Consider the following 115,343-nt stretch of genomic DNA (forward strand, 5'->3'; position numbering starts at 1 on the left):
CAACTCCAAACTGCATTTGGGCTATCTCCAAGGAGAGATGATCGGATCATTCCTCAAAACGTTTTTACATGAGGAAGACCAATTTTTAGTTGAAAGCTATTTTTATAATGAACATCATTTGATGCCGTGCACCTTTCGTTTTATTAAAAAAGATCATACGATTGTGTGGGTGGAGGCTGCAGTAGAAATTGTTACGACAAGAGCTGAGCGGACAGATCGGGAAATCATTTTGAAAATGAAAGTTCTTGAAGAAGAAACAGGCCATCAATCTCTAAACTGCGAAAAACATGAAATCGAGCCTGCAAGCCCGGAATCGACTACATATATAACGGATGATTATGAACGGTTGGTTGAAAATCTCCCGAGTCCGCTATGCATCAGTGTCAAAGGTAAGATCGTCTATGTAAACAGCGCGATGCTTTCAATGCTGGGAGCAAAAAGCAAGGATGCTATTATTGGCAAATGGTCCTATGAATTTATTGAGGAAGAATATCATGATATCGTGAAAAACAGGATTATACGAATGCAAAAAGGAATGGAAGTCGGAATGATTGAACAGACGTGGAAAAGGCTTGATGGCTCACCTGTTCATTTAGAAGTGAAAGCATCCCCGACCGTCTACAAAAACCAGCAGGCTGAGCTGCTGCTGCTGATCGATATCTCTTCAAGAAAAAAATTCCAAACCATCCTGCAAAAAAGCCGTGAACGATATCAGCTGCTGATTCAAAATTCAATTGATACCATTGCGGTGATTCACAATGGAAAATGGGTGTTTATGAATGAATCGGGAATTTCCCTGTTTGAAGCGGCTACCTATGAGGATTTAATTGGCAAAAACATATACGATCAGCTGCATCCTTGTGATCACGAGGATGTAAAAGAGAGAATCCAAAACATTGCCGAGCAAAAAACAGAATCAGAAATTGTCAAGCAATCCTGGTTCACCTTTCAGAACAGGGTCATCTATACGGAGATGGTCTGCATTCCGACGACCTTTTTTGGTGAAGCGGCCGTCCAAGTCATTCTTCGGGACATCTCAGAGAGAAAGCAAACAGAAGAATTGATGCTGAAATCGGAAAAATTATCAATCGCAGGCCAGCTAGCGGCGGGAATCGCCCACGAGATCCGCAACCCGCTTACAGCGATCAAAGGATTTTTACAGCTGATGAAGCCGACAATGGAAGGAAACGAGCATTACTTTGATATTGTGTTTTCTGAACTCAGCCGCATTGAATTAATACTCAGTGAACTGCTCATGCTTGCGAAACCTCAGCAAAATGCTGTCAAAGAATATTTGAACTTGAAAAAATTAATTGGTGAGGTCTCAGCCCTGTTAGAAACACAGGCAAATTTAAATGGCATTTTTATTAGAACCAGCTATGAAAAAGACAGCATTTATATAAATGGGGATCAAAACCAATTAAAGCAGGTATTCATTAATTTAATCAAAAATGCAGTTGAATCAATGCCTGATGGGGGAACAGTAGACATTATCATCACCGAGGATGAGCATTCTGTTCATGTCACTGTCAAAGACGAAGGGGAAGGTATACCTGAAAAAGTGCTAAACCGGATTGGAGAGCCATTTTTAACAACAAAAGAAAAAGGTACGGGGCTTGGATTGATGGTGACATTTAATATCATTGAAAACCATCAGGGAGTCATACATGTGGACAGCCATCCTGAAAAAGGCACAGCGTTTAAAATTTCATTTCCAAAAAAATAAAAACAACGGCTTAAACGCCGTTGTTTATCGTCTGCATTGATTCCCGTTTTTTTAATACAAATAATTCTAAACGATCCAAGCCTTCTCTCAGCGTGTCCATTGAACATGCAAAAGACAGCCTTACATATCCTTCACCATATGTTGAGAACGAGCTGCCCGGCACGAGTGCCACGCCAGCGTCTTCCAAAAGAGCCATACTAAAATCAAATGAACTCATTCCAAAGGATTTAATAGAAGGGAAGATATAAAACGCACCGGACGGTTTAACAACGTCAATTCCCATGGAAACCAGACGGTCATATACATAATCCAGACGTTTTTTGTATTGTTCTCTCATAATTAGTGCATCATCAAAGCCGTTTGTGACAGCTTCAAGCGCGGCTTTTTGAGAAATGGATGAGGCACATGACACATTGTATTGATGAACCTTTAAAATGTGCTTTGCGATGTCTTTCGGTGCGAATAAAAATCCAATTCTCCAACCGGTCATGCTGTGCGATTTTGACAACCCGTTAATGACAATCGTTTGATCCCGCAAATAGGTTGCGATGGAGTAATGCGGTCTATCATATGTTAATTCACTGTATATTTCATCAGACAATACGAAGACATTTCTGCCTTTTAAAAGAGCTGCGATACTTTTCAGCTCTTCTTCAGATAAAGTCACGCCAGTAGGATTTGACGGATAAGGAAGCACGATACACTTAGTGTTAGGTGTCAGCGCATCTTCAATCAGCCGAGCAGTAAGCTTAAAGCCGTGTGACGTAGTATCAACAATGACAGGCTTGGCTCCGCATAAATTGATAATAGGTTCATAGCCTGGATAAATAGGCCCTGGCATAATCACTTCATCACCAGGAGACAAAATCGTCCGGAATGCAGCATCAATGGCTTGGCTTGCACCTGTTGTGATGATAATTTCAGATTCAGCATCATAGTTGAAATCCGCTTTTTTCTTCATATAAAGCTGCACAGCTTGTCTCAGCTCCAGGTAGCCGGCATTCGGTGTATATGACGTCACGTTTTCATCAATGGCTTTTTTTGCGGCAGCTTTCACATGATGCGGCGTGAAAAAATCAGGCTGGCCGATTGTAAGCGAAATGACGTCTTCGTGTTGGGCTACAAGATTCGAGAATTTGCGTATTCCTGAAATTTCAATCTCTCTTGCTTTCGGATTCAGCAAATGTTCCATAATTCATCACCTTAACAAATATAATGAGTTTATCCTATTTTACCACTAGCTGATTATTTGTCACCTTTTTAACTGATATATTTCGATTGTATGCGTCTTATTTCTAAACATACCTTTCTTTTCAGAAAAAAAGAAGACAACCAGCGATTTGATTGTCTTTATTGTATCATGTTCTATTATTGTTTATATGTGCCAATTTCATTAATAGCCATAATCAAAATGAAGGTCTTCGTGCCAAATCAGATACGGGGGATGCTCTTCTTGAAGGTCAGCTGATTCTTTCTTCATATTCAGGTAAGTTTCTTCACTGATATCTTCTAAAACAGTCATTTCGTTTTCTTTAAATATTACTAAGGTACCCATTATTTACACCCTTCTTTGGAAAAATCCTTGACTATTTTATCACTGTTAGTTGGAAAGTCAATGGTTATTAGGAAAAAAGTTTCTTTTTTGAGGAACGCGGCTTAATTGCTCTTGGAATTCGATTTTGAAGAGTCGCCATTCACTTTTTACAAATTCCGCCGATATATACAGTACAATACTGAATGCGAATAGCGAGGGATTGAATTGTCGTTACAACAATACGAAATTTTATTGGATTCTGGTACAAATGAATTAGAAATTGTGAAGTTTGGCGTGGGTGAAAATGCTTTCGGGATTAACGTCATGAAAGTAAGAGAAATTATTCAGCCTGTCGAGGTGACATCAGTGCCTCACTCCCATCAGCATGTAGAAGGAATGATTAAACTCAGAGGAGAAATCCTCCCAGTGATCAGCCTTTTCTCGTTTTTTGGAGTAGAGCCTGAAGGGTCAAAAGATGAGAAATATATCGTAACGGAATTTAATAAACGGAAAATTGTTTTTCATGTCGGCTCTGTGTCTCAAATTCACAGAGTATCATGGGAAGCGATTGAAAAGCCGACATCGTTAAATCAAGGAATGGAGCGGCACCTTACCGGAATTATTAAGTTTGAAGACCTGATGATCTTTTTGCCTGATTATGAAAAAATTATTTATGACATCGAATCAGATTCAGGTGTGGACACGTACAATATGCATACCGAGGGCTTCGATGAAAGAAGAACTGAGAAAAAGCTTATCATTGTAGAGGACTCACCGCTTTTGATGCGACTCTTGCAGGATGAATTAAAAGAAGCAGGTTACAACAATATCGCTTCGTTTGAAAACGGAAAAGAGGCATATGACTACATTATGAACCTTGCTGAAAACGAAACTGATTTATCAGAACAGATTGATATGATCATCACGGATATTGAAATGCCAAAAATGGACGGACACAGGCTCACAAAGCTGCTGAAGGAAAATCCGAAAAGCTCAAATGTGCCGGTTATGATTTTCTCATCTTTAATTACGGATGATCTACGCCACCGCGGCGAAGTTGTAGGCGCAGATGAGCAAATCAGCAAGCCTGAAATCAGTGATTTGATTAAAAAAGTGGATACGTATGTTATCGAATAAATAAAAACAGCCGGTGCCCGGAAGAGGCACGGCTGTTTTTATTTTAAAAGTAACTCTCGCCAAGCTTTTTAAAGACAGGTTTGTGATAAGCTGGCTGCTGGCGATTAGGCACTAGCGGCTTTTCTTTCATGCCGACATATTCTTGCAACAGGTGTTTTGCTTTTGTTAAAGACATTTGAGCTTTAGGATTTCGGTACGATTGATTAAGTGTACCTAAATGCGGAAGATGTTCGAAGTCTTCTTTAGTTGGAGGCATGTGAAAATAGTAGTCTCCGATTGAGATAAGCACGTCCGATTGCTGTTGGCTGAACCTTGGATTTTTTGAAAAATGAAGCCCTATTTTCTTTCCTTTACCTTCTTTGACGAGCTTTTGCAAAGCACGTTTTTTCAGCAGATATAGGTATTTAGGGTTGGGGGCGGTTTTTGCATGGCGGTTCACAGTGTAAACTGCTTTTGAAAGATTTTCTACGGTTGGCTGCAGATCTTTCGTATATGCATGGTCGTCCATTATTTCTCTCCTTTGCTCTTATCAATTTCTATATGTTTAGATTATACTTTTTTAAAGTTGAAATGCAAATATTGAATGTAAAAATGCGATTTTTTCTGAGAAAAAATCGCATTTTTAACCTACATTATACAGATCTTGCCTTCTTTTTCGGCTGTTCTTGAAATGCTTCCTGAACATTCACTTCCACAGCTTGTGCACTGTATTTTGGCAGTGCAATAAAATAAAAAATAAAAACGATCAGGATGATAACACCCATGCCGTAATAAAGATAATCAATGTTTGGAACGAACTTAGGGAATAACAGCGCCACTAAGCCGAGTGTCAAAGACTGTGCAAACATCATAAAAGGGTCCTGCATTCCGCTTACACGTCCCATCAGTTTTGGATGGACTATTTTTGGCATCCATCCTCCGATTGCAATGTTGATCGGTCCGATGCACATTCCCAGTGCAAAAGCTGCCGCGTAATACACCCATAAAACATTTGTGTAGCCAAGGACGAAGATCAGCAAACCTGCAATGAAAATCGGTATCGACATTAAAAAGTGGGGCTTCACTTTTTTAGAGATAATCGTGCCGATTACACTTCCTGCAAGCAGCCCAAACCCGAGTGCGATCGTAAATACAGACGTATGCCACTCATAACGGTCAGGCGCCAATCCGTATTTCATTGTAAACATTGGCAATACGGCGAATCCTCCGTTGACAAACCCAAAAATGAAGAAGCCGAAAATAAGAGATGCCAGCAATTTGTTTTTTAAAATATAGAAAATGCCTTCTTTAAAGTCATTTATTGAATCTTTAACAGAAGTCTTTCTCCAGCTGAATGCACCGTTTGGCTGTCGGGCTTCTTTTGGAATCCGGCAGCTGCGGATCAGCAGTCCGGAAATGATGAAGCTGACAAAATCAAGAATAATGGCGCCTTCAATCCCGATTGTCTTGTACATAAAAGCGCCAATTCCGACTCCGAACACCATAAAAATGCTAAAAAGCATCTGGTTAAGACCGGCCGCTTTCGCATAATGCTCCTTCGGCAGAATGGCTTGTACCAAACTGTTTTCTGCCGGAAAGAAAAACTTCGTGACAGCGCTTCTGACAAATAAAATACAAAAAACAAGAGGAATATTGCCGGTAAATAAAGTGAAAAAAAGAACGACAGTCAGGCCTGCTCTGATCCAATCACAGTTTTCTGCTACCTTTTTTCTGTCGAACCGGTCCGCGACGACTCCGACGATCAGAAATACAAAAATGGTCGGAAGAGAATACATCAGCTCCGCCAAGGTCGTATATGAAGGCTGGCTGCTGAAGCGGTCCAGCAAGAAAAAAGCAAAGGCCATGTTGCCTACTGTCGTGCCCATTTGAGAAGCGAGTGCTGCGAAAAATAGATGAACAAAATTACGATTTTTAAATATATCCATAAAAACGCTCCTTACCCTAAAGGTCCCACTTTATCATATTATAAACCGCCTGTTTTGGAAACAAATAAGAAAACATTACCGGTTAATCAAGACTCTTGTTCCGTTTGGCACAATTGAAGCAAGTTCGATCACGTCTTTGTTTTGCATGCGAATGCAGCCTTTAGAAACAGCCTTGCCAATCGAAGCTGGATTATTCGTTCCGTGTATTCCGTAGTGCTGCTTTGAAAGGCTTAGCCAATAAGCCCCAAATGGGCCGCCGGGATTACGCTGGCGGTTAATAATGTAAAACTCGCCTGTAGGCGTTTGCGTAAGTATTTTGCCAACGGCGATAGGATAGGTTTTTATTACCCGATTATTTTGGAACAGCGTTAGGGTCTTCGCTCCGATTGAGACTGCGATATGATACGGAATTGTATAAGGGTCCGGCAGTCCGGGGATGACGATGGTCTGTCCTGCGGTGAGCCCTGCCTGCAGTGACGGATTAACCTGGAGTAATGCAGCCGTGCTGATTCTGAAATCAGCCGCGATGCTGTTAAGTGTATCACCTTGCTTCACCTGGTACGTAAGCAGTTTCCTCATCCTCCTTTTTTTACTTATAAGTATTGATAAGGAGCCTATCCTGCTACATTAATTTGTGCTTTTTAAGGTAAAGACAGTGATTTCAGGCTTGGCCAGAAACCGCAAAGGCAGCCTGGTCATCCCGAGGCCGCGGTTGACGTAAATATGATTGCTGCCCGTTTGATACATTCCCTCTGTGTAGACTTTTCCATATGGAGGCGTAATAATCGGTCCGTAAAAAGGCAGCTGAATCTGGCCGCCGTGTGTATGGCCGGAAAGCTGAAGATTTACCGGATAATTTGTTGTTTTCAAGGCTGCATCAGGTTCATGGACGAGAAGAATGGAAAAAAGTCTGTCACTCAGCCTTGAAAGGATTCCTTCGTAATCTGGGTTACCCAGCATTAAGTCATCAAGCGATGCAATCTCGATTTCGCTGCCATCTGCGAGCGATAATGTTTGATAGCCATTCCGGTATACCGTAAAACCGCCAGCCGACATCAGGCTTTTGTAAACAGCAGTTCCATAGCCTCCGTGATCATGATTGCCGTAAATACAAAGCTTGCCGAAGGGGGCATTAAGCTTTCTCAACAATGGAATGACTGCCTGGTGGTTCTGATACGTATCAGGATTATCGATGATATCACCTGTAAAAACAATGAGATCAGGTTTCGATTCATTAATTGTAAGAATGACTGTTTTTAAATCTTCGAGTGTAAAGTAATCACTCAAGTGTGTATCACTGAACTGCACGATTTTAAAACCGTCAAATCCGTGCGGGATGAGAGAACTTTTTATTGTGTGTTCGGTTGTCTCAATCATATGCGGCTCTAAATATCTGGCATAGCCATAGCCTCCGCCGGCCGTTAAAGCCCCGGCAGCAAGAGCACCGAACATTCCTTTGAGAAATTGTCTTCTGGACATCTTTTTCATTTCAAACCAACCTTTAATAGAGTTTTTCTATTATATCATCTGTATCTGATAAAAATCTCATATCAGCATGTACTGACAGAGGAAGGGGTATAATGATAGAATAATATTGAATGAATACTCATTCACAACAGGAGGGGAGAAACATGGAAAAAAAGGCGGTTATTATTACCGGCGGGTCAAGCGGTATGGGAAAAGCGATGGCAAAAAAACAAGCTGAATTAGGATGGCACGTTATGGTGACAGGCAGAAACCATGAAGCACTTGAAGAAACAAAAAAAGAAATTGAGACCTTTGAGGGGCAGGTCGCCTGTTTTCAAATGGATGTCCGTTCTGATTCCGCCGCTTCAGACATGATTACAGAAGCGGTAAAAGTCTTTGGCCGGCTTGATGCGCTGATTAACAATGCGGCCGGTAATTTTATTTGTCCGGCAGAAAAGCTAACGCCCAATGGGTGGAAAGCCGTTATTGATATTGTTTTAAACGGTACATTTTTTTGCAGCCAAGCCGCGGCAAGGCATTGGATTGACCAGAAGCAGCAGGGTGTCATTTTAAATATGGCAGCCACGTACGCTTGGGGAGCGGGAGCAGGGGTCGTTCATTCCGCTGCAGCCAAAGCGGGGGTATTGTCACTGACAAGAACGCTGGCCGTTGAGTGGGGGAGTCAATACGGCATCCGCACAAACGCGATAGCTCCCGGCCCGATTGAACGAACAGGCGGTGCTGAGAAACTATTTGAATCGGAAAAAGCAAAGGCTCGCACTATAAACAGTGTGCCGCTCGGCCGGCTGGGGACACCGGAAGAAATCGCCGCTCTGGCAGCATTTTTGCTTTCAGATGAAGCATCCTATATAAACGGGGATTGTATCACAATGGACGGGGGGCAATGGCTGAATCCTTATCCGTTTTAAGAATATTAATCTTTGGATTCAATGTGGTATAATCAGACAAAGATAGAGAAGCAGGTGATAACATGTTGGATCCACTTGATATTTTAACGAACATTGATGATGTCCTTCCGTATTACCAGGCGATTTTCAGTGCCGAGGAACAGAAGATCGTCGGATATGAGGTGCTTGGACGAATTTTGGCAGATTCAGAAATCCAAAGTCTCGGGCCCTTCTTTTTAGACGCGGGGATACCCGAAGAATATAAATTAGAGGTTGATAACAGAATTATCCGCCAGGCTCTTGACCGCTTTTTAGAGGCCGATTCTGATCTGCTGATTTTTATGAATCAGGATGCCAATCTGCTGATGCTGGATCATGGTGAAAGCTTTCTTGAGCTTCTGAAAGAATATGAAGCAAAGGGAATCGAACTCCACCGTTTTGTGCTAGAAATTACAGAGCACAATTTTGAAGGGGATATTGAGCAGCTCTACCATATGCTTGCATACTATCGTACATACGGAATCAAAATCGCAGTTGACAATATCGGAAAAGAAAGCAGCAACTTGGACAGAATCGCGCTGCTCTCACCAGATCTGTTAAAAATCGATTTGCAGGCGCTGAAAGTATCACAGCCATCACCGTCATATGAGCATGTGCTGTACAGCATCTCTTTATTAGCAAGAAAAATCGGGGCGGCGCTGCTGTATGAAGATATTGAGGCGAACTTCCAGCTTCAGTACGCCTGGAGAAACGGAGGCCGCTACTTTCAGGGCTATTACTTGGTGTCTCCATCTGAAACGTTTCTAGAGAGAGATGTATTGAAACATAGACTTAAAACTGAATTTCACCAATTTATCACACATGAGAAAAAGAAGCTGGAAACCGTCTATGAGCATTCCGAACAGTTTTACAAACGAGTGCATCAAGCTGTGACCTTTTTGAGAAAAAACAATTTGTCTTCTGATGATGATTTTATTAAAAAACTGGCGGAAGAGCTGACAGATTGCAGCTTTAGAATTTACATGTGTGATGGGGAAGGCGATCAGCTGACGGGAAATGTGTTTAAGCAAGATGGAGAATGGATTTATCAGCCAGAATATGCGGAGAAAAACTGGAGCTGGCGTCCTTATTTTTTGGAGAACATTATGCGAATGAGAAATCTCAGAAAAGGTTTTTTCAGTGATCTGTATAGTGATTTGGAAACAGGTGAAATGATTAGAACGTTTTCATATCCGATGGATGATCAAATGTATTTATTTATAGACTTGCCATATTCTTATTTATATGAGCAGGACGGACTGATTTAACGGCTGAAAGGCCGTTTTTTTTTATGAATTGAAAAAAATATCAAAAAACGATTGACATTGATACTGAGAATCATTATCATTTAATTATAGAGAGAAGCTACTCTCTGTTCCCCAACCCCTCTATCAGATCAAGATCCGAAAAAACTTGGCGCTACCCCCGCCAAGTTTTTTTATTTGTCAAAGCATAGGACAATCCACTGAAACAATAAACCTAACTAGTGGTAAACGGTTAACACAGAAAGGAACATTCAGTGCCGAATACCTCTGACACTGCTGCACCAGGTTAGGCGGAAAATTCTCTGTGGAATGATTACGTATTTCATTCAAATTGTTTTATCACTTCTATCCAATATAACTGCCAAGAGGTATGGCCGCGTGGAATTTCACCTGCACATCCAAAAGAAGGTTTTGACAAAGTTGCAAAAAGGTATTGTTATGCTGCAAGAATTCGAAAAAAATCTTAATTGTGTGCATGACATTCAAAAAAAGCCTCAAACTAAAGAAAAATCGTTTTTTTCGTTTTTTTTCTTTACTTAAATTCGACAGGGAAAATGCCATCCTGTCCGACTTTATGGTATGATGCTCAATAGAACTTGTATTATAATAAATACTTGTTGATTTGAAGTTGCTTTTTGAAAGGAGTCTTTTTTTAGAATGTCACAATTAATGGGTATCATCACACGGCTGCAAAGTCTGCAAGAAACAGCGGAAGCGGCTAACGAGCCAATGCAGCGTTATTTCGAAGTGAATGGTGAGAAAATATGCAGTGTTAAATATTTCGAAAAAAATCAAACGTTTGAACTGACGGTTTTCCAAAAAGGTGAAAAACCTAACACATATCCGTTTGATAATATCGACATGGTTTCAATCGAAATTTTTGAACTTCTTCAGTAAGATTCCTGAAATAGGAGGAAGGAAGCTTCCGCCTTTGCAAAAGTAATCGAAATAAACATGTAAGGAACATACTTGTTTCATGGTTGTAAATCCTTGAAAAGGAGTGTCGTGATGGCTGATTCTTTTCTGTTTTATAATCTTTCAGAAGCACAGATGACCTTTCAAGATGTGATGGAACGGCTTAAATCCTTTGTTCAAAAGGATCCCCGTTCTTCTTATGTGTTATCGATCGGAACCGATTCACAGGTTTACCGTGGTTACACAAAGTTTATTACCGCATTGCATTTGCATCGTACAGGCAAGGGAGCTTGGGGCTGCTTGAAAAATCATACAGTCAACAGACCCATACATAGCCTTCGGGAAAAGATTTCGTTAGAAACGGCCTACAGCCAAGAAACGGCCGCTCATATTCTTGATGGACACTTAATGGATATTACCGATCTGCTCCTGCCCTTTGCCGGTGAGGGGGCGGATCTTACCTTTGAAGTCCACTTGGATATTGGGAAAAAAGGGCTTACAAAAGATCTGATCCAAGAAATGACAGGACGTATCACTTCCATGGGGATTGAGGCCAAAATAAAGCCGGATTCATACACTGCATTCAGCTATGCAAATCGTTTCACAAAATAATTCTGGCTGAAATGCCAAGGGGAATGTCGAATTATGCGGTTGACGTTTGTTTTCTGATTACTTATTCTAGCGGTAGAGCTGAAAGTAAGTTGTCTTGCTTTCAGAGGTATTCAGTATAAAACAGGGGGCCTGATTGCGAATGAGTCTTATCGGTGAACGATTTACAGAAGAAGAACAAAAACTTCTGCTGAATATCCTGATCAACCATGAGTATGCCATCGAGCTATTAAGCAGTGAGATCAACGATATAGAGACAGGGACCAAAAACGTTGACGGAACCACCTACAAAAAACTTGTAACGCTATACGACCGATTTCGATTTGAAAATTAATGGAACACCCTATAATTGATACTCCACAAAGAGTATCTTTTTTATTGAAAGGAAACTTTTCGACAAATACTGATAAAGTTTATATTATTGCAATATAGGGAATGTATTGATGATGAAAATGAAAAGGGGTCGAAAACATGATAAGCTTACAATCAGATCAGCTTCTTGAGGCAACAGTCGGACAATTTATGATTGAGGCGGACAAAGTAGCGCACGTGCAAGTCGGAAATAACCTTGAGCACGCATTATTAGTACTGACAAAAACCGGATACACAGCCATCCCGGTTCTGGATCCTTCCTATCGTTTACATGGATTAATCGGGACAAATATGATCATGAACAGTATTTTTGGACTTGAAAGAATTGAGTTTGAAAAGCTTGACCAAATTACTGTTGAGGAAGTCATGCTGACTGATATTCCGCGCCTTCATATCAATGATCCGATTATGAAGGGATTCGGCATGGTCATTAATAACGGATTTGTTTGTGTTGAAAATGACGAGCAGGTGTTTGAAGGAATTTTTACGAGAAGAGTCGTTTTAAAGGAATTGAATAAGCACATACGCTCATTGAATAAGTAGGCTTTAAGGCCTATTTTTATTATATTGACAGAGCAAAAAAAGAAAGCGTATACATAATTTAAATGAGAATAGGGCTTGAATCAGAAACTAAGGTTTTATTAGAATGGGAGATAAGAAAAACTTATTGATAATAAAAAGGAGGACGACATGCAGCTTCAAGAGCTTCATATGCTCGTAGTTTTAGCTGAGGAATTAAACATGAGAAAGGCGGCGGAACGGCTTTTCGTATCTCAGCCGGCTTTATCTCAGCGCTTACAAACCATTGAAAAGGCGTGGGGCACAAAAATCTTTTTAAGATCCCAAAAAGGATTAACGGTAACGCCGGCCGGGGAGAAAATCATTCAGTTTGCGAATGATGTAACATTAGAGCAGGAAAGAATAAGAGAAAATATTGATGAACTTGAAGGTGAAATTCACGGCACATTGAAGCTTGCCGTCGCCTCTATAATCGGTCAGCATTGGCTCCCTAAAGTCCTGAAGACGTATGTTGAAAAGTATCCGAATGCAAAGATCTCGCTCATAACCGGGTGGAGCAGCGAAATGCTGAAAAGCTTATATGAGGATCAGGTTCATATCGGCATAATAAGAGGCAACCCTGAGTGGAAGGGCCGCAAAGATTACTTAATGACAGATCATCTGTATTTAGTAGATACTGAAATTTCCTGCATCGAAGATATTGCCCATACAGAACGACCGTTTATCCAGTTTAAAAGTGACAGTACTTATTTTCAGGAAATACAGCACTGGTGGCACCAAAAATTTAAAACGTCGCCAAAACAGACGATATTGGTTGATCAGATTGAAACGTGCAAACAGATGGCGCTGCACGGAATCGGTTATGCCATTTTGCCGTCTGTTACCCTTCAAAATGAAGATAAAGTGAATAAAATGCCTCTGTTAGACCTGAAAGGGCATCCGATCGGTCGGGATACATGGTTATTAGGCTATGAGCCTGCCTTTGAACTGAAACAAGTTCAAGCTTTTGTACAAGTAATAAAGGATATGCTGGATCAGGAAAATCCATTTTAAAGACAGCGATGTGCTGTCTTTTTTTATTTATATGTTGACAGTGAGAATCATTATCATTTAAAGTGATACATATGATATTGAAAATCATTATCAATTAATGGGGTGATAACATGGCTAAAGCCTTGATTACATATGCCAGCATGTCAGGAAATACAGAAGACATTGCCTTCATAATAAAAGAAACGCTTCAGGAATATGAGTTGGATATCGATTGTGTCGAGATAGACGATGCGGATGCGTCGGCTTTAACATCCTATGATTATGTACTGATTGGCACTTATACATGGGGGGACGGCGATTTGCCCTACGAGGCGGAGGATTTTTTCGAAGAGGTCAAACAGCTTCAGCTTAATGGTTTAAAAACAGCCTGCTTCGGATCTGGCGATTATTCTTATCCAAAGTTTTGCGAAGCGGTGAATTTGTTCAGTGCCATGCTGCAAGAGTCCGGAGCTGCTGTTTACCAGGAAACACTAAAAATCGAATTAGCCCCTGAAACAGATGAAGATGTGGAAAGCTGCCGAGCGTTTGCGAGAGGTTTTCTTGCATGGGCAGATTTTATAAGCAAGGAAAAAAGCCATGTTTCATAAAGGAGCAACTGCTGTCACGGCATCGGCGTTTTCTGGATATTTTGTGGCGGTACAAAGAGAAGGCATTTTTCATTATTCTATGGAGCGGGGCTGGAGAAAGCTTTTTCGTTTGAAAAGTAAGATACACTGTATCAGTTATATAGGGCCTTACTTATTTGGCGTCGGTGAAAAGGGAATGGTCATTCGTTCAGCTGATGAAGGGAATACCTGGACGATGTCAAGCTTTCCGACAAATGCAACAGTGTGGGCGATTACCGGCAGAAACGACGGATTTGTCTGCGCCCATGGCAAGCATTGTATTTATGTATCGGATGATTTTGGTGTCTCATGGCGCGTAGCCAAACCTTTTGCTGAATGTGATAATCCTCCTGTTATCAGGTCGTTATGCCTGCATGGGGACAATCTTTTCATCGGCACGCAAATACACGAATATTTTGGCGGCATTTGGGCTTATGACATTAAGTGTGACACTGTCCGAATTGTCAAAAAAGAAAAAAAACGGATGACGGCATCCATGCTCGTGTTCAATGAAAATTGGCTGGTGGCGGCGATGGGTTCTGTGAAAGGGAAGCACGGAGCTGTCACTATACGGAATCTTTTGACTGATGAAGAATTCACCATACAATCCAGTATGATCAGAAAAGAAGAATCATTTCTTGATCTTTCAGAGGATGATGGCATTATATATGTCACTACAACACAAGATGAAAACGGTTTTTCGAGAATTTACCAGGTTGATCTTGAAGCCCGGTCGTTAAAATGGTTCGATACCATTAAGGGGCATGGATGGAGAGTGGCCAATCAGAAAGAGAATTTCTTTTGTGCAGGCTTGTATGAATGCAAATTTGTCCAGCCGTACGAAGTTTCTGCAATGATTCATTAGAGGAGGAATAAAGAATTGGCGAAGATTTTGCTCGTTTATGCAACAATGTCAGGCAACACTGAAGCAATGGCAGATTTGATTGAGAAGGGGCTTCAGGAGGCGGAAGCAGAAGTGGACCGTTTCGAAGCAATGGATATTAGTGATGCCCAGCTGTTTAACAATTATGACCATATTATGATGGGAACCTATACGTGGGGAGACGGCGATCTGCCTGATGAATTTTTAGATCTGGCTGAAGACATGGATGAGATTGATTTTTCCGGCAAAACATGCGCTGTATTCGGTTCCGGTGATACAGCATATGAATTTTTCTGTGGAGCGGTTGATACGCTTGAGGCAAAAATAAAAGAACGCGGTGGCGACATTGTGCTCCCTTCGGTAAAAATCGAAAATAATCCAGAAGGTGAAGAAGAGGATGAATTAATAAACTTCGGGAAACAATTCGCTAAGAAAAGCGGGTGCGCTGTCTGATCGCCCACCGGGAACTGCTAAAGCGGCTGTTCCTTTTTTTCTTGTCTTTGTATCTTTCCTTTGATACAGTAATGAGGTAGAAAATCAGGAGGAGGACTATACATATGAAAATGATGGACGCAAATGAAATTATTTCATTTATTCAAAATAGCACAAAATCTACACCTGTAAAGGTTTACGTGAAAGGTGAGCTGGAAGGCATCAATTTCGGCGAAGCTGCGAAAGCTTTTATCAACGGAAACACTGGTGTCGTTTTCGGTGAGTGGAGCGAAATTCAAACAGCAATTGAAGAAAACCAAAGCAAAATCGAAGACTATGTGGTTGAAAATGACCGCCGCAATTCTGCGATCCCAATGCTTGATCTTAAAAATATCAAAGCGCGTATCGAGCCGGGCGCGATCATCCGCGACCAAGTTGAAATCGGTGATAACGCAGTCATCATGATGGGCGCTTCTATTAATATCGGTTCAGTTATCGGCGAAGGCACAATGATTGATATGAACGTTGTGCTTGGCGGACGAGCTACTGTCGGGAAAAACTGCCATATCGGCGCGGGTTCTGTACTTGCGGGTGTTATTGAGCCGCCATCCGCTAAACCGGTTGTGATTGAAGACGATGTTGTCATCGGCGCAAATGCTGTTGTGCTTGAAGGCGTAACAGTAGGTAAAGGAGCTGTTGTTGCTGCTGGAGCGATCGTGGTAAACGACGTTGAGCCATACACTGTTGTAGCAGGCACACCAGCTAAGAAAATCAAAGACATTGATGAAAAAACAAAAGGCAAAACTGAAATCAAGCAGGAATTACGCCAGCTGTAAGGAAAGTTTGATAAAAAAGGCGTGGATAATATATCCACGCCTTATTCGTATAGCCAGGAGGAATGAAAAATGAAGAAAGAGGAGCTCATCGCAATCCGCAGAGATTTGCACCGGATACCGGAGCTTGGGTTTCAGGAGTTCAAAACCCAGCAGTATTTATTACAAGTCTTAGAACAATATCCCGAAGACAGAATTGAAATTGAAAAATGGCGAACAGGGCTTTTTGTAAAGGTGAACGGGACGGCGCCGGAAAAAATGCTGGCGTACAGAGCGGATATCGACGCGCTCTCCATTGAAGAGCAAACAGGTCTTCCATTCGCATCAGAGCATCCCGGCAACATGCACGCCTGCGGACATGATTTGCATATGACGATTGCGCTCGGCATTATTGATCATTTTGTTCACCATCCAGTCAAACATGATTTGCTTTTTCTGTTCCAGCCGGCAGAGGAAGGGCCTGGCGGTGCGGAACCAATGCTTGAGAGCGATGTATTAAAAAAGTGGCAGCCTGATTTCATCACTGCGCTTCACATTGCACCAGAGCTTCCAGTAGGCACCATTGCGACAAAAAGCGGCCTTCTATTTGCGAATACATCAGAGCTTGTCATCGACCTGGAAGGCAAAGGCGGACATGCGGCATATCCGCATTTGGCTGAGGATATGGTTGTAGCGGCAAGTACACTTGTCACCCAGCTGCAAACAATCATCTCTAGAAACACAGATCCGCTAGACAGCGCTGTTATTACAGTTGGTACCATTACCGGAGGCTCGGCACAAAATATCATTGCCGAAACGGCCCACCTGGAAGGCACGATTCGCACGCTTTCTGAAGAATCGATGAAACAGGTAAAGGAACGGATTGAAGATATAGTGAAAGGAATCGAAATTGGATTCCGCTGCAAAGGAAAAGTGACTTATCCGTCTGTATATCACCAAGTTTACAATACGAACGGACTGACAGAAGAATTTATGTCTTTTGTTGCTGAACATCAACTGGCAACAGTAATAGAAGCAAAAGAAGCAATGACGGGAGAGGATTTTGGCTACATGCTGAAAAAATATCCCGGCTTTATGTTCTGGCTCGGCGCTGATTCTGAACACGGGCTTCATCACGCTAAGCTGAACCCCGATGAAAATGCGATAGAAACAGCGGTTAATGTCATGACCGGTTATTTTTCTGTTTATGCCAATTAAGCACAAATGAAAGAATAAAATTCCATAAAATGAGCACTCTAGTAAACGGAGGTGTTCAATAATGGCTAAAAAAATTGGAATTGAACAATCGTTATCAGATGTAGAAGCTGCTTTAAAAGAAAAAGGATATGACGTTGTGATGATGAAAAGCCCTGCCGATGCACAAGGCTGTGACTGCTGTGTCGTAACAGGCCTTGATAATAATGTGCAAGGGATAGCCGATACGGTAACACAAGCACCTGTCATTACAGCTTCCGGGATGACGGCTGAAGAAATTTGCAGCGAAGTTGAAAGCAGAATTCAGTAACATAAAAACCGAAGCAAAGAGCTTCGGTTCTTTTATTATTCAGTTTCTTTAGGAAAAGCGCGGTCAAGCGCGGTTTTTATTTCCTTTCTAAGCACTCGCTCGACTCGCCACTGTTCCATATTTTCTGTTTTTGCAATGACTCTGATCACAATTTCAGAAGTCCCCAGTTCTTGAATCCCGATGACATTTGGGCCTTCTTTTATTTGCGGAAGAGCGGCTGCCGTTTCATCACATACTTGCTGTAAAATGTGAATCATTTCATCAATGTTTCTTTCAGCCGGCACTTTAATGTCAACAAGTGCCTGCATGGTTCCCCGTGAATGGTTGCTCACGTTTGTAATATTTCTGTTGGGGATGTAATGCAGTGTTCCGTCAAAGCTGCGGATTTGAGTTGTTCTTAAGCCAACCTGTTCGACAATTCCGTCAAAGGTAGAAACCGTAATATAATCTCCGACATCCAATTGTTTCTCAAGCAAAATAAAAAAACCTGTCACGATGTCACTGACAAGCCCTTGGGCGCCAAATCCGACAGCCAGGCCGACGATTCCTGCCCCCGCTAAAAGAGCGCTTGGATCGTAATGAAACAAATCAAGAACCATGACGAAGAATATGAAAATCAATGTATAGGCAAATATGTTAAGAGTCAGGCTTCGGAGCGTATGTGCACGTCCGATAGACAAACTATTCTGCTCCTCGAATTTTGCAAATAGATGTTTAATGATTTTTATGCCTAATGATCGAACGATAAAATAGAGCAATATCATAATAGCAAGTTTAATGAGCAGAACACCGGCATTTGTAATAAGTCCCGCCCAATCATACTGATTAATAAAGTCCATGTTGAGCTCCTTTTCTGAATTGATTGCTGCACATTGAGACTAGATACCCTGTACATGACCATGTTAAACGTTTTATTCAAAAATGTCGAAGCCAAAGGCATGCATGATTTGTTAAAAATTGACTCAAGAAATCCACTTTAATATAATGGTGTTGCAATATAACAAAATATGGTTGATGAACCTTTATTTTCATGAAATGTCGACGTTTAAGCCAAACAATAAATTGGAGGGATACATATGGCAGAACGTATGGTAGGTAAACAAGCTCCTCGTTTTGAAATGGAAGCAGTCCTTGCAAGCAAAGAATTTGGCAAAGTAAGTCTTGAGGAAAACATGAAAAACGACAAATGGACGGTGTTGTTTTTCTATCCAATGGACTTCACTTTTGTTTGTCCGACAGAAATTACAGCAATGTCTGACCGCTATGACGAGTTCGAAGATCTTGATGCAGAAGTCATCGGGGTTTCAACTGATACGATCCATACTCATTTAGCTTGGATCAATACAGACCGCAAAGAAAACGGTCTTGGCCAGCTGAAATATCCGCTTGCTGCTGATACAAACCATGAGGTATCCCGTGAATATGGCGTTTTAATCGAAGAAGAAGGTGTGGCTTTACGCGGATTGTTTATTATGAATCCTGAAGGGGAGCTTCAATATCAAACTGTTTTCCATAACAACATTGGGCGTGATGTTGATGAAACGCTTCGTGTTCTTCAGGCGCTGCAGACTGGCGGACTCTGTCCGGCTAACTGGAAACCAGGCCAAAAAACACTGTAAATCTTTCTAAGAACGAAAGGTTTAGCATATCCGTTAGGCTTTTCTGTTTAATAGGAGGGAAATGCAATGAAATTACGTCAGCCAATGCCTGAATTGACGGGAGAAAAAGCTTGGTTAAATGGTGAAGTGACGAGAGAGCAATTGATCGGGGAAAAACCGACGCTTATTCATTTCTGGTCCATCAGCTGTCACTTGTGTAAAGAAGCAATGCCGCAAGTGAATGAATTTCGTGATAAATATAAAGATCAACTGAATGTTGTAGCTGTGCATATGCCCCGTTCCGAAGATGATCTTGACCTTGGTAAAATTAAAGAAACAGCTGCTGAACACGATATCACTCAGCCGATTTTTGTTGACAGTGACCATGCTTTAACCGATGCATTTGAAAATGAATATGTACCTGCGTATTATGTGTTTGATAAAACAGGACAGCTCCGTCACTTTCAAGCCGGCGGTAGCGGTATGAAAATGCTTGAGAAACGTGTGAACCGTGTTTTGGCTGAAACGGAGCAAGTATCTGAATAGTTTTTCCTAAAAACCTGATCTCATCAGGTTTTTATTTGTGCAAAAAAGTAATGGAAGAAGAGTAAGAAGCTTATTTTTCCAGATTTGGGCATAGGAAATGATGATTTGTTTCATTCATACGCTAAAAAAACAGCTAATTTTTGATGTTTTTCCTCAATTTTAGATAAATCACATATCTCATAACTCGAAAATTGTAGATATTACACTAAATTTCTTTAAAGAAGTAAGTAAAATATATATTTTCAACATTATACCAAATAAACTAGAAAGACCATTGATCCCTTGAGAATAAAGGACTCTTTTGAAAAATAAAACATTTTCAGAAAATAAGGAATTTTTCATAGAGTAAATATAATAGTAAAATGCTAAAATAATAGTTGATAAAATTACTTTTGTAATCTAATATCTTAATTAAAGATGTTAATTTTGATAGGGGGTACATTGAGGAATGTTTAATGAAAGAGAAGCTTTGCGCTTGCGGTTAGAACAATTAAATGAAGCTGAAGTGAAAGTCATTCGTGAATATCAAATTGAACGTGATAAAATATACGCAAAATTAAGAGAGCTGGACAGAAATGGAAGCCCTTCCGAAATCAAAAAGGATTTCCGTTCTGAAAAAAAGCCTGACTCTCTGCCTGTTCTCGCTGAGCTTGCGGCTCAGGAAATCAGAAGCTATCAGCCGCAATCACAGCAGCAGTCTGTGCAGCCTCAGCTTCAATCTATTTCCTCTCTTCCTGCCGGTATACCAGACGGAACAACACGAAGAAGAAGAGGAACGGCAAGACCGGGATCAAAAGCAGCTAAGCTGCGTGAAGCTGCCATTAAAACATTAAAACGCCATAACGCGGCGATTAAAAGCTCCGAGCTTCAAAAAGAGATTGAAAAAGAAAGCGGTCTTGAAATCCCTAATATGACAACGTTTATGCAAAGCTTAATTAAAATGTACCCGGAAGTGAAAAAGCCGTATCGCGGCCAGTACATTTTAGAAGGTGAAATCGAAACTGCAGAATCAGCCGAATCTGCAAATGAATAAATATACAGAAAAACTGCTTGGCATTGCTCAAGCAGTTTTTTATTTGGTTTTTTTCTGTGAAGGTTTGTTTTCTTTTTCAAGATTAAGTTTATACACCCACTTTTGATATGGCTTTTCTTCAGCGGCCCTGTTTTTCAGCCCCTCGATTGTTTGGCTCATGGCCTGGTCTGATGATTGGGCGCGGGTAAGCTGTTTTTGAAGCACATGTATCTGTTTTGTGACATCTTCAAGGATGGTTTCTACATGATTTGGCTGCGCGTAGACCGCTGGAGCTTCTTCTGTTTTTTCTTTTTGTTTCGTGTTGCCATCAATATCGGCAAAATGAGAAGCAATCCAGGCATCGCTTTCATCAAGCTGCCGTTTATACGATATAATAGTTTCGTGAAATAATTTTTCTTTCGTTTTTTCGATGTCTAGCAATCTTTCTTTCGTTTCTATGATTCGATCTTTCATATGATCAACTTCTATTTTAATATGTTGTAGCTGATATTCTTTTTCTACCATTTGCTCTTTTAGACGCCCGTTTTCAGCTTTTATCAATTCGGCTTGCTGTTTTGCCTGAAGCAGTGCATTCTGCTCCTGCTCAATAGAGGCCTGAAGTTGACTGATACGTTTATGAAGATTTTTATTTTCTTCTTCGATTTTGATTTTAGCAATATGAAGCTTATGTTTTTCTTCGATTTCGGCTCTGCGTTTATAGGTTTCAGCAGATAGAAGCTCCTGTAAAACAACGATTTTATCAAGCAGTTCAGCTCTTATTTGGTGCAGAGATTGGCTGGTGTGGGAGGCATGTTTTTCTTTTGTTGACATTTGTGTTAATTCGGCAGTCAACTGCTGGAGTTTTTCTTTCATATCGTTATTTTCTTTGAGCAATTTGTTATTTTTCTGGTGAAAGTAGCTTGCTTCCAGTTCAGAGATCAGCTTATGGCACCTTGAAAGCTCGGATTTTAAATAAAGGTTCTCCTGAGACACGTCGTGGAAAAAAGGACCTGATCTTTTCATTCGAACCATCTCCCTCATGATGTTAACACTACAATATGCAAATACTGAACAGCTATTCCTCTTTAATAAACAGACAAGCAGTAGCGTTGAGCCTTTGCTTTTGCTATGCTTTTAACGAACTAGAGGTGAGATGACATGAAGCATGTAAACGTACTGCTGGCAGGGGGAGCCTCGCGGCGATTTGGAGAACCGAAAGCGTTTGTCAAATGGAAGGGCAGGATGCTTTACGAATGCGCAAAAAAGGCACTTGGAGAACATACGGTTATCATCAGCCGTCCCGAATTTATTGATAGATTTCAAGAAAACGGTGAAAATGAAGTGTATCAAGATGCTGAGCCATTTCAAGGCATGGGGCCATTGGCTGGTATATATACCGCTTTTAAAAAGACCGACGGTGATCTTTATACTGTTCTTTCCTGTGACACACCGCTGATACAAAGAAGGACGATGCTGGAGCTCAAACGTCTGATGACTGCCGATACGGACGCGGTAGTCCCGATTTCAGACGGACAAATGCAGCCATTGATTGCGATTTACCACAAACGCATCATGCCGGTTCTATACGATCAGCTTTCTGAGAAAAGGCTGAGAATATCAGATTTATTAGGCAGAATGTCGGTTTGTTACGTACAGGCTGAAGATATCGGAGCAAGTCCGGCAGAGTTTATCAATATTAATACACGCGATGATTTTAGCTGTTTGGACGATAAGTTGAACTCCTTCAGACGGGACTGACGGAGCAATAACATGATAAGATGACATAAAAGATAAGGAGAACAGGTTTGATGGAGGAACGTTATTCACGGCAGATCAGATTTAAGCAAATTGGGGAAGAGGGCCAGAAAAGGCTGGCAGACAGCCATGTGCTGGTTGTCGGAGCGGGAGCGCTCGGCACTGCAAGCGCTGAAGGGCTTTCGAGAGCGGGAATCGGTACTGTTACCATTATTGACCGTGACTATGTGGAGTGGAGTAATCTTCAAAGGCAGCAGCTTTATACAGAAAGCGATGCCAAACTCCGCATGCCGAAAGCCATGGCTGCCAAAGAGCATCTATCAGCAATTAACAGCGACATACATATTGAAGCATATGTTACCGAAGGAACAGCCGAAACGCTAGAGCCGCTGATTGAAAAAGCAGATGTCGTGATCGACGCGACAGATAATTTTGAAACCCGCATGCTGATAAACGATCTTGCCCAGAAAACAAAGACACCGTGGGTCTATGGCGCCTGCGTAAGCAGCCAGGGAATGTTCATGACGGTCATTCCCGGAGAAACCCCTTGCCTGTCTTGTTTGTTTGAGCAAATTCCAGTCGGCGGGGCGACGTGTGATACTGCCGGCATTATTCCGCCGGCTGTGCATATCGTTTCAGCATATCAGCAAGCTGAGGCATTAAAGCTGTTAACAGGCCAAATAGAAGCAATACAGCGCGGTTTTGTGACATTTGATGTCTGGAACAATTCGCATATGAAGATTAACGTTGATCATGTACGCCGTGAGGATTGCCCGTCTTGCGGAACAAATGCGGTATATCCCTATCTTCAGGATTGGAACATGCCGAAAGCCGCTGTACTATGCGGCCGTGATACAGTACAGGTAAGGTCGGAATCATTAAAAAGAATCCCGAAACAGGAACTCGTTAAGCGGCTGAAGAAAATCGGCAAGGTTGAGGCTAATTCGTTTTTGCTGCATATTTTTTACGAGGATTACAGAATTGTCATTTTCAATGACGGACGGGCACTGGTGCATGGAACAAATGATGTGAAAGAAGCCAATTCCGTGTTGGCAAGAGTGATTGGATTGTAACAACAGGAGGGGTCAGAATGCTGGAGAAAAGAACACCGATACCGGTAGACGAGGCAGTTCGGCGTGTCTGCCATTTTCAAAAACAAGGTGAAACAGAATGGGTGGCGCTTGAAGACAGCCTTCATCGATTTTTAGCCGAAGATATAACTGCGGATCACCACGTACCCGCGTTTGACCGTTCGCCATACGACGGTTTTGCTGTCAGATCGTGCGATACGGCAGAAGCTTCACGTGAAAACCCAATTCGGTTTGAAGTCATTGACCATATTGGAGCGGGGTCAGTATCTGAAAAAGAACTTGGTCCGTTTCAGGCCGTGCGGATTATGACCGGCGCGCAAATCCCTGAAGGGGCAGATGCAGTCGTCATGATTGAACTGACTCAAACCTTTGAGGAGAATGGGAAGTCATTTATGTCTTTAAAGCGCCGCTTTCAGCCGGGAGATAATATTTCAAAAACTGGTGAGGACGCTCAAAAAGGGAGTGTTTTACTAAGAAAGGGCACCCGGGTGACACCAGGAGTGACTGCTCTATTGGCAACTTTCGGATACGCTTCGGTGCCTGTGGTGAGAAAGCCTGTTGTCGGGATTATCGCAACAGGTACCGAATTGCTGAATGTCAGTGATCCGCTGGAACCGGGAAAAATCCGCAACAGCAATGCGAGTATGGTATATGCACAAGTGATAGAAGCTGGCGCAACACCGCTTTATTTAGGGAAAATCTCTGATGAGCTGGATAAAAGCTTTGCTGCAGTGAAAGAAGCGATGAAAAAGGTGGATTTCCTGATCACAACTGGCGGTGTGTCAGTCGGTGATTTTGACTTTTTGCCTGCGATCTATGAAAAACTCGGAGCAGACGTGCTGTTTAATAAAGTTGCCATGCGCCCGGGCAGCGTGACAACGGTGGCGCATGCAAACGATATGTTGCTGTTTGGCCTCTCAGGTAACCCGTCGGCATGCTATGTCGGTTTTGAACTGTTTGTCAAGCCAATGATCCAGACATGGCTGCTTAATAAAACACCGCATTCGATTTGTGCGGAAGCTGTGCTGGCCAAAGATTTTCCGAAGCCGAACCCGTTTACCCGATTTGTTCGTGCATTTGTGCACCATCAGGAAGGGAAGCTGTTGGCGACACCCGTCGGATTAGATAAGTCGAGCTCTGTCACGTCACTTGCAGAAGCCAATGCTTTCATTATCCTGCCAGGCGGGACGAGAGGCTACGAATCTGGCAGAACGGTTCAAGTGCTGCTCATCAGAGAAGAGAATGGAAGTGAGTGGCCTTGGTCCGTCCTTTCCCAATCGTCCAAGTTGTAGGATTTCAAAACAGCGGGAAAACAACGTTTATCGAGCGTATTCTTGAAAAAGCCTCTGAACAGGGGGTTCATTTGGGCTGCCTGAAGCATCATGGTCACGGCGGTGAACCGCAAACGTTCACGGAAGGAAAAGACACGGACCGTTACAAGGCGGCAGGTGCTGATGTGGCAGCGGTAGAAGGTGCTGGTGTGTTACAGCTGACAGTCCGCCGCAATTGGGATTTGGCACGGCTGATCGAGTTATATCAATTTCTCGAAACAGACTGTCTTCTGATTGAAGGCTTTAAAAAAGCCCCTTATCCTAAAGTGGTCATCCTACGTGAAAAGGAAGATCTGGAAGCGCTGCAGGCAGTGAATATAATCGCCATCATCTATAGGAAAAAAGAGCATATGACAGAGCATCAGGGATTGCCCGTTTTTCATGCGGATGATCCGGTTGCCGTGGATTTTGTGCTTTCACAGCTGAAGGGGGAATCTGCATAATGAAACGGTTTGAGATTACGAAAACACCTATTATTACTGAAGACATCATTAAAAAAGTGGAGAAACGGGAAGCAGGGGCAATTACCACATTTATTGGCACGGTTCGGGAATGGACAAACGGAAAAAGAACGGTTCGGCTTGAATATGAGGCATATGAACCGATGGCCGTGCAAATGCTTGCTCAAATCGGAGCTGAAATCGAAGAAAAATGGGAAGGCGCTTCCGCTGCAATCACGCACCGTATAGGTGTGCTGGATATCGGTGAAGCAGCGGTCGTGATCGCTGTATCTTCTCCCCATCGCAAAGCTGCTTATGAAGCTAATGAGTATGCGATCGAACGAATTAAACAGATTGTGCCGATTTGGAAAAAAGAAATTTGGGAAGATGGTGAGCAATGGATCGGCGACCAGCTTGAAACAACAGCTTATCCAAATGGAAAACCAGACCTAAGCGAGGGAGAGCAGCATGATTAAAATACTTTTATTTGCAGGGCTTGCTGAACAGGCCGGCACACAAGCACTAGAAATAGATATGGAACAAGCAACCATAGATGAAATAAAAGCGAGCCTAAAAGAACAATATGGTCTTGAATCCCTTGATACGGCTATGATTGCCGTTAACGAAAGCTATGTAAAAGAAAATACCTCTGTAACTTCAGGTGACACGGTGGCCATCATACCACCAGTCAGCGGGGGATGAAAACCGGACGGCATTTCAGCCATCCGGTTTTTCTGTATGTCATTGGCATATCCCCAAGTATCCCTAGCATACAATGATTTTCTGTAAGCGTTTATTCTACATATATTACTCCCTATAAAGTAAGAGACTTACTCCATAATTAGACTGAATTTTTGAAAAATAATAGAACTTTATTTCGGGTATCGATATAGTAAAGATGATAAATGTTGGAAAGGTGCTGGATATGGAGACATTTAAAAGATTAAAAATGTATTATTGGCCGTACCGAAAAGTGTTTTTGTGGTCGCTTCTAGCCATGCTTTTAATGACTGCGGTTACTGTCGTTTATCCGATTATCCTGCAAATTACGATTGATGAGATCGTACTGGGAAGACAGTATCAGCTTGCAGCATGGGTCAGCTTGGGATTTATTGCGGTAATGGCCTTGAAAGGAACCGCTACCTTTTTTCACCAATATTTAGGTGATATGTTTGGAATCAAATCCGTTTATCGGCTGAGAAATAGCCTGTATGAAAAACTGCAGCGGCTTTCTTTTTCTTATTATGATAACGCGAAAACAGGAGATTTGATGTCCAGGCTGACAGCTGATGTTGAAGGGCTTCGTTTTTTCTTATCATACGGCCTCGCTGAGCTCATTCGCTTCGGCCTGCTAGTCGCCATCAGCCTGTCGGTTATGTTTTACTATTCTGTTCCCCTCACACTCGTGACAATAGCAGTTCTGCCATTTCTCGCTGTTGTGGTATATCGGTTTGACAAAAGAGTCCATCCTGCCTTCAGAGGCATCCGCAAATCGTTTGCAAAGCTCAATACAAAAGTGCAGGAAAATATCAGTGGCATCAATACGGTTAAATCTCTTTCCAGAGAAGATTTCCAAGTCAGTATTTTCAATAAAGCCAATGCGGAATACAGAGCACAATATTTACAAACATCATCCATCTGGTCTGCGTATTTCCCTTTAATGGAGTTCATCGGTAACATTTGTATTGTAGCTCTCCTCTCATACGGCGGATACTTGGTTATGCAAAATCAGCTCAATCCCGGTGAACTTGTTGCTTTCTTCAGCCTTGTCAATTATATGATGTGGCCGATTATGAACTTAGGCTTTGTCATTAATATGTTCTCTCAAGCAAAAGCATCAGGTGAACGCCTGCTCGACATTCTGGAAAAAGAAGAAGACATTACAGATCATCCTCTTGCTTTATGTAAACAAAAATTAACTGGAGATGTCCATTTCAAAAATGTTTCTCTTGCATACGGAAAAGAACAAACAAACGCGCTGTGCAATGTAAGCTTTGAGGCAAACAGTGGGAAGGTAATCGGACTGTTAGGCCCGACGGGTTCGGGAAAAAGTTCAGTGACACAGCTTCTGACCAGATTTTACAGCCCTGTTAGCGGAACGATTACCATTGATCACAAACCCATCACAGATTATTCGTTAAAAACGCTTCGCTCCAATATCGGAGTCGTACTTCAAGAATCCTTCCTGTTTTCATCCACGATCCGATCAAATATTTCGTATGGGCGGCCGGATGCCTCAATGGAAGACATCATCGAAGCAGCAAAAAGGGCGCAGGCCCATAACTTTATTATGGAGCTTCCTGATGGGTATGACACCATGCTGGGAGAGAGGGGAATGGGGCTTTCCGGCGGACAGAAACAGCGTATTGCCATTGCGAGAGCCATCTGTTTGAACCCGAGCGTTTTAATATTGGATGATGCCACAAGTGCAGTAGATATGCAAACGGAGCACAGCATACAGCTTGCCTTAAAAGAAGTCATGAAAAACCGCACAACCTTTATCGTTGCTCACCGCATTTCTTCACTGAAACACGCCGATGAAATTCTCGTTTTTAATAAAGGACGCATTTGTGAAAGGGGAACACATCACGAGCTTCTTGAAAAAGAAGGCTACTATAAAAAGATTTACGATTTGCAATACCGTGATGTCAAAATGATGAATGAGCCGCATGAGGTCGGATAGGGAGGGGCCAAATGAAACAAGCGAAAAAACAGGGGATTTTAGAGCGTTTCTATTACTCTTCAGATGAAATCATTGAAAAGCCGTTTAACTGGGCTCAAATGTGGCGGCTGCTGAGCTATGTCAAACCATATCGAAAAACCATTTTGCCGCTTTCTTTTCTCACCGTATTGATTGGCACTGCTGTGAAGCTTGTGATCCCCATTCTGATCGGAGTTTATGTTCTCGATCAGGCGATTACGGCGAGAAACCCGGAGCTGCTGATTCAGCTCATTTTAATCATTAGCGGTTTATATGTCCTTAATTACGCCGCCAATGTGTTAAGAATCAGGTGGATGAATCAGCTTGGCCAGCATGTCATTTTCGATTTGCGGCAGCATTTATTTACACATGTGCAGCGCTTATCCCACCGATTTTTTGATCAGCGGTCGGCGGGATCGATCTTAGTCAGGATCATGAATGATATTAACTCTCTTCAGGAGCTATTTACAAGCGGAGTCATCAATTTATTGACCGACTTGCTTCTCCTGGCCGGCGTGATTATTATTTTGTTTACGCTGAGCCCTGAGCTGACTATAGCCATCATGGTGACATTGCCGATTATGTTTTTTATTTCAACAAGTCTCAGAAAAAAAATACGCCGATCTTGGCAAACGGTACGGCTCAAGCAATCAAAGCTCAACTCTCATCTAAACGAAAGCATTCAAGGCATTCGGGTCACACAGGCATTTACGCAGGAAGAAGAAAACATGGCGTATTTTGACGGTGTCAATCAGGAGAACTACCAATCATGGCGGGAAGCAACTAAAAAAAATGCCATGTTCCGTCCGCTGGTGGAAATGACGAATGCGATTGGGACGGCTGTCTTGATTTGGTATGGCGCCACACTCATTATGAATGAAACCATTACGATTGGCGTCTTCGTTTCTTTCGCTTTCTACCTGGGGATGTTTTGGGAACCTATTTCGAGACTGGGTCAGGTCTATAATCAACTGTTAATGGGAATGGCATCATCAGAACGGATTTTTGAGTTTCTGGACGAAGAGCCAAATGTCAAGGAGAAGCCGAATGCCATTCATAATGAAAAGATAAATGGGGAGATCAGCTTTGAAGAGGTTGAATTTTCGTATGATGAAAAACGAAAAGCCCTTCATGCCGTTTCCTTTTCTATTCCTGCTGGCTCGACGCTTGCGCTTGTCGGGCATACAGGGAGCGGAAAGACGACGATTGCCAATTTAATCAGCCGTTTTTATGATGCGACCGGAGGCACCATTAAAATAGACGGTATACCGATTAAGGATCTCTCTATTGCCAGTCTGCGCTCTCAAATCAGCATTGTCCTGCAAGATACATTTATTTTTTCCGGGACCATCATGGAAAATATCCGTTTTGGAAGGCCGAATGCTTCGGATGAAGAGGTGATGAAAGCATCCCAAGCGGTTGGAGCGGATGAGTTTATTTCCGATTTAGCAGAAGGATATGCAACAGAGGTGGAGGAAAGGGGCAGCGTACTGTCTGCTGGTCAGCGTCAGCTCATTTCCTTTGCAAGAGCATTGCTCGCCGATCCGGCTATTATCATCCTTGACGAAGCAACGGCAAGCATTGATACAGAGACGGAAGTGAAAATTCAGCAGGCCCTAAAAACGCTACTGAAAGGGCGTACAGCAGTGATGATTGCCCACAGATTGTCTACGATCCGCGATGCCGACTGCATCATTGTTCTTGATCACGGCAAGAAAATAGAAGAAGGAAACCATGAGCAGCTGCTCGCTAAAGAAGGCGTTTATGCCGGACTTGTGAAAGCGCAATACAGCACAGCGATAGAATAATATGAAAAGCCTTCAGTATAAATTGAAGGCTTTTGGAAATTTATTAGAAAAACATGAAACTTTTTAATATCCTTCCCGTACTATTGGATAGATATTCTCAAGGAGGTTTTGAAATGGAAACGAATGTAGAAAAAAACAGCGGAACGGCGGCTGAAAAGCCTTCACTTTTCGGAGTGATCACAAGTCCATCTGTTCAATTTGAAAGAATAAGAGAAAGGCCGGCTGTATGGGGACCGCTTTTGATTGTCGCAGCAATTATCATCGTCGGTGCCGTGCTGCAATCACTCGGTACGGATTATAGTGAGCTTTTGAAAAGCCAGGATACGCAAGGGCTATCAGCTGAACAAATGGAGGCAGTCGCAACAATAACCAAATTTGGCGGAATGGCAGGCGCAATTATTGGAGGTATCGCAGCATTATTTATTGCCCCTCTTATTTATTGGCTCTGTGTAAAAGCATCAGGCGGTGTTACGACATACAAAAAAATGCTTTCTCTCGGTTTGTTTGTCTCTTTAATTAGCAGTCTCGGATTATTGGTGAACGGAATCGTTGCTTTTACGACTGACGTGAATCCTCTTTACAGCACGACGTCACTGGCAGGGATTATCCAATCTGACGGGGCTCTTGCCAGCGTGTTAAATACCTTTGAAATTTTCAGCATCTGGAGCTTTGTATTATTAGCAATCGGACTTCACAAAACGGGAGGCATCTCCAAAAAAGCCGGATGGATTTCAGCAATCATTCTATTCGGAATTTTAGTTGTATTTTCGCTCTTTTCAGGTTTAATTAATTCTGTGGCGGGTGCATAAGTTCATGAAAAAAGTCTGGATCGGAATTGGCATCGCCGTTATAGTCGCTCTTTTTATTGGAATAAATGTATACCGGTCTGCCGCTCCAACAAGCGGCAGCGCCGGCCAGAAGATACAGACGGGAAGCCTTGAAGAAAAAGAAATCTCATCAAAGGTTATGGTTCCCGGTACACTTAAATTTTCAAATGAACAGTATGTCTTTTATGAAGCTGATAAGGGGACATTAGAAGACATTAAAGTGAAGGAAGGCGACAAAGTTAAAAAGGGCACGACTTTAGTCACCTATACAAATGAGCAGCTGAGTCTGGAAAAAGAACAGAACCAGTTGACCGCTGAATCGAACCAGCTTCAAATTGAACAAACTCAAGAAAAGATAAAAGCGTTAGACAATAAAGAAAAAGATCTGGCGAAACAGGTTGGGAAAAAAGAAGCAGAAAAACAAATTGAGTCTGAACGGACAGAGCTTCAAATGCAGAAAAAAACAGCTGAGATCGAATTAAAACAAACCGAGCTTCAACGGCAGTCACTTGCCAACCGGGTGTCAGATCTTGAAGTGAAAAGCGAAATCGAAGGCACCGTTATTTCTGTCAACCAAGAAGCGGCATCCAAAAAGTCAGATATTCAAGAGGCTGTCATACATATTGGCAACCCTAAAGACCTCGTCGTCTCAGGGAAATTGTCTGAATACGATACACTGAAAGTTAAAAAAGGCCAGAAGGTCACACTCACTTCAGATGTTATCCAGGATAAATCATGGAAAGGCACGGTTTCCGCAGTCGGACTTGTTCCTGATCAGCAGGAAAGCGCTGCGGCACAAGGAACAGAACAGGCGGTCCAATACCCGCTTCAAGTGAAAATAAAAGGAAAGCTTCCTGAAGGAAAGCCAGGCTTTAAATTTATCATGAATATTGAAACCGATAAGCGAAAAGCAAATACGCTTCCTTCAAAGGCAGTCAAAAAAGAAGATGATCAATATTATGTGTATACAGCAAAAGATGGAAAAGCAAAGCGAGTTGATGTCAAAATCGGCGAAGTGACAGATGATCTGACAGAAATTAAAGAGGGGCTTTCCCAAGATGATCAAGTCATTTTGAATCCATCTGATCAGGTGACTGATGGAATGGAAGTGAAATCTTAAATGATTCAGCTTTCTAATGTGCGAAAAAGCTACCAGATCGGCAGGGAAACGTTTGATGTTCTCCATTCTATTCATTTGGACATTCATCAAGGGGAATATGTCTCGATTATGGGACCGTCAGGATCAGGGAAATCGACGATCATGAATATTATCGGCTGTCTTGACCGACCGACTTCCGGTACGTATAAATTGGACGGCGAGGACGTTTCTTCATATAAAGATAAAGAACTGGCGGCAGTCCGTAACCGGTCAATCGGATTTGTATTTCAGCAATTTCAGCTTCTTCCGCGTCTGAACGCAAAAAAAAATGTTGAGCTGCCGATGATTTATTCCGGGATAGGCAAAAAAGAACGTCAAGAAAGGGCTGAGAGAGCATTGGAAAAGGTCGGGTTAGCCGATCGAATGCTCCACATGCCCAATGAGCTGTCGGGCGGGCAGAAGCAGCGGGTGGCGATTGCGAGGGCGATCGTGAATGAGCCCAAATTAATTTTAGCTGATGAACCGACCGGCGCGCTGGATACGAAAACAAGCGTAGCGATTATGGATCAATTTACAGCATTAAATGCCGAAGGAACGACAATCGTTCTTGTTACACACGAGCCCGAAGTTGCAGATTGCACGAACCGGATTGTTATGGTGCGTGACGGCAATATTATTCCTGCCAGCTCCGGCCAAAGGAGTGTGGGAGAATGAGCCTGTTAGAAAACATCAGAATGGCTCTAAGCTCTGTCCTTGCCCATAAAATGCGTTCGATCTTAACAATGCTCGGCATTATCATTGGGGTAGGCTCTGTCATCGTTGTCGTTGCGGTAGGGCAGGGCGGTGAGCAAATGCTGAAGCAGTCGATCAGCGGACCGGGAAATACAGTGGAGCTATACTATATGCCAAGCGACGAAGAGCTTGCAAGCAATCCGAACGCTGCAGCTGAATCTACGTTTACAGAAAACGATATTAAAGATTTAAAGGGGATAGAAGGCATTAATCAAGTCGTTGCCTCGACTTCTGAAAGTATGACAGCGCGTTATCATGAAGAGGAAACCGATGCTACGGTTAACGGAATAAATGATGGATACATGAATGTCAATTCTTTAAAAATCGAAAGCGGCAGAACCTTTACAGACAATGACTTTCTCGCGGGGAATAGAGTCGGAATCATCTCTCAAAAGATGGCTGAAGAGCTGTTCGATAAAAACTCCCCTTTAGGTGAAGTTGTCTGGATAAACGGACAGCCCGTTGAAATTATCGGCGTGCTGAAAAAAGAAACAGGCTTGCTTTCTTTCGATTTAAGTCAAATGTATGTGCCATTTAATATGATGAAATCCTCTTTTGGTACAAGTGATTTCAGTAACGTATCATTGCAGGTTGAATCAGCAGACGATATAAAATCGGCTGGGAAAGAAGCGACACAGCTGGTAAATGACAATCATGGCACAGAGGATTCTTATCAAGTGATGAACATGGAAGAGATTGCGGCCGGGATTGGCAAAGTAACGGCAATAATGACGACGATTATCGGCTCAATTGCGGGCATCTCTCTATTGGTCGGCGGAATCGGTGTCATGAATATTATGCTTGTATCAGTCACAGAACGGACACGGGAAATCGGAATCAGAAAATCACTCGGTGCGACAAGGGGACAGATCCTGACTCAGTTTTTAATTGAGTCAGTCGTATTGACGCTGATTGGCGGCCTGATCGGGATTGGAATTGGATACGGAGGGGCCGCGCTTGTTTCAGCCATTGCGGGCTGGCCGTCACTCATATCATGGGAGGTTGTATGCGGGGGCGTGCTGTTCAGTATGCTCATTGGTGTTATTTTCGGCATGCTTCCTGCAAATAAAGCCGCAAAGCTTGATCCGATTGAAGCGCTGCGTTATGAGTAGCCTCATGCAACATGCATGAGGTTTTTTTATGTGTAGTGATTTCTACTATGAATATAAAAGACTTTTTTCATTAAAATAAGAAGAAAATGTCGTACAATTGTCCTTATTTTTGTCGAATTTACAGTTTACAAACCCTATAGACATACGTTAATATGGATAAACGTGAAAGATTTTGATAGTTATTGAATGAATTTGAATGATTTTAGTTGCCTAAACTGAAAATAGCGTTTACAATGAAATTGTATTCAAAATGAATACGTTTTCATTAGGAGGTGAAGCATGCTAACTCCTGAACGGCATCAATTGATTATTGATCAAATAGAAAAGCATGATGTGGTAAAGATTCAAGAGCTCATAAATCTGACAAATGCTTCTGAATCAACAATCAGAAGAGATTTATCGACACTTGAAGAACGCGGTTTCTTAAAGCGTGTTCATGGGGGAGCGGCCAAGCTTTCCGATATCAGACTTGAACCCGATATGCTTGAAAAATCATCCAAAAACCTTCACGACAAATTGAAGATTGCTGAAAAAGCTGCTTCTCTTTTAGAAGAAGGGGATTGCATTTACCTTGATGCAGGCACGACGACTTTGCACATGATTGATTTTATGGATAAAACCAAAGATATTGTCGTTGTCACAAACGGGGTGATGCATATCGAAGCATTAATAAGGAAAGAAATTTCTTTTTATCTGCTTGGAGGATACGTAAAGCACAGAACGGGCGCGGTTATTGGAGGCGCTTCACTGATTGCCATGGACCAGTACAGATTCGACAAGAGCTTTCTGGGGACAAACGGTGTGCATACAGAGGCTGGATTCACAACGCCGGACCCTGATGAGGCCCTTTTAAAACAGAAAGCGATCAAACAGGCAAAACACGCTTACGTCTTAGCAGACCCTTCGAAGTTCGGAGAAATTTCATTTTCGGCATTTGCCGGAATAGGCGACGCAACAATCATTACGACTGACGCTGAAGAGCTTACATTCGATAATTACCAAGAAAAAACTGTCGTAAAGGTAGTGAAACCATGATTTACACTGTAACACTTAATCCATCTGTCGATTATATTGTTCACGTTGAAGATTTTACTGTAGGAGGCCTGAATCGTTCTGCATATGATAGCAAGTATCCAGGGGGCAAAGGCATCAACGTATCGAGACTGCTGAAAAGACATCATGTACCGTCTAAAGCGCTCGGATTCGTCGGCGGATTTACCGGAGAATATATCAAAACATTTTTGCGGGAAGAAAATTTGGAAACAGCTTTTTCTGAAGTAAAAGGGGATACCCGTATCAATGTAAAGCTGAAAACGGGTGATGAAACTGAAATTAACGGGCAGGGTCCGACAATTTCGGATGAAGATTTCAAAGCCTTTTTAGAGCAGTTCCAATCTTTAGAAGAGGGAGACATCGTTGTTCTTGCAGGAAGTATTCCATCTTCACTTCCTCACGATACGTATGAAAAAATCGCAGAGGCCTGCAAACAGCATAACGCACGAGTTGTTCTGGATATCTCAGGAGAGGCTCTTTTGAAAGCGACAGAAATGAAACCGTTTTTGATGAAGCCAAACCATCATGAGCTTGGAGAAATGTTCGGCACGACCATTACCTCTGTTGAGGAAGCTGTTCCTTATGGGAAAAAGCTGGTAGAACAGGGCGCTGAACATGTAATCGTTTCAATGGCAGGAGACGGTGCGCTTTTGTTTGCGAACGAACAAGTTTATTTTGCTAACGTGCCAAAGGGGAAATTGGTAAACTCAGTCGGAGCAGGAGATTCCGTTGTAGCAGGCTTCCTTGCCGGAATTTCCAAACAGCTGCCGCTTGAAGAAGCATTCCGCTTAGGGGTTACTTCAGGCAGTGCTACCGCGTTCTCTGAAGAACTTGGAACAGAAGAATTTGTCCAGCAGCTTCTTCCTGAAGTTAAGGTCACACGTCTATAGAGGAGGAAACACAAGTGAAAATAACTGAGCTTTTAACAAAGCATACGATAAAGCTTAATATTGAGAGCAAAGAAAAAGAAAATGTGATTGACGAAATGGTCACTGTTCTTGATAAGGCTGGTAAGTTAAATGACCGACAAGCCTATAAAGAAGCCATTTTAAACCGCGAAAGCCAAAGCTCAACGGGTATTGGTGAAGGAATCGCTATCCCTCATGCGAAAACGGCTAGCGTTATCAACCCAGCGATCGCGTTCGGACGTTCTAAAGACGGTGTCGATTATGAATCATTAGACGGCCAGCCGGCTCACTTAGTCTTCATGATTGCGGCGACTGAAGGCGCAAACAATACTCACCTTGAAGCATTGTCAAGACTTTCAACGCTGTTAATGCGTGAAGAAATCCGCAAGCAGCTCCTTGAAGCTGAGTCAGAAGATGCCATCATCGACATTATTAATCAGCACGATAAAGATGATGACGAAGAGGAAGAGGAAGAAGAAGCGGCACCAGCACCTGCCGGAAAAGGAAAGATTTTAGCGGTTACTGCATGCCCGACAGGTATTGCCCATACATTCATGGCTGCGGATGCCCTTAAAGAAAAAGCGAAAGAGCTTGGCGTGGACATTAAGGTCGAAACAAATGGTTCAAGCGGCATTAAGCACAAGCTGACTGCCCAAGAAATTGAAGATGCACCTGCAATCATTGTCGCAGCGGACAAGCAGGTTGAAATGGAACGCTTTAAAGGTAAGCGCGTACTTCAAGTTCCTGTAACGGCAGGCATCAGACGCCCTCAGGAGCTAATCGAAAAAGCGATGAACCAAGATGCCCCGATTTATCAAGGCAGCGGCGGTTCTTCAGCTTCAAACGATGAAGATGAAGCGAGAGGCAAGTCTGGAAGCGGAATCGGAAACGCGTTTTATAAGCATTTGATGAGCGGTGTCAGCAACATGCTTCCGTTCGTAGTCGGCGGCGGTATCCTCGTTGCGATTTCATTCTTCTGGGGAATTCATTCTGCTGATCCAAAAGATCCTACTTACAACGCGTTTGCCGCAGCTCTTAAGTTTATCGGCGGTGACAACGCATTAGGATTAATTGTGGCTGTTCTTGCTGGATTTATCGCAATGAGTATTGCAGACCGTCCTGGTTTTGCGCCTGGTATGGTCGGCGGATTCATGGCGACTCAAGCGAATGCTGGATTCTTAGGCGGTTTAATTGCCGGATTCCTTGCCGGTTATGTCGTGATTTTACTGAAAAAAGCATTTACCTTTATCCCTCAGTCACTTGATGGATTAAAACCTGTACTGATTTATCCGCTGTTCGGTATTTTTATCACTGGCGTATTAATGCAATTTGTCATCAATACACCTGTAGCAGCATTTATGAATTTCTTAACAAACTGGCTTGAAAGCCTTGGTACTGGAAACCTAGTATTGATGGGGATTATCTTGGGCGGTATGATGGCGATCGATATGGGCGGTCCGCTTAATAAAGCAGCCTTTACGTTCGGTATCGCGATGATCGATGCAGGCAACTATGCGCCTCATGCGGCGATCATGGCCGGCGGTATGGTTCCTCCGCTTGGTATCGCACTTGCTACAACCATTTTCCGAAACAAATTCACTCAGCGTGACCGTGAAGCTGGTATTACATGCTACTTCATGGGTGCTGCTTTCGTAACAGAGGGAGCGATCCCGTTTGCTGCGGCTGATCCGCTTCGCGTCATTCCAGCTGCTGTAATCGGTGCAGCTGTTGCCGGCGGATTGACTGAATTCTTCCGTGTAACGCTTCCGGCGCCTCATGGAGGAGTATTCGTAGCTTTCATTACAAACCATCCGATGCTTTACCTATTAAGTATCGTAATCGGTGCTGTCGTGATGGCAATTATCCTCGGTATTGTCAAAAAACCTGTTACAGAGAAATAAGAAAAAAAGCGTCCTTGATTCGAAAGGACGCTTTTTCTTATCCGACAGGCAGGGAGCGGGTTAAGTTATGTAATTTATTCTTTTTTATGATAAAGTAAAAGAAGAGAAACAACTGATATAGCAATCGTCTAGGAGGAAACACTTTGACCGAGGAAAAAAATACGAATACTGAGAAAACGGCGAAGAAAAAAACCAATACGTACCTGGAATGGGGTAAAGCGATTGTCATCGCTGTTCTGCTGGCTCTCCTGATCCGTCACTTTTTGTTTGAACCGTATTTAGTTGAAGGTTCATCTATGTATCCCACATTACATGACGGAGAAAGGCTGTTTGTGAATAAAACAGTCAACTATATCGGCGAACTGAAGCGCGGAGATATCGTTATTATCAACGGTGAGACTTCTAAAATCCATTATGTAAAAAGATTGATTGGAAAGCCTGGAGAAACCGTTCAAATGAAGGATGACACGCTTTATATAAACGGCAAAAAAGTAGCCGAGCCTTACTTGTCTAAAAACAAGAAGGAAGCAGAAAAACTCGGTGTCAGTCTGACAGGCGATTTTGGGCCGGTTAAGGTTCCGGAAGGCAAATATTTTGTCATGGGAGATAACCGGTTGAATTCTATGGACAGCCGAAACGGATTGGGACTGATTGCGGAAGATCGAATTGTCGGCACATCGAAGTTTGTCTTTTTCCCGTTTAACGAAATGCGTCAAACAAAATAAAAACGCCTTGCTGGCCTTTGGACAGCAGGCGTTTTTATTTTGAAAAAGAAGCGACCAATGCAATGCATAAAACTGTAATGAACACTGAACCGATAATGGCCAGCACACTGAAGAAAAGGTGAACCTGTTTGTTCTCTTTTCCGCGCTTTTCTAAAAGTCGTTTAGAAAAAATGTGCGAAAATATGTAAATAAGGGCTATGCCTATGTATAAGCCGATATCCTTGGCGGTAAAGCCTGTTACGGCAAGGTAAAAGCCCGTAAAAAAGATCAATAAGCAATATTCAGTAAGTGTTAAAAGCCTCAATGTGTTCCTCCATGAGAGTGTGTAATTTTCCAGGCGGATGCATTCTCTCTCTCTTTAATTGTAACACAGCTGGCAGGATTGGGTGTATAAGTGTTTTCTCTCTGTTTTATCAGGGAATCATTTCTCTTGCTCTGTATTCATGGTATACTTTTATTGATGATAGACATGATGGAGGATAATAAATGATTGCTGTAAATAATGTAAGCTTGCGGTTTGCGGATCGTAAGTTATTTGAAGATGTTAATATTAAATTTACCCCAGGCAACTGCTATGGGTTAATTGGTGCAAATGGTGCCGGTAAATCAACGTTTCTAAAGGTGCTTTCAGGCGAAATCGAGCCTCAGACAGGCGACGTGCATATGAGTCCTGGCGAACGTCTTGCCGTCTTGAAGCAGAACCATTTTGAGTACGAAGAGTATGAAGTGCTGAAAGTGGTTATCATGGGTCACAAACGCCTGTATGAAGTCATGCAGGAGAAAGACGCTATTTACATGAAGCCTGATTTCTCAGATGAGGATGGGATTCGCGCTGCCGAGCTAGAAGGTGAATTTGCGGAACTGAACGGATGGGAAGCGGAAAGTGAAGCGGCGATCCTTTTAAAAGGTCTTGGTATCTCAGAAGACCTGCACACAAAGAAGATGGAAGATCTTGGCGGTTCGGAGAAGGTAAAAGTTCTCTTGGCACAGGCATTATTCGGCAAGCCGGATGTTCTGCTGCTCGATGAGCCGACGAACCACTTGGACCTTCAGGCAATCCAGTGGCTTGAAGAGTTTCTGATTAACTTTGAAAATACAGTTATTGTCGTATCCCATGACCGTCACTTCTTAAATAAAGTGTGTACGCACATTGCCGACCTTGATTTTAACAAAATTCAAATCTATGTCGGAAACTATGATTTCTGGTACGAGTCAAGCCAGCTGGCGTTAAAGCTTTCTCAAGAAGCGAACAAGAAAAAAGAAGAGCAGATTAAACAGCTTCAAGAGTTTGTCGCTAGATTCAGCGCCAATGCGTCTAAATCTAAGCAGGCCACATCAAGGAAGAAACTTCTCGAAAAAATCACGCTGGATGATATTAAACCGTCTTCCCGTCGCTATCCTTACGTTAACTTCACGCCGGAACGGGAAATCGGAAATGATGTTCTTCAGGTGGAAGGATTAACAAAAACGATCGATGGCGTAAAGGTGCTTGACAATGTCAGCTTCATTATGAACCGAGAAGATAAAATTGCTTTCACTGGCCGGAACGAACTTGCTGTTACTACACTGTTTAAAATCATTTCCGGGGAAATGGAAGCTGACAGCGGAACGTTTAAATGGGGTGTTACCACATCACAAGCGTATTTTCCAAAAGACAACAGTGAATATTTCGAAGGCAGTGATCTGAATCTTGTAGACTGGCTTCGCCAATATTCTCCGCACGACCAAAGTGAGAGCTTTTTACGCGGGTTCTTAGGACGCATGCTGTTCTCCGGAGAAGAAGTCCACAAAAAAGCAAATGTACTTTCCGGGGGAGAAAAGGTCCGCTGTATGCTGTCAAAAGCGATGCTTTCTGGAGCCAATATTTTAATTTTGGATGAGCCGACTAACCATTTAGACTTAGAATCCATTACAGCGCTCAATAACGGCTTAATCAGCTTTAAAGGCGCTATGCTGTTTACATCGCATGACCATCAGTTTGTGCAGACCATTGCCAACAGAATTATAGAAATTACACCTAATGGCATCGTTGATAAGCAAATGAGCTATGACGAGTTCCTTGAAAATACTGATGTGCAGAAAAAATTGGCTGAACTATACGCGGAATAAAAAAGCAGAGATTTCTCTGCTTTTTTTGATACATCATTATGAAAGGGGGCCACAATATGAAATTTTTAGTCGTCGGAGCAGGCGGAGTAGGTGGGTATATTGGCGGACGGCTTGCAGAGAAAGGAAATGATGTGACATTTCTCGTGCGCCAAAAACGAGCTCAGCAGCTTAAAGAAACCGGGCTTGTCATCCATAGTGAAAAAGGGGATGCATCGTTTCAGCCCGTATTAATCACTGCCGGAGAAACAGGGCGATTTGATGTCGTTATCATTGCTTCTAAAGCATACTCGCTTGATCAGGTGATAAACGATGTCAAGCCGTTTATCCATCAGGAATCTGTCATTATCCCTTTCTTAAACGGGTACCGCCACTATGAGCAGCTGTTCGCGGCATTTTCAAAAGAACAGGTGCTGGGCGGCCTGTGTTTTATAGAAAGTGCTTTAGACAACAGAGGAGAAATTCATCATACGAGTGCATCGCATCGTTTTGTATTTGGAGAATGGAACGGAGAGCGTACGAATCGAATAAAAGCGCTTGAAGAGGCATTTTCAGGCGTGAAGGCTGAAGTCATCATTAGCGGGCATATCGAGAAGGACATTTGGAAAAAGTATCTCTTTATTGCAGCGCAAGCGGGGATTACAACGTTATTTCAACGACCGCTTGGCCCGATTCTCGACACAGAAGGCGGACGTCACACGGCCCAAACTCTTATTGGGGAAATTGGCGCTGTTTTACGAAAAGAAGGCGTTCCGGCTGATCCGGATCTTGAGGAAGAGAGCTTTCGTACGATGACAAGCATGTCTTATCATATGAAGTCCTCCATGCTTCGGGATATGGAAAACGGCCAAACGACTGAAGGTGACCACCTGCATGGATTTTTGCTTGAAAAAGCAAAACGTTTATCTCTCGCGGCACCCGTATTAGAAACCGTTTATGCTAATCTGCAAATGTATGAAGCAGAAAAATAAAAAAAGGAGGCGAAAAGCCTCCTTTTATTTATTTAAAAAGCCCAATTTCCGTTTCGGAAAATAGGTTCTCTTTTTCCATCATCCGTAATTCCGTCAATATTCATATCCTTTGAACCGATCATAAAGTCTACGTGTGTAATGCTTTCATTTAAGCCTTCTTTGACAAGCTCTTCACGAGACATCTGCTTTCCGCCTTCAATATTAAAGGCATAGGCGCTTCCGATCGCCAAATGATTTGACGCGTTTTCATCAAACAACGTGTTATAGAAAAGAATGTTTGATTGTGATATAGGCGAATCGTAAGGAACAAGTGCCACTTCACCTAAATAGTGAGAACCTTCATCTGCTTCCACCAGTTCTTTTAAAATGTCTTCACCTTGCTCAGCTTTAATGTCTATTATACGGCCATTTTTAAACGTGAGAGTGAAATTTTCAATAATATTTCCGCCGTAGCTTAATGGTTTTGTGCTTGATACTACTCCGTCAACCCCGTCTTTTTGAGGCAGCGTGAATACTTCTTCTGTCGGCATATTAGCCATAAATTCATGGCCGCTTTCATTCACGCTTCCTGCACCTGCCCAAACATGCTTTCTAGGCAGCTTAATTGTTAAATCAGTTCCTTCTGCTTGATAATGTAAGGCAGCGTAATGTCTCTCGTTCAAATGATCAACTTTTTCATGAAGATTTTGGTCATGCTTGATCCACGCCTGAACTGGATTGTCTTCGTTTACGCGCGTCGCTTTAAAAATTTCTTCCCACAGAAGGTGAATGGCTTCCTCCTTTGATTTTCCAGGAAACACCTTCTGAGCCCAGCCCTCTGATGCCGCACCTACGACAGTCCAGCTGACTTTGTCTGATTGAATATATTGTCTGTATGTATGTAATGCTTTGCCTGCTGCTTTTTGGAATGCCGCAATCCGTTTGGAATCTACACCCTTTAGCAAGTCTGGGTTTGACGACACAACAGAAATGAAAGCAGCTCCATTTTTGGCAAGCTCTTCTCTGCCTTTTGCTTCCCATTCAGGATATTCTTCAAATGCCTCAAACGGCGCAAGCTCGTATTTTAATTTGGCGACTTCGTCATCCTGCCAATTCACTGTGACGTTTTTTGCACCCTTTTCATATGCGTGTTTTACAATTAAGCGGACAAAATCCCGGACGTCTGTTGAAGCATTTACGACTACATGCTGGCCTTTTTGGACATTTACACCGACTTCTACTGCCAGTTGTGCATATGTATTTAACTTCTGTGAAAATGAATCCATAAACCATTCCTCCTCAAGCTTTTTTCTCATCATATCAAATATGATCCTATAAAGGAAAGAAGGAGGCCAAAGTGAAAAACCCAAAACGACATGTCTTGGGTTTTTCAATACTATGGATGATTCAGTTTTACAGTGCCGCCTGCAGGCGAATGGGGCATATTTGCCAAAGAAATGCTCATGCCCCCAAGAATAATTCCGCTTAAAATGGCTGCGATCGCTACTCTTCTTCCTAAATCTCTTAGCATCGGTTTCCTCCTTAACGTTTCTCCATTTCCCACAATATGAAGGAAGTGAGGAAAAAAGAAGCAAGAAATTTGCCGCGTGTGAGATTTATGCAAGGGCAGACTATTTAATTGCCTTTTGCAGCTTATCAATCACTTCTAAAGAACGGCCTGTGCCGATTGCTACAGATTCAAGCGGGTTTTGCGCCACGTGTACAGGCACGACAATCTCTTCTGTAAGCCATTCTTTAATTCCATTAAGAAGCGCGCCGCCTCCTGTTAAAATAACGCCGCGGTCGACAATATCTCCGCTTAATTCAGGCGGGCAGTCCTCAAGTGTCGCTCTGATGGCTTCAAGAATATGCAGGAGAGATTCGCGCATTGCATCTTGAATTTCGTTGGATTGAAGCATAATGGTTTTTGGAAGGCCCGTTACGAGGTCGCGTCCTCGAATTTCCATTGCCTCAGGTATATGTTCAATCAGAGCATGGCCAATTTCCATTTTTACCTGCTCAGCCGTACGTTCGCCGATCAGTAAATTGTATTTTTTCCGGACGAAAGAAACGATATCCTCATCAAACTGGTCTCCGCCGATTCTAATAGAATGGCAGGAAACAACGCCACCGAAGGAAATGATAGCGACTTCTGTCGTCCCTCCGCCGATATCTACGACCACATTGGCCACCGGCTCGTCAACCGGTAAATCTGCTCCGATGGCGGCTGCTACTGGCTCTTCGATTAAATGAACGTTTTTTGCGCCGCAATTTTTCACCGCATCACTGATGGCACGGCGCTCTACCGCTGTTGAGCCTGACGGTGTGCAAACGACTACGTTCGGCTTTCTGAACGACATGCCGATGCTTTTTGCGGCTTTTTTCATAATGTGCTTTAGCAGATCAGTTGTCATATCATAGTCTGCGATCACGCCATCTTTCATCGGTCTGACAGCCACAATTTTTCCCGGTGTTTTACCGATCATGTTTTTGGCGTCAGCTCCGATTGCAAGCACTGCTTTTGTCGTTGTATCCACTGCGACAACAGATGGTTCATTTAGGATAATCCCTTTATTTTTGCTGTAAACAAGTATATTAGCTGTTCCTAAGTCAATACCAATTTCAGTTGATTGAAACATGTTTTCACCCAATCTCTATCCTAATTTAATATGATTCTACATTTAAAGTTTCTCAGAAATACTGCGATTTTTGGGGGTGTGTGTCGGTAAAGAAATGTTTTTGTAAAAAATCAAGGAGCTGTGTAACAGAAGTAATACATTTTTCGGTTTTATGGAAAAAATATCTTGTGATTCTTATAGAAAGCGGGAAACTTTTTTTGAGTTTCATTCGTCTACGATATATTGAGGTGCATCCTTAAACATTACATGAGAAAAGAAACATTTAAAGGAAGAAGGGTTTTTATGAAATCAATAGGTGTTGTGAGAAAAGTAGATGAATTAGGCCGCATTGTTATGCCGATAGAGCTAAGACGGGCACTGGATATTGCCATAAAAGACAGCATTGAGTTTTTTGTTGACGGAGATAAAATTATCTTGAAAAAGTACAAACCTCATGGCGTTTGTTTAATGACTGGAGAAATCACTTCAGAAAATAAAGATTACGGCAACGGCAAAATTACGCTAAGCCCTGAGGGTGCACAGCTGCTTCTCGAAGAAATTCAAGCCGCTTTAAAAGAATAAAATTATGTTGAAAAAGGCGGAGCGATATCATCTCCGCCTTTTTTGCGTGCCAATTTTTGATTACCGCCGCCTAAGATAAGACATCAAGAATATTTGGTAATGAATGATTTGGGATACTTTACATATTTTACTCAATTATTTGTCGAAGAATGGTACAATAAGTAGAGAAACACAAGCGGCAGGTGGTCATATGAGAAAATATCAAGCTCGTATCATTTCCATCATTTTGGCAATGATTTTTATAATGTTTTGGGATTATTTATTTTATTTTATAGGCAAAAACCCGATTAATTGGCCTGTTGATATTGTGTATACTGCAGTCACGCTGGTGAGTGTCTGGATGCTGGCTTATTATATTGATGAGAAACAGCAGCTGGTTAAGAAAATGAAGGATAACGAATGGAAGTATAAGCAGCTTTCTGAAGAAAAAAACCGTATCATGGATAATTTGCAGGAAATCGTATTTCAAACGAATGCAAAAGGCGAAATTACATATTTAAACCAAGCGTGGGCATCAATAACCGGCTTTTCAATCAGTGAATGTATGGGAACGATGTATAATGACTACTTCATAAAAGAAAAGCACGTAGCGGACCACATTAACACACAAATCCAAAACAAGGCGTCTTCTGGCATGTTTACGGCAAAATACGTGACAAAGAACGGCACGATTTTTTGGGGAGAAGTTCATTATAAACTTTACTATGACCGGGATGACCAATTTACAGGAAGCCTGGGTACAATGTCAGATATCACTGAGCGGAAAGAGGCTGAAGATGAGCTCATTGAGATTAATGAACGGCTGGCGAGGGAATCCCAGAAACTATCAATCACAAGTGAACTTGCCGCCGGTATTGCTCATGAGGTCAGAAACCCTTTAACATCTGTCAGCGGTTTCCTCCAGATTATGAAAACACAATATCCGGACAGAAAAGACTATTTTGACATCATCTTTTCAGAGATTAAAAGAATCGATTTAGTTCTCAGCGAGCTGTTGCTGCTTGCAAAACCGCAGGCGATTACATTCAAAACGCACCAGCTTAATGAGATTTTGAAACAAGTCACGACATTGCTTGATACCAATGCTATTCTGTCCAATATCGTCATAGAGAAACATTTCAAAGAGACAGATGGCTGCATGATTAACGGGGACGAGAATCAGCTAAAGCAGGTTTTTATCAATATCATTAAAAACGGAATTGAGGCAATGCCACAGGGCGGTGTCGTAACCATTTCAACTGCAAAAACCGCCTCTCATGCAGTGATAAGCGTAAAGGATGAAGGAAGCGGTATGCCGCAGGAAAAACTGAAGCAGATTGGCAAACCTTTTTATTCCACAAAAGAAAAGGGTACCGGATTGGGACTTCCCATTTGTTTGAGAATCTTGAAGGAACATGACGGGGAATTGAAAATCGAAAGCGAAGCTGGAAAAGGCAGTGTCTTTCAAGTGGTTTTGCCTTTAAAATCAGACAGCTGAGAGGAGAAAAATAAAATGAACTCGCTTCTGTTTGTATACGGGACACTAAGAAAGCATGAAAAAAACCATCATTTGCTGGCACAATCGGCATGTATCAATGAGCAGGCCAGAACAAAGGGAAGTATGTTTGCTGCCAAAGAGGGGCCCACAGCCGTTTTAAATGGTGAAGGCTATATATACGGCGAAGTATATGAAGCAGACGAATTGTGTATACATAAGCTTGATCAATTTTTTCAAGGATATCATAAACAAATGGTGTTTATAGAAACCGATGTCGGAATTAAAAATGCGCTTATTTATTTTATGAACAAAGACGAGTGTGCCGGTTTTACGAAAATAAGCATTGGGGACTGGAAAGAACATCAGATGATCAGCAAATCGAAAAATCCCGTTTATTATTTTGCCTATGGATCATGCATGGATCATGCCCGCTTTCAAAAGGCGGGAGTCAGTCACTATTTTCAAGATCCAGTGGGAAGAGCTGTTTTAAAAGGATACACAACCCGCTTCACGTTAAAAAGAGAAGACGGCTCAAGAGCGGATATGCTGGAAGACGGAGGAATAACAGAAGGCGTTTTATATCGGATCCCTTATTCTGCTCTCTCCTATCTATATAAAAGGGAGGGCGTTGAATCACTTACGTATCGGCCGGCATTTGTGGACGTTGAAGCAGGCGGAAGACACTATACAGACTGCTTAACCTTTCTCGTTCTCAAAAAAGAAGCGGAAACTGCTCCGCCTCAGCACTATCAGATTGAAATTGAACGCGGGGCGGAGCTGTATTTGTCGCCTGAGTTTACTGAAAAGCTTAAGCAGCATATGAATTCGCTGCCAAAGGATAACACTGTAACAAAAGATTATGATAAAATTTGATCAATATGATGTTATATAAAGGAGCACCACTATGAAAAAAGAATTTGCGGTAATTGGGCTAGGCCGTTTTGGCGGCAGTATTTGCAAAGCATTAAGCGAAGAAGGCGTCGAGGTTATGGCAATGGATATCGATGAAGATAAAGTCAACGAGTATGCCAAGATAGCATCTCACGCCGTTATCGGTGATTCAACAGACGAATCTGTCCTGAAAAATTTAGGCCTGCGAAATTTTGACCACGTGATTGTAGCCATCGGGGAAAATATTCAAGCGAGTATTTTAACAACACTCATTCTGAAAGAACTCGGCGTTCATACGATTACAGTTAAAGCACAGAACGATTATCACGAAAAAGTGCTGTCTAAAATCGGTGCGGATCACATTGTACACCCGGAACGCGATATGGCAAAAAGAATTGCACATAATATCGTGTCCAACAATGTACTTGACTATTTGGAGCTGTCTGAAGAGCATAGTCTTGTTGAAATAGTAGCTAACAGCCGTCTGGCTGGAAATACACTTCTTGATTTAGATATACGTGCAAAATACGGTATTAACATTGTAGCCATTAAAAGGGGCAAGGAAGTTATCGTATCACCGCTTGCAACCGAAGTCATCCACCAAGAAGATATACTTATTGTTATTGGGTCAGTCACAGACATCTCCCGTTTTGAAAAAAGAGTTCTTCATACAAAATAGCAGTAAAAAAAACCGTCCACAGAGGGCGGTTTTAATATTATCAGAATATAACAACTTTAATGAACCGAGCGTCAATTTCTTAACATTTTATTGACTAAGCATAGGCGATCCGATAGCATATTGTACCATATAATAAAAAAGAGGAGGGGCCTATTTGAATAAAGAAGCGCTAGTCAATAGGCTGAATGCTTCAGCCCGAAGACAAAAAGCTGATATCGTCATTAAGAACGGAAAAATGATGGACGTATATAATCAAGAGTGGATATATGAAGATATTGCGATTACAGACGGAGTTATTGTAGGCCTTGGCGACTATGAAGGCGAAAATGTCATTGATGCAGAGGGACAAATGATTGTTCCGGGTTTTATTGATGGACATGTACATATTGAGTCATCAATGGTTACACCGATAGAGTTTGCTAAAGCAGTATTGCCTCATGGCGTGACGACCGTTGTTACAGACCCGCATGAGATCGCGAATGTGTCTGGGGAAAAAGGGATTGCGTTTATGCTTGAACAAGCCCGACATACACCGCTGAACATTTATTTTATGCTTCCTTCCAGTGTGCCTGCCGCAAGTTTTGAGCGATCAGGCGCAATTCTCAAAGCTGTCGATCTCAAGCCTTTTTATGAAGAAGAAGAAGTATTAGGGCTGGCTGAAGTTATGGATTATGTGTCGGTTCAGCAGGCTGAAGAAGATATGGTTCAGAAACTGCTTGATGCACGTGTTGCAGGAAAACGGATAGACGGCCATTTAGCCGGTTTATCAACAGACCTCATTAACATTTATAGAACCGCATTTGTTTCAAACGATCATGAAGTAACATCGAAGGAAGAAGCTCTTGATCGTATCAGAAGGGGCATGTATGTCATGATGCGTGAGGGTTCAGTCGCAAAAAATACTCTCAATGTGCTGCCGGCGGTGAATGAAAAGAACGCACGCCGTTTCTTTTTCTGTACAGATGATAAGCATGTGGATGATTTGCTGTCAGAGGGAAGTGTGAATCATCAGGTGAAAATGGCGATTCAAGCCGGACTTGATCCGTTTATAGCTTATCAATTAGGAAGCCTCAATGCAGCCGAATGCTACGGACTAGATACAAAGGGAGCGATTGCCCCGGGTTTTGACGCTGACTTGCTCTTTGTATCTGATCTGGAAAATGTCATTGTCACAAGGACGATGATAAAAGGACAGACTGTTGCTGAAGACAGCAAAGCAGTCTATCAGGAGCATGCTTCTACTGCAGCATCAGAACCGGCACTGCTTGATTCAGTTAAGCTTGCTGCTCCTCTTAACAAACAGGATTTTCTTATGCCAATTGATTCAGAGCAGCAGCTCAATGTCATTCAAATCATTCCAAACCAGCTTGAAACACGATTAGTACATGTTCCGGCTTCTGGTGCCCGCAACTTTGAGCCTGACACTGAGCTCGATTTGTTAAAGATTGCAGTTGTTGAGCGGCATAAAGGATTAAAAGAAATCGGGCTCGGTGTTGTGAAAGGATTTGGATTCAAGAGCGGAGCAATCGCCACAACCATTTCACACGACTCCCATAATATTATTGCCGTCGGAACGAATGATGAGGATATCGCGGCGGCAGTAAATAAGCTGCAGGAAATTGGCGGAGGATTAACGATTATAAAAAATGGGGAAGAGCTCCATTCAGTACCGCTGCCGATTGCAGGGTTATTATCCGACCAATCCGCGGAGCAAGTGAATCAAAGCTTGCTGACGCTGCATGATCAATTGTCGTTAGTCGGTTTCACAGGCGGATTTAATCCATTTTTGACATTGTCGTTTTTAGCTTTGCCTGTTATTCCTGATATCAAAATGACGACAACAGGATTATTTGATGTAAAAGCATTTCAACATATATCACTGCAATAAAAAAGATGCACTCCTAAGTGAGTGCATCTTTTTTTCAAACCTCCATAATGATCGGCAGGATCATCGGACGGCGCTTTGTTTTTTCGTACAAGAAAGGTGCAAGAGTGTCTGTAATCTCGTTTTTGATTTCAGACCATTGAGTCGTTTTTCGTTCCATGACTTTTTGTAAGTGATTTGAAATGAGCTCTTGAGCGTCGTTGATCAAGTCGCCAGATTCTCTCATGTATACAAATCCTCTGGAAATCAAATCAGGACCCGCTGAAATCTTGAAGTCGTCCATGTCAATGCTGACAACAACGATGACAAGGCCTTCTTCAGAGAGAATTCTGCGATCACGAAGTACGATATTGCCAATATCACCGATACCGCTTCCGTCAATGTATACTGAACCGGACGGGATTTTTCCTGCAACCGAAGCCTCATCGCCTTTAAGCGCTAATACTTCACCGTTATCCATGATAAAGCAGTTTTCCTCTGGGATGCCGCAATCTGTTGCAAGCTTGACATGCATCTTTTGCATTCTGTACTCACCGTGAATCGGCATGAAGAATTTAGGCTTGATTAAACGAAGCATCAGCTTCTGTTCTTCCTGTCCGCCGTGACCAGATGTATGGATATCGTTTAGAGGGCCGTGAATAACCTCAGCACCCGCACGATACAGCTGGTTGATCGTCCGACTCACACTGATTGTGTTGCCTGGGATAGGGGATGAAGAAAATACGACTGTATCCCCAGGATTGATTGAAATTTGGCGGTGTGTGCCATTGGCAATTCTTGATAACGCCGCCATTGGTTCCCCTTGGCTTCCTGTACATAAAATCGTTACTTTATTAGCAGGCATACGATTGATTTCGTTATGCTCAATAAACGTATTTTTAGGACAGTTAATATAACCGAGTGTCTGTCCAATTTCGATAGCCGATTCCATACTGCGTCCAAATACGGCAACTTTTCTTCCATTTTGTACAGCAGCCTCGATTACCTGCTGCAAGCGGTGAATATTCGACGCAAATGTAGCGAAGATAATTCGGCCGTCCACCTTGCGGAAAATGTCATGAATGCTTTCTCCTACACGGCGCTCAGACATGGTGAACTCAGGGTTTTCACTGTTTGTGCTGTCTGAAAGAAGGCATAAAACGCCTTCTTTTCCGATTTCGGCCATTTTCGTTAAGTTTGCTGGCTCTCCGACTGGAGTAAAGTCGAATTTGAAATCCCCAGTATGTACGATGTTTCCAGGTGGCGTTTTTACAACAATGCCGTAGGAATCTGGAATACTGTGTGTCGTTCTGAAGAATGACACGGCCGTTTTGCGGAACTTTACGATATCATCCTCGCCGATAATGTTTAGTTTCGTTTGTCTTAATAATCCATGCTCTTCAAGTTTATTCCGAAGTAAGCCGATCGCGAGTTTTCCGCCGTATACAGGAATATTCACTTGTCTGAGCAGGTATGGAATACCACCGATGTGGTCTTCGTGACCGTGGGTGATAAAAAGCCCTTTAATTTTATCTTCGTTTTTGACTAAATACGTATAATCAGGGATAACGTAGTCAATTCCGAGCAGTTCGTCCTCGGGAAACTTGATCCCCGCATCAATCAGCACAATTTCATCTTGGAATTGCACCGCGTACGTATTTTTACCGATTTCGCCCAAACCTCCGAGGGCGAAAACAGCAGTCTGATCATTTTTTACAAATTTCATACCGCTCATAACTCCAATACTTTAAAATTTTCGCTCTGTTGTTCATATTCTAAGAATGCACCATCCACAGGTGTAATAAACTCAATATTAAATTTCTTTTCTTTCAGCTTTGTTCTGACGTCACGCTCAGATACGCCTTCAATATAAAGTGAATCTGTCTTTTCCCGTACAGGTACTTCGTCAGCCTTTTCTTGATAAAATACCTTATAAATCATTCCAAATCTCTCCTTAAATGCCGTATGTTAGACTCGCTCATTCTATTATATTCGAAAACGGAATATAAGGAAAGCCTTGAGCAAAATAAGGACCTCTCAAAAAGTGAAAGATCCCTTGTCAGGCAATGGCTTTCTTGCGGAGCATTCCGTTCCATTGTCTTCTGAGTTTCTTTCTTAATTTACGCAGCATTAGCCAGTCCCTCCTTTAATAAAAAATTTGTCCCAGAGTTCTTTTATACTAATAGTATACGGAGATTAAGGAAGACTTTTCGTGGTTATTAATGGAATTTAATATGATTTTTGAACGAAATTGTTTGCTGAATGACAAACTTTTTGTATGATGAGGGTGGGAATTGCAGAACTAGACGATAAAGGGGAAGTTGCGATGGATTCAAAATTAATCTTTTTTGATATTGACGGCACGTTATATGATCATGATAAGAATATACCGGAAAGTACGAGAAAAACCGTGGCGGAGCTGCAGCGCCAAGGGCATCATGTGTTTATTGCCAGCGGCCGGTCGCCGTTTATGGTTAAGCCGATTTTGGAGGAGCTTGGGATCAACTCATTTATTTCCTACAATGGACAGTATGTTGTCTTTGAAAATCAAGTGATTTATAAAAATCCGCTGCCTGAAGATGCAATCAGACGATTATTAAAACAGGCGGGGAAAGACAAACATCCTGTTGTGTTTATGGCTGAAGACACGATGAAAGCCACAGTTGCGGATCACCCTCATATTCTCGAGGGAATCGGCAGCCTTAAAACCGATTATCCGGAGACCGATGACCTTTTTTATGAAGGAAAAGAAATTTTTCAGCTTCTTTTATTCTGTCAGGATGAAGAAGAAAAAGCTTATGCCGCTTTTCCTGAGTTTGATCTAGTGCGCTGGCATGAGCTATCGACTGATGTTTTGCCTCACGGAGGCTCGAAGGCAGAAGGGATCAAAAAAGTCATCGAGCGTCTTCCGTTTGATGTCAGAGATACATATGCTTTCGGCGACGGATTAAATGATCTGCAAATGATTGAATATGTTGGAACAGGCGTTGCTATGGGAAATGCTGTTCCTGAATTGAAGGAAATCGCGGACTTTGTAACAAAGCCGGTGGACGAGGATGGAATTGCATACGCTGTCAAAGAATTGGGCCTTTTAAAATAAAGAAACGGCTGGCATTGTGCCAGCCGTTTTTTCTTTTAGCGTTCAATTGCGATTGCATTTTCAGGCTCTTGAAAAGGATTTTCCTTATCAATATGATCATAGAACATAACGCCGTTCAAATGATCGATCTCATGCTGAAACACAATAGCCGGAAACCCTTTTAAACGAATATCAATGTTTTCGCCTTCTAGTGTTGTTCCTTTTACTCTGATGCGAGCATAGCGGGGAACATAACCGGGAATCGCTTCATCCACAGACAGGCAGCCCTCGCCGCTTGTTAAGTAGCTTTTTTCAACTGAATGGCTGACGATCTTAGGATTAAACAGTGCATAACTGTATAACTTACCGGAAGCATCTTCCGCATGAACGGCGATCATTCGTTTTTTGATATTAATTTGAGGAGCTGCGAGTCCTACGCCAGGGCGCAGCTTGTATTTTTCGGCTAATTCCGGATATTGGCTGTTTTTAACAAATTCGATCATGTCGGCCAGCTGCTGTTTTTCTGCATCAGTTGGAGGAAGCTCAACTGGTTCTGCAGTCTCTCTGAGGGCTGGATGGCCGTCACGTACGATGTTTTCCATAGTAATCAAGAAACTCACTCCTAAAGCTTAATATGTAAATTATATCGGATTTCTTCACAAAGGTGCAACGAACGAATGACCAGCCGTATATGGCTGGTCAAGTTCATGCTGTGTGGTTAGCAACAGCCTCCGCCTAAATAAGCAGCTCCGACAATGATTAACAGAATGAATAAAACAACGATTAGCGCAAAGGTGCGGCCGTAGCCATATCCGTAGCCACCATATCCGTAACCACCATAACCGCAGCAGCCTCCGCCGAAACCATATCCATACATATTACATAACCTCCTCTTTTAATTACGCCAGAGCCTTATTAAGTAGGCATAGCGTCTACTATAACCTATGTAAAAACTAAAAAGTTGTATGGTCATCTGTCCTGATTTTTCACTTTTTGATTTAAATCAGTATGCATTTATACAGCACAGCTATTGCCAAATGTCCCCATGGATTCTATAGTAGAAATTGTCAAGATTGGGGGATTCAACGTGATAGACGCAATAAAACGGCGGCCTGTAATAATGATTGGAGCTTTTTGTTCTATGCTACTGATATTAACAGGATGCATGGAACAGGACCCGGTTGATTCACTTCATCATTCATTAGAAAAAGCCGCAGAGTCGGAAAAACCGTTTCAAGAAGAACAAAAAACACTCAAAGAGTTAGAGGCAAAAGAAAATCAGCTTTACGATAGTGTGATGAAGCTCAATATGGATGATTATAAAAAGATTGTAGCTTTATCTAATGAGGCGCTTGAAAACGTCAGCAAGCGCGAAGAACATCTGAAGCTTGAAAATGACAGCTTGAAAAAATCGGAATCAGAATTTGAAGAAGCAAAAACGTCAGCAGAACATATTAAGGAAAAAGACATAAAAGAAAAGGCCTATGCCGCAGCAAACCACATGGAGAAAAGGTATACATCATATGGCTCCATGTATGAAGAGTATCAAAAAGCGCTTAAGCTTAATAAAAAGCTGTATATGCAGCTAAAAAACAAAGACTTGACAAGAGATGATCTGGATCAGCAGATCGATAAAGTTAATGTTTCTTATGAAAAAATCCATAAATATAACGGAGAATTTAATGTGCAAACGCAAAAATATAATAAAGCCCGTGAAGATTTATATGATGCTGCAGGCTATCATGTGAAAAAGAGCTGACTCGATCAGCTCTTTTTTTAAATAAATGCGATGCAGATTTTGTTCAAAATTTTCATTTCTATTGTAGTACAGCGTAGTGAGGTATACTAGTACAGTTTTGGGTGCAGTTGACATCTGTTTTTTCAATGAAAATGTAAAGCGAATACATTTATTGAAAATCAGCGATGAAAACGATTGACGGCTCTTCTTTATTTGGTGTAAACTAATCCATGTTAAGCGGTGTTGTATTAGTTTTTTACAACTTCGAAATAATACAGTTCAAAGCAGAGTGTAACTATCCTACATAAAAGGTTTTGGCAAACTGGGGATCGGCTAAAATATATACGACTTACTGCTGATACTTTAGGGTACCCTAAGTTTGTATGTATAAAGGAATGCACGTCTAATGACTGTTTAAAAGAAAGGAAGAGGTGACTTAGTATGGCTGCAAAAACGAAAAAAGCTATCGTTGACAGTAAGAAGCAATTTGATGCCATTAAAAAGCAGTTCGAAACGTTCCAAATTTTAAATGAAAAGGGAGAAGTCGTGAATGAAGCGGCGATGCCTGATTTAACTGATGATCAATTAAAAGAGCTAATGCGCCGCATGGTATTTACGCGTGTGCTTGATCAGCGCTCTATCTCATTAAACCGTCAAGGACGTCTCGGATTTTACGCTCCTACTGCGGGTCAAGAAGCTTCTCAGATTGCAACGCATTTCGCGCTTGAAAAAGAAGACTTTGTTCTTCCTGGATACCGTGATGTGCCTCAGTTAATTTGGCACGGCCTTCCATTATATCAAGCGTTTCTTTTCTCTCGCGGACATTTCAGAGGAAACCAAATGCCTGATGATGTGAATGCCCTTTCTCCACAAATCATTATCGGTGCTCAATACATTCAAACTGCCGGTGTTGCGCTAGGTCTTAAAAAACGCGGTAAGAAAGCTGTCGCAATCACTTACACTGGTGACGGCGGAGCTTCTCAAGGGGACTTCTACGAAGGAATTAACTTTGCCGGCGCTTATAAAGCACCTGCAATCTTCGTGGTACAAAACAACCGTTACGCGATTTCAACTCCTGTTGAAAAACAATCTGCAGCTGAAACAATTGCACAAAAAGCTGTAGCTGCCGGTATTGTTGGCGTACAAGTAGACGGAATGGATCCGCTTGCTGTATACGCAGCAACTGCTGAAGCACGTGAGCGCGCAATCAACGGCGAAGGTCCGACACTAATTGAAACACTTACATTCCGTTATGGCCCGCACACAATGGCTGGTGACGATCCTACTAAATATCGTACAAAAGAAATCGAAAATGAGTGGGAGCAAAAAGATCCGCTTGTACGCTTCCGTGCGTTCCTTGAAAACAAAGGCTTATGGTCTGAAGAAGAAGAAGCAAAAGTAATTGAGGATGCGAAAGAAGAAATTAAGCAAGCGATCAAAAAAGCTGATGCTGAACCGAAGCAAAAAGTAACTGATTTAATGAAAATCATGTACGAAAAAATGCCTCACAACCTTGAGGAGCAATTTGAAATTTATACACAGAAGGAGTCGAAGTAAGCCATGGCGCAAATGACAATGATTCAAGCAATCACGGATGCGTTACGCACAGAACTGAAAAATGACGAAAATGTCTTAGTTTTCGGAGAAGACGTTGGTGTAAACGGCGGCGTATTCCGTGCGACAGAAGGATTGCAAAAAGAATTCGGTGAAGACCGTGTGTTTGACACGCCACTTGCTGAATCTGGTATCGGCGGTCTTGCCCTTGGTTTAGGCTTAAACGGCTTCCGTCCGGTAATGGAAATCCAATTCTTCGGATTTGTTTACGAAGTAATGGATTCAGTTTCCGGCCAAATGGCTCGTATGCGCTACCGTTCTGGCGGACGCTGGACTTCACCTGTAACAATTCGTTCTCCATTCGGCGGCGGTGTTCATACGCCTGAACTTCACGCTGACAGCTTAGAAGGTCTTGTTGCACAACAGCCTGGTATCAAAGTTGTTATTCCATCAACTCCTTACGATGCCAAAGGACTTTTAATTTCTGCGATCAGAGACAACGATCCTGTTGTTTTCTTAGAGCACATGAAGCTTTACCGTTCTTTCCGTCAGGAAGTTCCTGAAGAAGAATACACAATTGAGCTTGGAAAAGCTGACGTGAAACGTGAAGGTACTGATCTTTCAATCATCACTTACGGCGCAATGGTTCATGAATCATTAAAAGCTGCTGAGGAGCTTGAAAAAGACGGCATTTCTGCTGAAGTTGTCGACCTTCGTACTGTAAGCCCGCTTGATATCGATACAATCATCGCATCTGTAGAAAAAACAGGACGCGCGATTGTCGTTCAAGAGGCGCAAAAACAAGCCGGTATTGCTGCAAACGTAGTAGCAGAAATTAATGACCGTGCAATCTTGAGCTTGGAAGCACCTGTACTTCGCGTAGCTGCGCCTGATACAGTATTTCCTTTCTCTCAAGCTGAGAGCGTATGGCTTCCAAACCATAAAGACGTTCTTGAAACAGCAAGAAAAGTACTTGAATTTTAATCAAACTGCATAATCAAGAGGGAAGATGACGTTTTCCCTCTATTATATATCTGTTTTCAATGCTTACGATGTAACTTTAAAATTGCTTAATCAAACTAGGAGGTCGAGAACTGTGGCATTTGAATTTAAACTTCCAGATATCGGGGAAGGTATCCACGAAGGCGAAATCGTAAAATGGTTTGTCAAGCCTAACGACGAGGTAGACGAAGATGATGTACTGGCTGAAGTCCAAAATGATAAAGCAGTAGTAGAAATTCCTTCACCTGTTAAAGGAAAAGTATTAGAATTAAAAGTTGAAGAGGGAACGGTTGCAACTGTTGGACAAACGATCATTACGTTTGATGCACCTGGTTACGAAGATCTTCAATTTAAAGGCAGCGATGAGTCTGACGAAGCGAAAACTGAAGCACAAGTTCAGTCAACTGCAGAAGCTGGACAAGACGTTGCGAAAGAAGAGCAAGCTAAAGAGCCTGCAAAAGCTACTGGTGCAGGACAGCAAGACCAAGCTGAAGTTGACCCGAACAAACGCGTGATCGCTATGCCTTCTGTACGCAAATATGCTCGTGAAAAAGGCGTAGACATCCGTAAAGTAACTGGTTCTGGCAACAACGGACGTGTTGTCAAAGAGGATATCGACAGCTTTGTAAACGGAGGAGCGCAAGAAGCTGCGCCGCAAGAAACGGCTGCACCACAAGAAACAGCTGCTAAACCGGCTGCTGCACCAGCTCCTGAGGGCGAATTCCCAGAAACACGCGAAAAAATGAGCGGTATCCGTAAAGCAATTGCGAAAGCGATGGTTAACTCTAAGCACACTGCTCCTCACGTAACGTTAATGGACGAAGTGGACGTAACAAACCTTGTTGCACATCGTAAACAGTTCAAACAAGTTGCTGCTGATCAAGGAATCAAGCTGACTTACTTGCCTTACGTTGTAAAAGCTCTTACATCTGCACTGAAAAAATTCCCTGTTTTAAACACGTCAATTGACGATAAAACAGATGAAGTTATCCAAAAACATTACTTCAACATCGGTATCGCTGCTGACACTGAAAAAGGCTTGCTTGTACCGGTTGTGAAAAATGCAGATCGTAAATCTGTCTTTGAAATTTCTGATGAAATCAATGGCCTTGCAACAAAAGCTCGTGAAGGCAAGCTTGCTCCAGCTGAAATGAAAGGCGCATCTTGCACAATTACAAACATCGGTTCTGCCGGCGGACAATGGTTCACTCCGGTTATCAACCATCCAGAAGTTGCGATTCTTGGTATCGGACGCATTGCAGAAAAAGCGATTGTTCGTGATGGCGAAATCGTAGCAGCTCCAGTCTTAGCTCTTTCTCTCAGCTTCGACCACCGTATGATCGACGGAGCAACTGCGCAAAATGCATTAAATCACATCAAGCGTTTACTGAACGATCCACAATTAATTTTAATGGAGGCGTAATGTTATGGTAGTAGGAGATTTCCCTATTGAAACAGATACTCTTGTAATTGGTGCGGGACCTGGCGGCTATGTAGCTGCCATCCGCGCTGCACAGCTTGGACAAAAAGTAACAGTCGTTGAAAAAGCAACTCTTGGAGGCGTTTGTCTGAACGTTGGATGTATCCCTTCAAAAGCGCTGATCAACGCAGGTCACCGTTATGAGAATGCAAAGCATTCTGATGACATGGGAATCACTGCTGAGAACGTAACAGTTGATTTCACAAAAGTTCAAGAATGGAAAGCTTCTGTTGTCAACAAACTTACTGGCGGTGTAGCAGGTCTTCTTAAAGGAAACAAAGTAGATGTTGTAAAAGGTGAAGCTTACTTTGTAGACAGCAATTCAGTTCGTGTGATGGATGAGAACTCTGCTCAAACATACACGTTCAAAAACGCAATCATTGCTACTGGTTCTCGTCCTATCGAATTGCCAAACTTCAAATATAGTGAGCGTGTCCTGAATTCAACAGGCGCTTTAGCTCTTAAAGAAATTCCTAAAAAGCTTGTTGTTATCGGTGGCGGATACATCGGTACTGAGCTTGGAACTGCGTATGCTAACTTCGGTACTGAGCTTGTTATTCTTGAAGGCGGAGAAGAAATTCTTCCTGGCTTCGAAAAACAAATGAGTTCTCTTGTTACACGCAGACTGAAGAAAAAAGGAAACGTTGAAATCCATACAAATGCGATGGCTAAAGGCGTTGAAGAAAGACCAGACGGCGTAACAGTTACTTTCGAAGTAAAAGGCGAAGAAAAAACGGTTGATGCTGATTACGTATTGATTACAGTAGGACGCCGTCCAAACACTGATGAGCTTGGTCTTGAGCAAGTCGGTATTGAAATGACAGACCGCGGTGTCGTGAAAACTGACAAACAGTGCCGCACAAACGTACCTAACATTTATGCAATCGGTGATATCATCGAAGGACCGCCGCTTGCTCATAAAGCATCTTACGAAGGTAAAATCGCTGCAGAAGCTATCGCTGGAGAGCCTGCAGAAATCGATTACCTTGGTATTCCTGCGGTTGTTTTCTCTGAGCCTGAACTTGCATCAGTTGGTTACACTGAAGCACAGGCGAAAGAAGAAGGTCTTGACATTGTTGCTGCTAAATTCCCATTTGCAGCAAACGGACGCGCGCTTTCTCTTAACGAAACAGACGGCTTCATGAAGCTGATCACTCGTAAAGAAGACGGTCTTGTGATCGGTGCGCAAATCGCCGGAGCAAGTGCTTCTGATATGATCTCTGAATTAAGCTTAGCGATCGAAGGCGGCATGACTGCTGAAGATATCGCGATGACAATTCACGCTCACCCAACATTGGGCGAAATCACAATGGAAGCAGCTGAAGTGGCAATCGGAAGTCCGATCCATATCGTAAAATAAATTGAACATCAAAAACAGCCCTCGCTCAAAGCGGGGCTGTTTTTTTTATTTTGACAGCACGTGCTGTAATGGTTTAATGATGTCTTCTTTCTTTTTCACACATCCCTCGATTTTCACCACGACATGGCGCTGATCAACAACCATAAGGGTAGGGACAGTTTCAATCTCATCTTCCCAGCCTTCTTTTTTATCATAAACCTTCATTTTATCTATTTGCTCGGGGTAATCTTTTTCTAGATCAAGCAGTGCGTCGTAATAAGGCGCTTCTTGGTCTATTTGGTTCTCATCAGAAAAAAACAGGATTTGTGTATGATGAATGTTGTCAATCCGGCTTTTTTTCATCGGATTGATGGTGGAAAGCGTACAGCCCGATAAAGCAAGTACTATTATCAGCATGGGGAATACCGCGCGATATCGCATCTATCTTCTCCTCTGTATAAACAGTAGTTAACTAGCTTTAGTTTATCACGAGAGGCGGCTTAAACTGCTTCTTGTTACCTAATTGTTATATAATTGAAACCGTTTTTAAAGTGAGATTACATATGATATCAATCGTTTCAAATAGCAACCTAGGGGTATATTGAATTTATTGCTGCATTCTTTAATGAAAGTTCAAGAAAACGTGAAATTACCTTATGTGTTGCGGCATATATATCGGATAAAGCTGCTGTATGAATAAGAAATTGTAAAAATGAAAAAACACGATGTATATGATGAATTAAAATTAAATGTGTTATACAGTTTATTGTTGACATTTTAAATGTGTCATATTAATATAATAACAACAAAAGAAATTAAGCGTTTTCAAATTTCAAAGAAATGGGGAATAAGAGATGGGAACGATTGTTTGTCAAGATTGCAACGAAGCCATTCATTACTTTGAAGATGAGAAAGTGACAACATTATACGGAACATGCTGCGGACAATGCCAATGTCCTGTTGATGAAGAGTAATAAAAGCATGCGGCTTTAAGCCGCATGCTTTTTATTTTTTATTGAATTGCTTTTTGCTCTTTGATGACCCGGATCATATGTAAAGTCGAGTCCTCGGGTCCTTGAACAGGGAGGCCTGCGTCAAGGTTTTTAAAAATGTAGCTGATGTTTTCTTCTGTAATAATTTCTCCTGGAATGAAGATTGGAATACCAGGCGGATATACCATGACAAATTCAGCGATAATCCGTCCGGATGCTTCTTTCAATGGGATGACTTCCGTATTTGCATAGAAAGCATCACGCGGAGTCATTGCCAATAAAGGTATTTCCGGAAGCAATACCTCAGTTTGCTGATGTGTGACATCTTTTTCTGACATTTGCTGTGCTATGCCTGTTAAAGCCTCTACAAGCCGGTCTGCATCATTTTGGCTGTCACCAGGAGTGAAAATACACAAAATATTGTACAGATCAGAAAGCTCAACCTCAATATTAAAGGATTCACGAAGCCATTTTTCAACGTCATGTCCTGTCAGGCCAAGATTTTTAACAGAGATAATCAATTTTGTCGGATCATAGCTGTAAGCTGCTTTCGAACCAAGAATTTCAGAACCGACACAATAAATGCCTTCAATCTGGTTGAGGCGACCTCTCGTCTGATTGGCAAGCTTGAGTGTCTCCTCAGCAAGCTTGCGGCCTTCTGTTGCAAGGCGTTTTCTGGCAACATCCAAAGAAGCGAGAAGCAAGTAAGAAGTTGACGTCGTTGTCAGCATGCTCAGGATGGATTGCACTCGGTCTTTAGATACAAGGCCCTCTCTCATGTTTAAAATCGAACTTTGCGTGAGTGATCCGCCCAGCTTGTGTACACTTGTCGCTGCGATATCAGCTCCTGCCTGCATGGCCGATAGCGGCAATTCGTCGTGAAAGTGAATGTGAACGCCGTGTGCTTCATCCACAAGCACTGGCACATCAAACGAATGAGCGAGTTCCACAATGCTTTTTAAGTCGGCTGCAACCCCGAAATATGTCGGGTTGATGACAAGAAGCCCTTTTGCATCAGGATGTTCGGTAAGCGCCCGTTTTGCAGATTCAAGTGTAATGCCGTGCGAGATGCCCAATTCATTGTCAATTTCAGGATGAATAAAAATTGGAACTGCTCCGGAAAATACAATAGCTGTCATAATTGATTTATGAACATTTCTTGGAATAATAATTTTATCGCCAGGTCCGCAAACAGCCATTACCATTGTCATAATGGCGCCGCTTGTTCCTTGAACAGAAAAAAATGTGTGATCCGCGCCAAATGCTTCAGCAGCAAGATCCTGTGCTTGTTTAATAATGCCTTTAGGCGCGTGCAGATCGTCTAATGGCTCAATATTAATTAAATCTATGCTTAACGCGTTTTCACCGATGAATTGTCTGAATTCCGGGTCCATTCCTGCCCCTTTTTTATGGCCGGGAATGTGGAATTGAACAGGCTGTCTGCTTGCATGCTTTTTCAGTCCTGTATATAAGGGTGTTTCATGTTGCGACAATTGTTTTCCCACCTTTGTAATCATACCTATGCATAATAGTGTGTATTAAAATCAGTTTCTCAACCGTTTTTTAGACGTAAAACAAATGAATTATATTATGAACTTGAAAGAATGTAAAGAACAATTTATGATCTAATGAAGATGCTTTCTCTTAAAGGAAGTAATTTTATAAGGAGTGAAGAAAATGGAGTACCAATATCCGATGAATGAAGACTGGACAACCGAAGAAGCAGTGGATGTGATTGCATTTTTCCAGCAGGTTGAGCTTGCATATGAAAAAGGGGCAGACCGCGAAGAACTGCTTAAAGCTTACCGCCGTTTCAAGGAAATTGTGCCGGGGAAGGCAGAGGAAAAAAAGCTATGCGGCGAGTTTGAGGAACAAAGTACATATTCTCCATATCGCACGGTCAAACAGGCGAGAGAATCTGATCAGGCGAAGATTAAGATGTAGGAAAAAGAGCCGGGGGATAGCCCGGCTCTTTTTTATGCTTGTGATACTTTTTGGGTGAGACGGTATAGAAAAGCAAGCTGCTTAAAGGCGTCGTCGATATGCTGAAGGAATTCCTGGTTATTCATATTCAATACTTCTTCTTTTTGAAGCTGTATGCCGCATAACAGCTCGGCTTTCTTTACAGTCTGCAAACGCTCAAACAGAGTCTTCAGCTGCTCCTTGTCCATTTCAGACTGTTTATGTACTCCCGGTTTTGTGTGATCCGCGGACCAAACGAAGCTGTCAGGAATATTTTTCGTAATGGTTTCCTGATTTGCTTCAAGCAATTTGCCGTATTCTTCTTTGATAGGGGATTCATAAATAATTGCGAACCACACAAAGACGTGGCTTTCCCATAAACCAATCTGGAAATGCGGCAGTTTTTTATAGCCTCTTTTGCTGTTTGCAAACGCCACCCAGCTGTCAGCAGGGGGATTGACAGATCTTCTTGCGTGCTTTGCCACATGCGGAAACATTTCATCTCCGGTTAATGCTGTTAAAGTCGGGGCAAAATGTTCGCCTAGAGCTGTAAGCTTGGGGCGGACCGTCTCTTTTAATACCTCCATGCGCGCGTCTAAGCCTTCTATTGTAAATGTATTAAAGTCTTCTTCAGTGAAACGCATTTGTGTCATGATTTTCCTCCTTCATGCTAAGTATACATATTTTATCACAGTTCATACGAGCTTCAAAAAGATTGAGCGCGTTTGAAGTAAGGGGAAATGTGGTAATAAACGAATAGGTAAACACACAATTTTCAGAATCATGTTGCGCGTAAATAGAACAATCATACGATATAAGAAGTAATCATTGTTGAATGGCAAAATGGGATGCTTTCTTACAAACAAATGATCTCTGGAAGGGGCGAAAGACAATGAGGCAAGTTGTAAAAGAGGGATTTAAGGAAGAGAAAAACAATCGTGTTGCTGTCTGGAGACTAGAGGTTGATTATGAATTGGCAACCCTATATGAAGCAATGCAAAAAGAAAATGAAGAGCAGATTGAACAAAGCAAAAACAAACTTGAGCGACTTAGAAAAGAATGGATTCGTCTTAACGGGTAAAAAGCGATAGTGAAAACGAACCGCATGAATGGTTCGTTTTTACATGAGAAGGGATATTTTTCATTTTCCTTGCTTTTTCACCGCCGTTATCAGTATCCTATAAAATAAAGGTCTACATAGAAGAGAGGTACGCACGAATGACAAATTGGACGGAAATTGATGAGATTGCAAAAAAATGGATAAGAGAAGCAGGCGCGAGAATAAAACAATCTATGCATGAAAGCCTGACAATTGAAACGAAATCAAATCCGAATGATTTAGTCACCAATATTGACAAAGAAACCGAAAAGTTTTTCATTGATCGAATTCAAGAAACGTTTCCGGGACACCGCATACTCGGTGAAGAAGGGCAAGGAGACAAACTCCACTCACTGGAGGGAGTCGTCTGGATTATCGACCCGATTGATGGGACGATGAATTTTGTGCACCAGCAAAGAAATTTTGCGATTTCAATTGGGATTTTTGAAAACGGTGAAGGAAAAATCGGTTTAATTTATGATGTGGTGCACGATGAGCTGTATCACGCATTTAGCGGCAGAGGAGCTTACATGAATGAAACGAAGCTGGCTCCTTTAAAAGAAACCGTCATTGAAGAAGCGATTCTTGCCATTAATGCAACATGGGTAACGGAAAACAGAAGAATTGATCAAAATGTGTTAGCGCCACTTGTGAAAAGAGTCAGAGGCACACGCTCCTACGGTTCTGCCGCTTTAGAGCTGGCAAATGTCGCGGCAGGAAGGATAGATGCTTACATCACAATGCGGCTTGCGCCATGGGATTATGCAGCAGGCTGTGTGCTGTTAAATGAAGTAGGGGGCATCTATACGACCATCGAAGGATCGGCGTTTACCTTTTTAGAAAACCACAGTGTGCTAGCCGGTAACCCATCTATACATAAAACGATATTTGAAGAGTATCTTCATGCTGGGAAGTAGGCCATTTGAGCAGGATGATCTCAGCTTATTAGAAAAGCTCGCGGAGGCTCATCCTGTATGGAGAGAGGAGGAGTTTGGGGATAAAAATGCAGAAGACTATATCATCTCCTACTCCATGTACAACGGGTCATGGCTTGTGTGGGAAAAAGACGGTCTGCCTGTTGCCGTCAGCTATCATCTCGAATGGTCTCCTTCAAACGGTAAGCCGTGGCTCGGAACGGTGCTGATTGACCCGGCTGAAGAAAAAAAGGGATATGCGAAGGTGATCATTGAACAGATCAGCAAATTGCTTAGAGCGAAACATAAAGCGATGTTTGCGGGTGTTCCCATTGAGCGCAGGGAATGGATATTGTTTTTAAGCCAATGCGGTTTTGAACAGCTGAAAACGGAAAAAGATGAGAAAGGCAAATCATTTATGATCCTGGTGAAGCCTTTAGCATAAGCTGCGTGCGGGTACCATCAAAAGCCTCTCAAGCATTGAGAGGCTTTTGATGATTTAAAAATTATTTTTTTACCGCATGAATATAATGAATCGTTTCAAATGCTGACAAATTGTCTTTTCGATTGCCGAAGAAATGGTCATTAATGTCGTCTGGTGATAGATGTTCATAGATCAGTAAACCAGATGATGCTAACAGGTATTCAATCTCCTGATAAGCGAAACATGATTTCATCGGTTCTCCGCCTGCGGCAGCCATTTTCACCATATGTTCCACTCGATTCGATGTTCCTTTTGCTGTAAAGAGTGTTTCGTCCGCATAATCAAAAACAATAGAGCTTCCAGCCGGGACATGAGAAAATAAATTGCTGATGAGGCTCGCAATTTCTTCATGCGTTAAATAATAAGTCACTCCCAGAAGACTGAAAAATGTTTTTGTGTTCTCAAATCCGTTTTCTATGAGAGGTTCATATGAAAACGTGTTGCTAAAATCCATAGGAACTAAATGAAGATGACCCGGAATTGCCAGATTTGCATCCTTTAGCTTATTTTTTTTGAATTGCTGTGTAGCTGGATGATCCACTTCGAAAACCTGTAAGCTGTTTTCTAATTCTGGATGCCGGAAACAGAAAGTATCCAGTCCTGCTCCAAGAATGACATACTGTTTTGCTCCCAGCATTAATTCGTTGTGCAAAACTTTTTCACAATAAGATGCACGTGCCAGGGGCGTGGGCGACAGCTGGATTTGTACAACCCATTTTAATATTTTTTCAGGATCATTTTGAAGACGTTCGGCGATCTCTTTGTTGAAAAACGATATTCCTTGAATCATATTTTCACTGATATTTGCAAACTCTTTTTCATTAATGAGTTCTTTTGCCATAAAATCATCAAAAATAAGAGGGGTGTCATATCGGCTGTGATATGCACGGGCAAAAGCTGAAACCAAAGACGTTAAGCTGGACTCATTGTTCCGCATGAAATGATCCTCCCACAAAAAAATAAGATTCCCCTGGCCAGGAGAATCTTATTATACACACAAATATATTAATAGTAAATTTTAGCATAAATAAATTTTTTTGTCAATGTTTTTGCTCTTTACTGGACGCGCAATCTTCACATAACAAGTGTCGCTAGAAGAATTTCTCTATCAATTTTGTGCGTTGAATCAGGGAGGATCGACTGCTGCTTTCCCTATGCTGCACACTTGCGGCTGTTTTTTGTAAATTGGAAGCGGTTTCTGATCTTTTAACATCATCCTTTCATGCTGAAGAGAGAATGAATACATGTAACAAAAAAAGCCTGAGGGATCTCAGGCTTTTCCTAATATTATAATCCAACAGCATTCCAGGCTGCTTCAACTTTAGAGGCATCAGTAGAGCCGTAAAGGTCACGGGCGGACTGAATGAGAGCTGCCTTGGCATCTTTGAACGTTGAAGAAGGCGTGAGGTACGTTGTTAACGCACGGTAATAGATTTGCTGTGATTTAGATACACCAAGCTTTGTAATTGTGTTGTAAGCGGCTTTGTTTGGGATTCCGCTGTTTGTGTGTACGCCACCGTAATCGCCTTCATCTGTGTTTGGAAGGTTTTGATAATCGGCGTAATTATCAGGCTGATCGTATTTTGTCGGATTGGACAGGCTGCGGAGAGCAGGCTGGCTGACTGTAATGTCTTCACCGATGTCCCAGTCCTCTGTATCGTTAAAGTAACCGAATACGTCAGAGAATGATTCGTTTAGTGCTCCCGGCTGATTTTCATAAATCAAGTTGGCCGTTTCTTGAGTGACGCCATGAGTCATTTCATGTGCAGTCACATCTAATGAACCGGAAAGCGGAGAGAAGAATGAACCATCGCCGTCACCGTAAATCATTTGGTCTCCTATCCAGGCAGCATTGTTGTACTTAGTGCCATAATGAACGGAAGAAACAATTTTACTGCCTTTGTTATCATAGCTGTTTCGTTTAAAGTTTGAATAAAAATAATCGTACACTTTTCCGAGGTTATAGTGTGCGTCAACGGCTGCCCGCTGTGATGAAGAAGTAAATGTTTTCGTTGTGCTTGAGACGAGCGTGCCCGGAAGGCGGCTTTGTCTGTTTTGTAAGTCATATGTGATGATTTGGGTGCCTGTTGGTTTTGAAAGATCTCTTAGAACGTATTTTCCGCTTTCATAAGAGATGTTCAAAGGAACAGTTGCTCCCTTTAGAGTTGTTCCGCTTCCAGTGGCGGCGGCATGTTCTACTTTATTTTGCTGTTTTAAAATGCTGCCTGTTTCGGCGTCAACTAAGACTTCCCAGTTTGCAGGTTCAGGCTCGACATAGCGAATCGTCACGTCGTAAGCAAGACGATAGCTGCCGTCCTTTGTTTCTACAGCTTTTAATTCAGCTTTATCGCTGTTTTTGGCCGCTCCGTTAGAGACAGCGTCTGGTGATTTGCCGATAGCTTTGAAAGCAAGTGCCAGTGCTTTTTCAGAGGAGACTTTTTGGCTGTTTTCTGTTTTGGCAGCAGATTGATTGTGTAATTCACCATTGATCGCATAGACATTGTCGGATTTATCGACGTGAACGATCACTTGCGAATCTTTAATCGGCACTCCGTTAACGACAGGCGCATATCGGAAGTGCTTGTACCCAAGAGCATCAGTCGTGCTTTCAACAAGCTTCAGCCTTTTGGCAGGATCACCTTTAAAAATGTTGCTGTTCTTTTTCAAAAATTGTTTGACAGCCTTGTCATTTGGTGCAGTTAGTTCTGATTGAGCAATTGCGTTTTTGGAGAGGAAATTTGTTTGATTCTCTTTAAGCTGATGACCTTCAGCAGCCTGAACACCAGGAAGGCTGATGGACAAACTCATAAACGAAGCAGCGACAGCAACAGACAATTTCTTACCTAAACCCACAATGAATCCCCCTTTTTGAAAATACTGAAAAATCTTTATATTGTTATATTAAACTAGCATTCTGGAATACTCAACAAAAACTAACATAACTAGACAAAATTGATAGTATTGTCCTGTGTTTGTTTTTGTTGAATAATATCAAGATGAGTCAAGTGTCATGTGATGGTTCATTCAAGAGTTCTGTTTTTTACATATCAAGGGGAAGATGAGATATTTTTGTTTCATCTTGAAACTTTTTGAAAAGTCCGCTGTCTAACCGAATGAGGCCTTAATAAGAAGTAAAGGATTGTTGTTCGTGTTGGAGTTATTCAGTCATTATGTATTGCATTTCGAACGTTATTTTATATTAAGCAGACAAAGCACCTTGCTGATTCAATGGTCAATTGTTGTTCTGGCGGGCTTATATCTATTGGTGCATCATCCCAACATCAACCGGTACCGCACAATGTTCTTAGCGGGTGTTATATTGCGGATTGTGCTGCTGGCAGAGGTGTCTGTTGAACTCATTCACCAGGTGGAATCAACAAACTTCACGAGCGTGTACTTAAGAGAGGACGGAAATGAACTGCTGCCGCTGCTGCATTTTTTGTTATACGGATATGTGCTGCTGACGGCTTTTCACTATATGCTGATGCCTCGTGATCATGGCGGAAAGGGTAAGTTTTATACGTTCGACCTTGCCGTTGTCAGTTTGCCAATCATACAAATGATTTTTAGTTTCTTTTCGTATTGGAAGGAATACCCGGATGGGATGGAGCCGTTTGCATTCGTGTTTCTGTTTTTCATCATCACTCTTCCCATTGTGTTGAATGTAGTGTTTTTCAAGCTGTTTTGGAGAAAGAATAAGATCTTACTAGGTTTATTTTATACGTTGATTATCGGACTGCTTGTCTTGCTGCTTGCGCCATATCCCAATCAAATCTCAAAAGATTATGGTGCAGTAATGCCATATACGATTTATTTGACAATGGCGGGATTTTTGATGAGCTATCATCTGTTCCAAAAGTCAGGAAAGGTTTATGTGCGTGTGAATAAGTGGCTGCCGATGGCTGTCATGGTGTTTTTTGTCCTTCTCTTAAATCCGATATATAACATAGCAACGGCTGCTTTCTCTGTATCAAAACCGATAAATGTCCATGATTCATTCAATTTTGTCGGGGAGCACATTTCATCAGAAAAAGCGGAACAGATACTAAAGTCATTTTTTCCTACGGATGAAACACTTTATTTGCACGATACGAACATGGATGTGCATTATTTCTACTCATTTGAAAGCAAGAGTTATAAAGCTGAGGTAGATGAAGTATCGCAGCTGATTCGTAATTATGAATACTTACAAAAAGCGCATGGGAAAAAGCTAACGAATCAGGAGTACAAGCGGAAGTCCATCGCTTTCCTTGAGCGACACGGACGTGTGTTACATAAGGATCATATCGAAACAAAGGTATCTAATGAGGACGGCCAGACAGTCGTACGTATATACCTGAAAAACCGACTTCATAAAAAAGATCATGCTGATGATGGCGCGGTATTTTATTGGGAAAAGGAAACCTTAATGGGTTTTAGTGAAGATCCTTCGATTTATCAGCTTGACTCTCTATTGCATGTTCATATAACAGAACAAGACATTCACGACAAAGTGGAACAAATGTTTACAGCGCTGAACATATCAAAACAGCCTTATCAGATCACTGGTATTGAAAGCGACAGCCTGCTCGGAAGCATGGTGCGTGTTGAAACAAAAGATGGAATTATATTGGAATTTGATGGAGAATCCGGTAGTTTACACAGTCTCTCGATTCCAATGAAAAAGGAAATTTCACTGACTAACAGCCGGCTGCAGCGGCAGGTATTAACGGTCTTCGATGCTGATGTATCAAAAATGAAGAAAAAAAGCAGGAAGAGTGACTTGGTAATGTATACTGATTCTTCTAAAACATATGAGTTTTTTGAAGATCAAGGTCAGCTAAACGTTTATGTATACAGCGATACACCTGATCAGGCATTCCCATATACGTATCGTAATGGAACATTGGCTTACGAAAAAGTAGCTTCTCTATATCAGGGTGTCATTTACAAAAAGCGTATGCGTCCGATTATCGTTCAAAGAGGGGATGAACGGCATTATGCATGGCTGATCATTATTCAGCCGTTTGGTTCAAATCGCCATGATGCCTATGTAGTGGATGGAGAAACACAAGAGGTGAAAAGTCTTTATGAATCATAAAGAAAAAGAGTCCGTTTTTTTAGACTTATACGACCTGTATAAAGAAGGAGAGTTAGAGGATGAATCAATGGAATGGATGAAACAGCATGAGTCCCTATTTGAAAAGAATGCGGAGGATTTAAAGAGTAGAACTTGTTTAAAGAGAAGCCCTGGTGCTGAGGAAGAAAGCCAAATGAGATATATGAAAGTATACCTGTCTTCCATGTATATCTGTTTCATTTTATTGGCCATTTGGATGACGGTGTGGTTTTACTTTTAATGAAGCATAGGGATTCCATTGAGGACTTGTATCGGCAGTATTATCAAGAAATTTTAAATTATTTATTCAGAAGGACTCATCACCTTGAAACAGCCAAGGACTTAGCGCAAGACACGTTTGTGAAAGCTCTTAACGGTCTGGCCTCGTTTAGGGGGCATTCTTCCATCAGAACATGGCTCTACACCATTGCCCATCACACCTTTATCAATTGGTACCGCAGGGATGTCAAATACCAATTTACTGATATCAGCAAAAATGAAGGGTTAACGCAAACAACTTATGAGCAGCCTGAACAGTATCTGTCACGGACGGTAAAAAGCGAAACGCTGCGGCAGGAGCTCATGAAGTTAAAAGATCAGCATCAATCCGTTTTGATTTTAAGAGAATTCCAAGAGCTTTCTTATGAAGAAATCGCTGAGATATTAGGATGGAGTCTTTCTAAGGTGAAAACCACATTGCACCGGGCTAGATTAGAGCTGAAGAAAAACATGACGAAAAGGAAAGAGGAGGGGCGGATATGACGTGCTTTCTAGTAAGAGACCTGCTTCCTCTGTATCTTGAGGGTGATTGTAAAAGAGAAACGGAACACATCATAGAAGAGCATTTAAAAATATGCAGCGACTGCAGAGATATGTATGACACGATGGCTGAGCCATTTGAATTGGAAAGTGAGCAGGCTGTTGAGGAGGCTTTTCTGCCGGAAGAAGAAATGCGTTTTAAACAGAGGTACTATGGTTTACTGATCATAAAAGCTGCCTGCTGGTTTGGAGCGGCATTTGCCGTGATGCTGATCATCAAACTGCTGATATAAAGCAAAGCGCTTGTCCGTCTGACAAGCGCTTTTTTAGATTAAGCCTGGGGATGAATCATATCGTAGATAGCGGCAAGCTGTTCTTGTGACAGGGCACTGAAGAGTTTTTCATAAACGTCAGCTTGCATTGGCGTTGCGCCTGCTTGTACCGCTGCATCTTTATCATAGCTGTATACATCATCTTGCAGCACAATGGCTGCTTGAAGAATGTGAATCTTTAAGGAAACAGCGGAGAAAAATTGTTCAAGTGCAAGTGCTTCTTTTTCTGTGAAGCCAAGTTCAACTGCTTTTTCTGTATCGAATTTATAATCTCCATCCTCGAGATACACACATTGTGAAACAATGCTGAAAAATTCTGATGTCGATTCCCACAATTTTGAGATGACTTGAGCCTCTTCTTTTGTCATTCCTAACTCGACAGCTTTTTCGCTGTCGAAATAATATACACCGTCTTGTTCGTATATACACTGATTTAGAATATCAATAAATGCATTGATATCTTCGTTTGTGACTGTCTGATGCTGAACATAAACATCAGTGTGATCAGCCGGTGTTTTTGCGCTGGCTGCATCAGGGCCGAACGTTAATAGAGCAGCTGAGGTCATTGCGGCAGTCGTTAGCATCGCTTTTTTTACAAATGTGTTCTTCATGTTTCTTCTCTCCCTTTTATGAATTGTGCTACAAATTCCATTATAGGGAGTGATTACCGGTGGAGAAATAGGCGCTATGGTATTTTATGTGTATCGTTGTCGAACTACTTTTTGAAGGCTGCGTGTGTGATCGTTAGAACGATTGTCTATGTATGAAGGATGATTTGCTTCTTCCTGACTAAGAAACAGGGGAGATAAGGCTTAAAGAAATGAAAAAACACCGCTTTCTTTGCGGTGTTTTTTGATTACAATGTCGCCGGCGGGGCAATGCTTTTAATCAAGCAAACCCTGTTCGCGCATTTTCTTTTTCAATGTAAATCCGCCGCCCATAACGGCGCAAACAAGTACAATGCTGGCGATAATGCCAATAGCGCTTTTTTCAGCGATAAAGACGCCGATCAGCATAATGCTGAAAACCGCTGCAAATGCAAATAATAGTAAAAGCCAATTCGTTTTTTTCATATTTTCCATCCCCTTTTACGTCTTATATTAAGTTTACTGAAAAACGTGACGCTTTTAAAGAGGATGTGTGGTATAATATGAAAGTTATCTAATTTTTTTAGGAGATGAAAAAGTGAAACTTCGAAATGATCTTCGCAACATCGCGATTATTGCCCACGTTGACCATGGGAAAACGACTTTAGTCGATCAGCTTTTACATCAGGCTGGAACGTTCCGTGCCAACGAACAGGTTGCTGAACGCGCAATGGACTCTAATGATCTTGAACGCGAACGCGGCATTACAATTTTGGCGAAAAATACTGCGATTAACTATAAAGATACACGTATCAATATTTTGGACACCCCTGGACACGCAGACTTTGGGGGAGAAGTAGAACGGATTATGAAAATGGTTGACGGCGTAGTGCTTGTCGTTGACGCATATGAAGGCTGTATGCCTCAAACTCGGTTCGTTCTGAAAAAAGCTCTTGAGCAAAACCTGAACCCGGTTGTTGTTGTAAACAAAATTGACCGTGACTTTGCCCGTCCTGAGGAAGTAATCGATGAAGTTCTTGATCTGTTCATTGAGCTTGATGCCAATGAAGAGCAGCTCGAGTTCCCAGTAGTATATGCTTCCGCGATTAATGGAACAGCGAGTCTTGATCCGAAACAACAGGATGAAAACATGGAAGCTTTATATGAAACAATTATTAAGCATGTTCCGGCACCTGTTGATAATGCAGAGGAGCCGCTTCAATTCCAAGTTGCCCTTCTTGACTACAACGACTATGTAGGCCGTATCGGAATCGGACGCGTATTCCGCGGCACGATGAAAGTCGGACAGCAGGTTTCTCTTATGAAGCTTGACGGAACGGCTAAGTCATTCCGTGTAACAAAGATTTTTGGTTTCCAAGGCTTAAAGCGTGTGGAAATTGAAGAAGCAAAAGCGGGAGACCTCGTTGCGGTATCCGGGATGGAAGATATCAACGTTGGTGAAACGGTATGCCCTGTAGACCATCAAGATCCGCTTCCGGTGCTTCGCATTGATGAGCCGACACTTCAAATGACATTTGTCGTGAATAATAGTCCGTTTGCAGGCCGTGAAGGCAAATATGTAACGGCTCGTAAAATCGAAGAGCGTCTTCAATCACAGCTTCAGACGGATGTGAGCTTGCGTGTAGAGCCAACAGCTTCACCTGATGCTTGGGTTGTCTCCGGACGCGGTGAGCTGCACTTGTCAATTTTAATTGAAAATATGCGCCGTGAGGGTTATGAGCTTCAAGTGTCAAAACCTGAAGTTATCATCAAAGAAATTGACGGCGTACGCTGTGAGCCTGTTGAGCGTGTGCAAATTGATGTGCCTGAAGAGCATACTGGCTCTGTCATGGAATCAATGGGAGCACGCAAAGGCGAAATGGTTGATATGATCAACAATGGAAACGGCCAAGTCCGTCTCATCTTTACAGTTCCTTCCCGCGGATTGATCGGTTACTCTACTGAGTTCCTATCATTAACACGCGGATTCGGTATTCTGAACCATACGTTTGACAGCTACCAGCCGATGCAGGCGGGCCAAGTCGGCGGACGCCGTCAAGGTGTGCTTGTGTCAATGGAAAACGGAAAAGCGACATCTTATGGTATTCAAGGAATTGAAGACCGCGGTGTTATCTTCGTTGAGCCGGGAACTGAAGTATACGAAGGAATGATCGTTGGAGAGCATAATCGTGACAATGACCTTGTTGTTAACGTCAGCAAAATGAAACAGCAAACAAACGTCCGCTCTGCGACAAAGGATCAGACAACTACAATTAAAAAAGCGCGCATCATGTCTCTTGAGGAGTCTCTAGAGTACTTAAACGAAGATGAATATTGTGAAGTAACACCTGAATCCATCCGTTTAAGAAAGAAAATCCTCAATAAGAATGAACGTGAAAAAGCGGCTAAAAAGAAAAAAACAGCAGGATTGTCTTAAGCTCGTGCAGAATTTGAAAAGATAGAACCCGTACGTTTACAGGGGAGGGAATCTTTTTGAATGACGTAAGCGAACGCCTGTCGTTCTTCGCCGCTCTATATCAAGTAGACCGGCAGCCTGCGGCAGGCATGTGGCTGCTGTACGGCACGATTTTTGTGTTGGCCGTTATTGTATTTAAGCTTGGATTTGCTAAACGGCTTCCTGTGTTAAAATCAGCGTTGGTGTATGTATTTCTTGCTTTAGGCTGCACTGTTTTGACTTTTTTAGGAGTGTTTTTGCCCGTGGCAGAAGGATTGGTCGTCGCTGCGCTGATTTTAATCATTTACAAAATTCGGCTGTATCAGTCGAAAAAGGGACAGTCTGCAAAATCATAAAAGACTCAGCTTTCAGCTGAGTCTTTTTTTGTTCTGTATGTTAAGCGGCCGCTTTATTTTTTGACTTTTTCTTTTTTCTGCTGTCCCGGGTGAAACGTAAATTTTCCCGTTTTCAGCCGTTCTTCTGTTTTTTTGGCAATCCGATCGTGGCATTCCTGGCACATATATGTATGGATCGGGCGGTTTCGAAGCCGTTTCGCGATCAGGGTATCATCATCAATTGTTTCAATTTTATCGCAAATAGAACATTTGACCCTCATCATATCACCTCTTTCACTAACATGTATTATAGCACGGATCAGAAGCTGTCCAAAATAAGAAAAAGCTAAAGCGCAAGGCTATAGCTTAATCATTGTTGTTCTTTTTCATATGATGATCAGATTGATCGTTTTGTTCCTTCTCCATTTCCTGCTGCTGTTTTCTATTTAATTGATCATTTTGCTGCTTTGTTTGCGGCTCGTCTTCATTGTCAATCACATCGTTAGGCACTTCGGGAAGCACTCTGCCGACAATTGCAGCTAATTCATCCAGTATGCCTGTTACCGGATGGCCCTCACTGATTTCTCTGCTCATTTCACGCAGGCGGCTGACCGTATCGGGATCTGCAATAACAACTGCGTTGGCACCATATCGATCATTTTTTAGAGCCTGTGCTACAGAGTATTTGATGGTTTCCACTTTGCTTCTGTCCAAAGTGTCATCGACATCAATCCCAACAACAGCATAACCTCCCAGCACAACAGCTGTTGCATCCTTGACGTCGGGGTTTCTATCAGCAACGCTGACCAGATGCTTGGCTATATCCGCTCTAGTTCCATTGTCTTTTGTTTCCTGAGTTGTGTCCTTTACATGAATCGGTTTAGTCTCCTGCTGTTTTGTTGATTCCTTTTCAACATTCTGGTCCTGTTTACCTTGTTGATAGGCACAAGCGGACAGAATAAGCGTCAGCTGTATGATAATGAAAAGAATTCGCACTTGCGGGTCCCTCCTTGAAATGCTTTCATTAATTTTATTGTTGAATTAACCTTCTATCTTTATGCACAAAAACATATATTTTAGCAGGCATTCACCTTTTTCATCAAAAGAGAAGCAGGAAGAACTTTGACCCTTATATCAGGAGGCTGAGACTTGAGTAAAATTTATGTGTTAGATACGAATGTGTTATTACAGGATCCTAACGCGATATTTTCTTTTGAAGAAAACGAGGTTGTCATCCCTGCTGTCGTATTAGAAGAGGTTGATTCAAAAAAACGGTATATGGACGAAGTTGGGAGGAATGCAAGGCACGTATCTAAGCTGATCGATGCGCTAAGGCAAAAAGGCAGGCTGCATGAGCATGTGCCGCTTGACACTGGCGGCACACTGAGAATTGAACTGAATCATCGTTCGTTTCACCAGCTGCAAGAGATCTTTATTGAAAAGACGAACGATAATCGCATATTAGCTGTGGCGAAAAACCTAAGCCTAGAGGAAGAAACAAAGGAAAATGGCAGGCCGGTTATCCTCGTGAGCAAGGACGTACTTGTTAGGGTTAAAGCGGACGCAATTGGACTTCTTGCCGAAGATTTCTTAAATGACAGGGTTGTGGACAATAATGAAATGTACAGCGGCTATAAAGATATATATATCAGCCAGCAGCTGTTCAGCTCTTTTTACGGGAAAAACCAAATTTCAGTAAACGATGTGAAGCAGCATGCGTTTTATCCGAATCAATTTGCTTTAATGAAGGATGAGCTGGGAGGGTCCTCCTCGGCTGTCGGGATTGCAGATAAAACCGGAACGGTATTAAAAAGACTCGTATTTGATGATGAACATATATGGGGGATCAGGCCGAAAAATGTGCAGCAGACAATGGCGTTAGAGCTTTTGCTGCGGGAAGATATTCCGCTTGTTACCCTGATCGGAAAAGCAGGGACCGGCAAGACGCTCTTAGCCTTGGCGGCAGGGCTATTACAGACAGAAGACTTGGGGATATATAAAAAGCTGGTCGTCGCAAGGCCAATTGTACCTGTTGGCAAAGACATCGGGTATTTGCCAGGCGAAAAAGAGGAAAAGCTAAAGCCTTGGATGCAGCCGATTTTTGACAACTTGGAGTTTCTGTTCAATGCGAAAAAACCAGGGGAGCTTGAGGCTATTTTGGCGGGAATTGGCTCAATTCAGGTAGAGGCGCTGACTTATATCAGAGGGAGAAGCATTCCAGATCAATTTATTATCATTGATGAAGCGCAAAATTTGACCAGGCATGAGGTAAAAACATTGCTAACGAGGGTCGGTGAGGGCAGTAAAATAGTCTTAATGGGCGATCCTGAACAAATTGATCACCCATATTTAGACAGTCTGAACAATGGTTTGGCCTATGTGGTCGAGCGGTTTAAAGGACAACCCATCTCAGGCAGCGTGAAGCTGTTAAAAGGTGAGAGATCAGGTCTCGCCCAGCTTGCCGCTGACTTGCTGTAACATTAAATGATTTCGATTTCTTTTAAATCGGTAATCGGCTGTTTATGATGAACCGGATCTTCAAAGTAAATATGCACGGGGCCGCCTTCTTGAATTGGCTTGCCTGCCTCACTGAAATGGACAACACTGTTCAAAGCGGTTTCCAGAGAAACGGCGGCCTTTCCTGAACTTGTGACAAATACACATTGTGTCGCAGAGCTGTTCGGCTCGGCATTTTTCAGCACAGTCCCAAGTCTCATTGCAAAACTTCCGTTCATCAGTTTTTGCTTCTCGTATTGTTTTTCGGTCTTTAAAGTCGGCGGCGCAATCCGGCCCTCTCTGATGACGCGTTCTGAATCAAGCTCGGATTCATCCCCGGTAGATTGTAATGTGTCTTGACTGTCCCCTTTGCGGTCAAACGAAAATTTGCGATCATCAAAAATCCAGACGCTTGGATCAATGGTAATCGAATATGTAACATTGCCTTTTACTTGGATAACGCTCATAATATGACCCCCTTCTCTCAAAATTATAAAAGTTTTCGCATGAATTGTCACTTTGTGTACAAATTATGTGTATTGAAATGCTGAGGGAACGAGGGTGTTTGCATGGTATGCCGGCATAATGATGAGCTTGAAGCCTTAGTGAAAAAGGCGAAAAAAGTAACGGACAAGGGGGAGGTAGCCAGTTATATTCCTGCCTTGGCAAAAGCTGATAAACACGATCTGTCAGTGGCGATTTATTATTCCAATAATGTTTGCCTGTCAGCAGGTGACGTAGAAAAAACATTTACGCTTCAAAGTATATCGAAAGTCCTTGCACTTGCTTTGGTGTTAATGGAATACGGCAAAGATAAGGTCTTCAGTTATGTTGGACAGGAGCCCACCGGTGATCCGTTTAATTCAATTATCAAGCTGGAAACAGTAAATCCAAGCAAGCCGTTAAACCCTATGATTAATGCCGGGGCATTGGTAGTAACAAGTCTGATTAGAGGAAGAACGGTGAAAGAGAGACTTGATTATTTGCTTTCTTTTATTAGAAGGCTGACAAACAACCAAGAGATTACATACTGCCGGGAAGTGGCTGAATCCGAATACAGCACTTCAATGATTAATCGGGCAATGTGTTATTATATGAAGCAGTACGGTATTTTTGAGGATGATGTAGAAGCAGTAATGGATTTATACACGAAGCAATGCGCGATTGAGATGAGCAGCTTGGATTTAGCGAAAATCGGATCTGTATTTGCATTGAATGGCAGAAATCCTGAGACTGGGAAGCAAGTCATCTCAAAAGATGTCGCAAGAATTTGCAAAACATTTATGGTGACGTGCGGAATGTACAATGCAAGCGGGGAATTCGCAATTAAGGTCGGAATCCCTGCGAAAAGCGGCGTATCCGGCGGGATTATGGGCATTTCACCTTATGATTTCGGGATCGGTATTTTCGGTCCGGCATTGGACGAAAAAGGCAACAGCATTGCAGGTGTAAAGTTATTGGAAATCATGTCTGAGATGTACAGACTGAGTATTTTTTAATTTATGTCATCTGCTTAAATCCTCTTGCATTTTCTGCTGATACCCTTTATGATAAATAGAAGAATTAGGTACTCGCCTGGGGAACGGAGGGATACTTTTGGCTTCAGAGATGATAGTTGACCATCGGCAAAAAGCTTTTGAACTCTTAAAAGTTGACGCTGAGAAGATTTTGAAGCTGATCCGAGTACAAATGGATAACTTAACGATGCCTCAATGTCCTCTATATGAAGAGGTCTTAGATACTCAAATGTTCGGGCTTTCGAGGGAAATCGATTTTGCTGTCCGCCTGGGATTGGTTGATGAAAAAGACGGTAAAGACCTTTTATACACATTGGAACGTGAATTGTCTGCATTGCATGACGCGTTTACAAGTAAATAAATGATAAAACTCAAACTTATTAACAGTTTGGGTTTTTTTATAACCGCTATTTTTCTCTCTTAAAGACGGTCTTTTTTTACACATTCCTTCCGAATCGTATAGAGATTCTTCGTCTCGTTTGATAAATTGTAGTAAAATAAAAAAGATAAATACATAAAAACCATAGTTAATGGAAGTTAGAAGCAGGGAAGAGGATGTTATGTTAAAAAAAATGCTAAAATCTTATGATTACTCGCTGATATTCGCAATTGTTTTACTGTGCGGATTCGGTTTGGTGATGGTTTACAGCTCAAGCATGATTACAGCTGTTTCACGATATAACGTAAGCAGTAACTTTTTCTTCATGCGGCAGCTGTTTGCTTTAATTGCAGGTGGTGCTCTATTTATTCTCATGGCTTTGTTTCCTTACAAGGCACTGGCCCATCAAAAGTTTCAGAAGGGGATACTGCTTGTATCTGTTCTTGCGCTTATCTCACTGTTTGTTTTCGGGCATGTTGCCGGAAACGCGCAGAGCTGGTTTAAAATCGGCGGAATGAGTATCCAGCCGGGGGAGTTTGTGAAACTGGTCGTGATTTTATACCTTGCAGCCGTATATGCCAAAAAACAAAGCTATATCGACCATCTATTAACTGGGGTAGCCCCTCCGGTAGTCATGACGCTTGTGATTTGTAGTTTAATTGCCATGCAGCCAGATTTCGGTACAGCCATGATTATCGGGCTGATTGCAACGTGCATGATCTTATGCTCCGGATTCAGCGGAAAGACACTGATGAGGCTTGTGATACTGGGCGGAATTGTTTTGATTTTAGTCAGCCCGATTATCTATTTGAATCAGGATAAAATTTTAACTAAAGGCCGCTTAGCGCGTTTTGAGAGTCTTGAAGATCCATTTAAGTATGCAGACTCATCAGGCTTGCAAGTGATCAATTCTTATTATGCGATCGGCTCAGGCGGCATTTTCGGTCTGGGGCTCGGTGAAAGTATCCAAAAATACGGATATCTGCCTGAATCACACACTGACTTTATTATGGCTGTCATTGCTGAAGAGCTCGGCATTTTTGGGGTATTGTTTGTGATTTTCTTATTGGGTTTTGTCGTCATAAAAGGTTTTTATATTGCCAGAAAATGCGAGGACCCGTTTGGAAGTCTTCTAGCGATCGGCATTTCAAGCATGATTGCCATCCAGTCGTTTATTAACCTTGGCGGTGTCAGCGGATTAATTCCGATTACAGGGGTTACCCTGCCATTTATCAGTTACGGGGGCTCTTCTTTGGTGCTGCTGCTGGGGAGTATGGGGATATTAGCGAATATCAGCATGTTTGTAAAATATTCAGAGAATAAGAAAAAGAGAGAACCCTTGGCGACGAAGGGACTGAAAAAGAAACAGCTTAAAAAAACTGTTTATCAGTAAAAAACAAGTGTGTACAGGGGAAGGATATTCCGCTATGATAGATTATATTCCATTCGGGTAAGGGGGAAAAAAGTTTGTCTCAGCAATCGATACAAAAAGTATTAGTAGCAAACAGGGGAGAAATTGCAATCCGAATATTCCGGGCGTGTACCGAGTTGAATATTCGTACAGTTGCGGTCTATTCAAAAGAAGATTCCGGTTCCTACCATCGGTACAAAGCGGATGAAGCATACTTAGTCGGTGAAGGGAAAAAACCGATTGATGCTTACCTGGATATTGAAGGGATCATTGATATTGCGAAAAGAAACAAAGTCGATGCAATTCATCCGGGATACGGTTTCTTATCTGAAAATATTCATTTTGCGAGACGATGTGAAGAAGAAGGAATCGTATTCATTGGTCCAAAATCCGAGCATCTCGATATGTTTGGTGACAAGGTAAAAGCGCGTGAGCAGGCAGAAAAAGCCGGAATCCCCGTGATTCCCGGAAGCGACGGTCCTGCAGAAACGCTTGAAGCTGTTGAACAATTTGGACAAGCTAACGGTTATCCGATTATCATTAAAGCTTCGCTTGGCGGCGGCGGCCGCGGTATGCGGATTGTCAGAGCTGAAAGTGAAGTCAAAGAAGCTTATGAGCGTGCAAAATCAGAGGCGAAAGCAGCCTTTGGCAATGATGAAGTTTATGTAGAAAAATTAATTGAAAATCCAAAACATATTGAAGTTCAGGTGATTGGAGACAAGCAGGGCAATGTCGTCCATCTTTTTGAAAGGGATTGTTCCGTTCAACGACGCCACCAAAAGGTCATTGAAGTGGCGCCAAGTGTATCGCTGTCACCTGAATTAAGGGATCAAATTTGTGAGGCGGCTGTTGCGCTTGCGAAAAATGTAAACTATATAAATGCGGGTACGGTCGAATTCCTTGTTGCAAACAACGAGTTCTACTTTATTGAAGTAAATCCTCGCGTACAAGTTGAACACACGATAACAGAAATGATTACGGGTGTCGATATTGTTCAAACACAGATCCTTGTTGCCCAAGGGCACAGTCTTCACAGCAAAAAAGTAAATATTCCTGAGCAAAAGGACATTTTTACAATCGGCTATGCCATTCAGTCACGGGTTACGACTGAGGATCCGCAAAATGATTTCATGCCTGATACAGGAAAAATTATGGCTTACCGTTCAGGCGGCGGTTTTGGTGTCCGTCTTGATACCGGAAACAGCTTCCAAGGCGCCGTGATCACACCATACTATGATTCACTGCTCGTTAAGCTTTCAACTTGGGCTTTAACGTTTGAACAGGCGGCTGCCAAAATGGTACGAAACCTTCAGGAGTTTAGAATCAGAGGCATAAAAACGAACATTCCGTTCCTTGAGAACGTTGCAAAACATGAGAAGTTCCTGACAGGGCAATATGATACATCTTTCATTGACACAACGCCTGAATTATTTATTTTTCCTAAACAAAAAGACCGCGGAACGAAAATGCTCACTTACATCGGCAATGTGACAGTGAACGGCTTCCCCGGAATCGGAAAAAAAGAAAAACCGGCGTTTGACAAGCCGTTAACCGTAAAGGTAGACGCTGATCAGCAGCCCGCCAGAGGAACAAAGCAAATTCTCGATGAAAAAGGTGCAGAAGGGCTTGCAAATTGGGTTAAGGAGCAGAAATCTGTCCTTTTAACAGATACGACATTCAGGGATGCCCACCAATCGTTATTGGCAACTAGAATCAGATCGCATGATTTGAAAAAAATCGCAAATCCAACGGCTGCATTATGGCCTGAACTGTTCAGTATGGAAATGTGGGGAGGCGCGACCTTCGATGTAGCCTACCGATTCCTAAAAGAGGATCCGTGGAAACGTTTGGAAGACCTTCGTGAAGAAGTGCCGAATACCTTATTCCAGATGCTGCTTCGCTCATCAAATGCGGTTGGCTATACGAATTATCCGGACAATGTGATTAAAGAATTTGTGAAGCAATCAGCTCAATCGGGCATTGATGTGTTCCGTATTTTCGACAGCTTAAACTGGGTAAAAGGAATGACGTTAGCCATTGATGCCGTTCGGGATACCGGCAAAGTGGCAGAAGCGGCGATTTGTTATACGGGAGATATCCTTGACAAGAACCGGACGAAGTACGACCTTGCTTATTATACATCGATGGCGAAGGAGCTTGAGGCGGCAGGTGCCCATATTCTCGGGATTAAAGATATGGCAGGGCTGTTAAAACCGCAGGCTGCATATGAACTCGTTTCAGCGTTGAAAGAAACGATCGACATTCCGGTTCACCTTCATACACATGATACGAGCGGAAACGGTATTTATATGTATGCAAAAGCTGTGGAAGCCGGTGTTGATATCATAGATGTGGCGGTCAGCTCAATGGCGGGATTAACGTCACAGCCTAGCGCGAGCGGATTTTATCATGCGATGGAAGGCAACAACCGCCGTCCGGAAATGAATGTCCAAAACGTTGAATTGCTGTCCCAATATTGGGAGTCAGTGCGTAAATATTATAGTGAATTTGAAAGCGGAATGAAGTCTCCGCATACTGAAATTTATGAGCACGAGATGCCAGGGGGCCAATACAGCAACCTGCAGCAGCAGGCCAAGGGAGTAGGCCTTGGCGACCGCTGGAATGAAGTCAAGGAAATGTACAGACGCGTGAACGATATGTTCGGTGACATCGTCAAGGTAACGCCTTCTTCAAAAGTAGTCGGAGATATGGCACTCTATATGGTGCAAAACAACCTGACTGAAAAAGACGTTTACGAAAAAGGCGAATCATTAGATTTCCCTGATTCTGTTGTGGAGCTTTTCAAAGGGAATATCGGGCAGCCTCATGGCGGATTCCCGGAAAAACTGCAAAAGCTGATCTTAAAAGGGCAGGAGCCGATTACAGTCAGACCGGGCGAACTGCTTGAGCCGGTATCATTTGAAGCGATCAAACAGGAATTTAAAGAGCAGCATAACTTGGAAATTTCAGATCAGGACGCTGTGGCGTATGCCCTTTATCCTAAAGTTTTCACTGATTATGTGAAAACGACAGAAAGCTACGGAGACATCTCGGTATTAGATACACCGACATTCTTCTACGGCATGACATTAGGTGAAGAGATAGAAGTTGAAATTGAGCGCGGCAAAACGCTGATCGTTAAGCTGATTTCAATCGGTGAGCCTCAGCCTGACGCCACTCGCGTCGTTTATTTCGAACTGAACGGGCAGCCGCGTGAAGTAGTCATTAAAGATGAAAGCATTAAGTCTTCCGTTCAGGAAAGGCTGAAAGCAGACCGGACAAATCCAAGCCATATCGCAGCTTCCATGCCTGGAACCGTTATTAAGGTATTGACTGAAGCAGGTACAAAAGTCAATAAAGGTGATCATTTGATGATTAATGAAGCGATGAAAATGGAAACAACGGTTCAAGCCCCTTTCTCAGGAACAGTCAAGCAAGTTCATGTGAAAAATGGCGAGCCGATTCAAACGGGAGATCTGCTCCTCGAAATTGAAAAAGCATAAAAAACAAAGAGTGTATATCATTTGATATACACTCTTGTTTTTTATAGAAAATGCGGAGTGAAACTGTTTAGAAGAGATGTAAGCGGCCTTCAAAGATTATACAGTAGTGCTGTCACAAGCCATTTCCTTTTCAAAATTAAACAGGCTTTTATACCGGCGATCTTTTAGATACTTTATTACTCTAGGCTCTATCTGATTATCCATGGTCAAAAGGGTTTATTTTCATGAAGTGATACTAATACAAAGGCTGGCCATTGAAACAATAAAGCGCCAAAACAAGACATGAAAAAAGACCAAAGCTGCTTAAGGCTTTGGTCTAGAGTCTTTATGACTGTCTGGAATCGTAACGGAAGCGGGCAATCAATAATAAGAAGTAGCATAAAACGCCAAACAGACAGGCAATAAAGAACGAGTGGGCAAGTGCAAAGCCCAGTGCCAGTTCAGTGTATACGATCATAATACCTGACAGTGCCTGTAATGTGATGAAAATAAGACACGAGATCCATCCCCAAAAAATCTGTTTTTGATCTTTGTAGGAAGTGATAGCATGAACAGCGGCAACAATAATCCATACAAATAATAGTAAGGCTGCTGCTCTGTGGCCCATTTGCACCCATTCATGGAATTGGGTCGGAAGTCCATTGTTCAGCGGGCTGCACAGCGGCACATCAGGACATGCAAGACTTGATTCAGTGTGTCTTACATATGCGCCTGTATACACAACGATATAGGAATATATTAAAATTCCTATCATGTGAAATTGCATCTTTTTGCCGATTTGAAGCGGCTTAACCAGTTTTCTGACTGATTTATCAGCTTCAAATATGAGTAATGTCAAAATAAGCACTGAAGCAAAAGAAATTAATGAGATGCCGAAGTGAAGCGCCATTATCAACGCGTTCGAACCGAATACGACAGCCAATGCGCCAAGCAATGCCTGTAGAAATAAAAAGATAATAGACATGATCGCGAGAAACGTTGTTTCACGGAAAATCGGCGTGATTTTTCTCCATGACCAAAACGCAAGGCTTAACACAAGGATAATAGAGATCCCGCTTGCGAATCTGTGGCTCCATTCAATAATTGAGGCCGGATTCAGTTCAGGGAAAAAACGGCCGTGACACAGCGGCCACTGTCTGCCGCATCCTTGGCCGGAACCTGTTTTTGTAACGAGAGCACCCCCGATTAAAACAATAAGCATGACAAATGTCGTCAAGACACCGAGAGCTTTTAATGCTTTATTCATACAATATTCACCTTCTCAACATACTGCTGCAATTTTATATACGTTCCAAGTGTAAGCGAATATGTGTTTTGTGGCAATTCCCAGAGGCTTTTGTTCACAAAAATATAATAGAATGACGGCTTCTGGAAAATGTACACTTGATTATTCGTGCCGGGTCTGATAGAAATAAGGTAAACGCAATGCCAATTTGGCGATTGCCTGCATCTTTGGTAAAATTCATAAAAAGTTCACAAATAAATTCCTGTTTGTCGTTTAATATTTAATAGGATGTTTTTTTACAAGATGTTATCTTGTATGATAGAGTTGCAGGTTTTTTTATTCTCCTGCGTTAGGTTTGTAAGGGAGGTTTACGTTATGGCTAACTCCAGAATCTTAAATGATACAGCTATAGACGGACAAATTGAAGAAACAACGGCATGGAAAGATTTTCTGTCCCTTATTAAGATAGGGATCGTCAATTCTAACCTCATCACGACTTTCACTGGAATGTGGCTTGCACTACATATTTCCGGTTTAAGTTTTTTAGGCAATATAAACACCGTTCTTCTTACACTAATCGGTTCATCTCTGATTATTGCGGGTTCTTGCGCGATCAATAACTGGTATGACCGGGATATTGACCATCTTATGGAGCGCACGAAAGTAAGACCTACGGTTACGGGTAAAATTCAGCCGAGTCAGGCGTTATGGTCAGGAATTTTGCTGGTTGCTTTAGGATTGATTATGCTGCTGATGACAACTGTCATGGCTGCTGTCATTGGTTTTATCGGAGTCTTTACGTATGTTGTATTGTACACAATGTGGACGAAACGCCGCTATACGATTAACACTGTAGTAGGAAGCGTTTCAGGTGCAGTGCCGCCGCTTATTGGATGGACGGCAGTGGAAGGGAATATCGGTGTCGTAGCATGGGTGTTATTCATGATTTTATTTATTTGGCAGATTCCTCACTTCTTAGCATTGGCTATTAAGAAAACTGAGGATTACAGAGCTGCAAATATTCCGATGCTTCCTGTCGTATACGGATTTGAAGTGACAAAAAGACAAATTATTGTGTGGGTTGCGTGCCTGATGCCGCTTCCGTTTTTCCTTGGTAGCCTAGGGCTTCCAATTGTCATCCTCGGTTTGCTGTTAAATATCGGCTGGCTGATTCTTGGCTTAATGGGATTCCGCTCCAAGAATATTATGAAGTGGGCAACGCAGATGTTCGTATACTCACTTAACTACATGACTATCTATTTCGTTGCCATGGTTGTCTTAACTCTTTTCTAAAAAATAGATATGCTGCTTGTTTTATCGCTTCAAAATAAACGATGACAACTAGTAAATGCCGCCTTGACCTCTTGTTTAATCAGGCGGCTTTACTTTTATACATAGATGGCATTTTGAGTAAAAAAACTCATAATTTAAGAGAAGAGGAAATGTAAGTGCTTTATTGGTGATAGGCTGGAGGCGATGGTTTTCGATCTGCTTTCCGCCTTTGTATTGACCAGAAAAGGGGTTGGGTGAAATGGTAAAGCATTGGCGTCTTATTTTATTATTAGCCTTAGTGCCGCTTCTATTAAGCGGATGTGGAAAACCTTTTTTATCCACGCTCAAGCCTGCTGGCGAGGTGGCTGATAAACAGTATGACCTGACAGTGCTCAGCACATTGATTATGGTGGTTGTTGTTGCAGTAGTATCTGTTATCTTCTTTTATGTGATTGTTAGATTTAGAAGATCACGGGTTGGTGAGAACACGATACCGAAACAGGTAGAGGGGAATAAATTTTTAGAAATCACATGGACCGTGATCCCGATTTTGCTGCTCATTATTCTTGTGATCCCTGTTGTATTATATACGCTGGAGCTAGCAGACACATCACCAATGGATAAGAAAGGCCGCAAAGCTGAGGATGCTCTTGTAGTCAATGTCCGGGCAAATTTATACTGGTGGGAGTTTGAATACCCTGATTACGGCATCATCACAAGCCAGGAGCTGATTGTGCCGACAGACCAGCGTGTATATTTTAATTTAAAAGCTTCTGATGTGAAACATTCCTTCTGGATTCCTTCAGTTGGAGGAAAACTTGATACAAATACGGATAATGAAAATAAGTTCTTCCTGACATTTGATTCGAAACGAAGCAAAGAGGCAGGAGATATGTTTTTTGGAAAATGTGCAGAGCTTTGCGGCCCTTCACATGCGCTGATGGATTTTAAAGTAAAGACAATGTCTGCAAAGGAATTTCAGGGCTGGACAAAAGAAATGAAAAACTATAAATCTACAGCAGAGAGCGATTTGGCTAAGCAGGGTGAAGAACTGTTTAAAGAGAAAAACTGCCTGAGCTGCCATGCGGTAGAGCCGAATGATAAGCGTGCAGAAGCCGCTAGAACGGCACCCAACTTGGCGACCTTCGGTGAAAGGACAAAAGTGGCAGGGGTGAAAGAGGCCAACAAAGAAAATGTGAAGGCCTGGCTGAAGGACCCTGACAGCATAAAGCCGGGGAACAAAATGACAGGAACATATCCAAAGCTCTCAGACAGCGAAACAGATGCGCTTTATGAATACTTAAAAGGCTTAAAAGCGGAAAGCAAGTAGGGAAGAAAGGGAGATATTGGGGGAGGTCACATATGTTGAATGCGCTTACAGAAAAGCGGACGCGCGGATCTATGCTTTGGGATTATTTGACGACGGTGGACCATAAAAAAATCGCGATTCTTTATTTAGCGGCAGGAGGATTCTTCTTTCTTGTCGGGGGAATTGAAGCGATGTTTATCAGAATTCAGCTTGCAAAGCCGGAAAATGCGTTTCTCAGTGCTCAAGCGTACAATGAAGTAATGACTATGCACGGAACGACGATGATCTTTCTGGCTGCGATGCCGCTTTTATTTGCCTTGATGAATGCGGTTGTGCCATTGCAGATCGGGGCTCGGGACGTTTCGTTTCCATTTTTAAATGCGCTTGGTTTTTGGCTCTTCTTTTTCGGAGGCATTTTCTTAAATCTAAGCTGGTTTTTGGGCGGAGCGCCAGATGCGGGCTGGACGTCATATGCCTCTCTTTCGCTTCATTCAAAAGGGCACGGCATAGACTTTTTCGTCCTCGGACTCCAAATATCGGGGCTCGGGACGCTGATAGCCGGGATTAACTTTTTGGCCACGATTATCAATATGAGGGCTCCGGGCATGACGTACATGAGGCTGCCTTTGTTTACATGGACGACATTCGTGGCCTCGGCATTGATCTTGTTTGCCTTTCCGCCGCTTACGGTCGGATTGGCTCTTATGATGCTGGATCGGCTGTTCGGAACCAATTTCTTTAATCCCGAGCTTGGAGGGAATACGGTCATTTGGGAGCATTTATTTTGGATTTTCGGCCATCCGGAGGTTTATATCCTAATTTTGCCTGCATTCGGTATTTTTTCCGAGGTCATCCCTGTTTTCGCCAGAAAGCGTTTGTTTGGCTATTCTTCAATGGTTTTTGCCATCGTGCTCATTGGCTTTCTGGGCTTTATGGTATGGGTGCACCACATGTTCACAACTGGTCTTGGCCCGATTGCAAATGCGATTTTTGCGGTTGCCACAATGGCTATCGCGATTCCGACCGGGATTAAGATTTTCAACTGGCTGTTGACGATTTGGGGAGGAAATGTGAAGTATACAACCGCAATGCTGTATGCTGTCTCATTTATTCCATCTTTTGTGCTTGGCGGTGTGACGGGAGTCATGCTGGCAGCGGCCGCTGCTGATTATCAGTTCCATGATACGTATTTTGTGGTGGCGCACTTCCACTACGTCATCATTGGCGGCGTGGTATTCGGCCTATTAGCCGGTGTTCATTTCTGGTGGCCGAAAATGTTCGGTAAAATTCTGCATGAGACGATGGGAAAAATTTCATTTGTACTGTTTTTTATCGGTTTTCACCTCACGTTTTTCATTCAGCATTTTGTCGGTTTAATGGGGATGCCGCGCCGGGTTTATACGTTTTTGCCTGGCCAGGGGCTTGAAACCGGCAACTTGATCAGTACAATCGGGGCGTTTTTTATGGCGGCAGCTGTTATTCTTCTGCTGGTCAATGTCATTTGGACTTCGGTAAAAGGCGAGTATGTAGGCGATGATCCATGGCATGACGGACGTACGCTTGAATGGGCCGTTTCTTCGCCGCCGCCGGAGTATAACTTTAAACAGCTTCCTTTTGTCAGAGGACTTGATCCGCTTTGGATCGAGAAGCAGGCAGGTCACAAATCAATGACACCGGCGGAACCGGTTGATGATATTCATATGCCAAACGGCTCAATCCTGCCGCTCATCATTTCCTTCGGCCTTTTTGTCGCAGCGTTCGGGCTGCTGTACAGAAGCGATTACGCTTGGGGCTTGCCAGTGATCTTTATCGGACTCGGCATCACCTTTATTACGATGCTGCTCCGCTCAGTCATTGATGATCACGGCTATCATATTCATAAAGAGGAACTGCCGAACGATGATAAAGGGGTGAAGGCATAATGCAAATTCAAGAAAAATTCACCGCAGAAACCTTTCCAGCTTCTCCTGAAAAAGTAACACTGGAAGGGAAAAATAAATTTCTAGGCTTTTGGCTTTTTCTTGGCGGAGAGACTGTTCTGTTTGCGTCTCTCTTCGCCACGTTTCTGGCGCTTCGGAATTCAAACGCCAGTGATCCGCCTACAACCGAAATGTTCGACGTAACACTTGTATTCATTGCGACAATGCTGTTATTAACGAGCAGTTTAACGAGTGTGTACGCGATGTACCACATGAAGAACTTTTCCTTCGGCAAGATGCAGCTTTGGCTGGGAATTACGGTTTTATTGGGGGCGGGCTTTTTAGGACTGGAAATCTATGAGTTTAAGCACTACACCCATGAATTTGGCTTTACCATCACAAGCTCTGCGCTCGGTTCTGCGTTTTACACGCTTGTCGGTACACACGGCGCCCACGTGGCGTTTGGGCTGATGTGGATCAGCACGCTGATGATCCGCAATGCCAAGAGAGGGCTGAACCTGTATACGGCGCCTAAGTTTTACGTTGCCAGCCTTTATTGGCACTTTATTGATGTCGTGTGGGTCTTCATCTTTACCGTTGTATATTTAATGGGGATGGTGGGATAAACATGGTCGGTAAAAAAAGCAGAGGGCATATCAACAGCGACCTTGAATTTAAGAAAAAAAAGCATGCCCAGGAGATGAAATATCAGGTTTTATCTTTTGGTTTAATGATCGGTCTTACGATTGTTGCATTTCTGACTGTGGCAACAGACGGTGTCGCAAGCTGGTTTACGATTCCTTTCATTATTTTGCTTGCTGCAATTCAAGTCATCTTTCAGCTGTATTATTTCATGCATATGAATCAAAAAGGGCATGAGGCGCCGGCATTATTTTTGTATTCAGGGGTGTTTGTCGCGTTTATCACTGTTCTTGCGTTTGTCACAATTATATGGTGGTAATTTGAACAGCCGCCGGAGGTGAAGAAATGAATCAGTTGGAGATATTTGGGTTTCGCGCCATGTGGAGCCCTTATCTTTTTTGTATCCTGTTAGGCATTACGGCGATTTATCTCTATTTTTACAGGCGAATGTTTTCAAAGCCGAATCGAATAACTGGTAAAGAGATGGCGTGTTTTCTGTCGGCGATGCTGTTTTTATATGCGGCCGAGGGAAGCCCTGTTGATTTGCTCGGACATATTATGTTTAGCGCGCATATGGTACAGATGGCTGTCCTGTATTTGGTTGTACCGCCACTGTTGATCGCTGGAATTCCTGCATGGCTCTGGGAGAAAATCATTTTCAGGCCTGCCATCAAACCGGTTTTTTCCTTTTTCGCGAAGCCCTTAATTGCTTTGCTTTTGTTTAACGGCATTTTTTCTTTATATCATGTACCGCTTATATTTGATACTGTCAAAACCAATCCGTTTTACCATACATTAATCACTTGGCTTATCTTTGTGCTTGCATTCTTCATGTGGTGGCCGCTTGTTCATAAGGTGGGGCGTCTACGGCAGCTCAGCGGCTTGATGAAGCTGGGGTATATTATGGCGGACGGTATGCTGCTCACACCTGCTTGCGCCTTAATCATGTTCAGCGGTGCGCCGTTATACGCCACCTATACAGATCCGTCTGCATGGGCCGAGGCAATGAGCCTTTGCGTGCCTGCGGATATGATGGGGCAGGTCCCATTAACAGGACCGGAGATGTTGAATACACTGCCTTTGTTAGAGGATCAGCAGCTCGGGGCCGTCATGATGAAAATCATTCAGGAAATTGTGTACGGTACTTTTTTGGCGATTATTTTTTTCCAATGGGTGAAGAAAGAAAGGGAAAAGGACGGGCAGGAGGAGCCGCCGTATATTCAGCAGACGATATCATAAAAGGTACAGCGGAATATGCTGTACCTTTTCGTTACATTTGAACTGTTTTTAACATGTCGGATATGTCCTGAATCAGTGCTTTGCTTTTTGTCACAACCTGTACGGGAAACTCTTCCGTTTCTCCATACTCTACTCCGTGCGGGTAGTAATGCTTGCCTAGGAGAGGGGACATTAATTGAATCACCGCGCGTCCGCTTCCGACATCACCCTCTGCCGCAATTCCTTGTATCCGCAGGTAAAACGTGCCCTCAATCGTCGAAAACTTCTTGTCATAGGTGACTCTCTCGTAATCCCATTGGCCTGCTCTGATGAGACCTTTGCTTTCCATTAAGTCGTCTAGCAAGCTGAGTTCAGCCTTAACCCCTTCAAGTCCGCTTTCAGTAAACTTCAACACCGACCCCTCCTTATAAAAATTACCTTTCCTGACAATCATAGTATGAAAGCGTTAAACTTTCAATGAATCTTCTTCTTTTGAAAGTATGCAAAAATTAAATTTTGACGACAATAGCACTAGACTAAAGGAGGTTAAACGGATGACAAAAATAAAAGATCTGATGACAGCCGACTTGCAATATTGCACGGTATTAGATAATGTATATGAAGCTGCAGTAAAGATGAAGGACGCGAATGTAGGGGCGATTCCAGTGGTTGATGAGGATGGGGAAACATTGGTCGGCATCGTGACCGACCGTGATCTCGTGTTAAGAGGAATCGCCATCAAAAAACCGAACTCGCAAAAAATCACTGACGCGATGACCGAAAAACCTGTCAGTGTGGAGGAAGATGCTTCAGTTGATGAGGTTCTTCATTTGATGGCATCGCATCAGCTCAGAAGGATACCAGTTACAAAAAATAAAAAACTGACTGGAATTGTCACGCTTGGTGATCTTTCTTTATCTGAGCAAACAAATGAACGTGCCGGCAGCGCCTTATCGGATATTTCTGAAGGTGATAATCGAGAAGAAGGCTTTTTTCATTAACACATAAATCTTTGACATGTTAAATAGGCTGTATTGTAATGGGTTGTAAGGCAAGACATTGTGAATCGCCACGGGGGTGATAGATTGAAAAATATATTGAGAGCAATGGTTATCCTTTTGATTATTTGCGGAACTTATGTTCTGTTTATTCAATATGGATCTGTTCCTGAAAAGAAATCAAATGACAGCGAGCCTCAGGTGTCAAATGAGGAAGCAGAAAGCGGCAAACGAATACATATGCCGACTTCAGGATTATTGTCCTTCATGGGCAAGTCCGCCGATGAAGTAACGAAAAAGCTTGGGGAACCTGAACGCATTGATCCTTCAGCTTATGATTACGATTGGTGGGTATACAATCAAGGTAAGGACCAATATATCCAAATTGGGGTATTAAACAATAAAGTGGTCACATTATTCGCGGCTGGGAATGATATTAACGCCAAGCCTTTCAAAATTGGCGAATCAACCGGAGATGTGTTCAAGACGACCCAGGTGGCGCCATTTGTGAATGTAGAGTATAAAGGAAATTCCTATCGGTTTGAATTTTCTGAAGAAGATATCAATACAAGACCGACTGTAAAGGTAGGAAAGATGTACGTCCAGCTGTATATGGACAAATTTGAAGGGAAGCTATCCAGCATCAGGGCGTTTGATGCGCAGACCTTTGTAAAGCAAAGACCTTATGAGGTAGTGTACCGCGGGGAATTAATCAAACCGAAAGCCGTTTCAGATGAGAAGTGGAAAAAGATCCAAACAACGAGCGAAAAGCAAATACTTGATTTGACGAATGTCATACGCGTCAAACATGGACTTGCGAAGCTTGAGTGGGATCAGCCAACGGCGGAAGTTGCCTTTGGGCATAGCGAGGATATGAAGGAAAATAATTATTTCTCCCATGTTTCTAAGAAATACGGTTCACTGAAAGACCGCTTAGAAGAAGGGCATGTTGACTTTCAGCAAGCGGGAGAAAATATCGCATACAATTATGTGGACGGTCCGGCAGCTGTAGAAGGCTGGCTGAATAGCGAAGGCCATCGAAAAGCGCTTCTGAATTCAGATTATACGCATCTTGGTGTCGGAGTAGACCGAAAGTATTACACCCAAAATTTTATTAAGCGATGGTAATGAAAGCCGCGGACGAATGGTTCCGGGCTTTTTCTATTTCACACAAGCTGGCTTGCGCTAAGGGATGTGTAAATACAGCCTGTTCAATATGTTACTTTTCTTGCTGATGAGGAGCCGATTTCCCCTTCTTCTTAAGGCTTTTCACCAGTGTTTAGGGACAGCACTAAAAATTCATTTGTGAATGAATATAGGCGAACACAATGCCCGACAAAACGATACATTGTAGTAGGTAACGATTTTCGGAGGGGGTGAGGATTGTGGCGAATCAACATGCCAATCATTCAATCAATGACTTTAAACAATTCGTCAAAAAGCATCCCAAGCTGATAAAAGAAGTGCGAAAAGAACAAAGAAGCTGGCAGGACGTATATGAAAATTGGGTTCTCTTCGGGGAGAGCGACCCGATTTGGGATCCGTATCGGGAACCGGAAGAAGCTGCAGAGGCTGTGCCCGAAACACCGCAAAAAAATGATTTTGTCACGAAAATGGTGACAGCGGTGAAAAAGATGGATGTCAATCAAATGAACGAACAAATCAATAAAATGAGCCAGTCAATCTCATCGTTGCAAAACCTTCTTAATACATTTTCCGGGAACAGCCAGAAGCAATCTCAGCCAGGCTCTGGACAGCATCCTTTTTCTTTTCGAAAGGATTAAAAAAGGGGATCTCATATGCGCAAAGAGGTGCAGGAATATATTTTCGCAAACGAAGAACGGAAACGATTCATCAGAGAGCAGCCGATATGGTACCGCAGGCTTTCGAGAAAACCGGATGATCTGTCCACCTTTCAGCTTGAGATGATGAATTTTTATGAAAAAACCATTCCGCATCGGGTGAATCAGTTTACAAACGGGATTCAAATGGCGCAAATGATGATGCAAATGTTCCAAGCGATGCGGACAAAAGATTAAAAGGCCCGGGAAAGGGTCTTTTTCATGCGTCCATACGGAGTTTGTTTTCAGCTGTGGTTAAGCATTTTCCAATTGGCTGGTTTCATGGTAAACTAACAACTGGAGGTGCATGTTATGTATGCGACGATGGAATCCGTACGGCTTCAAGGTGAAGCTCAGCAGCTTGCCGAGATGATTCTGCAGTCGGAGACGGCTGAGAACTACCGCAATTGTTACAAGCGTCTCCAGGAAGATGAAGAGGCAGGGCGGATTATTCGTTCTTTTATCAAAATAAAAGAGCAGTATGAGGATGTACAGCGTTTTGGCAAATATCATCCTGACTATAGAGAAATATCCCGGAAAATGAGGGAGATCAAACGTGAGCTGGACCTGAACGACAAGGTGGCTGACTTCAAGAGAGCTGAAAATGAGCTCCAGTCCATTCTTGATGAGGTCAGCGTCGAGATTGGGACAGCTGTTTCGGAGCATGTGAAAGTTCCGACTGGGAACCCTTATTTTGACGGTTTGTCTTCATGCGGAGGCGGCTGCGGTTCAGGCGGAAGCTGCGGATGTAAAGTGTCCTGACGAGACTGGCCGTCTCGTCTTTTACATATAAAAGAAATCAGGCAGGTGATTGTATTGGAGAATAGGCGCCAGGGAATGGTTGTGTATCTGCACTCCCTAAAGCAAAGCAAAATGCTGAGAAAGTTCGGGAATGTGCACTATGTATCAAAACGATTAAAATATGTCGTACTGTACTGTGATATGGACCAAATTGAAAAAACAATGGACAAGATTGCGTCTTACTCTTTTGTGAAAAAAGTAGAGCCTTCTTATAAACCGTTTTTAAAATTGGAATTCGAGTCAAAGCTTGATAAGGCAAAAGAATACGATTATAAAATCGGCATATAGCAATAAAAAAACCCCCGCAGACATCTGCGGGGTCCTTCTATTCCTTAATATGTTAAGGAGAAGGCAAAGGGAGAGGAGAAACCGGAGGAAGAACTTATGGGGAAACGTAAGTCTTCTCCGCGGTTGGCAACAACATCCTCTAGATGCTGTTGCTTATAGTATGGACAAGGATCATGCTGCCTATACACCTGTTTATCAAGATTAGCGTTCATTGTTTGGGAGAATGCTTTATGTTAAGATAGGATTGATTTTTTTCTATGTACATAGCGGCGTCTGGCCGAATAAAGAAACAAAATAGCTTTTAGAAAAAGTGGTGTGGAACATGAGAGTAATTTCTGGATCAAAAAAAGGCCGTTCACTAAAGGCTGTGCCGGGAACATCAACAAGACCGACAACCGACAAAGTGAAGGAATCCATTTTCAATATGATCGGCCCTTATTTTGATGGGGGAAGGGGACTAGACTTATTCGCAGGGAGCGGAGGTCTTGGAATCGAAGCGCTTTCACGCGGGTTTGAGCATTGTATATTCGTTGACCGTGATTTTAGGGCCATTCAAACGGTAAAATCTAATTTGAAAACGCTGGAGCTTACAAAACATGCACAGGTATACCGCAATGAGGCGGAACGTGCTTTGCACGCTGCTGCAAAGAGAGAAACCGGCTTTCGCGGCATTTTTCTCGATCCGCCGTATAAGGATCAAAAGCTGAAAGCACTTTTAACTTTGATTGACGAATATCAAATGCTGGAAGAAGACGGCTTTATCGTCGCTGAGCATGACAGAGAGGTCGAGCTTCCCGAAACCGTAGGAGATCTTGTGATGACAAGAAAAGAAACCTATGGGCTTACAGGTGTGGCGATTTATAAAAAGAGGGGGTAGTGAGGTGGCGAGTATAGCTGTCTGTCCCGGCAGTTTTGATCCGGTGACCTACGGGCATCTGGATATCATCAAACGCGGGGCGCATATTTTTGAACAAGTGTATGTATGTGTGCTGAATAATTCTTCAAAAAAGCCTTTGTTCAGTGTAGAGGAACGGTGTGAGCTTCTGAGAGAAGTGACAAAAGACATTCCGAACATAACAGTTGAAACATCACAAGGACTGTTAATTGATTATGCAAAAAGAAAAAATGCCAAAGCGATATTAAGAGGCTTGAGAGCTGTATCAGATTTTGAATACGAGATGCAGGGAACGTCAGTAAACCGTGTGCTTGATGAATCCATTGAGACATTTTTCATGATGACAAACAATCAGTATTCGTTTTTAAGTTCAAGCATCGTAAAAGAAGTGGCGAGATACAACGGCTCGGTATCAGAATTTGTACCGCCGGAAGTAGAGCTTGCGCTTCAGCAAAAATACAGACAAGGATGAGGGGGTTTGACTCATCCTTTTTTTGTGCCGTTTGTCAGTCTGTAAGAAAAAATGATAATGTACGTAAACAGCGCGCATAGTGTGACAGCAGGTCCGATCTGCACAAGCAGATTCCAGCCGTTTATAAATGCAGCTGGCATGTCACTGCTCTTAAAAGATTTAAATACATACTGATAAGGATCATGCCACGCCGTGTAAAGCGGTTTCCATAAAAGCATGACGAAGACAGCGGCATAAACGCCCTGCAGCAACCGTGCGATAAAGAATGGTTTAAATCTAATGTCGGTTTCCGATAAAATACCTGCCACTTGAGCTTGTACGGAAAAGCCGCTAAACCCGAGAATAAAGCTGACGATAATCGCTTTTTGCAGAAGAGAAACATCTGTCTCGCTGACAAGCTTGCTGCCTAACGTGATTTCAAACATCCCCGATAAAAGCGGAATGTCCAATTGAGCCGGAAGCTGAAACAAAGTCAGCGCGCCTTTTGTGAAAACAGACAAAACATCAGTCAGCTGAACCACGGACAACAGCCGATTGAAGACAGAAAATAAAATAATAAAGCCGCCTACCATAAGAAGCGTTTGAACAGAAGACGTCACGGCGTCGCCTAAAATTTTGCCCAAAGGCCGTTTTTCCGCAAGTCTGGCGGTATGAAGGGCGTGTAACGCATCTTTGATCGAAGGAAAGGGTATCGTTTTCTTTCTTCTGAGATGCTGCTCTTCCTTGCGGCCGTAGGAACGCATCGTTAATCCAACAGCCAGATTCCCTAAATAGTGTGCAGAAGCCAATAAAATGCCTAGTGACGCATTTTGAAAGAAACCGACAGCAACAGCGCCGAAAATAAAGAGCGGGTTTGAAGAATTGGTAAACGACGCAAGCCGTTCTGCCTCTACTCTTGAAATTTGTTTTTCCTGCCGCAGACGGGCAGTGAGTTTTGCTCCCGCTGGGTTTCCTGATGCCATTCCCATAGCAAGAACGAAGCCGCCGACACCCGGCACGCGAAAGATCGGCCGCATAAAAGGCTCAAGCAAAACACCGACAAACCGTACAATGCCAAAGCCGATTAAGAGTTCGGACAGAATAAAAAATGGCAGCAATGACGGAAACACAACCTCCCACCACATAGAAAGCCCGGTTTTAGAGGCTTCGAATGAGGCCTGTGGATGTGAGATGACAGTCGCTGTTAAAAAAAGAAAAAACGAGGCAATCAAAAGTGTATTGATCTTCGACAAGTTCATTCTTACCTCCCCGATGCTAAAAATGCCCAATGACATGTATATCATGATAAAATAATGTATGACATGAAACGGCCAAGCAGTACCTGTCCTCTTGATTCTTTGTACTAATATACGAGCATAGGGGTTCAGTTTAGACCATAGAATTCGGTATACAGGGAATTCAGGCAGGAGGTTAACGCTTTGGCCAAACCTAAAATCGGGTTAGCGTTAGGATCGGGAGGGGCCAGAGGGCTTGCTCATCTCGGTGTGCTTTCCAGTTTACATAAGCATCAAATTCATGTGGATATGATTGCAGGAAGCAGCATGGGCGCTTTGGTGGGCAGTTTTTATGCCGCCGGCCATGACGTGGCAACGATGAAAAAAGTAGCCAAAGCCTTTAAACGGAGGCTTTATGCTGATTATACGGTGCCGAAGCTCGGTTTTCTAAAAGGTGACCGTGTCAGACAGCTTGTGCATGCTTATACATTCGGAAAACCGATTGAAGAGCTCCAAATTCCGCTGGGCATTGTTGCATGTGATTTACAGACGGGAGAAAAGATTGTGTTCCGCAAAGGATCAGTGTCAGATGCAGTGAGGGCCAGCATCAGCATACCGGGTATCTTTATTCCGCAGAGGCTGGACGGACGCCTTCTTGTAGACGGCGCGGTCGTCGATCGAATTCCGGTTTCTGTTGTAAAAGACATGGGAGCTGATATTATCATCGCTTCGGATGTTTCCAGGGTTCGAAAAACTGAAACAGCAGTGCATATTTTTGATGTGATTATGCAAAGTATGGATATCCTGCAAAATGAATTGGTGCGGCATCAAACGATTGCCGCAGATATCATGATTCGCCCTTCTCTTGAAACATACAGCTCAAGCTCGTTTGCCAATATTGAAGAAATGATATCGGCAGGCGAAGTGGCGACAAACCGAATGATCAGCAAGATAAGAAAAGAAATAGAGAATTGGGAGGGCTCATAATTTGCTACGTAAAAAACATTTTAGCTGGATGCTCGTCATCCTCATACTGATCGCCGTTTTATCATTTATAAAACTTCCATACTATATTACAAAACCGGGAGAAGCGACAGAGCTTGCTCCATTGATAAAAGTGGAGGGAGGCTACCCGGAAAAAGGAAGCTTGTCCTTAATGACTGTCAAAGTGGGACCGGCTAATCCGTTTACATATGTGTGGGCAAAGATGCACCCTTATTATGAAATTGTTCCTGATGAGAGCATTAAGGAAGAAGGCGAGTCAGATAAGGAGTATATGAAAAGGCAGCTCCAAATGATGAAAAGCTCGCAAGAAAACGCGGTTATAGCCGCCTATCAAAAAGCAGGAAAAAAAGTCAGCTATTCCTTTAACGGCATATATGCAAGCTCAGTTGTAGAAAACATGCCGGCAAAAGGGAAAATAGAGGTCGGTGATAAAATCATCAGTGCAGACAGCAAAAACTATCAGTCAGCTGAAAAGCTGATTGATTATATCAGCAGCAAAAACGCAGGCGATAAAGTGACGTTAAAGATCGAAAGAGAAGAAAAAGAAAAGCGTGTCACTCTTACGTTAAAACAATTCCCTGATGAGCCGCAACGGGCTGGGATCGGTGTTTCACTTTATACGGACAGAAACGTCAAAGTGGAGCCGGATATTGATTTTGAAATCGAGAATATCGGCGGCCCGTCGGCAGGGTTAATGATGTCTCTTGAAATCTATAATCAGCTGACAAAAACAGACGAAACAAAAGGTTATGATATTGCGGGAACAGGTACCATCGATGTTGACGGAAAAGTAGGCCCGATTGGCGGAATTGATCAAAAAGTCGTCGCCGCAGACAAAGCCGGAAAAGACATTTTCTTCGCGCCAAATCAAAACGGCGCCAGCAATTCCGATTATGAAAATGCTGTAAAAACAGCAAAAGATATTGATTCAGATATGAAGATTGTGCCTGTTGATACCATGCAGGATGCGATTGACTATTTGAATAAGCTGAAAGCGAAAAGCACCTGATTCTCAGGTGCTTTTTCTATACATTTAAAAAGTGTTGTCCATCTTCGTCATAGCGAATCGGTGCATGTCCGTATTCCTGCAGGTCAAACTCGGTTCTCAGCGGCTCTTCTATCGGCAGGCTGTAAATTCTGCTTGCTTTTATGTCCAGATCGAGAGCTGGATGAGAGAAAGAGGACAGTTTGCTGACAAGCGGAACAGAAAGTGTCTTTTTCTTTTCGGATAAATAAGCCTGTCCTTTTTTCGTCATGCCGAGAAGCCTGGTATATGGCACCTTATCGTCGTCAAGCAGCTTTTTTATATCCTGTTTTTTTGTTCTGGTTAAAATGTGCGTATTCATCCGCTGGAGCCTTGTCCATGTATAACGTTTCGTTTTCAGCAGCTCCATATATTCCAGATAGGAGCTGGCTTTCCTGATCGAACGAAGAATTCTGTGCTCTAAACCTTCCTCCACCTCGTATATTTGCTGTAATTCCTGTGCTGTTACTGTTGAAAGGCTGTATTTTAAGTAAGAAAAGTAGCTCTCAGGTGTATGCCACAATCCGAAAGATTTGCGGTAAGCTGCTAATTCTCGTGCAGATGCAGCAGGGAGAAAACGAAGGCAGGCTTCGAGACTCTGGCCAGTCATCGCTTTTCTAATGCTTGTGGCGCTTGCGATAGGGTTTTCGCCTTCAGGGAGATCGGCATCATGATAGTCCGAAGAGATGCGTGCCGTGGTATAAGGTTTCATAGGATATCCCCCGGTTAGAATCGAAGTCACATACTGGTATCCCAAAATGTTATTTGGTTTTGACAAGTCAAGTGCACTTTCGGAATGCAAAATGGAGCTGAAGGCGCTAGCCGCCGCTGCTGGATAACTCGTCCCCGTTTTAAGTTCTTCTTTAATTCGGTCATCAAATGTATGTTTATGCTCATTAATAAGCTGTGCTGTTTCTAAAAACGGCTTGATATCCCCATTCTCACTCCCGAAAAACAACGCCTCACATTCAATTTCGTTTAGGATGGAAACACTGCCGCGTGCAAAAATGTCCGCTTTTTGCACGGCATAAAGATAAGGCAGCTCAATAACAAGATCAACTCCGCTTTGCAGCGCCATTTTTGTTCGGGCCCATTTTGACACAACAGCCGGTTCCCCACGCTGTAAAAAATGCCCGCTCATCACCGCGACAGCCGTGTCGCATCCGGTTTGCCGCTTTGCTGTTTGGGCATGATAAAGGTGACCGTTATGAAAGGGATTATATTCAACCACCAATCCGACAGCATTCATATTTTTTCCGCCTTTCTTGCTATGTTTAAAAACGTATGGTACATTTGCAAATGAAAACTCTTACGCCTTATTTTTGTTTTAAGTGTATGCATAGCATATTCCGCTGTCAACGATGCTTGGATGGCAGCATTATGCTGTAAAGAAAAAATATTGACAAAAACAATCTTAAAAGCTATAATCATGTTTGTTGCTTTCCTGAGGTGATACAAATGAAATGGACGATTTATCAGCTGCATCAAATGCCAAAACAAAGTTTTGAATTTGATGAAACAGTTGAGTTAAATGAGCTGACAAAGCTGAATTCTGACATTCGCCGCATTTCTCCCGTCCGGGTGAAGGGCAGAGCGGATATCAAATCCAAACAGGTTTCGTTTGATTTTACAATTTCAGGCGAAATGATTTTGCCATGCTCAAGAACACTCGTTGATGTCCCGTATCCATTTGAAATTTCAACAAAAGAACTGTTTATATTTCATCACACGGATGATATAGAAGATTTTGACGTTCACATTGTTGAGGACGATACTATCGACTTAACTCCGATCGTGAAAGAAGAAATTCTTTTAGAAATCCCTATGCAAATCTTTTGTGAATCTGAACAAGAAAAAGGAGCTGCTCCTCAAGAAGGAAAGGACTGGCAAGTCATTTCGGAAGAAGACAAGAAGAAACAAGTTGATCCGAGACTTGCAGCCCTCGAAAAGCTCTTAAAACAAGATGATGAATCTTAACTCTTTAAGGAGGTGGGAATAATGGCTGTACCTTTTAGAAGAACTTCTAAAATGAAGAAAAGATTGCGCCGTACACATTTCAAACTTAATGTACCTGGTATGACAGAATGTCCGTCATGCGGAGAGATGAAGTTGTCTCACCGTGTATGCAAAGCATGCGGATCATACAACGGCAAAGACATAAATGTAAAAAGTAACTAATGAGAAAAGCGCGGGGTGAAAGCCCTGCGCTTTTTCTTTTTCTCTTCCTGTCAGCTTGCGGAAAATTTGTGAGTGCAAATAGTCTATCTAATCTATTACCGGCATATGTATGAGATAAATAAGCTGACATGGAGGGAGATTGAATTTGACCATTACAAGACAAGATGCTTGGACTCAGGATGAGGATTTGCTGCTGGCAGAAGTGGTGCTTCGTCATATTCGAGAGGGAGGAACACAGCTTTCCGCCTTTGAGGAGGTAGGAAGGGCGCTGACCAGAACTGCGGCAGCCTGCGGTTTCAGGTGGAACTCGTATGTAAGAAAACAATACCAGTCAGGTATAGAGCTTGCGAAAAAGCAGAGGAAAGAACTGAGAAAGCAAATCGGCGTTCATTCGGTCAATATGCCGAATTCCGTGAAGCAGACTGCCTCGGCATCGTCAGAAGGAAAACGAGACTTGTCCATTCAGGATGTCATTCGATTTCTCGAACAATTTAAAGAAGCACCTTCTGCACAAGAATTTCAGCTCGAAAGAGAAAAATTGAAGGAGCAAATCCAATCCCTGCAAAAAGAGCTTGAGGATTTGCGGAATGAAAATCAAACATTGCGGAATCAGCTAGAGATGACAGAAGAGGATTACAAGGCACTGATCGACATTATGGATCGGGCCAGAAAAATGGTTGTATCCAAGGAAGACGGAAGAATGAAAAAAGCGGCTCAAGAAACGTAAAGAAACGCTTGAAATGAACCGGCCCTATAGGAAGAATAGGCCGGTTGTTTTTATGTCTATGCGGACTCTCCCGGTGTCATTTCGCGATCCATATCAGGATGCCAGATGAGCGGGTTTTCCCCTTTGTCCCGCGCCATATCATATTTAACAGTCTTAAAGTTCATTTTGTTCCAAAATTCTGCTGATTTCATTCGCGGATTTGTCCGGATTGGCATTTTGAATGATTTTGCAAATTCAACCAAGGCTCTCCCATATCCCCTGTTCTGGTAGCCTGGAAGAACCTCAAGCTTCCACAGCTCCAAATAATCCTGGCGATTGTCAAAATAGGGATTCGATTTGCCGTTAACTTGATACAGACTCATTCGTGCTACAAGTTTATCGCCGAAATAAATCCCGTAAAAAGGCGAAGTGCTGTCATTTTCAATAATATTATCCTGAAGATCTTCAAGCATTGAAAGCTCCTGAATGCCGTATTCTTTAAATTTCTTGAATTCTTCCAGCGTTTTATAGTTGATAAGCAGACGTTCTACCTTTGTCAAACCAATCTCCCCCTTTGTTGTTTCTATATATATATTGTAAACGCTTTATTTAAAAAATCCAAATATTTAAACTTTAATTTTAAGCACATGGGATCTTTGAGAAGTAATTTCTTCATACTTCTGCTATGATAATACGTAAAAGCTAAATTGGGTGTGACATCATGAAAATTGGAATTATCGGCGGAGGCTCCGTCGGTCTTTTATGCGCCTATTATTTGTCACTTGATCACGACGTGACTGTTGTGACGAGGCGGCAGGAACAGGCTACGGCCATTCAGTCTGAAGGAATCCGGCTTTATAAAGGCGGGGAGGAATTCAGCGCTGGTTGCAGTGCAGACACGCGTATCAATTCGGATTTCGATCTGCTTGTCGTGACAGTGAAGCAGCATCAGCTTCAGTCTGTTTTTCCGTCGCTTGAACGGATCGGAAAAACGAATATATTATTTTTGCAAAACGGCATGGGGCATATCCACAACCTAAAAGACTGGCACGTTGGCCACTCTATTTATGTTGGAATCGTTGAGCACGGGGCTGTAAGAAAATCGGATACAGCTGTTGATCATACAGGCTTAGGTGCGATAAAATGGAGCGCGTTCGATGCTGAACCAGATCGGCTGAACATCTTGTTTAAGCATAACCACTCGGATTTTCCGATTTGTTATGAGACGGATTGGTACCGTCTGCTAACGGGCAAGCTGATTGTAAATGCGTGTATTAATCCTTTAACTGCGTTATTGCAGGTGAAAAATGGAGACCTGCTGACAACGCCAGCTTATCTGGCTTTTATGAAGCTGGTATTTCAGGAGGCGTGCCGCATATTAAGGCTTGAAAACGAAGAAGAGGCTTGGGAGCGGGTTCAGGCCGTTTGCAGACTAACGAAAGAAAATCGCTCTTCAATGCTGGTTGACGTCATTGAAGGCCGGCAAACGGAAGCTGACGCCATCATCGGATACTTATTGAAGGAAGCAAGTCTTCACGGAATTGATGCCGTCCATCTAGCGTTTTTATACGGCAGCATCAAAGCATTGGAGCGAAATACAAACAAAGTCTTTTGAGCTTTTTCGGTAACATGCTATACTCATTTCGGATAACTAACTATTTATTGGAGAAAGGAAGTTCTAGAAGATGCAGCTAACTGAACTTTCCATCAAAAATCAGAATGTGTTTGTACAGCACTATATAGATGGCAAAGAAGAAATGTCTTCTTTTTTTGATTACAGCATTCATCATAAGGACATGTGGCGTGAAAGACTGCAAGACTTATCCTCCCGGTTTTTCGCGAGAGAGGAATTGGCGGCGTACTTATCCTCGTACCATAATAAATTCGGTTCAAGTGCGATGCAGTCCGCTATTGAGAAGCTGAAGGACCCGTCAAGTGCCGCTGTAGTCGGCGGACAGCAGGCAGGACTTTTAACAGGGCCGCTTTACACCATACATAAAATCATTTCAATCATTGTTTTAGCAAAGCAACAAGAAAAGGAACTGCAAGTGCCTGTCATACCGATCTTCTGGGTGGCCGGAGAAGACCACGATTTGGATGAGATTAATTTTGTTCATATTTCTGAAGAGAATGGTCCTGTGAAAAAAAAGCTGTCTCAGTCATATTGGAAGAAGTCATCAGCAGCGAGCACAACGCTTGACCAGGAAAAGTGTTCCGCGTGGATAGATGATGTGTTTGCCGCTTTTGAAGAAACAGACCACACGAATTCACTTCTTGACAATGTGAAACGATGTTTACGAGAATCTGTTACGTTTACTGACTTCTTTGAGCTGCTGATCGCGGATCTGTTCCAAGAGGAGGGCTTAGTTTTATTAAATTCTGGAGATCCTGGGATTAAAAAGCTGGAAACGGCCATGTTCCAAAAGATTCTTCGAGAAAATGATGAACTCGCCCGCGCTGTATCAGATCAGCAGGCCTTCATGCGCCAAGCAGGCTACAAACCGATTATCGAGTCCGGAAAAGAGCAAGCGAATCTGTTTTATGAATATGAAGAAGAACGTTTTTTAATTGAAAAAGATAACGGCCGATTTGTTGTCAAAGAGCTTGATCTAGGATGGACGATGGATGAACTTCATACGCATATGGAAGAACATCCGGAGCGCTTCAGCAACAATGTTGTAACGAGACCTTTAATGCAGGAATTTCTCATTCCGACTTTAGCATTTATTGCAGGGCCCGGTGAAATCAACTATTGGGGTGAACTCAAACAAGCTTTTGCGGTGATGGGCTTCAAAATGCCTCCTGTCATGCCAAGGCTGAACATTACGATACTTGAGCGGCATATTGAGAAAAAACTGGCTGAACGGAATATCTCGTTACAAGATGCGATTGAGCGCGGTACGGAGAATCAAAGAGAGACATACTTCGAGCGCCAGATTCCGGAAGAGTTTACGGCGGTGATGGATCAAGCGAGAAGCCAAATTGAAGCGATTCACAAAACGGTCCGGCAGGAGGCGTTAAAGGTCGATCAAAGCATGGAACCTTTACTCCTGAAAAATGCCGCTTTTATTCAGGATCAGCTTCAATTCTTAGAGCGCACGGTGACGAAGCGAATTGAAGAAAAAGAAGGCTACGTTTTGAAGGATTATGAGAGAATTCAAAATAGCATTAAGCCGCTTCTTGCACCGCAAGAACGGATTTGGAATATCATGTATTATTTGAACAGGTACGGTCCAAAATTCTTCATGACATTCAAGAATCTGCCATTTTCTTTTCAAAATCAACATCAAGTTGTCAAACTTTGAAATAAAGTTTTAAAGAACCCTGAATAGTTCAGGGTTTTTTTTTATGGGTAAACAGTGTAAAATGAAGTTGTGGAGCGAAGTGGTGAATAGTGGTGAGTTAAGGAGAGAAAGTGGGGCAAGAGATCATGTTTATGGGTGAATATCAGCATACCATCGATGCGAAAGGCCGCATGATCGTACCCGCTAAATTTAGAGAAGGCCTAGGTGAGCAATTTGTGCTGACCAGAGGGCTTGACCAATGTCTCTTCGGCTACCCTATGCACGAATGGAAACAAATTGAAGAAAAACTGAAAGCTCTTCCTCTCACAAAGAAAGATGCCCGCGCGTTTACCCGTTTCTTCTTTTCAGGGGCGACCGAATGCGAACTGGACAAGCAAGGCAGGGTAAATATTGCATCATCTCTATTGAATTACGCCAAACTGGAAAAAGAATGTGTTGTTATCGGGGTTTCTAATCGAATTGAATTGTGGAGTAAAGTAATTTGGGAACAATACACAGAAGAGCAAGAAGATTCATTTGCTGAAATTGCTGAAAACATGATTGGGTTTGATATATAATGATTCTTCGTGTATAACACTCTAAAAACAATTTCAATTCATCCTGATAAAAGGTGGGACCAACACAAAATGTTTCAACACAAGACAGTACTTCTTCGTGAAACCGTAGACGGACTCAATATTAAACCGGACGGTACATATGTAGACTGCACACTCGGCGGAGCTGGGCACAGTACATACTTATTGCAGCAGTTATCCGAGAAGGGGCGTTTAATCGCTTTTGACCAAGATGATATGGCATTACAGCATGCGAAAGAAGCGTTGTCCGATTATAAAGGGCAGCTTATTCTGATTAAAAGCAATTTCAGGTATTTAAAAGAATGTTTGAATGAACAAGGTATTACAGAAGTAGACGGTATTTTATTTGATTTAGGGGTGTCCTCTCCGCAGCTGGATACACCGGAGCGCGGATTCAGTTACCATCATGACGCACCGTTGGACATGAGGATGGACCAGTCGGCTACGCTTACGGCGAAAGAAGTCGTTAATGAGTGGCGCTATGAGGATCTCGTCCGTATTTTCTTTAAATACGGAGAAGAGAAGTTCAGTAAACAGATCGCCAGAAAAATTGAGGAGGCAAGAATGAAGTCTCCTATTCAAACTACGGGCCAACTGGTCGATCTAATAAAAGACGCGATTCCCGCTCCAGCGAGAAGGAGCGGGGGACATCCCGCTAAACGCGTGTTTCAGGCAATAAGAATTGCCGTAAACGATGAACTTAGGGTGTTTGAAGAAGCTTTGGAGCAGGCAATTGAGGTTCTGAAGCCAGGGGGCAGGGTATCAGTCATTACCTTCCACTCGCTAGAAGACAGAATTTGCAAAACCACTTTTAAAGAAAAGTCGTCGCTTCCGGAACTTCCTCCGGGTCTTCCTGTTATACCGGAAGAGTTTGAGCCGGAGCTAAAGCTCATCACAAGAAAACCGATTACGGCATCTCAAGAAGAGCTTGAAGAGAACAACAGGGCCCGTTCTGCCAAGCTTCGGATTGCTGAAAAAAGAAAATAACGAAACGCGAATGCAAAATTAAAAGGAGGTCATCAGCCTATGAGCAATTTAGCTTACCAACCAGAGAAACAGCAGCGGCATGCGATCAATCCTGAGAAAAAAGTGATTGTCAAAAAAAGGGCTTCCATTACTCTCGGAGAAAAAGTGCTTCTTGTCCTCTTTGCTGCGGCGGTGCTCAGCGTATCGCTTTTGATCGTATCGAAGGCATATGCGGCATATCAAACCAATATTGAGGTGCAAAAGCTTGAGGAGCAAATTTCATCCGAAAATAAGCAAATTGGTGACCTCGAAAAAAGCGTTGCTGATTTAAGCAAACCGCAGCGTATTATGGACATTGCGAAAAAGAACGGCTTGAATTTAAAAGATAAAAAAGTGAAAAACATACAGGAATGATTCAAATGCCAAAAAAGAATAAATTTATGAATAGAGGAGCAGCGATTCTAAGTATTTGTTTCGCTCTCTTTTTCTTTGTCATCCTAGGGAGAATGGCATATATTCAAATAACCGGAAAAGCGGACGGCGAAGTGCTTGCGACAAAAGCGACAGAGCAGCATGAAAAGAAACGGACCATCGAGGCAAGCCGCGGCTCGATTTTAGATCGAAACGGAAAAGTGATTGCTGAGGACACGGCGACGTATAAGCTGATTGCGATTCTCGATAAAAAAATGACCACTGATGTCAAGCATCCTCAGCATGTCGTAGACAAAGAAAAAACGGCGGAAGCATTGTCTAAAGTGATAAACTTGGACAAGGCCGACATCCTTGATATCTTAAATAAAGATGCAAAACAAGTCGAGTTTGGCTCAGCGGGCCGGGATATTACGTATTCACAAAAGCAAAAAATTGAAAAAATGAAACTCCCGGGCATTTCATTTTTACGGGATACAAAACGCTACTATCCAAACGGTATATTTGCATCTAATCTAATCGGCTATGCCGAGGTTGATCAGGACACAAATGAAATTTCCGGCGCGATGGGATTAGAGAAGGTGCTGGATAAGTATTTGAAGGAGCGGGACGGATATGTGACATATGAAAGCGACAAATCCGGCTGGGAGCTCCCAAACAGCAAAAATAAAATTACCGCGCCAAAAAATGGTGACAATGTATATTTAACCATTGACCAGAAAATTCAAACCTTTTTGGAAGACAGCATGACAAAAGTGGCGCAAAAGTATAATCCGAAAAAAATTATGGCCGCAGTCGTCGATCCGAAAACAGGCAAAGTCCTTGCCATGGGACAGCGGCCAAGCTTTGATCCGAACAAGCGCGATGTGACAAACTACTATAATGATTTGATTTCATATGCGTATGAACCCGGATCAACGATGAAGATATTTACACTTGCTGCTGCGATGCAGGAAAACGTGTTTAATGCGAACGAAAAATATAAATCAGGTACATTTGAAGTTGGCGGGGAACCTGTCAGGGACCATAATAGAGGTATAGGCTGGGGGCCGACAACCTATCATGACGGCGTCCTTAGATCGTCAAATGTTGCATTTGCGAAACTGGCGAAAGAAAAGCTGGGATATGACCGCCTCAATCAATATTTGCACAAGTTCAATTTTTACCAGAAAACAGGTATTGATTTGCCAGGAGAAGTCTCCAGCAAAATTAACTTTAAATATGAATTTGATAAGGCGTCAACTGCATATGGCCAAGCGTCTGCGGTCACACCAATTCAGCAGATTCAGGCCGCAACGGCAATTGCGAATAACGGCAAAATGATGAAGCCTTATGTGATTGATCATATCGTTGATCCCGATAAAGATAAAACCATCTATCAAAATAAGCCGGAATCAGCCGGAACCCCAATTTCTGCAAGCACAGCGAAAAAGGTGCGGGATATATTGGGAGAAGTCGTTACATCGAAGATCGGAACAGGGCAAGCCTATAAAATCGAAGGTTTTGATGTTGCCGGGAAAACAGGTACTGCGCAAATAGCTGGAAAAGGCGGATATTTAGACGGAACAGATGACTATATCTTTTCGTTTATGGGTATGGCACCAAAAGATGATCCCGAGCTTTTGATTTATGTTGCTGTACAGCAGCCGCAACTAAAAGCAGGACAAAGCAGTTCAGATCCAGTATCAGAAATCTTCAACCCAACAATGAAAAACAGCCTGCATTACCTAAACATAGAGCCAACTGAAAAATCTGACTCAGATAAGGAAGAAACAAAAGCGCAGACAATGCCTGATTTAACAGATCAAACGGTTACTGCTGCTCAAAAGAAAGCAAAAGAAGAGAATCTCACACCGATTGTCATCGGCAGTGATGTCGCTGTAAAAGAACAGTATCCGAAAGCGGATGAGGAAGTTCTCACCAATCAGAAGGTTTTCCTGAAAACGGGCGGCAAAATCAAAATGCCTGATATGACAGGGTGGTCTAGAAGAGAGGTTCTTCAGTACGGCGAGCTCGCGGGAATTCATATTGAAGTAAACGGCCAAGGCTACGCTGTCAGCCAAAGCGTTAAGAAAGACAAAGAAATAAAAGATAAAACCGTAATCAAGGTTCAGTTTAAAAATCCTGATTAAAAAGAAAGCTTGCGTTATGCAGGCTTTCTTTTTTTATGCCTTCAGAGGAGCCTCGTTCTACCTGTCCAATTTCAGGCATAAAATGAAACAAGCCTAAATAAGGAGTGAACGGTCTCTTGCGCGTCTCGAATGTAACGGTTAGAAAACGTTTATTATTTGTTTTGCTTTTTGGCGTGATCGTGTTTCTGATCATTGATACAAGGCTGGGGTATGTTCAGTTTGTGATGGGCGAAAAACTGACTTCGCTGGCGAAAGATTCCTGGAGCCGTAACTTGCCGTTTGAGCCGGAGAGAGGCGAGATTCTGGACCGGAACGGTGTGAAGCTCGCAACAAACAAAAGTGCGCCGACCGTATTCGTTGTGCCGCGCCAAGTACAGAATCCGATGAAAACGAGCAAGCAGCTTGCGGCGGTGCTCAACATGTCAGAAGAAAAAGTATATAAACATGTGACAAAAAAAGCGTCAATCGAAAAGATCACTCCTGAGGGGAGAAAAATTTCAAATGAGAAGGCGAAGGAAATCAAAGCGCTTGATTTAAAAGGTGTGTATGTTGCGGAGGACAGTATCCGTCATTACCCGTTCGGCAGCTTTTTATCTCATGTGCTTGGATTTGCAGGAATTGACAACCAAGGGCTCCTTGGACTGGAAGCCTATTACGACGATGATCTAAAAGGGGAAAAAGGTTCTGTTAAGTTTTATACAGATGCCAAGGGAAAGAAGATGCCTGATGAAGCGGACGACTATACGCCGCCTAAGGATGGGCTTGATATGAAGCTGACAGTTGATTCAAAGGTTCAGACGATACTGGAAAGAGAGCTTGATAACGCTGAGGCCAAATATCATCCGGACGGCATGATTGCCGTAGCTATGAATCCGAAAAATGGAGAAATCTTGGGGATGTCTAGCAGGCCTGACTTTGACCCTGCTGATTACCAATCAGTCGATCCGTCCGTCTACAATCGAAATCTGCCAGTATGGAGCACGTATGAACCGGGATCTACCTTTAAAATCATTACGCTTGCAGCAGCCCTTGAAGAGCAAAAAGTTAATTTAAAACGGGATCAATTTTATGATAAGGGGCATGCGGAAGTGGACGGAGCGAGACTGCGGTGCTGGAAAAGAGGCGGGCACGGGCTGCAGACGTATTTAGAAGTTGTACAGAACTCCTGCAACCCGGGGTTTGTTGAATTGGGCGAGCGCTTAGGAAAAGAAAAGCTTTTCAAATATATCAAAGACTTTGGTTTTGGACAAAAAACGGGGATTGATCTTCAAGGCGAGGGAACAGGCATCTTATTCCCTCTTGACAGAGTGGGCCCGGTGGAGCAAGCAACAACGGCTTTCGGACAGGGAGTATCCGTCACGCCGATTCAGCAGGTTGCAGCGGTATCTGCCGCTGTAAACGGAGGGACGCTCTACACACCTTATATTGCAAAGGAATGGATCGATCCTGTTACGAAGAAAACGGTCAAAAAACAATCACCAATCGCAAAGAAACAAGTCATTTCTGAAGAAACATCCAAACAAATCCGTTATGCTCTAGAAAGCGTTGTCGCAGAAGGCACCGGCCGCAATGCATTTGTGGAAGGATATCGTGTCGGAGGAAAAACGGGAACGGCACAAAAGGTTAAAGATGGAAAATACCTCGAAAACAACCATATTGTATCATTTATCGGTTTCGCGCCCGCCGATGATCCGAGTCTGGTTGTCTACGTTGCGGTGGATAACCCGAAAGGCACGATTCAGTTTGGCGGAACGGTTGCAGCGCCTATTGTCGGGAATATTATGAGAGACAGCCTGCCGGAGCTTGGTGTGAAGCCCCGGAAAAATCAAATCGAGAAAAAATACCAATGGAACGACACAAAAACAATAGAAGTTCCGAATGTTGTAGGGATGTCTGTCTCAGATCTTGAGTCACTATTGGTGAATCTCAATGTAGATGCTTCCGGGAAAGGAAGCAAAATCGTTAAACAATCGCCAGCTGCCGGAACGAAAGTAAAAGAGGGTTCGAAGATACGCGTGTATTTGACTGAAGAAGATGAAAAGGAGGCAGCCGATTGATTCGGGCTGCCTATTCTTTTATTGCAGAAAAAATGCTGATATCTTTCAAGATTAGCTGGATGTATCCTTTTATTTACGCTAAAATATGAACTGTATGCTTAAAATCATTACCACATCCTTTGATGTGACTTCAATGATAAAAAGAACGAATTAGAATGTTGAGAGGTTTGATACGATGAAACTTACAAAGCTGCTTACATACTTAACAACCGAACCTTCTGTAAACGACTCACAAGACCCTGAAATAACTTCAATTGAGATGGACTCCAGAGAAGTAAAGAAAGGGAGTCTTTTTGTATGTGTAAAAGGGTATACGGTGGATGGCCACGATTTTGCGCAAAAAGCAGTAGAAAACGGCGCAGCGGCTATTGTGGCAGAACGAGAGGTCGATGTGGATGTTCCTGTTATTATTGTCCGGCAGTCACTTCGCGCGCTCAGCGTTTTGTCTGATGCGTTTTACGGACAGCCGACGAAGAAGCTTCAGCTGATCGGGATAACGGGGACAAACGGCAAAACATCAACGACCCATATGGTCGATGAGATCTTGAAAAAAGCGGGAAAACGCACAGGCTTGATCGGTACAATGTACATGAAAATCGGAGACGAAACACTTCCAGTGAAAAACACGACTCCGGAAAGCGTCACGCTGCAGAAAACGTTTAAGAAAATGAATGACAAGCACGTCGACACTGCTATCATGGAGGTTTCTTCCCACGCCTTGTCTTTAGGACGCGTCCATGGCTGTGATTATGATATTGCCGTGTTTACGAATTTAACGCAGGACCATCTGGACTATCATAAAACGATGGATGAGTACCGGCATGCAAAAAGCCTGCTCTTTTCCCAACTTGGCGGGGCTTTCAACCATGAACATCCAAAGCGTGCCGTACTGAATGCTGACGATGAGGCGAGCGCTTATTTTGAAAAGGTAACAGCAGCGCATATCTCTACATACGGAATTAAAAACAATGCTGACGTGATGGCGAAGAACATCAATATCACTGCACAGGGCACAAGCTTTGATCTTGTGACAAACAAAGGCACGAAGCACATCACGATGTCTCTCGTCGGACAATTTAATGTGTATAACGTGCTGGCCGCTGTTGCGACATGTATTGCAGCAGGCATACCACTTGAAATCATCACTGAGGCTGTTGAAGAATTGCGTGGTGTAAGAGGACGTTTTGAATTGGTCAATCAGCAGCAGGAGTTTCCTGTCATTGTAGATTACGCGCACACACCTGACAGCCTTGAAAATGTGCTGGAGACCTGCAGAGACATGACAGAAGGAAAGCTATTTGTCGTTGTCGGCTGTGGTGGAGACAGAGATAAGACGAAACGCCCGAAAATGGCTAAAATTGCTGTGGAGCTGGCTGACGAGCCAATTTTCACTTCAGATAACCCGAGAAGCGAAGACCCTCGCGCGATTTTAAGAGATATGGAAGCCGGAGTAGAGAACGCATACTATCACAGTATTGCAAACCGCGAACAGGCGATCTTTTTCGCGATTGCCAATGCCAAAAAAGGCGACGTTGTCCTCATTGCAGGAAAAGGACATGAAACCTATCAGCAGATCGGAAATGAAACCTTCGATTTTGATGATGCTGAAGTAGCGGCGAGAGCCATTGTTGAACTCAATAAGAATAAGACGAATTCATAGGAAAGAGATGTTATTGAATAATGGAGCTTGAAAAGATTTTTCATATGGGAAAAAATCATGAATATGATAACTACGTATGTCGTTTGAAAGAAACAGGAGGAGAAAAGGACAATGCTTGAGCAAGTCATTCTGTTTACAATTTTAATGGGTTTTTTAATTAGTGTTCTGCTCTCTCCGATTCTTATTCCGTTTTTAAGAAGATTAAAATTCGGCCAGAGTATTAGAGAAGAAGGACCGAAATCACATCAGAAAAAATCAGGGACACCGACAATGGGCGGGGTCATGATTATACTTTCTATCATAGTGACAACTATTGTGATGACACAGAAGTTTTCAGAAATAAGCCCCGAAATGGTGCTGCTTCTGTTTGTTACGCTCGGCTATGGATTGCTTGGCTTTTTAGATGATTACATCAAGGTTGTCATGAAGCGCAACCTTGGATTGACATCAAAGCAAAAGCTGATCGGCCAAATTATTATTGCAGTTGTATTTTATGCGGTATACCATTACTACAATTTTGCGACAGATATTCGCGTTCCTGGAACTGACTTATCATTTGATCTAGGCTGGGCTTACTTTATTCTGGTGCTCTTTATGCTTGTCGGCGGATCAAATGCAGTTAACCTGACTGACGGCCTTGACGGCTTATTATCCGGTACTGCGGCGATTGCCTTTGGCGCCTTTGCCATTCTGGCATGGAATCAGTCTCAATATGACGTAGCGATTTTCTCAGTGGCCGTTGTCGGCGCAGTTCTGGGCTTCCTTGTATTTAATGCTCATCCGGCCAAAGTGTTTATGGGAGATACGGGATCGCTTGCATTGGGAGGAGCCATCGTTACCATTGCCATTTTAACGAAATTAGAGATCCTGCTGGTTATCATCGGCGGTGTATTCGTTATTGAGACATTATCTGTTATTCTGCAGGTCATCAGCTTTAAAACGACAGGTAAACGAATTTTCAAAATGAGTCCGCTTCATCACCATTACGAGCTTGTCGGCTGGTCTGAATGGAGAGTAGTCGTGACGTTTTGGGCTGCGGGACTGTTGCTTGCCGTTTTAGGAATTTACATCGAGGTGTGGTTATAAGTGGAAAATGATCAATTTT

Annotated in this window: 124 protein-coding genes (2 of these 124 only partly in view); 92 read left to right on the forward strand and 32 right to left on the reverse strand. The window is 42.6% G+C overall.

Translation table 11 applies throughout. The annotated features are described in order from the left end of the window. Positions 1-1,726, forward strand: the 3' portion of a protein-coding gene (kinA, locus tag CDO84_RS06625; protein ID WP_014663782.1) for a sporulation histidine kinase KinA. The gene continues 95 nt to the left of window position 1, outside the view; the window shows 1,726 of its 1,821 coding nt (coding positions 96-1,821); its start codon lies beyond the left edge, outside the window; the stop codon is at positions 1,724-1,726. 10 nt (positions 1,727-1,736) lie between these two features. On the opposite strand, the gene CDO84_RS06630 is transcribed toward kinA, so the two are convergent. Then, entirely contained in the window at positions 1,737-2,918 is a 1,182-nt protein-coding gene (locus tag CDO84_RS06630) for an aminotransferase A (protein WP_040083285.1), read from the reverse strand. A 201-nt stretch (positions 2,919-3,119) separates the two neighbouring features. Beyond that, on the reverse strand, positions 3,120-3,281 hold the full coding sequence (locus CDO84_RS06635) for a hypothetical protein (RefSeq protein ID WP_003245246.1): 162 nt from the start codon (positions 3,279-3,281) through the stop codon (positions 3,120-3,122). Positions 3,282-3,485: 204 nt separating this feature from the next. On the opposite strand from CDO84_RS06635, the gene cheV reads away from it, so the two are divergent. Continuing rightward, complete coding sequence (gene cheV, locus CDO84_RS06640; RefSeq protein ID WP_040083284.1) at positions 3,486-4,397, forward strand: chemotaxis protein CheV; 912 nt, start codon at positions 3,486-3,488, stop codon at positions 4,395-4,397. 43 nt (positions 4,398-4,440) lie between these two features. Here cheV and CDO84_RS06645 read toward each other — a convergent pair whose 3' ends face one another. The 4 genes from CDO84_RS06645 to CDO84_RS06660 all read right to left on the reverse strand — a co-directional run bounded on the left by CDO84_RS06645 (position 4,441) and on the right by CDO84_RS06660 (position 7,810). Continuing rightward, positions 4,441-4,905: a YkyB family protein gene (locus tag CDO84_RS06645; RefSeq protein WP_003232406.1), complete on the reverse strand. Its 465-nt coding sequence runs from the start codon at positions 4,903-4,905 to the stop codon at positions 4,441-4,443. A 124-nt stretch (positions 4,906-5,029) separates the two neighbouring features. Next, entirely contained in the window at positions 5,030-6,322 is a 1,293-nt protein-coding gene (locus CDO84_RS06650) for an MFS transporter (RefSeq protein ID WP_040083283.1), read from the reverse strand. A gap of 75 nt (positions 6,323-6,397) precedes the next feature. Beyond that, a complete protein-coding gene (locus tag CDO84_RS06655) occupies positions 6,398-6,892 on the reverse strand; it encodes a L,D-transpeptidase family protein (protein ID WP_082033047.1) in 495 nt (164 codons plus the stop codon). A 57-nt stretch (positions 6,893-6,949) separates the two neighbouring features. After that, complete coding sequence (locus tag CDO84_RS06660; RefSeq protein ID WP_040083281.1) at positions 6,950-7,810, reverse strand: metallophosphoesterase; 861 nt, start codon at positions 7,808-7,810, stop codon at positions 6,950-6,952. A 143-nt stretch (positions 7,811-7,953) separates the two neighbouring features. Here CDO84_RS06660 and fadH point away from each other — a divergent pair, with 143 nt between their 5' ends. The 13 genes from fadH (at position 7,954) to CDO84_RS06725 (ending at position 17,726) form a co-directional block, all read left to right on the forward strand. Further along, positions 7,954-8,718: a 2,4-dienoyl-CoA reductase gene (gene fadH / locus CDO84_RS06665; protein ID WP_014663789.1), complete on the forward strand. Its 765-nt coding sequence runs from the start codon at positions 7,954-7,956 to the stop codon at positions 8,716-8,718. Positions 8,719-8,780: 62 nt separating this feature from the next. Further along, entirely contained in the window at positions 8,781-10,004 is a 1,224-nt protein-coding gene (locus CDO84_RS06670) for an EAL domain-containing protein (protein ID WP_040083280.1), read from the forward strand. Positions 10,005-10,658: 654 nt separating this feature from the next. After that, positions 10,659-10,898, forward strand: coding sequence for a YkuJ family protein (locus CDO84_RS06675; RefSeq protein ID WP_003218671.1), 240 nt, complete (start codon positions 10,659-10,661; stop codon positions 10,896-10,898). A 111-nt stretch (positions 10,899-11,009) separates the two neighbouring features. Then, positions 11,010-11,528 (forward strand): ribonuclease H-like YkuK family protein, encoded by a 519-nt coding sequence (locus CDO84_RS06680; protein ID WP_040083279.1) that lies wholly within the window; start codon positions 11,010-11,012, stop codon positions 11,526-11,528. Between the two features lie 133 nt (positions 11,529-11,661). Beyond that, complete coding sequence (abbA, locus tag CDO84_RS06685; RefSeq protein WP_010886502.1) at positions 11,662-11,859, forward strand: AbrB antirepressor AbbA; 198 nt, start codon at positions 11,662-11,664, stop codon at positions 11,857-11,859. A 137-nt stretch (positions 11,860-11,996) separates the two neighbouring features. Beyond that, entirely contained in the window at positions 11,997-12,440 is a 444-nt protein-coding gene (gene cbpB, locus CDO84_RS06690; protein WP_003218674.1) for a cyclic-di-AMP-binding protein CbpB, read from the forward strand. 147 nt (positions 12,441-12,587) lie between these two features. Next, positions 12,588-13,469 carry a transcriptional regulator CcpC gene (ccpC, locus tag CDO84_RS06695; RefSeq protein WP_014663793.1) on the forward strand — a complete coding sequence of 294 codons (882 nt, stop codon included), beginning with the start codon at positions 12,588-12,590 and terminating at the stop codon, positions 13,467-13,469. 110 nt (positions 13,470-13,579) lie between these two features. Beyond that, on the forward strand, positions 13,580-14,056 hold the full coding sequence (locus tag CDO84_RS06700; protein ID WP_014663794.1) for a flavodoxin: 477 nt from the start codon (positions 13,580-13,582) through the stop codon (positions 14,054-14,056). Next, complete coding sequence (locus tag CDO84_RS06705) at positions 14,046-14,939, forward strand: WD40/YVTN/BNR-like repeat-containing protein (RefSeq protein WP_040083278.1); 894 nt, start codon at positions 14,046-14,048, stop codon at positions 14,937-14,939. The genes CDO84_RS06700 and CDO84_RS06705 overlap by 11 nt, the downstream gene beginning before the upstream one ends. Before the next feature lie 15 nt (positions 14,940-14,954). Next, a complete protein-coding gene (locus CDO84_RS06710) occupies positions 14,955-15,410 on the forward strand; it encodes a flavodoxin (protein ID WP_040083277.1) in 456 nt (151 codons plus the stop codon). 104 nt (positions 15,411-15,514) lie between these two features. Continuing rightward, on the forward strand, positions 15,515-16,225 hold the full coding sequence (dapD, locus tag CDO84_RS06715) for a 2,3,4,5-tetrahydropyridine-2,6-dicarboxylate N-acetyltransferase (RefSeq protein ID WP_014663797.1): 711 nt from the start codon (positions 15,515-15,517) through the stop codon (positions 16,223-16,225). 69 nt (positions 16,226-16,294) lie between these two features. Continuing rightward, complete coding sequence (locus CDO84_RS06720; RefSeq protein WP_040083276.1) at positions 16,295-17,419, forward strand: N-acetyldiaminopimelate deacetylase; 1,125 nt, start codon at positions 16,295-16,297, stop codon at positions 17,417-17,419. A gap of 61 nt (positions 17,420-17,480) precedes the next feature. Then, positions 17,481-17,726 (forward strand): YkuS family protein, encoded by a 246-nt coding sequence (locus CDO84_RS06725; RefSeq protein ID WP_003232382.1) that lies wholly within the window; start codon positions 17,481-17,483, stop codon positions 17,724-17,726. Positions 17,727-17,761: 35 nt separating this feature from the next. Here the strand turns inward: CDO84_RS06725 and mscT are convergent, their stop codons facing one another. Next, positions 17,762-18,565 (reverse strand): small-conductance mechanosensitive channel protein MscT, encoded by an 804-nt coding sequence (gene mscT, locus CDO84_RS06730; RefSeq protein WP_040083275.1) that lies wholly within the window; start codon positions 18,563-18,565, stop codon positions 17,762-17,764. Positions 18,566-18,802: 237 nt separating this feature from the next. On the opposite strand from mscT, the gene ahpA reads away from it, so the two are divergent. From ahpA to rok, 3 genes are all read left to right on the forward strand, one after another. Beyond that, positions 18,803-19,345, forward strand: a complete 543-nt coding sequence (gene ahpA, locus CDO84_RS06735; RefSeq protein ID WP_014663800.1) for a biofilm-specific peroxidase AhpA — start codon at positions 18,803-18,805, stop codon at positions 19,343-19,345. Positions 19,346-19,411: 66 nt separating this feature from the next. Next, positions 19,412-19,870 carry a thiol-disulfide oxidoreductase YkuV gene (ykuV, locus tag CDO84_RS06740; RefSeq protein WP_040083274.1) on the forward strand — a complete coding sequence of 153 codons (459 nt, stop codon included), beginning with the start codon at positions 19,412-19,414 and terminating at the stop codon, positions 19,868-19,870. A 448-nt stretch (positions 19,871-20,318) separates the two neighbouring features. Beyond that, on the forward strand, positions 20,319-20,903 hold the full coding sequence (gene rok, locus CDO84_RS06745; protein ID WP_014663802.1) for a transcriptional regulator Rok: 585 nt from the start codon (positions 20,319-20,321) through the stop codon (positions 20,901-20,903). Between the two features lie 39 nt (positions 20,904-20,942). Here the strand turns inward: rok and cse15 are convergent, their stop codons facing one another. After that, positions 20,943-21,905: a spore protein Cse15 gene (cse15, locus tag CDO84_RS06750; RefSeq protein WP_014663803.1), complete on the reverse strand. Its 963-nt coding sequence runs from the start codon at positions 21,903-21,905 to the stop codon at positions 20,943-20,945. A 135-nt stretch (positions 21,906-22,040) separates the two neighbouring features. Here cse15 and CDO84_RS06755 point away from each other — a divergent pair, with 135 nt between their 5' ends. The 16 genes from CDO84_RS06755 (at position 22,041) to sipT (ending at position 38,425) form a co-directional block, all read left to right on the forward strand. Then, on the forward strand, positions 22,041-22,640 hold the full coding sequence (locus CDO84_RS06755) for a molybdenum cofactor guanylyltransferase (RefSeq protein ID WP_040083273.1): 600 nt from the start codon (positions 22,041-22,043) through the stop codon (positions 22,638-22,640). A 50-nt stretch (positions 22,641-22,690) separates the two neighbouring features. Then, complete coding sequence (locus CDO84_RS06760) at positions 22,691-23,710, forward strand: molybdopterin-synthase adenylyltransferase MoeB (RefSeq protein ID WP_040083272.1); 1,020 nt, start codon at positions 22,691-22,693, stop codon at positions 23,708-23,710. 17 nt (positions 23,711-23,727) lie between these two features. Next, on the forward strand, positions 23,728-25,020 hold the full coding sequence (locus tag CDO84_RS06765) for a molybdopterin molybdotransferase MoeA (protein ID WP_040083271.1): 1,293 nt from the start codon (positions 23,728-23,730) through the stop codon (positions 25,018-25,020). Beyond that, entirely contained in the window at positions 24,981-25,502 is a 522-nt protein-coding gene (gene mobB / locus CDO84_RS06770) for a molybdopterin-guanine dinucleotide biosynthesis protein B (protein ID WP_040083270.1), read from the forward strand. Before CDO84_RS06765 ends, mobB begins: the two co-directional genes overlap by 40 nt. Next, entirely contained in the window at positions 25,502-25,975 is a 474-nt protein-coding gene (locus CDO84_RS06775) for a molybdenum cofactor biosynthesis protein MoaE (RefSeq protein ID WP_014663808.1), read from the forward strand. The genes mobB and CDO84_RS06775 overlap by 1 nt, the downstream gene beginning before the upstream one ends. Continuing rightward, positions 25,968-26,201 (forward strand): molybdopterin converting factor subunit 1, encoded by a 234-nt coding sequence (gene moaD, locus CDO84_RS06780; protein WP_014663809.1) that lies wholly within the window; start codon positions 25,968-25,970, stop codon positions 26,199-26,201. Before CDO84_RS06775 ends, moaD begins: the two co-directional genes overlap by 8 nt. Before the next feature lie 223 nt (positions 26,202-26,424). After that, positions 26,425-28,182 (forward strand): ABC transporter ATP-binding protein, encoded by a 1,758-nt coding sequence (locus CDO84_RS06785; RefSeq protein WP_040083269.1) that lies wholly within the window; start codon positions 26,425-26,427, stop codon positions 28,180-28,182. A gap of 11 nt (positions 28,183-28,193) precedes the next feature. Next, positions 28,194-30,008, forward strand: a complete 1,815-nt coding sequence (locus tag CDO84_RS06790) for an ABC transporter ATP-binding protein (RefSeq protein WP_040083268.1) — start codon at positions 28,194-28,196, stop codon at positions 30,006-30,008. A gap of 113 nt (positions 30,009-30,121) precedes the next feature. Continuing rightward, the gene (gene yknW / locus CDO84_RS06795; protein ID WP_040083267.1) at positions 30,122-30,817 is read left to right on the forward strand and encodes a YknW family membrane protein; all 696 of its coding nucleotides are present in this window, start codon (positions 30,122-30,124) and stop codon (positions 30,815-30,817) included. 4 nt (positions 30,818-30,821) lie between these two features. Next, positions 30,822-31,955 (forward strand): efflux RND transporter periplasmic adaptor subunit, encoded by a 1,134-nt coding sequence (locus CDO84_RS06800; RefSeq protein ID WP_040083266.1) that lies wholly within the window; start codon positions 30,822-30,824, stop codon positions 31,953-31,955. Beyond that, positions 31,956-32,648: an ABC transporter ATP-binding protein YknY gene (gene yknY, locus CDO84_RS06805; RefSeq protein ID WP_040083265.1), complete on the forward strand. Its 693-nt coding sequence runs from the start codon at positions 31,956-31,958 to the stop codon at positions 32,646-32,648. It begins immediately after the preceding gene. Next, entirely contained in the window at positions 32,645-33,838 is a 1,194-nt protein-coding gene (gene skiZ, locus CDO84_RS06810) for a sporulation-delaying-protein transporter subunit SkiZ (RefSeq protein ID WP_040083264.1), read from the forward strand. The genes yknY and skiZ overlap by 4 nt, the downstream gene beginning before the upstream one ends. A 279-nt stretch (positions 33,839-34,117) precedes the next feature. After that, the gene (locus CDO84_RS06815; protein WP_014663816.1) at positions 34,118-34,873 is read left to right on the forward strand and encodes a DeoR/GlpR family DNA-binding transcription regulator; all 756 of its coding nucleotides are present in this window, start codon (positions 34,118-34,120) and stop codon (positions 34,871-34,873) included. Beyond that, positions 34,870-35,781 (forward strand): 1-phosphofructokinase, encoded by a 912-nt coding sequence (pfkB, locus tag CDO84_RS06820; RefSeq protein WP_040083263.1) that lies wholly within the window; start codon positions 34,870-34,872, stop codon positions 35,779-35,781. Before CDO84_RS06815 ends, pfkB begins: the two co-directional genes overlap by 4 nt. Positions 35,782-35,795: 14 nt before the next feature. Then, on the forward strand, positions 35,796-37,700 hold the full coding sequence (locus CDO84_RS06825) for a PTS fructose transporter subunit IIABC (protein WP_040083262.1): 1,905 nt from the start codon (positions 35,796-35,798) through the stop codon (positions 37,698-37,700). A gap of 143 nt (positions 37,701-37,843) precedes the next feature. Then, complete coding sequence (gene sipT, locus CDO84_RS06830) at positions 37,844-38,425, forward strand: signal peptidase I sipT (protein WP_040083261.1); 582 nt, start codon at positions 37,844-37,846, stop codon at positions 38,423-38,425. Between the two features lie 34 nt (positions 38,426-38,459). Here the strand turns inward: sipT and CDO84_RS06835 are convergent, their stop codons facing one another. Continuing rightward, positions 38,460-38,729 carry a hypothetical protein gene (locus tag CDO84_RS06835; RefSeq protein ID WP_003232345.1) on the reverse strand — a complete coding sequence of 90 codons (270 nt, stop codon included), beginning with the start codon at positions 38,727-38,729 and terminating at the stop codon, positions 38,460-38,462. Positions 38,730-38,911: 182 nt separating this feature from the next. Between CDO84_RS06835 and CDO84_RS06840 the strand changes: the two genes are divergently transcribed. Together CDO84_RS06840 and CDO84_RS06845 are read left to right on the forward strand one after the other, a co-directional pair. Beyond that, a complete protein-coding gene (locus CDO84_RS06840; RefSeq protein WP_014663819.1) occupies positions 38,912-40,534 on the forward strand; it encodes an ABC-F family ATP-binding cassette domain-containing protein in 1,623 nt (540 codons plus the stop codon). 56 nt (positions 40,535-40,590) lie between these two features. Next, the gene (locus CDO84_RS06845) at positions 40,591-41,502 is read left to right on the forward strand and encodes a ketopantoate reductase family protein (RefSeq protein WP_040083260.1); all 912 of its coding nucleotides are present in this window, start codon (positions 40,591-40,593) and stop codon (positions 41,500-41,502) included. A gap of 32 nt (positions 41,503-41,534) precedes the next feature. Here the strand turns inward: CDO84_RS06845 and CDO84_RS06850 are convergent, their stop codons facing one another. From CDO84_RS06850 to mreBH, 3 genes are all read right to left on the reverse strand, one after another. Further along, complete coding sequence (locus CDO84_RS06850) at positions 41,535-42,767, reverse strand: aminopeptidase (protein ID WP_040083259.1); 1,233 nt, start codon at positions 42,765-42,767, stop codon at positions 41,535-41,537. Between the two features lie 110 nt (positions 42,768-42,877). Continuing rightward, on the reverse strand, positions 42,878-43,012 hold the full coding sequence (locus tag CDO84_RS06855; protein WP_003238865.1) for a protein YkpC: 135 nt from the start codon (positions 43,010-43,012) through the stop codon (positions 42,878-42,880). Positions 43,013-43,112: 100 nt separating this feature from the next. After that, positions 43,113-44,120 (reverse strand): cell shape-determining protein MreBH, encoded by a 1,008-nt coding sequence (gene mreBH / locus CDO84_RS06860; protein ID WP_040083801.1) that lies wholly within the window; start codon positions 44,118-44,120, stop codon positions 43,113-43,115. A gap of 282 nt (positions 44,121-44,402) precedes the next feature. On the opposite strand from mreBH, the gene abhA reads away from it, so the two are divergent. From abhA to ade, 5 genes are all read left to right on the forward strand, one after another. Continuing rightward, positions 44,403-44,681, forward strand: a complete 279-nt coding sequence (gene abhA / locus CDO84_RS06865) for a transcriptional regulator AbhA (protein ID WP_014663823.1) — start codon at positions 44,403-44,405, stop codon at positions 44,679-44,681. 190 nt (positions 44,682-44,871) lie between these two features. Beyond that, the gene (kinC, locus tag CDO84_RS06870; RefSeq protein WP_040083258.1) at positions 44,872-46,158 is read left to right on the forward strand and encodes a two-component sensor histidine kinase KinC; all 1,287 of its coding nucleotides are present in this window, start codon (positions 44,872-44,874) and stop codon (positions 46,156-46,158) included. Between the two features lie 15 nt (positions 46,159-46,173). Beyond that, a complete protein-coding gene (locus CDO84_RS06875; protein ID WP_052438163.1) occupies positions 46,174-47,031 on the forward strand; it encodes a gamma-glutamylcyclotransferase family protein in 858 nt (285 codons plus the stop codon). A gap of 31 nt (positions 47,032-47,062) precedes the next feature. Beyond that, positions 47,063-47,728, forward strand: a complete 666-nt coding sequence (gene ktrC, locus CDO84_RS06880; protein ID WP_003222311.1) for a Ktr system potassium transporter KtrC — start codon at positions 47,063-47,065, stop codon at positions 47,726-47,728. Between the two features lie 154 nt (positions 47,729-47,882). Continuing rightward, positions 47,883-49,616 (forward strand): adenine deaminase, encoded by a 1,734-nt coding sequence (gene ade, locus CDO84_RS06885; RefSeq protein WP_040083257.1) that lies wholly within the window; start codon positions 47,883-47,885, stop codon positions 49,614-49,616. A 34-nt stretch (positions 49,617-49,650) separates the two neighbouring features. On the opposite strand, the gene rnjA is transcribed toward ade, so the two are convergent. Next, positions 49,651-51,318 (reverse strand): ribonuclease J1, encoded by a 1,668-nt coding sequence (gene rnjA, locus CDO84_RS06890; protein ID WP_003245660.1) that lies wholly within the window; start codon positions 51,316-51,318, stop codon positions 49,651-49,653. A gap of 5 nt (positions 51,319-51,323) precedes the next feature. Beyond that, positions 51,324-51,533: an RNA polymerase subunit omega 1 gene (rnpZA, locus tag CDO84_RS06895; protein ID WP_003222303.1), complete on the reverse strand. Its 210-nt coding sequence runs from the start codon at positions 51,531-51,533 to the stop codon at positions 51,324-51,326. A gap of 385 nt (positions 51,534-51,918) precedes the next feature. Between rnpZA and CDO84_RS06900 the strand changes: the two genes are divergently transcribed. Beyond that, complete coding sequence (locus tag CDO84_RS06900) at positions 51,919-52,692, forward strand: Cof-type HAD-IIB family hydrolase (protein ID WP_040083256.1); 774 nt, start codon at positions 51,919-51,921, stop codon at positions 52,690-52,692. A 35-nt stretch (positions 52,693-52,727) separates the two neighbouring features. Here the strand turns inward: CDO84_RS06900 and def are convergent, their stop codons facing one another. Both def and CDO84_RS06910 read right to left on the reverse strand, forming a co-directional pair. After that, positions 52,728-53,282 (reverse strand): peptide deformylase, encoded by a 555-nt coding sequence (gene def / locus CDO84_RS06905; RefSeq protein WP_040083255.1) that lies wholly within the window; start codon positions 53,280-53,282, stop codon positions 52,728-52,730. Between the two features lie 107 nt (positions 53,283-53,389). Further along, entirely contained in the window at positions 53,390-53,548 is a 159-nt protein-coding gene (locus CDO84_RS06910) for a YjcZ family sporulation protein (protein ID WP_014663830.1), read from the reverse strand. A 210-nt stretch (positions 53,549-53,758) separates the two neighbouring features. Between CDO84_RS06910 and CDO84_RS06915 the strand changes: the two genes are divergently transcribed. The 5 genes from CDO84_RS06915 to lpdA all read left to right on the forward strand — a co-directional run bounded on the left by CDO84_RS06915 (position 53,759) and on the right by lpdA (position 59,805). Next, complete coding sequence (locus CDO84_RS06915; RefSeq protein ID WP_040083254.1) at positions 53,759-54,430, forward strand: YkyA family protein; 672 nt, start codon at positions 53,759-53,761, stop codon at positions 54,428-54,430. A gap of 420 nt (positions 54,431-54,850) precedes the next feature. After that, positions 54,851-55,966, forward strand: coding sequence for a pyruvate dehydrogenase (acetyl-transferring) E1 component subunit alpha (gene pdhA / locus CDO84_RS06920; RefSeq protein ID WP_003222294.1), 1,116 nt, complete (start codon positions 54,851-54,853; stop codon positions 55,964-55,966). Between the two features lie 3 nt (positions 55,967-55,969). Further along, complete coding sequence (gene pdhB, locus CDO84_RS06925; RefSeq protein ID WP_014113660.1) at positions 55,970-56,947, forward strand: pyruvate dehydrogenase complex E1 component subunit beta; 978 nt, start codon at positions 55,970-55,972, stop codon at positions 56,945-56,947. A 112-nt stretch (positions 56,948-57,059) separates the two neighbouring features. After that, positions 57,060-58,388, forward strand: coding sequence for a pyruvate dehydrogenase complex dihydrolipoyllysine-residue acetyltransferase (gene pdhC / locus CDO84_RS06930; RefSeq protein WP_014663833.1), 1,329 nt, complete (start codon positions 57,060-57,062; stop codon positions 58,386-58,388). A 4-nt stretch (positions 58,389-58,392) separates the two neighbouring features. Next, a complete protein-coding gene (gene lpdA, locus CDO84_RS06935) occupies positions 58,393-59,805 on the forward strand; it encodes a dihydrolipoyl dehydrogenase (protein WP_014663834.1) in 1,413 nt (470 codons plus the stop codon). Positions 59,806-59,850: 45 nt separating this feature from the next. Here the strand turns inward: lpdA and slp are convergent, their stop codons facing one another. After that, on the reverse strand, positions 59,851-60,225 hold the full coding sequence (slp, locus tag CDO84_RS06940) for a peptidoglycan-associated lipoprotein Slp (protein WP_040083253.1): 375 nt from the start codon (positions 60,223-60,225) through the stop codon (positions 59,851-59,853). Positions 60,226-60,638: 413 nt separating this feature from the next. Between slp and CDO84_RS06945 the strand changes: the two genes are divergently transcribed. Next, positions 60,639-60,758, forward strand: coding sequence for a GapA-binding peptide SR1P (locus CDO84_RS06945; RefSeq protein WP_003232305.1), 120 nt, complete (start codon positions 60,639-60,641; stop codon positions 60,756-60,758). A 38-nt stretch (positions 60,759-60,796) separates the two neighbouring features. Here CDO84_RS06945 and speA read toward each other — a convergent pair whose 3' ends face one another. Next, positions 60,797-62,269 (reverse strand): arginine decarboxylase, encoded by a 1,473-nt coding sequence (gene speA / locus CDO84_RS06950; RefSeq protein ID WP_040083252.1) that lies wholly within the window; start codon positions 62,267-62,269, stop codon positions 60,797-60,799. A 184-nt stretch (positions 62,270-62,453) separates the two neighbouring features. On the opposite strand from speA, the gene CDO84_RS06955 reads away from it, so the two are divergent. After that, positions 62,454-62,720: a UPF0223 family protein gene (locus CDO84_RS06955; protein WP_014663837.1), complete on the forward strand. Its 267-nt coding sequence runs from the start codon at positions 62,454-62,456 to the stop codon at positions 62,718-62,720. Positions 62,721-62,752: 32 nt separating this feature from the next. Here CDO84_RS06955 and CDO84_RS06960 read toward each other — a convergent pair whose 3' ends face one another. Beyond that, positions 62,753-63,391: a YktB family protein gene (locus CDO84_RS06960; protein ID WP_014663838.1), complete on the reverse strand. Its 639-nt coding sequence runs from the start codon at positions 63,389-63,391 to the stop codon at positions 62,753-62,755. A gap of 239 nt (positions 63,392-63,630) precedes the next feature. On the opposite strand from CDO84_RS06960, the gene CDO84_RS06965 reads away from it, so the two are divergent. The 3 genes from CDO84_RS06965 (at position 63,631) to CDO84_RS06975 (ending at position 65,196) form a co-directional block, all read left to right on the forward strand. Further along, a complete protein-coding gene (locus tag CDO84_RS06965) occupies positions 63,631-63,819 on the forward strand; it encodes a hypothetical protein (protein WP_009967148.1) in 189 nt (62 codons plus the stop codon). A gap of 137 nt (positions 63,820-63,956) precedes the next feature. Continuing rightward, the gene (suhB, locus tag CDO84_RS06970; RefSeq protein ID WP_014663839.1) at positions 63,957-64,754 is read left to right on the forward strand and encodes an inositol-1-monophosphatase; all 798 of its coding nucleotides are present in this window, start codon (positions 63,957-63,959) and stop codon (positions 64,752-64,754) included. Beyond that, positions 64,741-65,196 (forward strand): GNAT family N-acetyltransferase, encoded by a 456-nt coding sequence (locus CDO84_RS06975; protein ID WP_014663840.1) that lies wholly within the window; start codon positions 64,741-64,743, stop codon positions 65,194-65,196. Before suhB ends, CDO84_RS06975 begins: the two co-directional genes overlap by 14 nt. A 61-nt stretch (positions 65,197-65,257) precedes the next feature. On the opposite strand, the gene CDO84_RS06980 is transcribed toward CDO84_RS06975, so the two are convergent. Both CDO84_RS06980 and nprE read right to left on the reverse strand, forming a co-directional pair. Then, positions 65,258-66,172 carry a class I SAM-dependent methyltransferase gene (locus CDO84_RS06980; protein WP_040083251.1) on the reverse strand — a complete coding sequence of 305 codons (915 nt, stop codon included), beginning with the start codon at positions 66,170-66,172 and terminating at the stop codon, positions 65,258-65,260. Positions 66,173-66,522: 350 nt separating this feature from the next. Next, a complete protein-coding gene (nprE, locus tag CDO84_RS06985) occupies positions 66,523-68,088 on the reverse strand; it encodes a neutral metalloprotease NprE (RefSeq protein ID WP_040083250.1) in 1,566 nt (521 codons plus the stop codon). Positions 68,089-68,374: 286 nt separating this feature from the next. Between nprE and CDO84_RS06990 the strand changes: the two genes are divergently transcribed. Genes CDO84_RS06990 through CDO84_RS07005 form a run of 4 tightly spaced genes read left to right on the forward strand, consistent with a single transcriptional unit; the run spans position 68,375 to position 71,385 of the window. Further along, on the forward strand, positions 68,375-70,315 hold the full coding sequence (locus tag CDO84_RS06990) for a hypothetical protein (protein ID WP_082033014.1): 1,941 nt from the start codon (positions 68,375-68,377) through the stop codon (positions 70,313-70,315). Then, a complete protein-coding gene (locus tag CDO84_RS06995) occupies positions 70,305-70,574 on the forward strand; it encodes a hypothetical protein (protein WP_040083248.1) in 270 nt (89 codons plus the stop codon). Before CDO84_RS06990 ends, CDO84_RS06995 begins: the two co-directional genes overlap by 11 nt. Further along, positions 70,574-71,095 carry an RNA polymerase sigma factor YlaC gene (gene ylaC, locus CDO84_RS07000; RefSeq protein ID WP_040083799.1) on the forward strand — a complete coding sequence of 174 codons (522 nt, stop codon included), beginning with the start codon at positions 70,574-70,576 and terminating at the stop codon, positions 71,093-71,095. Before CDO84_RS06995 ends, ylaC begins: the two co-directional genes overlap by 1 nt. Further along, a complete protein-coding gene (locus tag CDO84_RS07005; protein ID WP_040083247.1) occupies positions 71,092-71,385 on the forward strand; it encodes an anti-sigma factor family protein in 294 nt (97 codons plus the stop codon). Before ylaC ends, CDO84_RS07005 begins: the two co-directional genes overlap by 4 nt. A 38-nt stretch (positions 71,386-71,423) precedes the next feature. On the opposite strand, the gene CDO84_RS07010 is transcribed toward CDO84_RS07005, so the two are convergent. Together CDO84_RS07010 and CDO84_RS07015 are read right to left on the reverse strand one after the other, a co-directional pair. Beyond that, positions 71,424-72,035: a hypothetical protein gene (locus CDO84_RS07010; RefSeq protein WP_040083246.1), complete on the reverse strand. Its 612-nt coding sequence runs from the start codon at positions 72,033-72,035 to the stop codon at positions 71,424-71,426. 273 nt (positions 72,036-72,308) lie between these two features. Then, on the reverse strand, positions 72,309-72,497 hold the full coding sequence (locus CDO84_RS07015) for a YlaF family protein (RefSeq protein WP_040083245.1): 189 nt from the start codon (positions 72,495-72,497) through the stop codon (positions 72,309-72,311). Positions 72,498-72,609: 112 nt separating this feature from the next. On the opposite strand from CDO84_RS07015, the gene typA reads away from it, so the two are divergent. After that, positions 72,610-74,448, forward strand: coding sequence for a translational GTPase TypA (typA, locus tag CDO84_RS07020; protein ID WP_003232278.1), 1,839 nt, complete (start codon positions 72,610-72,612; stop codon positions 74,446-74,448). Between the two features lie 56 nt (positions 74,449-74,504). Then, complete coding sequence (locus CDO84_RS07025) at positions 74,505-74,822, forward strand: YlaH-like family protein (RefSeq protein ID WP_040083244.1); 318 nt, start codon at positions 74,505-74,507, stop codon at positions 74,820-74,822. Between the two features lie 53 nt (positions 74,823-74,875). On the opposite strand, the gene CDO84_RS07030 is transcribed toward CDO84_RS07025, so the two are convergent. Together CDO84_RS07030 and CDO84_RS07035 are read right to left on the reverse strand one after the other, a co-directional pair. After that, a complete protein-coding gene (locus CDO84_RS07030) occupies positions 74,876-75,085 on the reverse strand; it encodes a YlaI family protein (RefSeq protein WP_003232271.1) in 210 nt (69 codons plus the stop codon). Positions 75,086-75,167: 82 nt separating this feature from the next. Further along, positions 75,168-75,797 carry a YhcN/YlaJ family sporulation lipoprotein gene (locus CDO84_RS07035; protein ID WP_040083243.1) on the reverse strand — a complete coding sequence of 210 codons (630 nt, stop codon included), beginning with the start codon at positions 75,795-75,797 and terminating at the stop codon, positions 75,168-75,170. 153 nt (positions 75,798-75,950) lie between these two features. Between CDO84_RS07035 and CDO84_RS07040 the strand changes: the two genes are divergently transcribed. Then, positions 75,951-77,279, forward strand: coding sequence for a PhoH family protein (locus tag CDO84_RS07040; protein ID WP_040083242.1), 1,329 nt, complete (start codon positions 75,951-75,953; stop codon positions 77,277-77,279). A gap of 2 nt (positions 77,280-77,281) precedes the next feature. Here CDO84_RS07040 and CDO84_RS07045 read toward each other — a convergent pair whose 3' ends face one another. Next, complete coding sequence (locus CDO84_RS07045) at positions 77,282-77,764, reverse strand: hypothetical protein (protein WP_040083241.1); 483 nt, start codon at positions 77,762-77,764, stop codon at positions 77,282-77,284. Between the two features lie 102 nt (positions 77,765-77,866). Between CDO84_RS07045 and glsA the strand changes: the two genes are divergently transcribed. The 4 genes from glsA (at position 77,867) to pyc (ending at position 84,107) form a co-directional block, all read left to right on the forward strand. Then, the gene (gene glsA, locus CDO84_RS07050; protein ID WP_040083240.1) at positions 77,867-78,796 is read left to right on the forward strand and encodes a glutaminase A; all 930 of its coding nucleotides are present in this window, start codon (positions 77,867-77,869) and stop codon (positions 78,794-78,796) included. A 97-nt stretch (positions 78,797-78,893) separates the two neighbouring features. Continuing rightward, a complete protein-coding gene (locus CDO84_RS07055; RefSeq protein WP_014663853.1) occupies positions 78,894-79,175 on the forward strand; it encodes an Fpa/YlaN family protein in 282 nt (93 codons plus the stop codon). 199 nt (positions 79,176-79,374) lie between these two features. Beyond that, on the forward strand, positions 79,375-80,586 hold the full coding sequence (gene ftsW / locus CDO84_RS07060) for a cell division protein FtsW (protein ID WP_040083239.1): 1,212 nt from the start codon (positions 79,375-79,377) through the stop codon (positions 80,584-80,586). A gap of 74 nt (positions 80,587-80,660) precedes the next feature. Then, complete coding sequence (pyc, locus tag CDO84_RS07065) at positions 80,661-84,107, forward strand: pyruvate carboxylase (protein WP_040083238.1); 3,447 nt, start codon at positions 80,661-80,663, stop codon at positions 84,105-84,107. Positions 84,108-84,432: 325 nt separating this feature from the next. Here the strand turns inward: pyc and ctaA are convergent, their stop codons facing one another. After that, positions 84,433-85,353 carry a heme A synthase CtaA gene (ctaA, locus tag CDO84_RS07070; RefSeq protein WP_014663857.1) on the reverse strand — a complete coding sequence of 307 codons (921 nt, stop codon included), beginning with the start codon at positions 85,351-85,353 and terminating at the stop codon, positions 84,433-84,435. Positions 85,354-85,707: 354 nt separating this feature from the next. On the opposite strand from ctaA, the gene cyoE reads away from it, so the two are divergent. The 6 genes from cyoE to ctaG all read left to right on the forward strand — a co-directional run bounded on the left by cyoE (position 85,708) and on the right by ctaG (position 91,713). Next, on the forward strand, positions 85,708-86,625 hold the full coding sequence (gene cyoE / locus CDO84_RS07075) for a heme o synthase (RefSeq protein WP_003232250.1): 918 nt from the start codon (positions 85,708-85,710) through the stop codon (positions 86,623-86,625). A 238-nt stretch (positions 86,626-86,863) separates the two neighbouring features. Next, the gene (gene coxB, locus CDO84_RS07080) at positions 86,864-87,934 is read left to right on the forward strand and encodes a cytochrome c oxidase subunit II (protein WP_014663859.1); all 1,071 of its coding nucleotides are present in this window, start codon (positions 86,864-86,866) and stop codon (positions 87,932-87,934) included. A gap of 32 nt (positions 87,935-87,966) precedes the next feature. Further along, positions 87,967-89,835 (forward strand): cytochrome c oxidase subunit I, encoded by a 1,869-nt coding sequence (gene ctaD / locus CDO84_RS07085; RefSeq protein WP_014663860.1) that lies wholly within the window; start codon positions 87,967-87,969, stop codon positions 89,833-89,835. Next, positions 89,835-90,458 carry a cytochrome c oxidase subunit III gene (gene ctaE, locus CDO84_RS07090; protein ID WP_014663861.1) on the forward strand — a complete coding sequence of 208 codons (624 nt, stop codon included), beginning with the start codon at positions 89,835-89,837 and terminating at the stop codon, positions 90,456-90,458. Before ctaD ends, ctaE begins: the two co-directional genes overlap by 1 nt. 2 nt (positions 90,459-90,460) lie before the next feature. After that, positions 90,461-90,793: a cytochrome c oxidase subunit IVB gene (gene ctaF, locus CDO84_RS07095; RefSeq protein WP_014663862.1), complete on the forward strand. Its 333-nt coding sequence runs from the start codon at positions 90,461-90,463 to the stop codon at positions 90,791-90,793. A 26-nt stretch (positions 90,794-90,819) separates the two neighbouring features. Continuing rightward, the gene (gene ctaG, locus CDO84_RS07100) at positions 90,820-91,713 is read left to right on the forward strand and encodes a cytochrome c oxidase assembly factor CtaG (RefSeq protein ID WP_040083237.1); all 894 of its coding nucleotides are present in this window, start codon (positions 90,820-90,822) and stop codon (positions 91,711-91,713) included. 31 nt (positions 91,714-91,744) lie between these two features. Here the strand turns inward: ctaG and CDO84_RS07105 are convergent, their stop codons facing one another. Then, entirely contained in the window at positions 91,745-92,107 is a 363-nt protein-coding gene (locus tag CDO84_RS07105) for a YugN family protein (protein ID WP_014663864.1), read from the reverse strand. A 139-nt stretch (positions 92,108-92,246) separates the two neighbouring features. Here CDO84_RS07105 and CDO84_RS07110 point away from each other — a divergent pair, with 139 nt between their 5' ends. The 8 genes from CDO84_RS07110 to coaD all read left to right on the forward strand — a co-directional run bounded on the left by CDO84_RS07110 (position 92,247) and on the right by coaD (position 96,987). Beyond that, complete coding sequence (locus CDO84_RS07110; protein ID WP_003221362.1) at positions 92,247-92,693, forward strand: CBS domain-containing protein; 447 nt, start codon at positions 92,247-92,249, stop codon at positions 92,691-92,693. 84 nt (positions 92,694-92,777) lie between these two features. Then, positions 92,778-93,818: a CAP domain-containing protein gene (locus CDO84_RS07115; RefSeq protein ID WP_040083235.1), complete on the forward strand. Its 1,041-nt coding sequence runs from the start codon at positions 92,778-92,780 to the stop codon at positions 93,816-93,818. 257 nt (positions 93,819-94,075) lie between these two features. Next, the gene (locus CDO84_RS07120; RefSeq protein WP_040083234.1) at positions 94,076-94,474 is read left to right on the forward strand and encodes a YlbD family protein; all 399 of its coding nucleotides are present in this window, start codon (positions 94,076-94,078) and stop codon (positions 94,472-94,474) included. 15 nt (positions 94,475-94,489) lie between these two features. Beyond that, positions 94,490-94,729, forward strand: a complete 240-nt coding sequence (locus tag CDO84_RS07125) for a YlbE-like family protein (RefSeq protein WP_014663867.1) — start codon at positions 94,490-94,492, stop codon at positions 94,727-94,729. A 114-nt stretch (positions 94,730-94,843) separates the two neighbouring features. Beyond that, entirely contained in the window at positions 94,844-95,293 is a 450-nt protein-coding gene (gene ricF, locus CDO84_RS07130) for a regulatory iron-sulfur-containing complex subunit RicF (RefSeq protein ID WP_040083233.1), read from the forward strand. 54 nt (positions 95,294-95,347) lie between these two features. Further along, positions 95,348-95,620, forward strand: a complete 273-nt coding sequence (locus tag CDO84_RS07135) for a YlbG family protein (protein WP_009967171.1) — start codon at positions 95,348-95,350, stop codon at positions 95,618-95,620. 322 nt (positions 95,621-95,942) lie between these two features. After that, a complete protein-coding gene (gene rsmD, locus CDO84_RS07140; RefSeq protein WP_040083232.1) occupies positions 95,943-96,497 on the forward strand; it encodes a 16S rRNA (guanine(966)-N(2))-methyltransferase RsmD in 555 nt (184 codons plus the stop codon). Positions 96,498-96,501: 4 nt separating this feature from the next. Next, positions 96,502-96,987, forward strand: coding sequence for a pantetheine-phosphate adenylyltransferase (gene coaD, locus CDO84_RS07145; RefSeq protein WP_014663869.1), 486 nt, complete (start codon positions 96,502-96,504; stop codon positions 96,985-96,987). Positions 96,988-96,998: 11 nt separating this feature from the next. Here coaD and spoVV read toward each other — a convergent pair whose 3' ends face one another. Continuing rightward, positions 96,999-98,225, reverse strand: a complete 1,227-nt coding sequence (gene spoVV, locus CDO84_RS07150) for a dipicolinic acid transporter SpoVV (protein ID WP_040083231.1) — start codon at positions 98,223-98,225, stop codon at positions 96,999-97,001. A gap of 180 nt (positions 98,226-98,405) precedes the next feature. On the opposite strand from spoVV, the gene CDO84_RS07155 reads away from it, so the two are divergent. Then, entirely contained in the window at positions 98,406-99,188 is a 783-nt protein-coding gene (locus tag CDO84_RS07155; RefSeq protein ID WP_040083230.1) for a patatin family protein, read from the forward strand. Position 99,189: 1 nt separating this feature from the next. Further along, positions 99,190-100,215, forward strand: a complete 1,026-nt coding sequence (gene ddcP / locus CDO84_RS07160) for a protease DdcP (protein WP_040083229.1) — start codon at positions 99,190-99,192, stop codon at positions 100,213-100,215. Positions 100,216-100,231: 16 nt separating this feature from the next. Here ddcP and CDO84_RS07165 read toward each other — a convergent pair whose 3' ends face one another. Further along, a complete protein-coding gene (locus tag CDO84_RS07165; protein WP_040083228.1) occupies positions 100,232-101,479 on the reverse strand; it encodes a nucleotidyltransferase in 1,248 nt (415 codons plus the stop codon). Further along, the gene (locus tag CDO84_RS07170; RefSeq protein ID WP_040083227.1) at positions 101,476-101,661 is read right to left on the reverse strand and encodes a hypothetical protein; all 186 of its coding nucleotides are present in this window, start codon (positions 101,659-101,661) and stop codon (positions 101,476-101,478) included. Before CDO84_RS07170 ends, CDO84_RS07165 begins: the two co-directional genes overlap by 4 nt. A gap of 27 nt (positions 101,662-101,688) precedes the next feature. Here CDO84_RS07170 and CDO84_RS07175 point away from each other — a divergent pair, with 27 nt between their 5' ends. From CDO84_RS07175 to gerR, 3 genes are all read left to right on the forward strand, one after another. After that, a complete protein-coding gene (locus CDO84_RS07175) occupies positions 101,689-102,207 on the forward strand; it encodes a YceD family protein (RefSeq protein WP_040083226.1) in 519 nt (172 codons plus the stop codon). A 21-nt stretch (positions 102,208-102,228) separates the two neighbouring features. Then, positions 102,229-102,408: a 50S ribosomal protein L32 gene (gene rpmF, locus CDO84_RS07180; protein WP_003154457.1), complete on the forward strand. Its 180-nt coding sequence runs from the start codon at positions 102,229-102,231 to the stop codon at positions 102,406-102,408. A gap of 145 nt (positions 102,409-102,553) precedes the next feature. Then, positions 102,554-103,135 carry a sporulation-specific transcriptional regulator GerR gene (gerR, locus tag CDO84_RS07185; RefSeq protein ID WP_040083225.1) on the forward strand — a complete coding sequence of 194 codons (582 nt, stop codon included), beginning with the start codon at positions 102,554-102,556 and terminating at the stop codon, positions 103,133-103,135. A 56-nt stretch (positions 103,136-103,191) separates the two neighbouring features. Here the strand turns inward: gerR and CDO84_RS07190 are convergent, their stop codons facing one another. Then, the gene (locus tag CDO84_RS07190) at positions 103,192-103,674 is read right to left on the reverse strand and encodes an N-acetyltransferase (RefSeq protein ID WP_040083224.1); all 483 of its coding nucleotides are present in this window, start codon (positions 103,672-103,674) and stop codon (positions 103,192-103,194) included. A gap of 161 nt (positions 103,675-103,835) precedes the next feature. On the opposite strand from CDO84_RS07190, the gene CDO84_RS07195 reads away from it, so the two are divergent. The 10 genes from CDO84_RS07195 to murD all read left to right on the forward strand — a co-directional run. Further along, positions 103,836-104,729 carry a 2-dehydropantoate 2-reductase gene (locus CDO84_RS07195; protein ID WP_040083223.1) on the forward strand — a complete coding sequence of 298 codons (894 nt, stop codon included), beginning with the start codon at positions 103,836-103,838 and terminating at the stop codon, positions 104,727-104,729. A gap of 70 nt (positions 104,730-104,799) precedes the next feature. Then, entirely contained in the window at positions 104,800-106,419 is a 1,620-nt protein-coding gene (gene bshC, locus CDO84_RS07200; RefSeq protein WP_040083222.1) for a bacillithiol biosynthesis cysteine-adding enzyme BshC, read from the forward strand. A gap of 125 nt (positions 106,420-106,544) precedes the next feature. Beyond that, complete coding sequence (gene mraZ / locus CDO84_RS07205) at positions 106,545-106,976, forward strand: division/cell wall cluster transcriptional repressor MraZ (RefSeq protein ID WP_003221402.1); 432 nt, start codon at positions 106,545-106,547, stop codon at positions 106,974-106,976. A gap of 69 nt (positions 106,977-107,045) precedes the next feature. Next, a complete protein-coding gene (gene rsmH / locus CDO84_RS07210; RefSeq protein WP_014663880.1) occupies positions 107,046-107,981 on the forward strand; it encodes a 16S rRNA (cytosine(1402)-N(4))-methyltransferase RsmH in 936 nt (311 codons plus the stop codon). A gap of 39 nt (positions 107,982-108,020) precedes the next feature. After that, entirely contained in the window at positions 108,021-108,374 is a 354-nt protein-coding gene (gene ftsL / locus CDO84_RS07215) for a cell division protein FtsL (RefSeq protein ID WP_040083221.1), read from the forward strand. 5 nt (positions 108,375-108,379) lie between these two features. Further along, positions 108,380-110,521, forward strand: coding sequence for a penicillin-binding protein 2B (pbpB, locus tag CDO84_RS07220; protein ID WP_040083220.1), 2,142 nt, complete (start codon positions 108,380-108,382; stop codon positions 110,519-110,521). 116 nt (positions 110,522-110,637) lie between these two features. Further along, on the forward strand, positions 110,638-112,578 hold the full coding sequence (locus CDO84_RS07225) for a stage V sporulation protein D (RefSeq protein WP_014663883.1): 1,941 nt from the start codon (positions 110,638-110,640) through the stop codon (positions 112,576-112,578). A 175-nt stretch (positions 112,579-112,753) separates the two neighbouring features. After that, positions 112,754-114,238: a UDP-N-acetylmuramoyl-L-alanyl-D-glutamate--2,6-diaminopimelate ligase gene (locus tag CDO84_RS07230; RefSeq protein WP_040083219.1), complete on the forward strand. Its 1,485-nt coding sequence runs from the start codon at positions 112,754-112,756 to the stop codon at positions 114,236-114,238. Between the two features lie 111 nt (positions 114,239-114,349). Then, on the forward strand, positions 114,350-115,324 hold the full coding sequence (mraY, locus tag CDO84_RS07235; RefSeq protein ID WP_003238695.1) for a phospho-N-acetylmuramoyl-pentapeptide-transferase: 975 nt from the start codon (positions 114,350-114,352) through the stop codon (positions 115,322-115,324). Next, positions 115,325-115,343 carry the beginning of a UDP-N-acetylmuramoyl-L-alanine--D-glutamate ligase gene (gene murD, locus CDO84_RS07240; RefSeq protein WP_040083218.1) on the forward strand. 1,337 nt of this gene lie beyond the right edge of the window, so the window shows 19 of its 1,356 coding nt (coding positions 1-19); its start codon is at positions 115,325-115,327; its stop codon lies off the right edge, out of view.

It is taken from the genome of Bacillus sp. MD-5 (assembly GCF_002201875.1).
Classification (GTDB): domain Bacteria; phylum Bacillota; class Bacilli; order Bacillales; family Bacillaceae; genus Bacillus; species Bacillus stercoris.

Coding starts and splice junctions, on each gene's coding strand:
- CDO84_RS07015 (WP_040083245.1), bottom strand. CDS start 72,497: ATGAAAAAAACGAATTGGCTTTTACTATTATTTGCATTTGCAGCGGTT.
- CDO84_RS07195 (WP_040083223.1), top strand. CDS start 103,836: ATGAAAATTGGAATTATCGGCGGAGGCTCCGTCGGTCTTTTATGCGCC.
- coxB (WP_014663859.1), top strand. CDS start 86,864: ATGGTAAAGCATTGGCGTCTTATTTTATTATTAGCCTTAGTGCCGCTT.
- CDO84_RS06980 (WP_040083251.1), bottom strand. CDS start 66,172: ATGCGGAACAATGAGTCCAGCTTAACGTCTTTGGTTTCAGCTTTTGCC.
- CDO84_RS06775 (WP_014663808.1), top strand. CDS start 25,502: ATGAAACGGTTTGAGATTACGAAAACACCTATTATTACTGAAGACATC.
- mraZ (WP_003221402.1), top strand. CDS start 106,545: ATGTTTATGGGTGAATATCAGCATACCATCGATGCGAAAGGCCGCATG.
- glsA (WP_040083240.1), top strand. CDS start 77,867: ATGGTATGCCGGCATAATGATGAGCTTGAAGCCTTAGTGAAAAAGGCG.
- CDO84_RS06790 (WP_040083268.1), top strand. CDS start 28,194: ATGAAACAAGCGAAAAAACAGGGGATTTTAGAGCGTTTCTATTACTCT.
- CDO84_RS06670 (WP_040083280.1), top strand. CDS start 8,781: ATGTTGGATCCACTTGATATTTTAACGAACATTGATGATGTCCTTCCG.
- CDO84_RS06875 (WP_052438163.1), top strand. CDS start 46,174: ATGAACTCGCTTCTGTTTGTATACGGGACACTAAGAAAGCATGAAAAA.
- CDO84_RS07230 (WP_040083219.1), top strand. CDS start 112,754: ATGAAACTTACAAAGCTGCTTACATACTTAACAACCGAACCTTCTGTA.
- fadH (WP_014663789.1), top strand. CDS start 7,954: ATGGAAAAAAAGGCGGTTATTATTACCGGCGGGTCAAGCGGTATGGGA.
- CDO84_RS06720 (WP_040083276.1), top strand. CDS start 16,295: ATGAAGAAAGAGGAGCTCATCGCAATCCGCAGAGATTTGCACCGGATA.
- CDO84_RS06765 (WP_040083271.1), top strand. CDS start 23,728: ATGCTGGAGAAAAGAACACCGATACCGGTAGACGAGGCAGTTCGGCGT.
- CDO84_RS06840 (WP_014663819.1), top strand. CDS start 38,912: ATGATTGCTGTAAATAATGTAAGCTTGCGGTTTGCGGATCGTAAGTTA.
- slp (WP_040083253.1), bottom strand. CDS start 60,225: ATGCGATATCGCGCGGTATTCCCCATGCTGATAATAGTACTTGCTTTA.
- CDO84_RS06945 (WP_003232305.1), top strand. CDS start 60,639: ATGGGAACGATTGTTTGTCAAGATTGCAACGAAGCCATTCATTACTTT.
- mscT (WP_040083275.1), bottom strand. CDS start 18,565: ATGGACTTTATTAATCAGTATGATTGGGCGGGACTTATTACAAATGCC.
- pfkB (WP_040083263.1), top strand. CDS start 34,870: ATGATTTACACTGTAACACTTAATCCATCTGTCGATTATATTGTTCAC.
- dapD (WP_014663797.1), top strand. CDS start 15,515: ATGAAAATGATGGACGCAAATGAAATTATTTCATTTATTCAAAATAGC.
- bshC (WP_040083222.1), top strand. CDS start 104,800: ATGCAGCTAACTGAACTTTCCATCAAAAATCAGAATGTGTTTGTACAG.
- ctaG (WP_040083237.1), top strand. CDS start 90,820: ATGAATCAGTTGGAGATATTTGGGTTTCGCGCCATGTGGAGCCCTTAT.
- rok (WP_014663802.1), top strand. CDS start 20,319: ATGTTTAATGAAAGAGAAGCTTTGCGCTTGCGGTTAGAACAATTAAAT.
- CDO84_RS07010 (WP_040083246.1), bottom strand. CDS start 72,035: ATGAAGAACACATTTGTAAAAAAAGCGATGCTAACGACTGCCGCAATG.
- CDO84_RS06965 (WP_009967148.1), top strand. CDS start 63,631: ATGAGGCAAGTTGTAAAAGAGGGATTTAAGGAAGAGAAAAACAATCGT.
- ctaD (WP_014663860.1), top strand. CDS start 87,967: ATGTTGAATGCGCTTACAGAAAAGCGGACGCGCGGATCTATGCTTTGG.
- CDO84_RS06700 (WP_014663794.1), top strand. CDS start 13,580: ATGGCTAAAGCCTTGATTACATATGCCAGCATGTCAGGAAATACAGAA.
- pdhB (WP_014113660.1), top strand. CDS start 55,970: ATGGCGCAAATGACAATGATTCAAGCAATCACGGATGCGTTACGCACA.
- rsmH (WP_014663880.1), top strand. CDS start 107,046: ATGTTTCAACACAAGACAGTACTTCTTCGTGAAACCGTAGACGGACTC.
- ftsL (WP_040083221.1), top strand. CDS start 108,021: ATGAGCAATTTAGCTTACCAACCAGAGAAACAGCAGCGGCATGCGATC.
- CDO84_RS07110 (WP_003221362.1), top strand. CDS start 92,247: ATGACAAAAATAAAAGATCTGATGACAGCCGACTTGCAATATTGCACG.
- CDO84_RS06680 (WP_040083279.1), top strand. CDS start 11,010: ATGGCTGATTCTTTTCTGTTTTATAATCTTTCAGAAGCACAGATGACC.
- rnjA (WP_003245660.1), bottom strand. CDS start 51,318: ATGAAATTTGTAAAAAATGATCAGACTGCTGTTTTCGCCCTCGGAGGT.
- CDO84_RS06650 (WP_040083283.1), bottom strand. CDS start 6,322: ATGGATATATTTAAAAATCGTAATTTTGTTCATCTATTTTTCGCAGCA.
- CDO84_RS06955 (WP_014663837.1), top strand. CDS start 62,454: ATGGAGTACCAATATCCGATGAATGAAGACTGGACAACCGAAGAAGCA.
- CDO84_RS06755 (WP_040083273.1), top strand. CDS start 22,041: ATGAAGCATGTAAACGTACTGCTGGCAGGGGGAGCCTCGCGGCGATTT.
- ylaC (WP_040083799.1), top strand. CDS start 70,574: ATGAAGCATAGGGATTCCATTGAGGACTTGTATCGGCAGTATTATCAA.
- CDO84_RS06995 (WP_040083248.1), top strand. CDS start 70,305: ATGAATCATAAAGAAAAAGAGTCCGTTTTTTTAGACTTATACGACCTG.
- CDO84_RS07170 (WP_040083227.1), bottom strand. CDS start 101,661: ATGATTATAGCTTTTAAGATTGTTTTTGTCAATATTTTTTCTTTACAG.
- rsmD (WP_040083232.1), top strand. CDS start 95,943: ATGAGAGTAATTTCTGGATCAAAAAAAGGCCGTTCACTAAAGGCTGTG.
- ricF (WP_040083233.1), top strand. CDS start 94,844: ATGTATGCGACGATGGAATCCGTACGGCTTCAAGGTGAAGCTCAGCAG.
- CDO84_RS06630 (WP_040083285.1), bottom strand. CDS start 2,918: ATGGAACATTTGCTGAATCCGAAAGCAAGAGAGATTGAAATTTCAGGA.
- CDO84_RS06705 (WP_040083278.1), top strand. CDS start 14,046: ATGTTTCATAAAGGAGCAACTGCTGTCACGGCATCGGCGTTTTCTGGA.
- CDO84_RS06900 (WP_040083256.1), top strand. CDS start 51,919: ATGGATTCAAAATTAATCTTTTTTGATATTGACGGCACGTTATATGAT.
- cse15 (WP_014663803.1), bottom strand. CDS start 21,905: ATGAAAAGATCAGGTCCTTTTTTCCACGACGTGTCTCAGGAGAACCTT.
- ftsW (WP_040083239.1), top strand. CDS start 79,375: ATGTTAAAAAAAATGCTAAAATCTTATGATTACTCGCTGATATTCGCA.
- spoVV (WP_040083231.1), bottom strand. CDS start 98,225: ATGAACTTGTCGAAGATCAATACACTTTTGATTGCCTCGTTTTTTCTT.
- CDO84_RS06760 (WP_040083272.1), top strand. CDS start 22,691: ATGGAGGAACGTTATTCACGGCAGATCAGATTTAAGCAAATTGGGGAA.
- cbpB (WP_003218674.1), top strand. CDS start 11,997: ATGATAAGCTTACAATCAGATCAGCTTCTTGAGGCAACAGTCGGACAA.
- CDO84_RS07030 (WP_003232271.1), bottom strand. CDS start 75,085: ATGATGAGGGTCAAATGTTCTATTTGCGATAAAATTGAAACAATTGAT.
- skiZ (WP_040083264.1), top strand. CDS start 32,645: ATGAGCCTGTTAGAAAACATCAGAATGGCTCTAAGCTCTGTCCTTGCC.
- CDO84_RS06785 (WP_040083269.1), top strand. CDS start 26,425: ATGGAGACATTTAAAAGATTAAAAATGTATTATTGGCCGTACCGAAAA.
- mraY (WP_003238695.1), top strand. CDS start 114,350: ATGCTTGAGCAAGTCATTCTGTTTACAATTTTAATGGGTTTTTTAATT.
- ahpA (WP_014663800.1), top strand. CDS start 18,803: ATGGCAGAACGTATGGTAGGTAAACAAGCTCCTCGTTTTGAAATGGAA.
- suhB (WP_014663839.1), top strand. CDS start 63,957: ATGACAAATTGGACGGAAATTGATGAGATTGCAAAAAAATGGATAAGA.
- CDO84_RS06675 (WP_003218671.1), top strand. CDS start 10,659: ATGTCACAATTAATGGGTATCATCACACGGCTGCAAAGTCTGCAAGAA.
- CDO84_RS06815 (WP_014663816.1), top strand. CDS start 34,118: ATGCTAACTCCTGAACGGCATCAATTGATTATTGATCAAATAGAAAAG.
- ccpC (WP_014663793.1), top strand. CDS start 12,588: ATGCAGCTTCAAGAGCTTCATATGCTCGTAGTTTTAGCTGAGGAATTA.
- CDO84_RS06975 (WP_014663840.1), top strand. CDS start 64,741: ATGCTGGGAAGTAGGCCATTTGAGCAGGATGATCTCAGCTTATTAGAA.
- CDO84_RS06855 (WP_003238865.1), bottom strand. CDS start 43,012: ATGCTAAGAGATTTAGGAAGAAGAGTAGCGATCGCAGCCATTTTAAGC.
- CDO84_RS06725 (WP_003232382.1), top strand. CDS start 17,481: ATGGCTAAAAAAATTGGAATTGAACAATCGTTATCAGATGTAGAAGCT.
- mreBH (WP_040083801.1), bottom strand. CDS start 44,120: ATGTTTCAATCAACTGAAATTGGTATTGACTTAGGAACAGCTAATATA.
- CDO84_RS06960 (WP_014663838.1), bottom strand. CDS start 63,391: ATGACACAAATGCGTTTCACTGAAGAAGACTTTAATACATTTACAATA.
- cyoE (WP_003232250.1), top strand. CDS start 85,708: ATGGCTAACTCCAGAATCTTAAATGATACAGCTATAGACGGACAAATT.
- CDO84_RS07005 (WP_040083247.1), top strand. CDS start 71,092: ATGACGTGCTTTCTAGTAAGAGACCTGCTTCCTCTGTATCTTGAGGGT.
- ykuV (WP_040083274.1), top strand. CDS start 19,412: ATGAAATTACGTCAGCCAATGCCTGAATTGACGGGAGAAAAAGCTTGG.
- moaD (WP_014663809.1), top strand. CDS start 25,968: ATGATTAAAATACTTTTATTTGCAGGGCTTGCTGAACAGGCCGGCACA.
- CDO84_RS06850 (WP_040083259.1), bottom strand. CDS start 42,767: ATGGATTCATTTTCACAGAAGTTAAATACATATGCACAACTGGCAGTA.
- CDO84_RS06845 (WP_040083260.1), top strand. CDS start 40,591: ATGAAATTTTTAGTCGTCGGAGCAGGCGGAGTAGGTGGGTATATTGGC.
- kinC (WP_040083258.1), top strand. CDS start 44,872: ATGAGAAAATATCAAGCTCGTATCATTTCCATCATTTTGGCAATGATT.
- CDO84_RS06645 (WP_003232406.1), bottom strand. CDS start 4,905: ATGGACGACCATGCATATACGAAAGATCTGCAGCCAACCGTAGAAAAT.
- ctaE (WP_014663861.1), top strand. CDS start 89,835: ATGCAAATTCAAGAAAAATTCACCGCAGAAACCTTTCCAGCTTCTCCT.
- rnpZA (WP_003222303.1), bottom strand. CDS start 51,533: ATGATTTATAAGGTATTTTATCAAGAAAAGGCTGACGAAGTACCTGTA.
- CDO84_RS06660 (WP_040083281.1), bottom strand. CDS start 7,810: ATGAAAAAGATGTCCAGAAGACAATTTCTCAAAGGAATGTTCGGTGCT.
- ctaF (WP_014663862.1), top strand. CDS start 90,461: ATGGTCGGTAAAAAAAGCAGAGGGCATATCAACAGCGACCTTGAATTT.
- yknW (WP_040083267.1), top strand. CDS start 30,122: ATGGAAACGAATGTAGAAAAAAACAGCGGAACGGCGGCTGAAAAGCCT.
- yknY (WP_040083265.1), top strand. CDS start 31,956: ATGATTCAGCTTTCTAATGTGCGAAAAAGCTACCAGATCGGCAGGGAA.
- CDO84_RS07165 (WP_040083228.1), bottom strand. CDS start 101,479: ATGAATGCTGTCGGATTGGTGGTTGAATATAATCCCTTTCATAACGGT.
- abhA (WP_014663823.1), top strand. CDS start 44,403: ATGAAATCAATAGGTGTTGTGAGAAAAGTAGATGAATTAGGCCGCATT.
- CDO84_RS07175 (WP_040083226.1), top strand. CDS start 101,689: ATGAAATGGACGATTTATCAGCTGCATCAAATGCCAAAACAAAGTTTT.
- CDO84_RS07045 (WP_040083241.1), bottom strand. CDS start 77,764: ATGAGCGTTATCCAAGTAAAAGGCAATGTTACATATTCGATTACCATT.
- rpmF (WP_003154457.1), top strand. CDS start 102,229: ATGGCTGTACCTTTTAGAAGAACTTCTAAAATGAAGAAAAGATTGCGC.
- ktrC (WP_003222311.1), top strand. CDS start 47,063: ATGAAAAAAGAATTTGCGGTAATTGGGCTAGGCCGTTTTGGCGGCAGT.
- lpdA (WP_014663834.1), top strand. CDS start 58,393: ATGGTAGTAGGAGATTTCCCTATTGAAACAGATACTCTTGTAATTGGT.
- ctaA (WP_014663857.1), bottom strand. CDS start 85,353: ATGAATAAAGCATTAAAAGCTCTCGGTGTCTTGACGACATTTGTCATG.
- pdhA (WP_003222294.1), top strand. CDS start 54,851: ATGGCTGCAAAAACGAAAAAAGCTATCGTTGACAGTAAGAAGCAATTT.
- CDO84_RS06910 (WP_014663830.1), bottom strand. CDS start 53,548: ATGTATGGATATGGTTTCGGCGGAGGCTGCTGCGGTTATGGTGGTTAC.
- pbpB (WP_040083220.1), top strand. CDS start 108,380: ATGCCAAAAAAGAATAAATTTATGAATAGAGGAGCAGCGATTCTAAGT.
- CDO84_RS06635 (WP_003245246.1), bottom strand. CDS start 3,281: ATGGGTACCTTAGTAATATTTAAAGAAAACGAAATGACTGTTTTAGAA.
- CDO84_RS06800 (WP_040083266.1), top strand. CDS start 30,822: ATGAAAAAAGTCTGGATCGGAATTGGCATCGCCGTTATAGTCGCTCTT.
- CDO84_RS07125 (WP_014663867.1), top strand. CDS start 94,490: ATGCGCAAAGAGGTGCAGGAATATATTTTCGCAAACGAAGAACGGAAA.